This window comes from Paenibacillus sp. LX16 (assembly GCF_036252815.1).
Taxonomy (GTDB): Bacteria; Bacillota; Bacilli; order Paenibacillales; family Paenibacillaceae; genus Paenibacillus; species Paenibacillus polymyxa_B.
The window spans coordinates 57,672-173,014 of sequence record NZ_CP141152.1; the positions used below are offsets into that span (position 1 = coordinate 57,672).

General features: G+C 47.5%; 82 protein-coding genes, 1 tRNA gene, 3 rRNA genes, 2 pseudogenes and 1 riboswitch (2 of these 89 cut by a window edge). Of the genes and pseudogenes, 66 read left to right on the forward strand and 22 right to left on the reverse strand.

The features are described 5' to 3' along the window. The 29 genes and pseudogenes from T3H97_RS00275 to T3H97_RS00415 form a co-directional block, all read left to right on the forward strand. Positions 1–416: the 3' end of a protein kinase domain-containing protein gene (locus T3H97_RS00275; RefSeq protein ID WP_103049279.1), read on the forward strand. Its footprint begins 523 nt before the window's first position; 416 of the gene's 939 nt are visible here — the last part of the coding sequence; the start codon falls outside the window, past its left edge; its stop codon occupies positions 414–416. Positions 417–482: 66 nt separating this feature from the next. Continuing rightward, positions 483–1,931 (forward strand): tRNA lysidine(34) synthetase TilS, encoded by a 1,449-nt coding sequence (tilS, locus tag T3H97_RS00280; protein WP_328801384.1) that lies wholly within the window; start codon positions 483–485, stop codon positions 1,929–1,931. Positions 1,932–1,978: 47 nt separating this feature from the next. Then, a complete protein-coding gene (gene hpt / locus T3H97_RS00285) occupies positions 1,979–2,518 on the forward strand; it encodes a hypoxanthine phosphoribosyltransferase (protein WP_025721686.1) in 540 nt (179 codons plus the stop codon). Between the two features lie 97 nt (positions 2,519–2,615). Then, positions 2,616–4,655, forward strand: coding sequence for an ATP-dependent zinc metalloprotease FtsH (gene ftsH / locus T3H97_RS00290; protein WP_328801385.1), 2,040 nt, complete (start codon positions 2,616–2,618; stop codon positions 4,653–4,655). Positions 4,656–4,932: 277 nt separating this feature from the next. Continuing rightward, positions 4,933–6,546: an L-aspartate oxidase gene (nadB, locus tag T3H97_RS00295; protein WP_328801386.1), complete on the forward strand. Its 1,614-nt coding sequence runs from the start codon at positions 4,933–4,935 to the stop codon at positions 6,544–6,546. Further along, positions 6,536–7,426, forward strand: a complete 891-nt coding sequence (nadC, locus tag T3H97_RS00300; protein WP_328801387.1) for a carboxylating nicotinate-nucleotide diphosphorylase — start codon at positions 6,536–6,538, stop codon at positions 7,424–7,426. Before nadB ends, nadC begins: the two co-directional genes overlap by 11 nt. A gap of 6 nt (positions 7,427–7,432) precedes the next feature. Beyond that, entirely contained in the window at positions 7,433–8,200 is a 768-nt protein-coding gene (locus tag T3H97_RS00305; protein WP_025718328.1) for a type III pantothenate kinase, read from the forward strand. Positions 8,201–8,419: 219 nt separating this feature from the next. Next, positions 8,420–9,304 (forward strand): Hsp33 family molecular chaperone HslO, encoded by an 885-nt coding sequence (gene hslO / locus T3H97_RS00310; RefSeq protein ID WP_103049285.1) that lies wholly within the window; start codon positions 8,420–8,422, stop codon positions 9,302–9,304. A gap of 20 nt (positions 9,305–9,324) precedes the next feature. Further along, positions 9,325–10,257 (forward strand): peptidyl-prolyl cis-trans isomerase, encoded by a 933-nt coding sequence (locus T3H97_RS00315; RefSeq protein WP_272639580.1) that lies wholly within the window; start codon positions 9,325–9,327, stop codon positions 10,255–10,257. Positions 10,258–10,507: 250 nt separating this feature from the next. Next, on the forward strand, positions 10,508–11,446 hold the full coding sequence (gene cysK, locus T3H97_RS00320) for a cysteine synthase A (protein ID WP_134903395.1): 939 nt from the start codon (positions 10,508–10,510) through the stop codon (positions 11,444–11,446). A 126-nt stretch (positions 11,447–11,572) separates the two neighbouring features. Beyond that, a pseudogene (locus T3H97_RS00325) lies at positions 11,573–13,194 on the forward strand (anthranilate synthase component I family protein). Positions 13,195–13,199: 5 nt separating this feature from the next. After that, positions 13,200–13,775, forward strand: a complete 576-nt coding sequence (gene pabA, locus T3H97_RS00330) for an aminodeoxychorismate/anthranilate synthase component II (RefSeq protein WP_013308153.1) — start codon at positions 13,200–13,202, stop codon at positions 13,773–13,775. A 3-nt stretch (positions 13,776–13,778) separates the two neighbouring features. After that, positions 13,779–14,675, forward strand: coding sequence for an aminotransferase class IV (locus tag T3H97_RS00335; protein WP_328801388.1), 897 nt, complete (start codon positions 13,779–13,781; stop codon positions 14,673–14,675). Beyond that, positions 14,672–15,538, forward strand: coding sequence for a dihydropteroate synthase (folP, locus tag T3H97_RS00340; RefSeq protein ID WP_025718318.1), 867 nt, complete (start codon positions 14,672–14,674; stop codon positions 15,536–15,538). The genes T3H97_RS00335 and folP overlap by 4 nt, the downstream gene beginning before the upstream one ends. 163 nt (positions 15,539–15,701) lie before the next feature. After that, positions 15,702–16,064, forward strand: a complete 363-nt coding sequence (gene folB, locus T3H97_RS00345; RefSeq protein WP_023986457.1) for a dihydroneopterin aldolase — start codon at positions 15,702–15,704, stop codon at positions 16,062–16,064. A 9-nt stretch (positions 16,065–16,073) separates the two neighbouring features. After that, a complete protein-coding gene (folK, locus tag T3H97_RS00350) occupies positions 16,074–16,622 on the forward strand; it encodes a 2-amino-4-hydroxy-6-hydroxymethyldihydropteridine diphosphokinase (RefSeq protein WP_025719316.1) in 549 nt (182 codons plus the stop codon). After that, entirely contained in the window at positions 16,574–16,774 is a 201-nt protein-coding gene (locus tag T3H97_RS00355) for a helix-turn-helix domain-containing protein (protein WP_025719314.1), read from the forward strand. Before folK ends, T3H97_RS00355 begins: the two co-directional genes overlap by 49 nt. 44 nt (positions 16,775–16,818) lie before the next feature. Next, positions 16,819–17,847, forward strand: coding sequence for a tRNA dihydrouridine synthase DusB (gene dusB / locus T3H97_RS00360; RefSeq protein WP_328801389.1), 1,029 nt, complete (start codon positions 16,819–16,821; stop codon positions 17,845–17,847). Between the two features lie 214 nt (positions 17,848–18,061). Then, positions 18,062–18,538 (forward strand): transcription elongation factor GreA, encoded by a 477-nt coding sequence (gene greA / locus T3H97_RS00365; RefSeq protein ID WP_013308160.1) that lies wholly within the window; start codon positions 18,062–18,064, stop codon positions 18,536–18,538. A gap of 110 nt (positions 18,539–18,648) precedes the next feature. Next, positions 18,649–20,169 carry a lysine--tRNA ligase gene (gene lysS, locus T3H97_RS00370; protein ID WP_328801390.1) on the forward strand — a complete coding sequence of 507 codons (1,521 nt, stop codon included), beginning with the start codon at positions 18,649–18,651 and terminating at the stop codon, positions 20,167–20,169. A gap of 90 nt (positions 20,170–20,259) precedes the next feature. Then, a complete protein-coding gene (locus T3H97_RS00375; RefSeq protein ID WP_328801391.1) occupies positions 20,260–21,597 on the forward strand; it encodes a TrkH family potassium uptake protein in 1,338 nt (445 codons plus the stop codon). A gap of 292 nt (positions 21,598–21,889) precedes the next feature. Further along, the gene (locus T3H97_RS00380; RefSeq protein ID WP_165179770.1) at positions 21,890–22,423 is read left to right on the forward strand and encodes a hypothetical protein; all 534 of its coding nucleotides are present in this window, start codon (positions 21,890–21,892) and stop codon (positions 22,421–22,423) included. A 460-nt stretch (positions 22,424–22,883) separates the two neighbouring features. Further along, positions 22,884–23,654, forward strand: coding sequence for an enoyl-ACP reductase FabI (gene fabI / locus T3H97_RS00385; RefSeq protein ID WP_013308164.1), 771 nt, complete (start codon positions 22,884–22,886; stop codon positions 23,652–23,654). A gap of 12 nt (positions 23,655–23,666) precedes the next feature. Beyond that, positions 23,667–25,126, forward strand: a pseudogene (locus tag T3H97_RS00390) (AMP-binding protein). Positions 25,127–25,170: 44 nt separating this feature from the next. Further along, on the forward strand, positions 25,171–26,394 hold the full coding sequence (locus tag T3H97_RS00395; protein ID WP_103049295.1) for an aldehyde dehydrogenase family protein: 1,224 nt from the start codon (positions 25,171–25,173) through the stop codon (positions 26,392–26,394). Further along, positions 26,391–28,091 carry a thiamine pyrophosphate-binding protein gene (locus tag T3H97_RS00400; protein ID WP_328801392.1) on the forward strand — a complete coding sequence of 567 codons (1,701 nt, stop codon included), beginning with the start codon at positions 26,391–26,393 and terminating at the stop codon, positions 28,089–28,091. The genes T3H97_RS00395 and T3H97_RS00400 overlap by 4 nt, the downstream gene beginning before the upstream one ends. A gap of 23 nt (positions 28,092–28,114) precedes the next feature. Next, positions 28,115–29,356 carry a beta-ketoacyl-ACP synthase II gene (gene fabF / locus T3H97_RS00405; protein WP_328801393.1) on the forward strand — a complete coding sequence of 414 codons (1,242 nt, stop codon included), beginning with the start codon at positions 28,115–28,117 and terminating at the stop codon, positions 29,354–29,356. Between the two features lie 4 nt (positions 29,357–29,360). Then, positions 29,361–29,768, forward strand: a complete 408-nt coding sequence (locus tag T3H97_RS00410) for a 3-hydroxyacyl-ACP dehydratase FabZ family protein (protein ID WP_328801394.1) — start codon at positions 29,361–29,363, stop codon at positions 29,766–29,768. A 93-nt stretch (positions 29,769–29,861) separates the two neighbouring features. Further along, a complete protein-coding gene (locus tag T3H97_RS00415) occupies positions 29,862–53,588 on the forward strand; it encodes a non-ribosomal peptide synthase/polyketide synthase (protein ID WP_328801395.1) in 23,727 nt (7,908 codons plus the stop codon). A gap of 109 nt (positions 53,589–53,697) precedes the next feature. Here T3H97_RS00415 and T3H97_RS00420 read toward each other — a convergent pair whose 3' ends face one another. Next, on the reverse strand, positions 53,698–54,732 hold the full coding sequence (locus T3H97_RS00420; protein ID WP_328801396.1) for an alpha/beta hydrolase: 1,035 nt from the start codon (positions 54,730–54,732) through the stop codon (positions 53,698–53,700). A gap of 609 nt (positions 54,733–55,341) precedes the next feature. On the opposite strand from T3H97_RS00420, the gene T3H97_RS00425 reads away from it, so the two are divergent. The 13 genes from T3H97_RS00425 (at position 55,342) to T3H97_RS00485 (ending at position 69,229) form a co-directional block, all read left to right on the forward strand. After that, positions 55,342–56,897: ribosomal RNA gene (locus T3H97_RS00425) — 16S ribosomal RNA — on the forward strand. 339 nt (positions 56,898–57,236) lie between these two features. Next, positions 57,237–60,161 (forward strand): 23S ribosomal RNA (locus tag T3H97_RS00430). A gap of 151 nt (positions 60,162–60,312) precedes the next feature. Continuing rightward, positions 60,313–60,429: ribosomal RNA gene (gene rrf / locus T3H97_RS00435) — 5S ribosomal RNA — on the forward strand. The 16S, 23S and 5S rRNA genes sit together here, the layout of an rRNA operon. Before the next feature lie 346 nt (positions 60,430–60,775). Beyond that, complete coding sequence (gene guaB, locus T3H97_RS00440) at positions 60,776–62,233, forward strand: IMP dehydrogenase (RefSeq protein WP_013308172.1); 1,458 nt, start codon at positions 60,776–60,778, stop codon at positions 62,231–62,233. A gap of 327 nt (positions 62,234–62,560) precedes the next feature. Next, positions 62,561–63,949 carry a D-alanyl-D-alanine carboxypeptidase family protein gene (locus T3H97_RS00445; protein ID WP_328801397.1) on the forward strand — a complete coding sequence of 463 codons (1,389 nt, stop codon included), beginning with the start codon at positions 62,561–62,563 and terminating at the stop codon, positions 63,947–63,949. Positions 63,950–64,080: 131 nt separating this feature from the next. Next, complete coding sequence (pdxS, locus tag T3H97_RS00450; protein WP_025720037.1) at positions 64,081–64,962, forward strand: pyridoxal 5'-phosphate synthase lyase subunit PdxS; 882 nt, start codon at positions 64,081–64,083, stop codon at positions 64,960–64,962. Between the two features lie 16 nt (positions 64,963–64,978). Continuing rightward, a complete protein-coding gene (gene pdxT / locus T3H97_RS00455; protein WP_013308175.1) occupies positions 64,979–65,545 on the forward strand; it encodes a pyridoxal 5'-phosphate synthase glutaminase subunit PdxT in 567 nt (188 codons plus the stop codon). Between the two features lie 35 nt (positions 65,546–65,580). Further along, on the forward strand, positions 65,581–66,864 hold the full coding sequence (gene serS, locus T3H97_RS00460) for a serine--tRNA ligase (protein WP_328801398.1): 1,284 nt from the start codon (positions 65,581–65,583) through the stop codon (positions 66,862–66,864). Between the two features lie 89 nt (positions 66,865–66,953). After that, positions 66,954–67,042 (forward strand) — tRNA-Ser (locus T3H97_RS00465). Positions 67,043–67,186: 144 nt separating this feature from the next. Continuing rightward, positions 67,187–67,528, forward strand: a complete 342-nt coding sequence (locus T3H97_RS00470; RefSeq protein ID WP_061831825.1) for a hypothetical protein — start codon at positions 67,187–67,189, stop codon at positions 67,526–67,528. Between the two features lie 28 nt (positions 67,529–67,556). Continuing rightward, entirely contained in the window at positions 67,557–67,727 is a 171-nt protein-coding gene (locus T3H97_RS00475) for a hypothetical protein (protein ID WP_007428073.1), read from the forward strand. A gap of 72 nt (positions 67,728–67,799) precedes the next feature. Continuing rightward, on the forward strand, positions 67,800–67,955 hold the full coding sequence (locus T3H97_RS00480; protein WP_029514956.1) for a small acid-soluble spore protein P: 156 nt from the start codon (positions 67,800–67,802) through the stop codon (positions 67,953–67,955). A 197-nt stretch (positions 67,956–68,152) separates the two neighbouring features. Continuing rightward, entirely contained in the window at positions 68,153–69,229 is a 1,077-nt protein-coding gene (locus T3H97_RS00485) for a hypothetical protein (RefSeq protein WP_250241589.1), read from the forward strand. A 113-nt stretch (positions 69,230–69,342) separates the two neighbouring features. Here T3H97_RS00485 and T3H97_RS00490 read toward each other — a convergent pair whose 3' ends face one another. Both T3H97_RS00490 and tadA read right to left on the reverse strand, forming a co-directional pair. Then, the gene (locus T3H97_RS00490; RefSeq protein ID WP_272639591.1) at positions 69,343–69,909 is read right to left on the reverse strand and encodes a GNAT family N-acetyltransferase; all 567 of its coding nucleotides are present in this window, start codon (positions 69,907–69,909) and stop codon (positions 69,343–69,345) included. A 60-nt stretch (positions 69,910–69,969) separates the two neighbouring features. After that, positions 69,970–70,470, reverse strand: a complete 501-nt coding sequence (gene tadA, locus T3H97_RS00495; RefSeq protein WP_272639592.1) for a tRNA adenosine(34) deaminase TadA — start codon at positions 70,468–70,470, stop codon at positions 69,970–69,972. A 329-nt stretch (positions 70,471–70,799) separates the two neighbouring features. On the opposite strand from tadA, the gene T3H97_RS00500 reads away from it, so the two are divergent. Both T3H97_RS00500 and rluF read left to right on the forward strand, forming a co-directional pair. Beyond that, the gene (locus T3H97_RS00500) at positions 70,800–73,076 is read left to right on the forward strand and encodes a PAS domain S-box protein (RefSeq protein ID WP_272639593.1); all 2,277 of its coding nucleotides are present in this window, start codon (positions 70,800–70,802) and stop codon (positions 73,074–73,076) included. Between the two features lie 45 nt (positions 73,077–73,121). Continuing rightward, a complete protein-coding gene (gene rluF, locus T3H97_RS00505) occupies positions 73,122–73,823 on the forward strand; it encodes a 23S rRNA pseudouridine(2604) synthase RluF (protein WP_250241616.1) in 702 nt (233 codons plus the stop codon). Between the two features lie 134 nt (positions 73,824–73,957). Here rluF and motB read toward each other — a convergent pair whose 3' ends face one another. Next, the gene (gene motB / locus T3H97_RS00510; RefSeq protein ID WP_272639594.1) at positions 73,958–74,785 is read right to left on the reverse strand and encodes a flagellar motor protein MotB; all 828 of its coding nucleotides are present in this window, start codon (positions 74,783–74,785) and stop codon (positions 73,958–73,960) included. Next, on the reverse strand, positions 74,778–75,572 hold the full coding sequence (gene motA / locus T3H97_RS00515) for a flagellar motor stator protein MotA (protein ID WP_029514943.1): 795 nt from the start codon (positions 75,570–75,572) through the stop codon (positions 74,778–74,780). The genes motB and motA overlap by 8 nt, the downstream gene beginning before the upstream one ends. Positions 75,573–75,759: 187 nt before the next feature. On the opposite strand from motA, the gene T3H97_RS00520 reads away from it, so the two are divergent. Both T3H97_RS00520 and T3H97_RS00525 read left to right on the forward strand, forming a co-directional pair. Beyond that, on the forward strand, positions 75,760–76,053 hold the full coding sequence (locus tag T3H97_RS00520) for a hypothetical protein (RefSeq protein ID WP_013308186.1): 294 nt from the start codon (positions 75,760–75,762) through the stop codon (positions 76,051–76,053). Between the two features lie 117 nt (positions 76,054–76,170). Then, complete coding sequence (locus T3H97_RS00525) at positions 76,171–76,470, forward strand: 4a-hydroxytetrahydrobiopterin dehydratase (protein ID WP_007428083.1); 300 nt, start codon at positions 76,171–76,173, stop codon at positions 76,468–76,470. A 78-nt stretch (positions 76,471–76,548) separates the two neighbouring features. On the opposite strand, the gene T3H97_RS00530 is transcribed toward T3H97_RS00525, so the two are convergent. The 4 genes from T3H97_RS00530 to T3H97_RS00545 all read right to left on the reverse strand — a co-directional run bounded on the left by T3H97_RS00530 (position 76,549) and on the right by T3H97_RS00545 (position 81,132). Next, positions 76,549–77,055 (reverse strand): GNAT family N-acetyltransferase, encoded by a 507-nt coding sequence (locus T3H97_RS00530; RefSeq protein ID WP_209950353.1) that lies wholly within the window; start codon positions 77,053–77,055, stop codon positions 76,549–76,551. Positions 77,056–77,360: 305 nt separating this feature from the next. Then, the gene (locus tag T3H97_RS00535; protein WP_025723776.1) at positions 77,361–77,861 is read right to left on the reverse strand and encodes a C40 family peptidase; all 501 of its coding nucleotides are present in this window, start codon (positions 77,859–77,861) and stop codon (positions 77,361–77,363) included. Between the two features lie 5 nt (positions 77,862–77,866). Then, positions 77,867–78,004: riboswitch (cyclic di-AMP (ydaO/yuaA leader) on the reverse strand. Between the two features lie 276 nt (positions 78,005–78,280). After that, positions 78,281–79,108, reverse strand: coding sequence for a hypothetical protein (locus tag T3H97_RS00540; protein WP_328801399.1), 828 nt, complete (start codon positions 79,106–79,108; stop codon positions 78,281–78,283). A gap of 11 nt (positions 79,109–79,119) precedes the next feature. Next, positions 79,120–81,132, reverse strand: a complete 2,013-nt coding sequence (locus tag T3H97_RS00545) for a M1 family metallopeptidase (RefSeq protein WP_328801400.1) — start codon at positions 81,130–81,132, stop codon at positions 79,120–79,122. Between the two features lie 124 nt (positions 81,133–81,256). On the opposite strand from T3H97_RS00545, the gene T3H97_RS00550 reads away from it, so the two are divergent. After that, positions 81,257–81,763 (forward strand): YwhD family protein, encoded by a 507-nt coding sequence (locus T3H97_RS00550; protein ID WP_013368743.1) that lies wholly within the window; start codon positions 81,257–81,259, stop codon positions 81,761–81,763. A 409-nt stretch (positions 81,764–82,172) separates the two neighbouring features. On the opposite strand, the gene T3H97_RS00555 is transcribed toward T3H97_RS00550, so the two are convergent. Further along, a complete protein-coding gene (locus tag T3H97_RS00555) occupies positions 82,173–82,262 on the reverse strand; it encodes a putative holin-like toxin (protein ID WP_373441577.1) in 90 nt (29 codons plus the stop codon). 326 nt (positions 82,263–82,588) lie between these two features. Here T3H97_RS00555 and T3H97_RS00560 point away from each other — a divergent pair, with 326 nt between their 5' ends. After that, positions 82,589–83,095, forward strand: a complete 507-nt coding sequence (locus T3H97_RS00560; protein WP_328801401.1) for a PTS sugar transporter subunit IIA — start codon at positions 82,589–82,591, stop codon at positions 83,093–83,095. Between the two features lie 99 nt (positions 83,096–83,194). Here T3H97_RS00560 and T3H97_RS00565 read toward each other — a convergent pair whose 3' ends face one another. Continuing rightward, the gene (locus tag T3H97_RS00565; RefSeq protein WP_328801402.1) at positions 83,195–83,944 is read right to left on the reverse strand and encodes an MBL fold metallo-hydrolase; all 750 of its coding nucleotides are present in this window, start codon (positions 83,942–83,944) and stop codon (positions 83,195–83,197) included. A gap of 141 nt (positions 83,945–84,085) precedes the next feature. On the opposite strand from T3H97_RS00565, the gene T3H97_RS00570 reads away from it, so the two are divergent. Beyond that, the gene (locus T3H97_RS00570; RefSeq protein ID WP_069290786.1) at positions 84,086–84,631 is read left to right on the forward strand and encodes a histidine phosphatase family protein; all 546 of its coding nucleotides are present in this window, start codon (positions 84,086–84,088) and stop codon (positions 84,629–84,631) included. 57 nt (positions 84,632–84,688) lie between these two features. Beyond that, positions 84,689–85,042, forward strand: a complete 354-nt coding sequence (locus T3H97_RS00575; RefSeq protein ID WP_328802758.1) for a YunG family protein — start codon at positions 84,689–84,691, stop codon at positions 85,040–85,042. Positions 85,043–85,313: 271 nt separating this feature from the next. Here T3H97_RS00575 and T3H97_RS00580 read toward each other — a convergent pair whose 3' ends face one another. From T3H97_RS00580 to T3H97_RS00590, 3 genes are all read right to left on the reverse strand, one after another. Beyond that, complete coding sequence (locus T3H97_RS00580; protein ID WP_305954445.1) at positions 85,314–85,403, reverse strand: putative holin-like toxin; 90 nt, start codon at positions 85,401–85,403, stop codon at positions 85,314–85,316. Positions 85,404–85,539: 136 nt separating this feature from the next. After that, entirely contained in the window at positions 85,540–86,352 is an 813-nt protein-coding gene (locus tag T3H97_RS00585) for a pentapeptide repeat-containing protein (RefSeq protein ID WP_328801403.1), read from the reverse strand. Between the two features lie 117 nt (positions 86,353–86,469). Continuing rightward, entirely contained in the window at positions 86,470–86,862 is a 393-nt protein-coding gene (locus T3H97_RS00590) for a VOC family protein (RefSeq protein ID WP_328801404.1), read from the reverse strand. A 119-nt stretch (positions 86,863–86,981) separates the two neighbouring features. Here T3H97_RS00590 and T3H97_RS00595 point away from each other — a divergent pair, with 119 nt between their 5' ends. Both T3H97_RS00595 and T3H97_RS00600 read left to right on the forward strand, forming a co-directional pair. Then, complete coding sequence (locus T3H97_RS00595; protein WP_328801405.1) at positions 86,982–88,031, forward strand: hypothetical protein; 1,050 nt, start codon at positions 86,982–86,984, stop codon at positions 88,029–88,031. A gap of 135 nt (positions 88,032–88,166) precedes the next feature. Next, the gene (locus T3H97_RS00600; RefSeq protein WP_328801406.1) at positions 88,167–88,631 is read left to right on the forward strand and encodes a transporter; all 465 of its coding nucleotides are present in this window, start codon (positions 88,167–88,169) and stop codon (positions 88,629–88,631) included. Positions 88,632–88,776: 145 nt separating this feature from the next. Here the strand turns inward: T3H97_RS00600 and T3H97_RS00605 are convergent, their stop codons facing one another. Beyond that, the gene (locus tag T3H97_RS00605) at positions 88,777–90,834 is read right to left on the reverse strand and encodes a transglycosylase domain-containing protein (protein WP_328802760.1); all 2,058 of its coding nucleotides are present in this window, start codon (positions 90,832–90,834) and stop codon (positions 88,777–88,779) included. Between the two features lie 284 nt (positions 90,835–91,118). Between T3H97_RS00605 and speE the strand changes: the two genes are divergently transcribed. Together speE and T3H97_RS00615 are read left to right on the forward strand one after the other, a co-directional pair. Beyond that, entirely contained in the window at positions 91,119–91,946 is an 828-nt protein-coding gene (gene speE, locus T3H97_RS00610; RefSeq protein ID WP_053324352.1) for a polyamine aminopropyltransferase, read from the forward strand. Positions 91,947–92,215: 269 nt separating this feature from the next. Beyond that, positions 92,216–93,508 (forward strand): MFS transporter, encoded by a 1,293-nt coding sequence (locus tag T3H97_RS00615; RefSeq protein ID WP_328801407.1) that lies wholly within the window; start codon positions 92,216–92,218, stop codon positions 93,506–93,508. A 214-nt stretch (positions 93,509–93,722) separates the two neighbouring features. On the opposite strand, the gene T3H97_RS00620 is transcribed toward T3H97_RS00615, so the two are convergent. From T3H97_RS00620 to T3H97_RS00635, 4 genes are all read right to left on the reverse strand, one after another. Next, positions 93,723–94,304: an LOG family protein gene (locus T3H97_RS00620; RefSeq protein WP_025718467.1), complete on the reverse strand. Its 582-nt coding sequence runs from the start codon at positions 94,302–94,304 to the stop codon at positions 93,723–93,725. Between the two features lie 13 nt (positions 94,305–94,317). Continuing rightward, positions 94,318–94,632, reverse strand: coding sequence for a MazG nucleotide pyrophosphohydrolase domain-containing protein (locus T3H97_RS00625; protein ID WP_025718465.1), 315 nt, complete (start codon positions 94,630–94,632; stop codon positions 94,318–94,320). Positions 94,633–94,842: 210 nt separating this feature from the next. Beyond that, positions 94,843–96,582, reverse strand: a complete 1,740-nt coding sequence (locus tag T3H97_RS00630; protein WP_328801408.1) for an ABC transporter ATP-binding protein — start codon at positions 96,580–96,582, stop codon at positions 94,843–94,845. Further along, on the reverse strand, positions 96,579–98,333 hold the full coding sequence (locus T3H97_RS00635) for an ABC transporter ATP-binding protein (RefSeq protein WP_272639605.1): 1,755 nt from the start codon (positions 98,331–98,333) through the stop codon (positions 96,579–96,581). Before T3H97_RS00635 ends, T3H97_RS00630 begins: the two co-directional genes overlap by 4 nt. A 153-nt stretch (positions 98,334–98,486) precedes the next feature. Between T3H97_RS00635 and T3H97_RS00640 the strand changes: the two genes are divergently transcribed. The 3 genes from T3H97_RS00640 (at position 98,487) to argS (ending at position 101,586) form a co-directional block, all read left to right on the forward strand. Beyond that, positions 98,487–99,377 carry a LysR family transcriptional regulator gene (locus T3H97_RS00640; protein ID WP_254351855.1) on the forward strand — a complete coding sequence of 297 codons (891 nt, stop codon included), beginning with the start codon at positions 98,487–98,489 and terminating at the stop codon, positions 99,375–99,377. Positions 99,378–99,469: 92 nt separating this feature from the next. Then, entirely contained in the window at positions 99,470–99,904 is a 435-nt protein-coding gene (locus tag T3H97_RS00645; protein ID WP_328801409.1) for a YwiB family protein, read from the forward strand. Positions 99,905–99,906: 2 nt separating this feature from the next. After that, positions 99,907–101,586 (forward strand): arginine--tRNA ligase, encoded by a 1,680-nt coding sequence (gene argS, locus T3H97_RS00650; RefSeq protein WP_028542578.1) that lies wholly within the window; start codon positions 99,907–99,909, stop codon positions 101,584–101,586. A 107-nt stretch (positions 101,587–101,693) separates the two neighbouring features. Here argS and T3H97_RS00655 read toward each other — a convergent pair whose 3' ends face one another. Beyond that, on the reverse strand, positions 101,694–102,554 hold the full coding sequence (locus T3H97_RS00655; protein ID WP_328801410.1) for a hypothetical protein: 861 nt from the start codon (positions 102,552–102,554) through the stop codon (positions 101,694–101,696). A 126-nt stretch (positions 102,555–102,680) separates the two neighbouring features. After that, the gene (locus tag T3H97_RS00660) at positions 102,681–103,574 is read right to left on the reverse strand and encodes a LysR family transcriptional regulator (RefSeq protein WP_328801411.1); all 894 of its coding nucleotides are present in this window, start codon (positions 103,572–103,574) and stop codon (positions 102,681–102,683) included. Positions 103,575–103,776: 202 nt separating this feature from the next. Between T3H97_RS00660 and T3H97_RS00665 the strand changes: the two genes are divergently transcribed. Genes T3H97_RS00665 through T3H97_RS00680 form a run of 4 tightly spaced genes read left to right on the forward strand, consistent with a single transcriptional unit; the run spans position 103,777 to position 108,921 of the window. After that, complete coding sequence (locus tag T3H97_RS00665; RefSeq protein WP_328801412.1) at positions 103,777–104,775, forward strand: ABC transporter ATP-binding protein; 999 nt, start codon at positions 103,777–103,779, stop codon at positions 104,773–104,775. A gap of 18 nt (positions 104,776–104,793) precedes the next feature. Then, a complete protein-coding gene (locus T3H97_RS00670) occupies positions 104,794–105,864 on the forward strand; it encodes an ABC transporter substrate-binding protein (protein WP_328801413.1) in 1,071 nt (356 codons plus the stop codon). Between the two features lie 4 nt (positions 105,865–105,868). Next, the gene (locus tag T3H97_RS00675; protein WP_272639610.1) at positions 105,869–107,539 is read left to right on the forward strand and encodes an ABC transporter permease; all 1,671 of its coding nucleotides are present in this window, start codon (positions 105,869–105,871) and stop codon (positions 107,537–107,539) included. After that, entirely contained in the window at positions 107,536–108,921 is a 1,386-nt protein-coding gene (locus T3H97_RS00680; protein WP_328801414.1) for an MBL fold metallo-hydrolase, read from the forward strand. The genes T3H97_RS00675 and T3H97_RS00680 overlap by 4 nt, the downstream gene beginning before the upstream one ends. Positions 108,922–108,930: 9 nt before the next feature. On the opposite strand, the gene T3H97_RS00685 is transcribed toward T3H97_RS00680, so the two are convergent. Next, positions 108,931–110,091, reverse strand: coding sequence for a S8 family peptidase (locus T3H97_RS00685; RefSeq protein ID WP_103050210.1), 1,161 nt, complete (start codon positions 110,089–110,091; stop codon positions 108,931–108,933). A gap of 404 nt (positions 110,092–110,495) precedes the next feature. Between T3H97_RS00685 and rpoE the strand changes: the two genes are divergently transcribed. The 5 genes from rpoE to T3H97_RS00710 all read left to right on the forward strand — a co-directional run. Continuing rightward, positions 110,496–111,047 carry a DNA-directed RNA polymerase subunit delta gene (gene rpoE, locus T3H97_RS00690; protein ID WP_013308216.1) on the forward strand — a complete coding sequence of 184 codons (552 nt, stop codon included), beginning with the start codon at positions 110,496–110,498 and terminating at the stop codon, positions 111,045–111,047. A 402-nt stretch (positions 111,048–111,449) separates the two neighbouring features. Then, the gene (locus T3H97_RS00695) at positions 111,450–113,051 is read left to right on the forward strand and encodes a CTP synthase (RefSeq protein ID WP_328801415.1); all 1,602 of its coding nucleotides are present in this window, start codon (positions 111,450–111,452) and stop codon (positions 113,049–113,051) included. A gap of 213 nt (positions 113,052–113,264) precedes the next feature. Beyond that, the gene (locus T3H97_RS00700; RefSeq protein ID WP_013308218.1) at positions 113,265–113,633 is read left to right on the forward strand and encodes a response regulator; all 369 of its coding nucleotides are present in this window, start codon (positions 113,265–113,267) and stop codon (positions 113,631–113,633) included. A gap of 247 nt (positions 113,634–113,880) precedes the next feature. Continuing rightward, positions 113,881–114,735 carry a class II fructose-1,6-bisphosphate aldolase gene (fba, locus tag T3H97_RS00705; RefSeq protein ID WP_013308219.1) on the forward strand — a complete coding sequence of 285 codons (855 nt, stop codon included), beginning with the start codon at positions 113,881–113,883 and terminating at the stop codon, positions 114,733–114,735. A 227-nt stretch (positions 114,736–114,962) separates the two neighbouring features. Then, positions 114,963–115,343, forward strand: the beginning of a protein-coding gene (locus T3H97_RS00710) for a UDP-N-acetylglucosamine 1-carboxyvinyltransferase (protein ID WP_013308220.1). 873 nt of this gene lie beyond the right edge of the window; the window shows 381 of its 1,254 coding nt (coding positions 1–381); it begins with the start codon at positions 114,963–114,965; the stop codon falls past the right edge of the window.

Sequence of the window (115,343 nt, forward strand, 5' to 3'; positions counted from 1 at the left end):
CTGGTCGGAGTGTTAAACAATTTACAGAGTGGTATGACAGGGGATTCTGGAATGCTGGTAGCCGAAATGCCGATTCCCAGTATGACCTGTTTGCCTTCGCTCTTCTAACGATTCATATATTGGAGAGCGAATCGTTAAAGGCGGCTGCGAGCAGGCTGCCACAGCTGCGGAATACGGCAGAATTGACGGTCATCATTCGCCGTAGCCGTGTATTACGCCCCTATGCTGAATGGCTACTGGGTGCAGTGCGTGGAGAATATTCCGATACTCGTGCAGCGGCCCGATCTTGGTCACGTTTGGCTTCCGCACATGTCAGGCAATCGTCGGTCAAAAAAGGGAACCCACGCTGGCTGGGATATGCTTTTACGGTATCGCTTTTGCTGCTTGCCGGAGCGCTCTGGATTGCGTTAAGGTAGCAGCATGACTTACATAAGATAACAGATGATCATCATTTTTACGGTCGGGAGAAAAGAGGGTCGTGAATGGGAACAACAAAACCGACCGGTGTTGTACAGGAAGTGCTCGCCTTGGCGCGAGATCATTCACTGTGGAGCCCCGGAGACCGCATTGTGGTTGCTGTATCCGGTGGGCCGGATTCGGTGGCCCTTTTGCACATTTTACATGAAATATCCGTTATACATATGCCTTTACAACTCGTCTGCGCTCACGTTCATCATGGCTTCAGACCAGAGGAATCGGATGCGGAGGCTGAAGAGGTACGCAATATTGCCCGAAAGCTTGAACTTCCATTTGAAATGATTCGGGTTGATGTGCCCACTTATATGAAGGAGAGCGGGAAGGGCCCGCAGGAAGCAGCTCGCGAGCTGCGCTACAGCTTTTTACATGATATGGCTACAAAGTGGGAAGCACAGCATATTGCAATGGCTCACCACGGCGACGATCAAGCCGAGACGGTTCTCTTGCACTTGCTACGTGGTAGCGGCCCAGCAGGTTTGGCAGGTATGCGTTTGGCGCGCAGGGAAAAAAATGTGCAACTCATTCGCCCGCTGCTACGTATGTACAAGGCTGACCTGATTGAGTTTTGTAACTTTTATGATCTTTCCTATGTGATAGACAGCACTAATTTATCATCCAAATACCGTCGTAACGCCATTCGCATGGATGTGCTTCCTTTTTTGGGGCAATATAATGAGCGACTGACACCGTCCCTAAACCGGCTGGCCGAAACGATGGCTGACGAAAATGACTTTATGGAGGCATCCACGCTGTCGGCATACGAGAAAATGGTGCGCTTGGATAATGGCAGGTACATGTTTCCTATCGCTTCATACCGTAAGCTATCCGTTGCTTTACAACGGAGGTTGATTAAACTAATATTAAATTATCTGCCTTCGGACAGTGAAAATTTTGATTTCCGTAAAATTGAGACCGTTCGACTAAGACTTCTCCAAGAGGCATCGTCTACATGGAGTTTGGATTTGGGAGGCGGTGCGGTTGGAGTCCGCGAATATGACCAGGCGGTTTTGTTTGACCGTACGCAAGTCGTTATGGGCGAATGGTGCTATGGACTAAGTGTATTGCCTATTTCCGGTGAGCTAGAGTTGCCTGAGGCAGGTGGTATACTTCGGTGGCGAAGAGCTTCCTATTCGGATGCGGACCATCCGAGGAATAAGGAGGAAGCGTGGTTCGACGCAGATCAATTGAGTCTGCCTTTGACTGTACGCTCGCGATTACCTGGAGATACCATGTATGTAATGGGATTAAACGGAAGAAAAAAGGTTAAAGATATTTTTATTGATGAAAAAATACCTCCTTCAATGCGTTCCGTTACTCCCATCGTCTGCGACCACTCTGGAGCTATTCTCTGGATTCCGGGCGTACGACGTTCTGTACATGCCGCCGTGCAAAAGCACACGTCTTCGGTTATTTATATGTCATGGCAAAGACGAGAGAGTCCGGGGCACCGGTAATTGCGCAGGAACGGCTTTCATAGTATAAACTTAGGAGGTTTACACCGTTGCAAAATGATATTCAGGAAATATTGATCAGCGAAGAAGAAATTCAGAGTAAAATTAAGGAATTGGGTGCACAGCTCAGCGTGAAATATGAAGGTAAAAATCCATTGGTGATTTGCGTACTGAAAGGTGCGTTTATCTTTATGGCTGATTTGGTTAAAACCATTACAGTGCCGTTGGAGCTTGATTTCATGGCTGTATCAAGTTATGGAGCATCCACAAAATCCTCAGGTATCATCAAAATCATTAAGGATTTGGACGCATCTGTGGAAGGACGCGACGTTCTGATTGTCGAAGATATTATCGACAGCGGCCTGACGCTGACGCATTTGATTGAATTGCTTAAAAACCGTAATGCCAATTCGGTATGTGTCGTAACCTTGTTCGACAAGCCTGCACGCCGGACAGTTAATCTTGAAGCAGATTATACTGGATTTACGCTTCCAGATGCGTTTGTTGTCGGCTATGGTCTGGACTATGCCGAGCACTACCGGAACCTCCCATACATAGGGATTTTAAAGCCGGAAATCTACACCAGCTAATCTCAGCCTCCAGTCCTAGGACTAAATAAGGCCCTTTGTTGAGAAGGACTTACAGGCTATGGTAAAATAACTTAAGTGTCTCGAGAGGAGGTAGGGGATGAATCGGTTCATCCGGAATTCTGGTTTTTATTTGATTCTTTTTTTAGTTGTGGTGGGTATCGTTCAGTTTGTTAGCAACAGTAACGAAGCCTCCGATCTCCCTAGATATGACCAATTACGGCAAGAGGTTAAAGCTAATAACATCTCTAAAGTAACGGTCCAATTTGACGGTTACGCCTATCTTGTAACCGGTGCATATAAGAAGCAGCCGGCTGATGCTAAATCGACCAATTTTTCCGTATATGTTCCACCAACGGATCAAGCACTAAGTGAACTGGTAAATGCCAGCGAAACGAACGGGTTTGAATACGTGCAGAAGAAAATGGAAGGCGAAAGCATTTGGCTGACGTTTTTGACTTCTATCATTCCTTTGGTGATCATGTTCCTGTTGTTCTTCTTCCTGTTTAATCAGGCACAGGGCGGTGGCGGCAAAGTTATGAACTTCGGCAAGAGCAAAGCCCGTCTGTATAACGAAGAGAAGAAGAAGGTTACGTTCGAGGACGTGGCAGGGGCTGACGAAGAGAAGCAAGAGCTTGTCGAAGTTGTAGAATTCTTGAAGGACCCACGCAAGTTTGCAGCTGTGGGCGCTCGTATTCCAAAAGGTGTTCTGTTAGTGGGCCCTCCAGGTACGGGTAAAACACTCTTGGCGAGAGCTGTTGCAGGCGAGGCCGGAGTACCGTTTTTCAGCATCTCGGGTTCTGATTTTGTAGAAATGTTCGTCGGGGTCGGTGCTTCTCGTGTTCGCGATTTGTTCGAGAACGCGAAGAAGAACGCACCTTGTATCATTTTCATTGATGAGATTGATGCCGTTGGACGTCAACGTGGCGCCGGATTAGGTGGCGGACATGATGAACGTGAGCAGACGCTCAACCAATTGCTCGTAGAGATGGATGGATTTGGCGCAAACGAAGGTATCATCATCGTAGCGGCTACAAACCGTCCGGATATTTTGGACCCAGCGTTGCTTCGTCCAGGACGTTTTGACCGTCAAATTACGGTTGACCGTCCAGATGTTAAAGGCCGTGAAGCAGTATTGTATGTACATGCTCGCAACAAGCCATTAACGAAGGATGTTAAACTGGACGTAATTGCGAAACGTACAACAGGCTTTACGGGCGCTGATCTGGAAAATCTGTTGAACGAAGCTGCCTTGTTGGCGGCTCGTCGTAACCGCAGAGATATTTCGATGCGAGAAGTAGATGAAGCTATCGACCGTGTTATCGTAGGTACAGAAAAACGCAGCCGCGTAATCAGTGACCGCGAAAAACGAATTGTTGCTTATCATGAAGCAGGCCATACGATTATTGGTTTCTTCTTGGAAAATGCCGACATGGTTCACAAGGTAACGATTATTCCACGTGGACGTGCAGGCGGATATGTCATCATGCTTCCGAAGGAAGACCGCATGCTGACAACCAAGCAGGAATTGCTGGACAAAATCACCGGATTGTTGGGTGGACGCGTATCCGAGGAACTGTTCATTGGCGAGATCGGAACGGGAGCCTATAGCGACTTCCAGCAAGCGACAAGCATTGCACGCAGCATGATCGTAGAATATGGTATGAGTGAGAAGCTTGGTCCGATGCAGTTCGGTACTTCCCAAGGCCAAGTATTCCTTGGACGCGATATCGGTCATGAGCAGAACTACAGTGATCAGATCGCTTATCAGATTGACCAGGAGATGAATCGCTTCATCACTGAGTCTTATGAGCGTGCTAGAGAACTCCTGACCAAGTATTCCAAAGAGGTTCATTTGATTGCTCAAACCTTGCTGGTAGAAGAAACCCTAGAACTTGAACAAATCAAACGTTTGATCGAGACAGGTTCTTTGGATGGCGGTACGACTGAGGGAGAAGGAACACCGGAAAACGGTGAGCCTGTGATCGACAACATTGGAGACGTCCGTGTACGTATTCAAGGTAAGGATGACGAGCCTGAGAATACAACGGATCAACCGAATGATATCCCTAATCTGAAAAAGCCAGAGGATGATAACAATTCGGGCAACTCCGGTGGTACTCCACCGACAACAACCTAATCATCCGATGGATAGTTGAATAAGCGTATATGTAAGCTCCGGGGAACCAGGTATTATTGGTTTTCCGGAGCTTTTTAAATGGAAGATTATTGCTAACGTGATTTGACAGACACCGGAACGTTGTGTACATTTATTGTTAAATAAACGGCTGTCGTCTTCTTAGCTTATAAAAGCCAACAGCCGCTGCAATCGACTTTCTATCATTTTGAACATATACGTGAGCGCATGCTGTAGAACCTATGGTGTGCGCTATTCTTCTGTGAAATCAGGTGAAGGCATGATTCCAAGATATCTAGTTGATTTTGATGTAGCGGAATTGACCCGATTGGAGGCCGACGTGTTAATTATCGGCTCGGGCATTGCGGGCTTATATACGGCGATTAAGGCTGCGGAGAATCGGAAAGTATTGCTGATTACCAAGAAGGCCTTGATGGAAAGCAACACGCGTTATGCTCAAGGCGGCATTGCTGCTGTCACATCGGACGAGGATACACCAGCCTATCATATGGAAGATACCCTGATTGCTGGAGCAGGTCTGTGTGAATCTGAGGCGGTCAGAACGCTTGTCCATGAAGGTCCAGTTGGTATTCAAGAGTTAATACGTATGGGAACGGCTTTTGATCGTGTGGATGGTGAACTAGCGTTGACACGGGAAGGAGCGCATAGTCACCGGCGTATTTTGCATGCGAATGGAGATGCTACCGGTTATGAAATTGTGCGTGCCTTATCAGACCAGATTGCTGCCCATCCCGGTATCGAAGTGTGGGAAGAATGCATGGTAATTGATCTGCTGACGGAGCATGGTGAGTGTATTGGAGCCCTCGTCCAAAAGCCAGATGGGGAGAGGTCGTATATCACTGCTAATGCAACGATTTTGTGCTCAGGAGGTAGCGGGCAATTATACCGTTATACGACCAACCCGGATATTGCAACCGGGGATGGTATCGCTATGGCATATCGTGCTGGGGCGATTGTACGGGATATGGAATTCATACAGTTTCATCCTACGGCGTTGTGCCATCCGGGCGCTCCAAGGTTTCTAATTTCCGAAGCTGTACGGGGAGAAGGAGCCGTGTTACGCAATATTCACGGAGAACGCTTCATGGACAAGTATGATTCCCGGCAGGAGCTTGCACCCAGAGATATCGTAGCTCGTGCTATCATTCATGAGATGGAACGCACCCAAGCTGCGTTTGTATACCTGGATATTACGCATGAGCCACCTGAGCGGGTGAAGCAACGTTTTCCAACCATTTATCGGACATGTCTGTCATTTGGTTTGGATATGACGACAGACTGGATCCCCATTGCGCCTGCTGCCCATTATATGATGGGTGGTGTTCAGACTAATCTACACGGGGAAAGCTCCATTGCGCGTTTGTTCGCCTGCGGGGAAACCTCTTCTACAGGTGTTCACGGAGCTAATCGTCTGGCGAGCAATTCGTTATCTGAAGCTATTGTATTCGCCAGTAGGATTATTGAGCGACTGCAATCATTGCCACCGCTAGTCGGCCATACGTTGATATCTTATAGCGATAATCGTACAGAGTTCCCGGCTTCATCCGTCGCGGAGCAGCGGCATAAGCTGCAAGAAGCAATGGTTCGTTATGCTGGAGTTCGTCGGCACGGCGAAGGGCTACAAGCAGCATTAGATGAGTTGCAAGGGCTAATGCCTATTTTTGAGGCTGTGATCGCTAGCCGGGAAGAGCTCGAATTTGCCAATTTGCTCACCTGTGCTTTATTAGTAACAGATGGTGCGCTGCTACGTGAGGAGAGTCGGGGAGCGCATTATCGCGAGGATTTTCCTGAGACAGATGATAGCGTCTGGAGAAAGCATGTTCAGCAGAGACGTGAGCAAGGGATAACGGAGGAGTACGTTCATGACATCTAACAGCGAGCTTTATGGAGAGTTTAGTGGATATCAGGAAGAACTGACGGCACAAATTCGCAGCTGGCTGCGAGAAGATACGGGCTCTGGCGATGTGACCACGCGCTGGACGATTGAGCAGGGCCATCAATCCAAGGCTGTTATTCATGCCAAGGAGAGCGGCGTGGTTGCGGGTATACCCGTGGCTGCCCTTGTATTTAAGGTAGTGGACCCTTCCTTGTCGTTCACTCCGCTGGTAGTCGATGGACAGTGGATTGAAAAGGGGAGCGTTTTGGCAGAAGTAACGGGGAGTACCCATGCAATTCTGACCGGGGAGCGATTGGCCTTAAATCTGCTCCAACGGATGTCTGGCATTGCCACGCGGACTCGGGCTTTTATAGATCAATTACATGGTCTGCCCACTCGCTTGGTGGATACACGTAAAACAACACCGGGACATCGACTGCTGGAGAAGTATGCTGTTCGTGTAGGCGGTGGCTCGAATCATCGCTTTGGCCTGTACGATGCTGTTATGATTAAGGATAATCATATTAAGGGCGCAGGTGGGATTGAACAAGCTGTGAGTCGAACACGCGCTAATATACCGCATACGATGACGATTGAAGTAGAGACGGAAGACATGAAACAAGTTCAAGAAGCCCTGGAAGCTGGGGCGGATATCATTATGCTGGATAACATGTCTGTCCCAGATATGAAGGAAGCCGTTCGGTTCATTCGTGAGCGGGCCCCACATGTCAAAACAGAAGCCTCGGGCAATGTATCGCTGGATACAGTGCGTGAGATGGCCGAGAGTGGCGTAGATGTAATTTCTGTAGGCAGGCTGACATACTCCTTTCATAATTTGGATATCAGCCTTGACCTTAACGCAAAGAAAGATAGGTGACACCCATTGATTCTTGTAGTGGATGTAGGTAATACCAATATTGTTCTGGGGATATACGAAGGGCGGGAGCTGTTGCACCATTACCGGATCAGTACCTCCAGACAGGCAACCGCAGATGAATACGGCGTACTCATACATAATCTTTTTAGTATGGGTGGCGTATTAAAGGAGGACATCCAGGGAGTTATTATTTCCTCTGTCGTTCCGCCATTGGTCCGTGTATTAGAAGAAATGTGCGATAAATACATAGGCAAAACGCCGTTAATCGTCGGGCCGGGAATCAAGACTGGTCTTAACCTGCGTTATGAGAATCCACGTGAAGTAGGTGCGGATCGGATCGTGAACGCTGTTGCGGCTGTCGAACGGTTCGGCGGGCCGCTGGTTGTGGTGGACTTTGGAACAGCGACGACGTTTGATTGTATTGACGATAAGGGAAACTACTTGGGCGGTGTTATTGTGCCGGGGATCGGGATTTCGACGGAGGCACTGTATCAACGGGCTTCCAAGCTGCCCCGCATCGAGTTGGAGAAACCCAAAAAGGTTATTGGTCGTAATACGGTTCATGCCATGCAAGCTGGGATCATCTTCGGTTATGCTGGGCAAGTGGATGGCATTGTGAGGCGCATTAAGGAAGAAATGCAGGCGGAGCCTACGGTTATTGCTACCGGAGGTCTTGCAGAGCTAATCGCATCAGAGACAGAGAGCATTCAGAAAGTGTTGCCGATGTTGACGCTCGAAGGATTACGCATCATTTACCAACGTAACGCTGAATAAAAAAAGTGGATATAAGCTGCCGCTGAGTCCAACCGATGATCTGATCGGTTTGGATTAGCGGCGTTTTTCGTCTATACTGAAATATGTTACGTTTTTGAACAATTCGCGTGATCTGTCGATGCAGGTTGTTTATATAATAGGAAATTATGCTTCAATGATGAGCAATACTAACGAAAATAAGCAGCATAGCTGTTCTGGAGAATAGGGGAGGATATCAATATGGAAAATAAGCAGGATCGACTTATTCGTGGCACAGCCATGGATGGAAGGGTTAGAGCTTTTGCTGTTCGCACAACTCAATTGGTAGAGGAATTACGGAGAAGACATGATACGTATCCAACGGCTACCGCTGCTTTGGGGCGGACCCTCACAGCAGGTGCTATTATGGGTTCTATGCTAAAAGGCAAAGAGCGATTGACCATTCAAGTTAAAGGTGATGGACCAATTGGGCAAATCATCGTGGATGCCAATGCTGTAGGTGAGGTACGTGGCTATGTTACTGAACCGCATGTGCATTTGCCGAGCAATAGTATGGGTAAACTGGATGTAGCGGGTGCCGTAGGTACAGAGGGATTCATTCATATCATCAAGGATTTGGGGTTAAAAGAACCGTATCGCGGCAGTACTCCGATTATTTCCGGTGAACTGGGTGAGGACTTTACCTATTATTTTGCCAAATCGGAACAGACCCCGTCAGCGGTGGGCTTGGGTGTGTTGGTAGATACTGATAACTCGGTTATTGTAGCCGGTGGATTTATTATTCAGTTGCTTCCAGGCTTGAATGATGATGAGATTACTGCGATCGAAAATGCAGTCAGCTCCATTCCACCCGTTACTGCTTTGCTGGATCAAGGGTTGGAACTGGATGAAATGCTGCGCTGGATGCTGCCGGACGTTCGGATTCTCGATGAATTGGATATCCATTTTCAATGTGAGTGTTCACGTGAGCGCGTGGAAAAAACATTGATCAGTTTGGGAGAAAGCGAATTAGAGCAGTTAATTGAAGAAGAAGGACAGGCTGAGGTCGTATGTCACTTTTGTAATGAGGCTTATCAGTTTAATAAAGATGAATTGCAAAATCTGTTAGATCAAGCCAAAGCCTAACCGGATGGGCGGTGCAAGCGATGACTACACGGGAAAAAGGATTATGGACAGCTGTCATTATTCTGACCGTTAGCGTCGCCGCCTTGGGTGGTCTTATCATGCTTCGGGGGCTGTCAAAGCCGGGTGATGTAAGCAAGGATGACGGCGATCATACTGTGGCGGAGATGGGTCAGGAAGGCATATCGGAGGAACAGTGGGTAGCGGAACTGAAAAAGCGATATGGAACCAATACGCTGTTGCAAATGTTGAATCGTAAAGCCGTGCAGGCTGAAACCAAGCGTCTCGGTATCAAGATCACCCAAGAGGATCTACAGCAGGTGCTGGAGCAGGATAGTAAAGGGTATGACTCAGATCATGCCTATTTTGATGAAATGCAGCGACAGTTTGGATTAGGTCCGGTTGATTTGCGGAATGAAGCGGAATACCGGATTGGTTTGGAGAAAATAGCCACGCAGGGTATTCAGGTTCAGGAAGCTGAGATTGACGAGTATTGGGAGCAGCATCCTGAGGAATTTGCCGTCGGTAAGCAGATCCAATTGGCAGCTCTTTATGTGGATAATGCGGAGGAAGCAGAAGCGTTGCTAGATCGGGTTAAGCAGGGGGAGAGCTTCGATGTGCTGATTCAAGAGCATTCAGGTAAGCCTTTCGACAAAGATAGCAGTGGACAGCTGGGATGGGTGGATGAATATGATCCATTTCAACCGGAGGCGATCATGGAGGCGGCGAGAGAGCTAAACTCCGGGGATGTTGCAGGTCCGATCTCTGTTAACGATGGCTATGCTGTCATTTATGTACAGGATGTCCGGTTGAAGAATTCTCCGGATAAGCAGCAGATCCGCCAGCAAATTCGCCGATCTCTTGCGCTTGCACAAGCCGCTCCTTTGGAAGAGGTCGAGAAGAGTCTGCGTGATAAATATGGAGCGCGTATTTTATCTGGAAAGAAAGCATCCTAAGCTTCTCTGTAACGTAGTGAAAGAATATTGGTTTGAAGGAAGCACGATGCTGATAACGCGGGTTGACAGCATCGCTGCTTATTTACTCGTATTGACATTGGAATTGAAGATTGTTATGATTAGCGTATAAAACCAACTATTTTTATCGGAAATTAATGAACGGCACAAAATTAAAGTAATTGACTAAGAATGATCTACAATATGATTTCGCAATTTTTAATATATCATCTACAGTCAGGGAGGAATTATCATGGCTAAAGTTGTTAATAACATTACCGAACTTATCGGAGAAACACCCCTCGTTCGCCTCAACCGGATCGTACCGGAAGATAGCGCCGAAATCTATTTGAAACTGGAATATCAGAACCCAGGCTCCAGTGTAAAAGATCGTATTGCGATTAGCATGGTAGAAGAAGCTGAACGTGAAGGTCTGCTTAAGCCAGGTGGTACCATTATTGAAGCAACAAGCGGTAATACAGGAATCGGCTTGGCTATGGTAGCTGCTGCGAAGGGCTATAAGGCAGTAATCGTTATGCCAGAAACGATGAGCATAGAGCGTCGTAATTTGTTGCGTGCGTATGGAGCCGAACTTGTGTTAACACCAGGATCAGAAGGCATGAATGGGTCCGTTAAGAAAATGGAAGAATTGCTGAGTGAAAATCCGGATTATTTTGCTGCTGAGCAGTTCAAGAACAAAGCTAATATCAAAATTCACCGTGAAACGACCGGTCCTGAGATTGTAGAAGCCATTCGTTCCATTGGCGGAACTCTGGACGCTTTTATAGCGGGAATAGGTACTGGCGGAACCATTTCTGGTGCCGGAGAGGTGCTTAAGAAAGAATTCCCTGATATTAAAGTTGTGGCTGTAGAGCCTGCCTCTTCCCCGCTGTTAGCAGGCGGTAAGCCAGGACCCCACAAGATCCAAGGGTTGGGTGCCAACTTTATTCCTGAAATTTTAAACCGTGATATCTATGATGAAATTATTCATGTAGAAAACGATGAAGCTTTCGAGGTAGCACGTAGAGTGGCCAAGGAAGAGGGCATTTTGTCCGGTATTTCATCTGGCGCGGCTGTCCATGCGGCTTTGAAACTTGCTAAGCGATTGGGCAAGGGTAAACGGATCGTTGTCATTATTCCAAGTAATGGAGAACGTTACCTGAGTACACCACTATACAATTTCGAGCTGTAATTATGTCGTAATTGTGTATACTATACGTAAGGATTCCCTCATTTCCCTGTTGCAGGGGAGTGGGGGTTTCTTTTTAAGGAGAGAATGTAGACTTATTGAAAAGTAGGGAAGGGGAAGCACACACGGATGAAATCGACAGCTAGAGTGACGGAGGCGCAGTGGCAGGTTTGGCAGGAGGAAGGCTGGAGCATACTTCCCTATATCGCTGAGTACCCATTACCCGTGGGAGGGCTACCGTCATCGTGGCGGAAGGCTTGGGAGGATTCCTCGCCATATGCTTTTTTGCTGGAGAGCGCTAAAGGTGGGAGGTACACCTATCTGGCCTTAAATCCGGTTGCTATATTGGAAGGCAAGGGAGAACATGCAGTTTGGACTGATTTGCAAAGTGGGAAGCATGGAGATCTACATGGTCAACCTTTGAAAATCATGAACAACTGGATCGCTCCTTACCGTGCACCGCGTGTACCTGGCATGCCTTTTTTCTCTGGAGGATTTGCGGGTTATCTTGGCTACGATGTAGCTCGCTCATTGGAGCGTCTGCCATCTCAAGCTGCAGACGATACCGGCATACCTGATTATGTATGGATGAGGGTGGATGAGCTATGGATTTACGACCACGAAAAATCCTGTATATATTGTGCTGTTCATATGCCTGCTCCTGCGCATTCCGATAAAGTCAGCCGTGATACCGATTTAACCAATCGCGTTATACTGGATGGGCCAAATTCCATACTTTGCGAGCATTACGCGGAAGCTGCCCAACGTGCAGAACGTATGCTGACCCAGTGGAAGAACATCATAAATGCAGGAGAGGTTGATCCTGCGTATCCTCTTCGTTGTGCTAGGCTTGCCGAAGAGGGGTTAGAGGCTGCTCATCAAGAATCAGATGGTTGGACAGCGGCATTCAACCAACAAGATTTTGAACATGCCGTAAGACGTGTGCAGGAATACATTGCCCAAGGGGATGTATTCCAGGTTAACTTGTCGATTCGTCAGCAACGTGCGCTTACAGCCCTCCCTGAAAATATATATGAATGGCTTCGTCTGCTGAATCCTTCCCCTTATATGGGTATGCTGCGTATGCCAGATTTACGGATCGTCAGTGGCTCGCCGGAATTGTTGGTAAAGCTGGAGGATGGACGCGTGAGCGCCCGACCTATTGCAGGTACGAGAAGAAGGGGGCTAACACCGGATGAAGATGCCACTATGGCAGCCGAGCTTCTATCAAGCGAAAAAGAACGCGCCGAGCATATTATGCTCGTTGATCTGGAGCGTAACGATATCGGACGGATTGCCGAATACGGATCGGTGCATGTGCCTGAACTGCTGACTGTCGAATACTATTCGCACGTTATGCACCTGGTATCTCAAGTTGAGGGAAAATTAGCCCCGGGTCGTACAGCTATAGATGTAATTGCTGCTACCTTTCCAGGTGGAACCATTACCGGGGCACCCAAGGTGCGTACCATGGAAATTATTGAAGAATTAGAGCCCGTTCGTCGGGGGCCTTATACAGGGTCCCTTGGATGGATTGACTATAACGGCAATATGGAATTAAATATTATAATAAGAACACTAGCTGTTAAAGGCAGCACTGCCTATTTACAGACAGGTGCGGGGATTGTCATTGATTCAGACCCGTACAGGGAATATCGGGAATGTCGGAACAAGGCCAGAGCTGTCATGAAGGCGGTACAATGTGGTGAAGAAGAAGCCGCTTTGAGAGAAGCGGTATCACAGGAGGGTGAGTCGTATGATTTTGGTGATTGATAATTATGATTCGTTTACGTACAATCTTGTTCAATATTTGGGTGAACTTGGCGAAGAAGTAACCGTAAAACGAAACGATGAGATTGATGTGAAAGGCATAGAAGAGCTGGCACCAGAGCATATTTTGATCTCGCCGGGTCCATGCACGCCGAATGAGGCAGGGATATCACTGGATGTGATCAGCCATTTTAAAGGTCGCATTCCGATTTTTGGCGTTTGCCTCGGTCATCAGGCCATCGGACAGGCTTTTGGCGGTAAGGTTATCCGGGCTGAACGACTCATGCACGGTAAAACATCACCGATTCTTCATCACAATACGTCGGTATTTGAGGGCTTGCCTTCTCCGTTCACAGCAACCCGGTATCACTCATTGCTGGTGGAACGCGAGAGTCTGCCTGAGTGTTTAGAGATTACCGCTGAAACCGCAGAAGGTGAAATTATGGGTTTGCGGCATAAAGAATTTGCCGTAGAAGGAGTACAGTTCCATCCAGAATCCATTATTACGGATTACGGACATCAATTATTACGCAATTTCCTAAAACGCAAGGTAGGCGTCTGATTCATGAAATATATCGGAGTCAATGGCGTCCTCACGGAAGCCGCAAAAGCCGTGATTCACGTAAGTGATCACGGCTTTTTATACGGAATGGGCTTGTTTGAAACATTCCGCACCTACAAGGGTGTCCCATTCTTGCTGGATCGACATCTGCATCGACTGCAGGAAGGTTGCCGAATGCTCGGCATTCCTTTTCAACCGGATGAGGAGCAACTTACGAGACACATCCAACATCTGATGGTGGCGAATGGACTGGATGAAGCCTATATCCGTTACACCGTATCAGCGGGTGAAGAGGCGCTAGGTTTGCCGACGGGTGACTATACGCGCCCCAACCATATTTTGTTTGCGAAACCGTTGCCCTCTACCAATGCACAAACCGGGCAATCCACTTCCCCATCGGCGCTTCAGTTGTTGCGAACCCCCAGAAACACTCCAGAGGGTGAGGTTCGTTTAAAGTCGCTCCATTATATGAATAATATTCTTGCGAAGCGGGAACTTCAGCAGTATGCCGAGGCTGTCCGTTATAAGGCTGAAGGAATGATGCTTACGGCCAATGGTTATCTGGCGGAGGGAATGGTCAGCAATCTGTTTTTTGTGCGGAATAATACGCTGTATACCCCTGACTTGTCTACAGGAATTCTGCCAGGCATTACGCGTGAATTCATTTTGGAGCTGGCGCATCTGCGAGACATTCCTTGTAAGCAAGGTTTGTACCGCTGGGACGAGCTGAAACAGGCTGATGAAGTTTTTATGACCAACTCTATACAAGAAATACGGCCCGTGGATTTGTTGTTGGAGCCGGAAGGAGCAACGAACCATGTATCGGTTCCCTTGACGCAGCCCAGGTCCATAACAGCTTTGCTGTTGCACGATTATAGACAGAAAGCAGGGATCAAGTGAACATACCGACCCTTTATCAACGTAGTTACCGAATGGGGGATGCCGAGCTTACGCTCGGACATTCCACACAGATCATGGGTATACTGAATGTGACCCCGGATTCATTTTCCGATGGAGGATTACATTATAGTCCTGAGATTGCTGTTTTACATGCATTGAAGCTGGTGGAAGATGGAGCCGATATCATTGACATTGGTGGGGAGTCTACCCGTCCGGGTCATGATCCGGTAGGTGTGGAAGAGGAATTGGCTCGGGTCATACCGGTCGTCGAGGCCATTCATCGTATCGCACCGCACATTCCGTTATCTGTAGATACTTACAAAGCCGAAGTAGCCAGAAAGGCACTCGAGGCTGGCGCACATATCATTAATGATGTGTGGGGGTTTAAGGCAGACCCTGATATGGCACGTGTAGCTTCGGAATTCGATTGCCCGGTCATTTTGATGCATAATCGTCATGACCGTAACTATAGTGATTTGGTTTCTGATATGCTGTCTGATTTAAAAGAGAGTATCCGATTAGCGCTGGATGCGGGGGTACGTGAGGAACAGATCATTTTAGACCCAGGCATCGGTTTTGCCAAGGATTATGATGAAAATATCCATGCCATGACTTCTCTCGATACATTGAGTCAGCTAGGCTTTCCACTGTTATTGGCTACGTCACGCAAAAGATTTATTCGTACAGCACTGGATTTGCCTGTGAATGATGTGGTGGAGGGCACGGCGGCTACTGTTGCTTTTGGCATTGCTCAAGGGTGCCAGATTGTGCGTGTACATGATGTGGCACAAATCAAGCGCACCGTACGTATGTGTGATGCGATGGTGTACGGGTCTAAAAATGCACTGAGTTATGGTGGTTAGAAGACGCTTCATGAATGATTTGATCCTGCGATTGCAAAGGCGAACGCTCCGCTTCTTCGGATTCAAATCCTTCATTCCGCTACAACGCGCCATAAAGTCACTGTATTTTTAGAGAGAAATTTATTATAAAAAATTGAAATAAAAAACAGGGGGTCTACCCACGATGGATAAAATGGTTTTGCATCGTATGGAGTATTACGGATATCATGGCGTTTTTCCAGAGGAGCGCAAGCTGGGACAACGTTTCTATATTGATTTGGAACTGGAGCTTGATCTGCGTGAAGCGGGTGAGCAGGATGCTTTGGACAAAACGGTTAATTACGCCGAGGTGCATTACACCGTTAAAGATATTGTAGAAAAGGAATCTTACCAATTGATTGAAGCTTTGGGCGAACGTATTGCATCTTCCCTACTGGACACTTATACTAGTGTCAATGCACTGACTGTCAAAGTCACGAAGCCGCATCCGCCGTTTGATATTCATTTTCAGGGCGTGACGGTTGAGCTTTATCGCGCAAGAAAGTAGGAACGATACATGAATGCACATTCGACCTCTGAGGCATCAGAGGCTTATATTGCTTTAGGGGCTAATTTGGGGGAGCGCGAGCATACCCTGTATGAAGCCATTACGGCGCTGGACGAACATCCGGGTATACGGGTGCTGCGGTGCTCCAGCCTGTACGAAACAGAGCCTGTTGGGTATCTGGATCAACCTTCTTTTTTGAACATGACGGTAGCCGTATCTACAACACTTGCTCCAGAGGAGCTTCTGGTATATATGCTGGAGGTGGAGAGTCGTCTGGGGAGAGTAAGACATATTCCTAATGGTCCACGAACCATTGATCTGGACTTGTTATGGATGGGAGCGGCGCAACTGGCTACACCGGATTTGGAGCTTCCTCACCCTCGTATGTTGGAGCGTGCTTTTGTGCTGGTTCCTTTGGCTGACATCGTTCCGAACCAAGATCCGTCCGGTCTGTACAGTATCGTGCATACTGCATTGAATTCTGTGGATGGAAAGGACGGCATACAGCTTTGGAAAACATGCAGCTGGCGCAACGACTCCGCGCCTTTCGGAAGTTAAAAGGGTTCACACAGCAGGAGTTGGCAGAGCGTACTGGTATATCTTTGACTGTATTAGGTGCTGTGGAGCGAGGCAATCGTACAGTAGACCCAGACATGCTGAACATCATCGCCCAAACGCTAGAAATTGAAGTCCGGGAACTGACGGAATGACGATAAGTGACGATACAAAAGAAAGAATAAAGGGGTGAACAAATATGTTGAAAATCGGCGATATTGAAATGAAAAACCAAGTCGTTCTGGCTCCGATGGCAGGCGTGTGTAACCCTGCTTTTCGCCTGATCGCCAAGGAATTCGGTACAGGTCTGGTATGTGCAGAAATGGTTAGTGATAAGGCGATCATTCACGGAAACAAGCGTACGCGCGAGATGCTGTTTGTAGATGAGCGTGAGAAGCCGCTTAGCTTACAAATTTTCGGGGGAGACCGCGAATCTTTGGTGGAAGCAGCGAAGGTGGTAGATCAGGAAACGAATGCAGATATTATTGATATCAATATGGGCTGCCCGGTTCCCAAAGTGACCAAATGTGACGCAGGTGCTCGTTGGCTGCTCGATCCAAACAAGATTTATGAAATGGTATCGGCGGTAGTGGAATCGGTAAGCAAGCCGGTTACCGTGAAAATGCGTATTGGTTGGGATAGCGAGCATATTTATGCCGTAGAGAACGCTCGCGCTGTTGAACGTGCCGGAGGTCAGGCCGTTAGCGTACATGGCCGTACACGGGAGCAACTGTATACGGGACATGCGAATTGGGATATTATAAAAGAAGTTAAAGAAGCAGTTTCCATTCCTGTAATTGGAAACGGTGATGTGGCATCACCGGAAGATGCCCGCCGCATGCTGGATTTGACCAATTGTGATGGCGTTATGATCGGACGTGGCGCTCTGGGGAATCCGTGGATGCTCTACCGTACGATTGAGTACCTGCAAACGGGCGAGCTGTTGCCCGATCCTTCACCGGAAGAAAAAATTCGTATTGCCATTCTGCATATGGATCGTCTGGTTGCACTGAAGGGTGAAGCAGTAGCTGTCCGTGAAATGCGTAAGCATCTGGCTTGGTACCTCAAAGGGATTAAAGGTTCTGCACGTATTAAGGATGTCATTATGGAAGAAACAAAGCGCGACGATATGGTGCGCATTTTGGATCAATTTGTATCTCAATTGCACATGGTAGATAACGATGAGGCTTCTACAAGCGCTGCTTCTCCTGCTGTTGTTGCGCAATAAGGAAGCTGTTCCGGCCTGTGCACGCGATTGACTTTTCCAATTGCTTGCCCTATAATCGTTCAGTATAAAATCTTGATGTATGCTACAAATTGTGTGCAGCTCTCAAGACAACAGCAGGAAATGTTCTCATTCCCTCAGAGTGGCATATTATGTTTTGAAAGCGTGCATTCCGATGCACTTTTAAACTTTTCCCATGACAGGAGAATCGGTTGAGATGAGCGATAAAGAAGTCATTCTGACACAGGAAGGTCTTAGAAAGCTCGAAGATGAGCTTGAGAACTTAAAGTCTGTCAAACGCCGCGAAGTGGCTGAACGGATTAAGGTAGCCATCGGATACGGAGATATTAGTGAAAACTCCGAATATGAGGATGCGAAGAATGAGCAGGCCTTTATTGAAGGCCGTGTAATTACGTTGGAAAAGATGCTACGTAATGCCCGCATTATCAATAGTGATGAAATTGACACCGATGTTGTGGGAGTAGGCGCAACTGTGACCGTCGAAGATTTGGAATTCGGAGATATTACAGAGTATGCTATCGTAGGCTCCGCCGAATCCGACCCGCTACAGAACAAGATTTCGAATGAAAGTCCGGTTGGCAAGGCAATTCTCGGTAAGAAAAAGGGAACTGTTGTGGATGTCACCGTTCCAGCAGGCGTTATTCAATATAAAATCGTGGATATCAAGAAATAAGACACGGACTTTGGAATTTAATGTAAAAGCTTCCTTGTGGAAGCTTTTTTTCTCTACACCCGGACGGACCCCGGCCCGTCTATTCATATTGAAGGAGCTGATTTAGCACCATGTCGGATGAAACTACTAACCAGGAATCACAAGAAAATCGCGAGGAATTAAGTGAATTATTGCAAATTCGTCGTGCCAAATTGGACGAGCTTCGCTCACTGGGCATTGATCCTTTTGGACGCAAATACATACGCACAGCTGAAGCGGGCGTACTACTGAGCAAGTATGACAGTTTGACTAAGGAAGAACTGGAAGAAAAGAATATTGAAGTTAGCATAGCAGGCCGTATTATGGCTAAACGTGTGATGGGAAAAGCCAGCTTTGCTCATATACAGGATCTCAGCGGACGTATTCAAATTTATGTTCGTCAAGATACGGTACCTGAATCCAAATATAAGGCATTTGGTATTTTGGATCTGGGCGATATTGTTGGTGTTAAGGGTGTGCTCTTTAAGACCAAAACAGGCGAAACGACAATCAAAGTACTGGATATTGAGGTCTTGTCCAAATCCTTGTATCCATTACCAGAGAAATATCATGGCCTGAAGGATGTTGAATTGCGTTACCGTCAGCGGTATGTCGATCTGGTTATGAACCCTGAAGTACAAAAAACGTTCATTACACGGTCCCGTATTATTCAATCCATGCGCCGTTATCTCGATTCGCTCGGCTATTTGGAAGTTGAAACCCCAACTTTACATTCCATTGCTGGCGGGGCGGCGGCGAAGCCTTTTATTACGCACCATAATGCATTGGACATGCAGCTTTATATGCGTATTGCTATTGAACTCCATTTGAAACGACTAATTGTCGGTGGAATGGAGAAAGTATATGAGATCGGGCGTGTATACCGTAATGAAGGTATTTCGACCCGCCATAACCCTGAGTTTACGATGATTGAGCTGTATGAAGCGTATGCTGATTATAAAGATATCATGCAATTGACGGAAAACATGGTTGCACATATTGCGCAGGAAGTACTGGGCACACAGCACATTCAATATCAAGGCCAGGAAGTGGATCTGACGCCGCAATGGCGCAGAGTCTCCATGGTGGATGCTGTTAAAGAAGTAACAGGCGTAGACTTTAGCGTGCAGATGAGTAATGAAGAAGCTCATCGCCTTGCGAAAGAGCATAAAGTTTCGGTTGAACCGCATATGACATTTGGCCATATCCTGAATGCATTCTTTGAGCAGTTCGTAGAGGAAACGCTTATTCAACCGACCTTTATTACTGGACATCCGGTTGAAATCTCGCCGTTGGCCAAGAAAAACGAACAAGATTCGCGGTTTACGGATCGCTTCGAGCTGTTCGTGGTTGCTCGTGAGCATGCGAATGCGTTCACTGAGTTGAATGATCCAATCGACCAGCGCCAACGTTTTGAAGCACAATTGCTGGAACGTGAGCACGGTAACGATGAGGCTCATGAAATGGATGATGACTTTATCCGTGCCTTGGAATACGGTATGCCGCCAACAGGCGGACTGGGCATCGGCATCGATCGTTTGGTTATGTTGCTGACAGATGCGCCTTCCATTCGCGATGTGCTGCTTTTCCCGCATATGCGTAACCAACAGTAGAATAACATAACATTATGAATATAGAGGATCAGCCGGGCTTCCCGTGTCTTGTTCCTCTTTTTCATAAGAATGGATGGAGAGAATACTCTAATGAAACGCAGCGTCAAGCTTAGTCGGTTCGCATCGCCTCCTTTTATATTGGTCATCGGATATTTATTGATTATTGCATTGGGTACTTTGCTACTGATGCTTCCTGTTGCCAATCATAGTGGTCATGTTCCGCATTGGATTGATTCGCTTTTTACGTCCGTCTCAGCCGCTTGTGTTACAGGACTGGTCGTTGTTGACGTCGATTCAACGTATACGATGTTTGGCGAAACCGTCATTTTGGTGCTGATGCAGCTAGGCGGGCTGGGGTTTATGACCTTAGCGACCTTGTTTGCGCTGTTGTTGGGGCGGCGATTATCGTTAAAGGATCGGTTGCTGCTTAAGGAGGCTATTAATGCCGATAGCATGGAAGGGATCGTGCGTATTATTCGCAAGGTGCTGATCTTTTCTTTCACCATTGAGGCGATAGCTGCCGTCGTCTTAGCTTTGCGGTGGATGCGAGAGATGCCTGTCGGACAAGCGATATATTATGGAATATTCCATTCCGTATCCCTCTTTAATAACGGGGGATTCGATTTGTTCGGGACTAGCTTCCAACAGTACGCTGGAGATTTTGTTTTCAATATGATTGCATCTGTGCTCGTTATATCAGGAGGCTTGGGTTTCCTTGTACTTAGTGATCTGTTCGATTTTCGCCGTACCCGGAGACTGTCTCTACACTCCAAAATGGTGCTAAGCGTGTCGGGAGTGCTCATTGTGATTGGTGCGCTGGTTATATTTATTTTTGAGTTTACCAATGCACGAACCTTGGGCGCGCTGAACTGGGAAGGCAAAGTATATGGAGCTGTCTTTCAATCGGTCTCCACGAGATCATCAGGTACGAGCACAGTCGATATCAGCGGGTTAAGGCAGGCAAGTCAGTTTTTTATTATGTTGCTGATGATTATCGGTGCTTCTCCGGGCTCCACTGGAGGAGGAATCAAAACGACTACGTTTCTGCTTATGGTAGGTGCGCTAATCGCCGTCATGCGAGGACAGAAGGAAATCGTGTTTTTCCGTCATAGGGTCCCCAAAGATATCATGATGCGGGCGCTGACCATTATTGTACTAGCCCTATTTATATTCTCGATTGTGGTTATACTGCTCTTAATGACAGAGGATGCCCCATTTCTCTCCCTGGCATTTGAGGCTGCTTCCGCAATCGGAACGGTAGGCTTGTCCGTAGGAGTGACGCCAGGATTGTCTGATGCAGGCAAGTTGATTATTTGTGTGACCATGTTTATTGGTCGAATTGGTCCTCTTACGATTGCCTATGCCATTCGTCCACGCTCGACCAAGACATTGTACCGTCGTCCCGAAGGGCATATTGTAATTGGATAGTGTATCTGTAAAAAAGATGTACCCGTGCTGATTAGCATAGGTACATCTTTTTTCATTTCAGATCATCATCATTCTTTATGGGGAGCATATCATGTAAAATGTCCATTTTGAGAACAAAACGGAATGGTCTGAACAGATACTGTTTTTCGCAAAAAAAACGGCTATTTGTTTCCTTTTATGTAATTATAGACAAAATACTAGGAATATTATGTATAATATTGTATGATAGTGGGCGTGAAAGGGGGATAGTTGAGGTGAATACCAATTTCTAATTTGAAAGGAATCATCTATTATGTATTTATTTATTATTAGTGCTGAAGTTTTATTTTGGGTTTTTGTTGTTGCAGGCTTGATCGCAAGGTATATGTTTGGCTTGAAGAAGTTAGGCGGTCTTCTTTTACTATTTACCCCCATTATTGATATCCTGTTACTGATTGCGGTGTTCATCACGGTGAAAAGTGGCATGGAGATTACGACTGCTACTGGCTTGGCGGCCTGTTATTTTGGTATTACAGTAGCATTTGGTCATAGGTTAATTAAGTGGGCGGATGTACGGTTCTCCCATTGGTTTGGTAAGGGACCCAAGCCTGAACGCAAGTATGGTGCTGCTCATGCAAAAGAGGAACGGATAGGTTGGTTGCTTCACCTTTTGGGTTGGGCTATAGGTAATGCTTTGTTGCTCGCCATCATTGTGTATGTTGATGATCCTCAGCGTACGATGTCTTTGGAGGGCATTATGCAAACATGGGCAATTGTTCTGGCAATCGACTTTGTTGTCTCCTTTAGCTATACTTTAGCTCCCAAAAAACAAAAGCGTAGTCTATAAAGGTTAAGGCTTACACTTAGATGATATCTGGCTGGTCACTCAGGATGTTCAAATCGGAAGAGTCATTGTTGGTGAAAATGAAGTGGTTACTTCCGGTAGGTGGGTGATTCTGTCATCGGAATGTAAATATTTACAAAAATATGCGGATTTTATGTTTAACTCGCTTTGACAGTCACCTTGTTTTTGCCTCGCTACCTTTTTTCACATACATGTATTCCTTTCGATTTGAACACAGACCAACAGAAGCAACACAACTATTTCTTGTGAGATGACAGACAGCATACAAGATGTGTTACACAAATTTTAAAATAAATTTTGTGATTTGCCTAAAACGTCGCCTATCCAAGTTTGGCAATTAACGCGATAATATTCCAGGAAAGATTACATATGTCTATAAATGTAGACATACTAAATTAAGTTGTTATTTTGTTTAAAAATGTAAAAAAGAAAGGTGGTTTCTGTGGCAGTACTACTGAGCGGTAAGAACATTTTGATTATGGGCGTGGCTAATAACAGGAGTATTGCCTGGGGGACAGCTCAATCTTTAGCTGCTGAAGGAGCACAGCTCATTTTTACTTACGAAAATGAGAGGGTTGCAGAGCGGGTACTAAAGCTCGTTGAAACCATTCCGGGAGCACTGGTCTGTCCTTGTAATGTACAAAGCAATGAAGAGCTTGATGCATTGGCGGATTTTCTAAAAGAAAAAGTAGGCGTATTGCATGGTTATTTTCACAGTGTCGCCTATGCTAAGGCTGAGGACTTGGATGGCTTGTTCGTTGACACTTCTCGCGAGGGATTCGCTGTTGCCCAAGAAATCAGTGCCTATTCTCTGGCTGCTGTATCCCGTCGAGTATACCCACTGATGACAGAGGGTGGAAGTATCGTCACCATGACGTATATTGGCGCAGAACGAGCGATCAAAAATTACAACGTTATGGGTGTGGCGAAGGCTTCACTGGAAGCCAGCATGCGCTATCTGTCGAATGATCTGGGCACATATGGCATTCGTGTAAATGCGATTTCCGCGGGTCCGATACGGACCTTGGCTGCCTATGGCATTAAAGATTTTAACACAATGCTCAAACATATTGAAGAAACTACGCCCCTACGCAAGACGGTTGATACGTCGGAAGTCGGAGATACGGCGTTATTCCTATTTTCCCATTTATCGAGAGGCATTACGGGTGAAGTTATCCATGTAGATGCTGGATACCATATTACGGGGATGTAAGGAGGGAACGTTGTGCTTATTACGCATACGGATTGCCGTATTATCTCACCTGAAGGAGTTATGACTAGGGAGCGTCTGGAGCGAGACGTTACGATCTTCTCCCGGATGTTGACGCTCAGAGGAATTCCCGAAGACGGTAGAGTGATTCTGAAAGCGGCCAATTCCTATTGGTTTGTTGTGTCTCTGTTCTCCCTGTGCAATATTGCTGTTTCGGTGACTGTGGTGGACGAGCAGACTGTGCTCGATGAGGTGGCCCAAATCTATGATGAAGCGGGTGCCTGTTGCATCCTTACGGATTCCGATTTAGAACTTCCTCATGCTCTCGTTATTCTGATTCAAGATCTGATTCAAGAAGAAGCAGTACACCCGGATTGGGTGGGAGAGCCAAAGCTTGAAGCCCTCGACTTTAGCAAGTGGTGCGAGAGGTCAGATGCGCTCATTCTGTATTCTTCAGGTACGACGGGCAAACCCAAGGGAATCGTGAAAGCTGGTTCAGCTTTTATGGAGAATATCAGGCATTCCATACACGCCATGAACTACCTACCGTCTGACCATATGCTCCCCGTTGTGCCTTTTTCTCATTTTATGGAATCTCACTTATCTTCTCCTGGTGGTTAACTTCATGTTCTCTCATCATCTGCAATCCAAAAAACCTCTGGAGCGTCATTGCAAGTATTACGAAAGACCGGGCGACGGTCGTAGACGCTAACCCCTCTGCTTTTTACACCTTGTTGCGTATGCTAAACCGAAAACCCGAACAACTGGAAATGGTCAAGGAAGCTCCGGTGCGCATGTGGTGCGTAGGCGGTTCCCCACTTACCCAGGACCTTGAAGAGAAATTTAACAACATATTTGGACAGCCCCTGCTGAATGGTTACGGCCTTTCTGAACTGGGCAACGTTACGCTGGGGACGCTAGAGTGTCCGAAGGGTTGTGGCCTACCATTACCTGGTGTGGATCTGAAAATACTAGATTCTACAGGCAACCAGCAGGCGGACGGTATCGTAGGCGAAGTGTGGATACGCAGTGCTGGATGCATGGAAGGTTATCTAAATCGTCCAGACCTGACGCAATCCGTTCTACAGGACGGCTGGTTCAAGACGGGGGACCTGGGCTATCTGGATGACGGAATGCTGTATGTCATTGGTCGCAGCGGTAAGACGGTCAATCGGATGGGCTATATGGTCTCTCCAGTCTATATCGAGGACCGAATTGGTTCGCTAGGCTACCGATCCTGCGTGATTACCTTGGAGGATGAGGCTAAAGGGACATTGCTTGTCGCATTCATCGAAAGTGATTCCTCACAGGTCGTGCCTGTGCTCCGCAAAGAGATGAGTCAGGTACTCCCTTCATACATGTTTCCCGATCTTTTGCTTCCGCTCGATCATTTTCCTTTAAATCGCAATGGAAAAGTAGATCGTCTGGAGATGGAGCGTGTTGCTCTAGAGAAAGCTGCTTCTCGCAAAGCATAACAAGATATATACCAAAACTGCATACAGGAAAGGGAGAATGTGCCATGAGTATAAATCCAGAACTGGCAGAAAACACACTGTTTCTGAAAAGGCATGAATCTATTCTGAAATGCCTCAATTATTTGATTGAAAATCGGCAGGAAGTGATGGATATTCTCACACAATTTTCATCCTATCGGGCTGCCAATGCAGAAATTGACTCCACGATCCTCACACTTCAAGGTGCTCTGCAAGAAGTGCAGACCTATCAGCCAAGCTGGCAACGATCTATGGCTGTATTTATGCCTTCCAACGTCATTTTGTACTCCTATGCATTATACCTCTTGATTCCGTCCCTGTACGTTGAAAATATAGACTTTCGCCCTTCTTCTCACGTAAACGAGTACGTCAACATGCTGCATGAAAAGCTTCAGGCTGTACATGGATTACCCATCTATATTCGTAAAGTAAGCCAGAAGGTGTTCATGGAGAATTCCGTGATGCCAGCTGATATTGTGGTGTTCACCGGAAGCTATACCAATGCAGAGAAGATCAAAAAACAGATTCGAAAAGATCAGCTCTACATTTTTTACGGACAAGGACTAAATCCTTTCATCATCGGACCTGATGCAGATCTGGAGCTGGCGGTTACCGATGTGATCCGAATGAGATTGTTCAACTCTGGACAAGACTGCCTAGGCCCCGACATCATTCTGGTACATCAAGATGTGAGTGAGCATTTCAAAGATCTGCTGATTCAACAGCTTGACCAACTCGTGTTTGGTGCCAACGATGATCCGAACGCAAACTATACCCCTATATTCTATAAAGACACGCTATATTCGGTTTCCGAATATTTCAACACGAATGATAAGTTTATTATTTACGGCGGCGGCATTGATTTCCGTACAAAAAAGATGGAGCCAACGGTTGTATATAGTGAATTGGATCAGAATCTGGAGATTATTGAGTATTTTTCGCCAGTCTTCAATGTAGTTAGCTACCAAGACGACGAGCAATTGATCAAGCGTATTTCCTCCAGTTATTTCAGTGAACGTGCAATGGGTTGCAGCTTATACGGATCGGAGCACCTGACTGACGTTCTGCGAAAGAAGCACACGCTGACCATTAATCAGACGCTTGAGGATGTGGATCAAGGTAATAAGCCTTTTGGTGGCTACGGCACGATGTCGAACTATATTTTTTACGATTTCAAGCTCATTTCGAAGCCGATCTTGATTTCAGAAATTGTCGCAGAATATTTGTCGGAAAAGAGGAGTTTGGTATGACTGCGAGCTTCTTTCCCTGGGATGCCATCATTGGGTACTTAAAATCAGCTGGGATTCAGCATCTCTTTGGATTACCAAGTGATGATCTCAAAATCGTATCGTCACTCCCCTCATCCGGTATGGATTTTATCCTGTGCAAAGATCAACGTAATGCTGTGTTCATGGCAGCAGGTTATGCGCTCACCACCAACCAGATGTCCGTGTGTGTTGTGGGGAAAGGCCCTGCGCTCAGTAATACACTCACAGGGCTGCTGGAAGCCAAAAACCTGGGCGCTCCGCTCCTGCTTCTGGCGCTTGGTACCGGAGGAGACAAGCTGGGTACCCGATCCTTTCAGGAAGCCGATCAAATCTCACTCGTGAAGCCGCTCGTAAAATGGGCTTATCGTGTCGAGCATGTGGATCGGCTTGTATGGGCGATGGAGCGGGCTGCCTTTTTGGCTATCAATGGAGCACCGGGTCCTGTCTATATCGAACTCCCTGAAAATCTGATGGACCAGCCTATGCCAACAGGGTTTCAGTTTACCCCACCAGAAAAGCTGTCGTGCTCTCCGTCTCGTCGGGAGTTGGATGCATCGTGGGGAATTATTGAGAACGCCCGCAGGCCACTCATTCTAGTCGGAGGCGGAATGAAGTCAGGTACAGGTGATGTGATTGAGCGGTTTGCTAACCAACATGGAGCGGCCTTGTTCGCAACCGCCTCGGGACGGGGTGTAGTTGATGAAGACCACGAACTCTTCTGTGGTGTTGCGGGACTCTATACAGATCTTAGTCTAAGACAAATCTGGAAGGAATCTGATGTGGTAATCACACTGGGCAGTCGATTGGAAGAAACGGCTACTTTCGAGTGGGATATTTTGCTACAGGATACACCTTTGATTCAAGTCAATGTAAATCTGGAGGATTTTGCACACGAGTACAGGGGTATCAAGGTGCTTGGTGATGGATATGCAGCGGTGGAGCAGTGGCTTGAACGGCGCGGCCAGGAGCCTGATGGAGTGTGGCTTGAAACGATTAGGAGCTGTAAACAGGAGGCTTTTTCTCACAGGGCTATTTATTTGGAAGAGCTGAAAAAGACCCCTGGAATCCACGTTCCTGAGCTGTTGGACATGATTCAGACGGAGTTCCCTGAAAATCTGGTGCTTCTTCAAGAGAATGGATTGCAGGATATGTGGTCCTATTTTTATCCATATTTTCGCTTTGCCCACGGTTCTCTTTCGATTGTTCCTAGTGATCAAACGAGTCTTGGATTCGGTGCGGCGGCTGCTCTGGGAGCAAGCGTGGCAACACAACGTCCAGTAGTAGCACTCGTAGGTGACGGTGCGTTCAATCTCTTTTGTTCGGATTTTATGACGGCGGTGGAGTATCAAATACCGTTAATCTATCTCGTACTCAATAATGGTGGGTATGGTTGGTTACAGAATCAGATGAATTATAAGCATCTCACAGGGCAGTCCCTCCCGTTTGTTTCTGAGGCGGCCAAGACAGGAATTCAAATTCCCCAGTATGAGTTTGTGGAAAGCCTTGCAATTCGGAGTAAGGGAGAGGCACGGGAACAGCTTCAGCTTGCTTGGCAAAAGTATCAGGAGAACAAGCTTGTGATCGTCGAGGTATATGCTGATCTTGCGGATGTGCATGAAAAAATCAGTCATGTGTATGGCGACTTTCCTCTCTACGAGCAACAGGCTTCTAAGAATTAATTTCAACGAAGGACGTGGATACAGTGAGAAGACGTGTTGTAGTGACTGGACAGGGAGTCGTAACGCCGATCGGGCTTAATCTTACGGATTTCTGGAATTCACTGTTGGAAGGAAAAAGCGGAATCGGACCTGTCACTGCTTTCGATACAGCGGACATTCCGACAAAGATCGGTGCACAGGTTACGGGCTTTGACCCATTGCAATATATGAGCAAGAAGGAAGCTAATAAAGTCGCACAGTTCACTCAGTTTGCTTTGGCGGCTGCCCGGCAGGCAGTGGAGCAATCGAAATTAGTGATTGATGAGCGGAATGCAAGTCGCGTGGGAGTTATTGTCGGCTCTGGAGCAGGCGGCCTCGACGTTATAGAGGAGAACTTTGGGAAATTAACAAAGCTTGGTCCCAAAAGAGTTTCTCCTTATTTTGTTTCCTCGATGATGATTAATTCAGCACCTGGTGAAATCTCCATTGCTATCGGAGCCAAGGGGCCTTCTTTTGCTGTGGTTACGGCTTGTGCCACAGGAAGTAATGCCATTGGTGAGGCATTACGTACGATCCAGTACGGCACGGCTGATGTCGTGGTTGCCGGTGGAGCAGAAGCCAATTTTAGTCAGCTCGATCTGGCATCTTTTGCGAATATCCATGCTCTCTCCAGACGTAATGATGAGCCGCAGAAGGCTAGTCGTCCGTTTGATGTGAATCGCGATGGATTCGTCATCGGTGGAGGAGCAGGAGTCTTGGTGCTGGAGGAGTTGGAGTATGCTTTGAACCGCGGAGCCACCATTCTGGCCGAAGTTGTGGGTTACGGATGCACAACTGATGCGTATCATATCACGGCTCCAGATCCCTCTGGCTCCGGCCCGGCAGATGCGATCAATATCGCACTGCAGGATGGCGGCTTAACACCGCAGGAAATCGACTATGTCAATGCCCACGGTACGAGTACGCCATTTAATGATCGTATGGAGATTAATGCTATTCAAAAAGTATTCGGGGAGCATGCCCCCCGTTTGGCGATATCGTCTATTAAATCCATGACTGGTCATTTAATGGGCGGTGCAGGGGCAGTCGAATTAATTGCGACTGTGCAGAGTATGATTCACAGCAAAGTACCACCGACACTCAATTGCGACAATCCTGAGGCTCCTGAATTGAACTTTGTGCCGCATGTATATCAGGAACGCGAGGTCCGCGCGGCGATTAGCAATTCATTTGGTTTCGGAGGGCACAACGTCTGCCTTGCTGTTCGCAAGTGGGAAGGGGAATAAGCCTGTGAGCGAAGAGCTAATCCATATCCCGGATGTGCTTCCGCACCGGTACCCATTTCTTCTGTTGGATGGCGTGACCGGGTACGAAACGTCGCAATGGGCGAAGGGATACAAGCTTGTCACCTGGAGTGAGTGGTTCATTACTGACACTAACCCATACATGCCTCCTATGTTGATTGTGGAGTCGCTTGCACAATTAGCGGCATTCGCTGCGATTGATAAAAAAGGCATTTCATACCTGACTAACCTCAATGGAATTCGATTCCACAGCTTGGCCAAGCCTGGAGACCGAATTGATCTCTATTTTGAAGTGATCAAGCGTCGGCGGGGCTATATTCTCGGCAAGGGTCGGGCTTCCGTAGGCGATCGATTGGTGGTTGAGGCGGAAGAAATTGTTTCACTGGATCAATGACGGGGTGGAAGCGTACGTTAAACTGTCCTTTTGTCCTCCTGACTGCCAGGTGCAGCGGGAGGATATTCACATCATGGAATAGGAGTGAATGAGATGAATGACATGCAGTTATATGATTTAACAAATGCGCAGAAGCGTATATGGTATACCGAATTACTCTACCCAGATACGTCAGTGTCACAGCTTTCCGGTACAGCTAAGATGAAGGGGCATATCAATATTGCTGCCTTTATGCAGTCCATTAATTTGATTATCAAACAGTATGATGCATTCCGCATCCGTATTACCTCAGTGGATGGAGTGCCTCAGCAGTACGTCGTTCCTTATGAAGAGAGACAGTTGGAGTGCCTGGATCTTAGTCACTATGAAAGTGTATCTGAGGTGGAAGCCTTACTTGAGCAACACAAAAGAAAACCCTTGCCCCTGCTGGATTCTGAGCTCTTCCAGTTTTTAATTGTGAAGATTAGCGAGGAAGAGTATTGGATTAATATCAAGATGCACCATATTATTTCTGACGGGATCTCAATGGTGGTCTATGGCAATCAGCTGACAGCATTTTACATGGAGTTAATTCAAGGAAATGAACCGGAGCTGGGCGACGATTGCTCGTATATTCAATATATTGCAGATGAGAATGCATACGAACTTTCTGACAGATACCAAAAGGATAAGGCATACTGGCTGGATAAATTTTCCGATTTGCCTGAGCTTACGGGTTGGAAGTCATATAATCCGTTATCTTTAAGCACCCACGCCGTTCGGGAGCATTTTACCGTACCAGAAGTGCTATATCACGAGCTGCAAGCATTTTGCCAACAGAATAGGATTTCTTTGTTCCAGTTCTTCATGGGTGCGATGTATATCTACATACACAAAATGACGAATCAGCCGGATGTGGTGATTGGCACTTCGTTCGCTAACCGGGGGAACAAAAAAGAGAAGCAAAAGATAGGTATGTTCGTCAGCACCGCTGCTGCCAGAACATACGTCAAAAAGGATATAGATGTGTTGAGCTTCCTGCAGGATGTAGCCAGAGATCAGATGTCAGTCCTGCGGCATCAGAAATATCCATACAATCAGTTAATTCAGGATCTTAGAGAAATGCATGGGAACAAGGATATTCAGCGGCTTTTTGGCGTTTCAATGGAATATCGTCTTATCAATTGGGTTGATTTGGATGATGTGCGTATTTTGACAGATTATGATTTCTGCGGGGACGAAGTGAACGATTTCGTGCTTCATATCGTGGAGATCCTGGATGAAGGCGAACTGGTACTGGATGTCGATTATCGGACAGAGCTGTTTGAACGCAGTGAAGTTAAGGACATGGTTTCCCAGTTGCTTACGATCGCCGAGCAGATCATTCATTCACCTCAGCTTTCTATCGCAGAGGTAAGCTTATTAGGTGAACCAGAAGAGCAGTCCATTTTGGCTCTTTCGGAAGGCGCCGCAGTCGATTATCCACGTGAGAAGACCATTCATGGCTTATTCGAGGAACAAGCCGAGCGCACGCCAGATCACGTAGCCGTTCAGATGGACGAGCAGAGCATTACATACCAAGCTCTAAACGAGCAGGCTAACCAGCTTGCGAGATATTTGCGCTCCGAGGGAGTAGGAGCAGATACGCTCGTAGGGATTATGGCTGACCGTTCCTTGGAGATGGTCATCGGGATGTTGGCCATTTTGAAAGCAGGTGGTGCCTATGTACCAATTGACCCCGATTATCCCGAAGAACGTATCCATTATATGCTGGAGGATTCAGGGGTCCGTCTGTTGCTCACCCAAAGTCATCTATGGGAGAGCACCACTTTTGACGGAAAGCTTGTGAGTCTGGACGAAGCTGCAACGTATACAGGAGATGCTTCCAATCTGGAGAGTATTTCGGGACCAAGCCATCTGGCCTATGTTATCTACACGTCGGGTACGACTGGCAAGCCGAAGGGCACGCTGATTGAACACAAAAATGTAGTTCGACTGCTCTTTAACGATAAAAATTTATTTGACTTCAACTCTCAGGATACGTGGACGCTGTTCCATTCGTTCTGCTTCGATTTCTCCGTTTGGGAGATGTACGGAGCGCTTCTTTACGGAGGGAAATTGGTGATTGTTCCATCTCTCACAGCCAAGAGCCCAGCAGCTTTCCTGGAGTTGTTGAAAGACAACCAAGTCACCATCTTAAATCAGACGCCGACGTATTTTTATCAGGTGCTACAGGAAGAGTTAATGCACTCTTCGACAGAGCTTGGCCTTAGAAAAATCATTTTTGGTGGAGAGGCTTTAAGTCCATCTCTTCTGAGGAACTGGCGGGTCAAGTATCCTGATGTGCAGCTGATTAATATGTACGGAATTACGGAAACAACAGTTCATGTCACCTATAAGGAAATCACGGAACATGAGATTGAAGCGGGGAAAAGCAATATTGGCAGAACGATCCCCACACTTAGCGCTTACATTCTCGATGAGCAAAGACGCCTGCAGCCTGTTGGGGTTCCAGGAGAGCTATACATTGCGGGAGACGGTCTTGCCCGTGGGTATTTGAATCGGCCGGATTTGACGTCTGAGAAATTCGTTGAGCATCCGTATCGGGTGGGAGAGCGGCTGTACCGAACTGGGGATCTTGCTCGTTGGTTGCCTGATGGCAATATTGAATATTTGGGGCGGATCGACCATCAGGTCAAAATTCGCGGCTACCGAATTGAGCTTGGCGAGGTAGAAGCCCAAATTCTCAAGGCTCCAAGCGTACGAGAAACGATTGTCCTCGCACGGGAAGACGAACAGGGCCAAAAATTGCTGTGCGCCTACTATGTAGCCTCCAGTGATCTTTCGCCGGGGGAATTGCGGTCTCAGCTGGCGGCGGAACTCCCCGCTTACATGATTCCTTCTTATTTTGTCCGGCTGGAGCAAATGCCGCTTACACCAAATGGCAAACTGGATCGCCGTGCGTTGCCGGCTCCTGAAAGCAGCGTACAATCCGGCGAGGCTTATTTGGCTCCGAGAACTGCTGTGGAAGCTCAGATGGTACTCATCTGGCAAGATATCTTGGGCGTTGCTCGTGTCGGTGTCAGAGATAATTTCTTTGAAATTGGTGGTCACTCTTTGCGGGCAACAGTGCTCGTTTCACGGATTCACAAAGAATTGGGATGTAGCATTTCGCTGCGTGAGGTGTTTCAGTCACCTACGGTCGAATCCTTGGCGCAACTTGTGAAAAAACACATTCCGACCATGTACGAATCCATCCCACAGGCAACGGAAAGCGAAGCTTACCCAGTGTCCTCAGCGCAAAAGCGGTTATACGTGCTGAGACAGATGGATGGGGGAGAGCTCAGCTACAATATGCCAGGGGCCTTCACAGTGGATGGACCGTTGGATCGCACGCGGCTGGAGTCTGCGTTCCAGGCACTGATCCAGCGTCATGAATCCCTGAGAACCGGCTTTTATATGCAGGATGGAGAGCTTGTTCAGCGTGTGCATAGGAATGTGCCGTTTGCGTTGAACTACACAGAGGCTTTGGTGGAGGAGACGGATACGCTCATTCACAACTTTATTCGTGCCTTTGATCTGAGCCAGGCTCCATTACTGCGTGTTAGCTTGGTGAAGCTCCAGGAGGAGCGTCATCTGTTGCTGTTTGATATGCATCACATCATTTCAGATGGGGTTTCTATTCAAATATTGATAGAGGAACTTACTCATTTGTATCAAGGAGAACAGCTACCAGAGCTGCACATCCAGTACAAGGATTATGCCGTATGGCAACGGGAACAGTCAGAGAACCAATGGCAAGATCTTGAGGAATATTGGCTGCAATCCTTTGAGGGAGAGTTGCCGGTATTGGATTTGCCTACAGACTTCCAACGACCTTCAGTTCGGAGCTTCGAGGGTAGCCGAATTGATTTTACATTGGATGAGTCTGGAAATAAGGCGATACAAGAGCTTGCATCCCGTACAGGTACTACACTGTATATGGTATTGCTGGCCGCTTATTCGGTACTACTGCACAAATATACAGGACAGGAGGATATCGTCGTAGGTTCTCCAGTAGCCGGAAGACCGCAGGCTGAGCTTGAGGGCATCATCGGGATGTTTGTCAACACACTGGCCTTGCGCAGCTACCCGGCAGGAGATAAAACCTTTCAGGATTATCTTCTGGAAATCAAGGAAACGGCGCTCAAGGCGTTTGAGCATCAGGATTACCCTTTTGAAAAATTGGTCGAAAAGCTGGGCGTAGGACGTGATGTCAGCCGCAATCCGCTCTTTGACACCCTATTGGTATTACAAAATACCGAGCAGGAAGAGCAGGAAATGGACGGAGTGCACTTTACCCCTTACTTGATGGACACCGTCACAGCCAAATTCGACCTCTCCCTCAATGTAGAGGAGAAGGGGTCAAAATTAGCCTTTGGCCTCGAGTATAGTACGGCTTTATATCGGCGTGAAAGTGTAGAGCGACTTGCAACGCACTTGCTCCGGGTTCTGCACGCAGTCGTGGCCAATCCTCAGTTGCAATTGGCCGAGATAGAAATGATCACACCGGAGGAGAAAGTACAGATCGTTGAAGTATTTAACGCGACATCGACTCCTTATCCAAGGGACAAGACCATTCATGAGCTGTTCGCAGAACAAGTCAAGCGTACACCAGAGCAGACGGCGCTTGTATTCGGCGATGTCCAGCTAACGTACCTTGAATTGCAAGCCAAGGCGAGCCGACTGGCCCAAACACTGCGTCGTTTGGGAACGTTGAGGGAGCAGCCTGTGGCCGTAATGGGCGGACGAAGCATCGAGATGGTCATTGGTATGCTCGCGGTGCTTCAGGCAGGTGGAGCCTATGTGCCGATTGATCCTGATTACCCGGAAGATCGGGTTCGTTATATGCTTGATGATTCCGACGCCAAGCTATTATTGGTGCAAAAGGGCGAGCTTATAAGTGTAGACTACGGTATACCGATTGTCGATCTTAGTAGTGAAGGGGCCTATGCAGCTGAACCTGCCCAGCCGGAGACGGCTCAGGGATCGCAGGGGCTTGCTTATGTCATCTATACATCGGGTACGACGGGTAGACCGAAGGGAGTTATGGTTGAACACCGGAACGTGGTCCGTCTGGTCAAAGAGACCAACTATGTGGAGCTGAATGAATCCACACGAATTTTGCAAACAGGAGCCGTGGCCTTTGATGCTTCTACATTCGAAATATGGGGAGCGTTGCTTAACGGTGGGCAACTCTATTTCGTAGAGAATGACGACATTCTGATTGCTGATAGGCTCAAAGCAGCTATTACCAAGTATGGGATTACGACATTGTGGCTTACTTCGCCGCTTTTCAATCAGCTTTCCCTGCAGGATGAGTACCTGTTCAGAGGGCTAAAAACATTGTTAGTCGGCGGTGACGTACTATCCCTATCTCATATGAACCGTGTAATCGAGGCTAATCCTGATCTTGTCCCTATCAATGGCTATGGTCCGACAGAGAATACGACCTTCTCCACTACCTACAAGATTCCGGGTCGTGCCGAAGGGGTCGTGCCAATTGGTCGCCCAATTAGTAATTCGACCGCTTATGTGGTCAATGGATCGCTGCAGTTACAGCCTATTGGTGCTTGGGGTGAACTCATTGTCGGCGGTGAAGGTGTAGCGCGCGGATATCTCAATCGTCCTGATCTCACAGCAGAGAAATTTGTTCCTAGTCCTGTGAAGGACGGAGAACCCTGCTACCGAACTGGGGATTTGGTACGCTGGCTTCCAGATGGTAATTTGGAGTTTAAAGGAAGAATTGATGAGCAGGTCAAAATACGTGGTTACCGCATCGAACTCCCTGAAATCGAGGCCCAACTGGCCAAGGTGGAGTCAGTAATCGACGCCGTAGTGGTCGTTCGCGCGGATGAGCTTGGAGAGAAGCAGCTTTGCGCTTATTATGTGGCGGATCGTACGCTCACGGCAGGCGAAGTACGTCTTTCCCTATCGCAGGTACTTCCGGGCTATATGATTCCATCCTACTTTATCCAGATGGACCGTATGCCATTAACGTCAAACGGAAAAGTGGACCGCAGGTCTCTGCCGGCTCCTCAAGTAGGCGCGCATACAGGACGAAAGTATACAGCTCCTCGTACACCGGCTGAAGAAGCTTTGGCATCTGTCTGGCAAGGGGTACTGGGTGCCGAACAGGTGGGTATCCATGACAATTTCTTTGAATTGGGCGGAGACTCCATCAAGGCCATTCAGGTGTCGTCACGGTTACTGCAGGCCGGCTATCGGTTAGAGATGAAGCAGCTGTTCAAATCGCCAACCATTGCCGAGCTAGGCGCGGAAATACAAACGGCTGTGCATATGGCTGAACAGGGAGTTGTGCGTGGAGCGACTCGCTTGACTCCAGTTCAACAGTGGTTCTTTGGACGGAAGCAGGCAGAGCCTCATCACTTCAATCAAGCGGTTATGCTGTATCGTGAACAAGGGTTTGAGGAAAAGGCCTTGCATCAGGTGCTAAGAAAACTCGCTGAGCATCATGACGCCCTTCGCATGGTTTTCCGTCAGACAGAGCATGGATACGAAGCTTGGAATCGTGATCTTGAAGAAGGAGAGCTTTATAGCCTGTTCACCGCTGATTTACGGAATGAATCCGATCCGGCTGCAGCCATTACATCGCTGTCGGATAACATTCAGCGCAGTATCAATCTGGCAGAAGGTCCGCTGCTGAAGTTAGGACTTTTCCATTGTCAGGATGGAGACCACCTTCTGATCGTGATCCACCATTTGGTGGTGGACGGAGTATCCTGGCGGATTTTGTTCGAGGATATTGCAGCAGGCTATGAGCAGGTGATTCAAGGACAAGCGCTGACATTCCCGCAGAAGACGGATTCCTTCCGTGACTGGGGAGACGCCCTTGCTCGTTATTCGGAAGGTCCTGAAATGGAGACTCATCGGGCGTATTGGAGAGAGCTGGAGGATCAGCCACTCGAACAGTTGCCGAAGGATGAGACTGTGGAAAGCCTTCTTTTACAAGATAGCAAAGTAGTAACAGCACAATGGACTCTAGAAGAAACCGACCAATTGTTGAGAAAAGCCCATCGTGCTTATCAAACAGAGACGAATGATCTGCTATTGACTGCTCTGGGCATGGCGGTATCCAAATGGTCTGGCATCGGAAAGGTTGCTGTGAATCTGGAAGGACACGGTCGTGAGCCGATTATACCGAATATCGACATCACCCGTACCGTAGGCTGGTTTACAAGTCAATTTCCGGTGATTTTAGACTTGGGGGATGACCCGGAAGTGGCCTCCTTGATCAAGTCTGTGAAAGAAGGGCTGCGTCGAATTCCGAACAAAGGTATTGGCTACGGGTTGCTCAAAACGATGGCAAGTCAGTTGGACGAAGGCAGCTTCAGCTTGCAGCCTGAGATTTCTTTTAACTATCTGGGACAATTTGATCAGGATTTGCAAGGAAGCTCGTTGCAGATTTCTCCTTATCCGACCGGAAGCGCCCAAAGCTTGTTGGAGGAACCGGCCTATACGCTAGACATCAATGGCATGGTGACGGACGGAGCCTTGACTCTGACGATTACTTATAACGGAAAACAGTATAAGTCATCTACGATGGAACAGCTCGCTGGATATATTGAAGAAAGCCTGCGGGAGCTTCTCCAGCATTGCGTAAACCAAGAAAAAACCATATTGACACCAAGCGACGTGCTTGCGAAGGGTCTAAGCATTGCCGATCTGGAGGAGCTTTCTAAGCAGACCAGCCAGATAGGCGATATTGAGAATGTATATAGTCTGACGCCGATGCAGAAGGGCATGCTGTTCCATGATATGTTTGAGCCGCATACAGGTGCTTATTTTGAGCAGGCTGCCTTTGACTTTAAGGGTAGCTTTGATCCGACCGCCTTCGGACACAGTCTGGATGCAGTGGTGGAGCGTCATGCTATCCTGCGCACGAACTTTTACAGCGGATGGGGCAGTGAGCCTTTGCAGGTTGTATTTCGGCACAGAGGCGCTAAATTGGTGTACGAAGACCTGCGGGAGATGAATGCATCGCAGCGCGAAGCTTACCTGAAGACATTTGGTGCTAAGGACAAAGCACTGGGCTTCAACCTAGCTGAAGACGAGCTTCTCCGTGTATCCATTTTACAAACAGATGAAGAGAGCTTCCGTCTCTTATGGAGCTTTCACCACATCGTCATGGATGGGTGGTGTGTTCCGTTAATTACGCAGGAGGTATTTGAACACTATTTTGCCCTCCTGGAAGGAAGAGAGCCGCAGCTGGCAGAGGTTCATCCGTACAGTCGATATATCGAATGGCTCGAACAGCAGGATGAAGCAGCTGCGTCCAACTATTGGAGCCGATATCTGGCCGGTTACGAACAGCAGACGCTTTTACCTCAAGTCGGTGGAGCAAGTAAGGGAGAAGGCTATGTAGCAGAAAAGCTGAATTATCCTCTCAGCAAGGAATTAACTGAGCGCCTTGAAAAGGTGGCCAGGGATGCTCATGTCACGATGAATATATTGCTGCAGTCCCTCTGGGGCATTGCGCTTCAACGCTATAACGGTAGCCGAGATGTCGTGTACGGAAGTGTAGTATCAGGCAGACCAGCAGAAATTCCGGGCATTGATCGGATGATCGGTTTGTTCATCAATACGATTCCCGTTCGTGTGAAGACAGAGGAGAATCTCCCCTTCACAGTTCTGATGAAGCAGCAGCAGGAACAATATATGGCTTCTCATATGTATGACACCTATCCGTTGTTTGAGATTCAGGCTCAGACGGATCAGAAGCAGGATTTAATCTCACATATTATGGTGTTTGAGAACTATCCTGTGGAGGAGGAGGTAGAGCGTCTGGGTGGTGGCGAGGCTGCCTTTGAGATTGAGGAAGCGGAGCTTCTTGAGCAAACGAATTATGATTTTAATTTAATTGTCCTCCCTGGCGAAGAGATGAGATTGCTGTTCCAGTACAATGCACTTGTTTATGACCAAGTAACAATTGGGCAAATCAAGGGCCATCTGGTTCACCTCATGGAACAAATTGTAGAGAACCCTGCCATTTCCGTGGATGCACTAGAATTAGTCACGCCGCAGGAGAGAGGACAGATTCTGAACGTATGGGGAAATACAAAAGGCATTTACGAGCACTGTAACACGTTCCACGGGCTGTTGGAAGAACAGGCGGTACGAACACCGGATGCGACTGCCATTTGGTTCGAGGACGAGAGTCTGACCTATGCCGAGCTCAATGCAAAAGCCAATGGACTGGCGAGAAGGCTCCGTACCCAGGGAATCAAGACGGGAGATCTGGTGGGACTGATTGCTGAACGGTCGCTCGAAATGATCGTTGGGATCTACGGCGTTATGAAAGCCGGGGGTGCCTATGTTCCAATCGATCCAGAGTATCCGAAAGAACGAATCAGTTACATGCTTGAAGATTCCGGGGCGAAGCTGATCCTTACACAGGCCCATCTCTTGGAGCATCTCGGATGGACGGAAAATGTTTTGCTGCTGGATGAATCATCGACCTATGATGCCGACACCTCGAATTTGGAGGCTACTGCCGGCCCGGATGATCTGGCTTACGTGATCTACACTTCAGGTACGACGGGTCAGCCTAAGGGCGTATTAGTCGAGCATCGGGGACTACCCAATCTTTCGGACGTATACGGGACACACTTCGAAGTTACACCGCAGGATCGGATAGTTCAGTTTGCAAGCCTGTCGTTTGATGCATCGGTTTCGGAAATTTTAACGGCGCTGAGCCACGGGGCTGTTCTGTGCATCCCTTCTACACAAGATATTTTAGATCATGCCCTGTTCGAGCAGTTCATGAACGATAAGGGGATTACGGTAGCGACTTTGCCGCCCGCCTACGCTATCCACCTTGATCCAGAGCGTTTGCCAACACTGCGGTGCCTGCTAACCGCAGGATCGGCCGCATCGATCGAGTTGATCGAAGAGTGGAGGAAGCATGTACGTTACTCTAATGGCTATGGCCCAACAGAGGACTCCGTATGCACCACAATCTGGTCTGTCCCGGACAGTGAGGAAGCAACGAATATTGTATCTATTGGACGACCTATTGCTAACCATAGTGTGTACATCTTGGATGACCATTTTAGATTGCAACCTGTAGGTGTAGCTGGAGAGCTATGCATTTCGAGTATCGGGTTAGCACGGGGGTATCATAATCGGCCTGAGTTAATGGATGAGAAGTTCGTGGACAATCCGTTTGCTCCAGGAGAACGTATGTATCGGACGGGTGACCTGGTTCGCTGGTTACCGAATGGAACCATCGAGTACTTAGGTCGAATAGATCACCAAGTCAAAATCCGCGGCTACCGTATCGAGCTAGGCGAGGTAGAAGCACAAATGCTCAGAGTGCCGTCCGTTCAGGAAGTCGTAGCCATGGCTGTAGAGGGTGATGACGGCTACAAAGATCTAGTCGCTTATTTCGTAGCTGCTCAGAAACTTGAGGTATCCGAGCTTCGTGCCGTCCTGTCGGAGATGTTACCTGGATATATGATTCCTTCCCGCTTCATACAACTGGAGGACATGCCTCTGACGTCGAACGGAAAAATCGATCGAAAAGCGCTGCAGGGCGAGCGTGGATGGGCAGCGGCTTCGTCTGAGGCTCCAAGGACACCTGTGGAAATCCAATTAGCGGAAATATGGCAAGAGGTGCTGGGTGTAGAGAGCGCGGGAGTGAAGGATAATTTCTTCCATTTTGGAGGCCATTCACTGCGTGCAGCCCTGCTAGTCTCACGAATTCGCAAGGAAATGAATCGCGAGATTAGTCTGAGATCAGTGTTCGAGTCTCCTACTATTGAAGGATTGGCTCGTGCCATTGAGGGCTATACACCGCTGAATTTCGAAGAAATTCCTACAGCGGGAGCGAGAGAGCATTATCCATTGTCCTCGGCCCAAAAACGACTGTTTATTCTAAGTCAGCTGGAAGGTGGAGAGCTGAGCTACAATATGCCGGGTATCCTTACCGTTGAGGGAGCTTTGGATCGGGAACGGCTAGAGCAGGCATTCCGTCGTCTGATTCACCGCCATGGTTCGCTGCGCACTCGTTTTGTGACTGTGAACGGTGAACCTGTACAGCAGCTCCTGACGGATGTTCCGTTTGCTGTGGAATATGCGGAGTTGAGCGAGGAAGAGGCAGGAGCTACCCTTCAGCAGTTTGTCCGTCCTTTTGATTTAGGTGTAGCTCCATTGCTGCGGGTCGGCCTTATTCGAATTGCACATGAGCGCCATTTACTATTGTTTGACATGCATCATATTGTCTCAGATGGGGTTTCTATGAATATTCTCATAGAAGAGTTTCTCCGCTTCTACCAAGAGGAGGACGTATTTCCTGAGCTACAGATCCAGTACACAGACTATGCTGTATGGCAGCAAGAGCAGCTCGGGAGCGAGCGTCTTAAGGCCCAGGAAGCTTACTGGCTGGATGCTTTTCGCGGAAGCTTGCCAGTGCTGGATTTGCCAGGAGATGAAGTTCGTCCTGCGGTGCGAAGCTTTGCGGGCGATCGAATCGACTTCCAAATTGATTCTTCTCTGAGTGCTTCACTTCAGGAGCTGGCTACCCGAACGGGTTCCACTCTGTTCATGGTACTGCTGGCAGCCTATACAGCGCTCTTGCACAAGTACACAGGTCAGGAAGATGTCATTGTCGGTTCACCTGTGGCGGGGAGATCTCATGCGACACTCGAAGGCCTCATCGGTATGTTCGTCGGCACAGTGGCACTTCGTACTTATCCAGAAGGAGAAAAGCCTTTCGAGGCTTATCTGCAGGAAGTGAAGGAAACAGCGCTGCGGGCCTATGAAAACCAGGATTACCCGTTCGAGGAGCTGGTAGAAAAGCTGGAGCTTCAGCGTGATTTGAGCCGTAACCCACTATTTGATACCATGTTTGTCCTGCAAAATATCGAGCAGGGAGAACAAGAAATAGAAGGATTGCGCTTCACTCCTTATGATAATGTACATCCGGCTGCCAAGTTCGATCTCACGCTGACCGTGAGTGAAGCAGACGGGGCATTGAACTGCACGCTTGAGTACGCGACTGCGATCTACAAGCAAGAGACTGCTGAGCGGATGGCAGGCCACTTTGTACAGCTTATTCGGGAAGCCATCGCCAATCCGGCACTGCCGTTGTCATCCCTTGATATCGTGACACCTCAGGAAAAATCAAGGTTGATGAAAGCGCCGGACGAAGCCAAGGCAGATTATCCTCGTGACAAGACGATCCATGCGCTGTTCGAGGAACAGGCTGCACGTACTCCGAATGCAGTGGCAGTCGTATGTGAAGATGCAACCCTGTCCTACAGCGAGCTGAACGAGCGGGCCAATGGACTTGCCCGAACGCTGAGGGAACGTGGTTTGCAACCAGACGGTTTGGCTGGAATCATGGCGGATCGTTCTCTTGAAATGGTGGTCGGGATTTTAGCCATCTTGAAGGCAGGCGGGGCCTATGTCCCTGTAGACCCTGAATATCCAGAGGACCGCATTCGCTTTATGCTTGAGGATTCGGGAGCCAAGCTACTGCTGACACAAGCACATCTGGAGCAACGTGTCTCCTTCGCCGGGGATATCGTAAGTCTGGACAAAACGGCTTCCTACAAGGAGGATGTCTCAAACCTGCAGCCTGCAGCCGGACCGGAGCATCTTGCCTACGTCATCTACACATCGGGTACGACAGGCAAGCCAAAGGGAACACTGATTGAACATAAAAATGTAGTTCGCTTGCTCTTTAATGATAAAAATATGTTTGATTTTGGCCCTCAGGATACGTGGACACTGTTCCATTCATTCTGTTTTGACTTCTCTGTATGGGAAATGTACGGAGCATTGCTGAACGGAGGACGGTTGGTCATCGTTCCATCGCTTACCGCGAAGAGTCCAGATCGTTTCTTGCAATTGCTTAAGGATCAGAAGGTCACCGTTTTGAACCAGACACCGACGTACTTCTACCAGTTGCTACAGGAAGAGCTCGGTCATCAAGCGGCAGAACTGAGCCTCCGTATGATTATCTTCGGTGGAGAGGCATTAGCCCCGGCCCTGCTCAAGGACTGGAGAACGAAGTATCCGCAAGTGCAGCTCATTAACATGTACGGCATTACCGAAACGACCGTGCATGTAACCTATAAGGAAATTACAGAGTTGGAAATTGAACAGGGCCGCAGCAATATCGGCACCACGATTCCGACGCTGCGAGCGTACATTTTGGATGAACAACGCCGTCCACAGCCGATTGGCATTCCAGGTGAACTCTATGTGGCGGGCGTAGGTCTGGCGCGAGGTTATCTGAACCGACCGGAATTGACGGAAGAGAAGTTTGTCGCTCATCCGTTTGAAGCGGGCGAGCGCATGTACCGCTCGGGTGACTTGGCACGCTGGTTGCCGGATGGCAGCATGGAGTATTTGGGACGGATTGACCATCAGGTTAAAATCCGTGGTTACCGTATCGAGCTGGGCGAAGTGGAAGCGAAGCTGCTTCATGCTCCGTCTGTAAGGGAGGCCGTTGTGCTCGCCCGGGAGGATGGAAGTGGACAAAAAGTGCTTGTCGGCTATTTCACTGCCGATCAGATGCTGACGGTAGGCGAGTTGAGAAAAGCCTTGGCTGCCGAACTGCCGACTTATATGATTCCATCTTACTTTATGCAATTGGAACAGATGCCTTTGACGCCAAATGGCAAGCTGGATCGCAAAGCGCTTCCGGCTCCGGAGACCAATGTGCAGACTGGAGCGGTTTATGAACCGCCAAGGACGAAGGCTGAGGAAGCTTTAGTTTCCGTATGGCAAGGTGTACTGGGAGCGCAGCAGGTCGGCATCCATGATCATTTCTTCGATCTGGGTGGTGACTCCATCAAGGCGATTCAGGTGTCCTCGAGATTGTTCCAAGCTGGATATAAATTAGAGATGAAGGATCTCTTCAAATATCCGACAATTGCCGAGCTAAGCCCGTATCTTCAGGCAGCCGGACGTACAGCGGAACAGGGCGAAATTAAAGGTGCAGCAGAGTTAATGCCAATTCAGCGTTGGTTCTTTGAACGCCATACAGCGGAGCCGCACCATTATAATCATGCCGTCATGCTCTATCGGAAAGACGGCTTTGATGAGGCTGCACTCCGGTTGACAATGGACCAAATTGCGATCCATCATGACGCGCTGCGCATGGTTTTCCGGCCTACAGAAGCTGGGTATGCAGCTTGGAATCGGGGAACGGACGAAGGCGAGCTCTACACATTGGACATTGCCGATGTGCGGCAGGCGAAAGACCAGACAGCTACGGTTCAGGTCCAAGCCGATGCCATTCAGGCAAGCTTTGACTTAGAAGGTGGCCCACTGTTCAAGCTAGGCCTGTTCCATTGTGAAGATGGCGATCATTTGTTGATTGTCATTCACCACCTCTTGGTTGACGGCGTATCCTGGCGCATCCTGTTTGAGGACATTGCAGCGGGGTACGAGCAGGCATTGAATGGACAAGCAATCATCCTTCCACAAAAGACCGATTCGTATCTTGTATGGTCTGAGCAAGCGACGAAGTATGCAGCAGGGCCTGCTCTGGACAAGGAGCGTGCATACTGGCAGCTGATCGAGGAGGCGATTTTGGCCCCACTGCCGAAGGATGAGGATCAGAAGCCGGGCACCATTCGGGATACTGAATCGGTTACGGTAACGTGGTCTGCGCAGGAAACAGACCTGCTGTTGCGACAAGCGAACCGGGCGTATCATACGGAGACGAATGACTTGCTCTTGACTGCTCTGGGGGCAGCCATTCAGCGCTGGACAGGCATGGAGCAGATTTTGGTCAATCTTGAAGGGCATGGACGGGAAATGATCGTACCAGACCTGGATATTACCCGTACCGTGGGTTGGTTCACAACCCAGTATCCGGTTCTGCTGAATCTGCAAGGCAGACAGGAAGTATCTGCGCGAATCAAGCGCATCAAGGAGAATTTGCGAGAGGTTCCGCACAAAGGAATCGGCTACGGTCTTCTGAAGTATATGGCACCGGAAAAAAGTGTCGGATTCAGCGTAGAGCCGGAGATTTCCTTCAATTATCTTGGGCAGTTTGATCAGGATTTGGAGGGTAATGCCCTTAGCCTATCCACGCATTCAGTGGGTAAGGCGCTCAGCGATCTCACACCACAGCAATATGCTCTGGATGTGAATGGCATGATTGCTGAAGGACAGCTATCACTGACGATTACGTACAGCAGCAGGCAGTATCGTAACGAGACGGTGAGTCATTTTGCTGAATTATTACAGTCAAGCCTTAGTGAGGTCATCCGGCATTGTGTGGCTCAGGAGCATTCACAGCTTACACCAAGTGATGTTCTGTTCCAAGGATTAACATTGGAGCAGCTTGATCGACTCACGGCGCAGACGGCTCACATCGGAGAGATTGAGGATGTGTATAAGCTGACGCCAATGCAGAAGGGAATGCTGTTTCACAGCCTGCTGGAGCCGGACTCCTCTTCATACTTCGAACAGGCAACATTTGAGTTGCGTGGTAGCTTCGATGTAGATATCTTCTTCGAGAGCTTCCAGGCTTTGGTGCAACGACATGCCATACTACGTACCGGCTTTTACAACAACATTGCTGATGTACCGTTGCAAGTTGTCTTTAAGCAACGGTTAATCCCTCTGCACTACGTAGATTTGCGCGACGCATCTATGCAGGAACAAGAAGCCCGAATCAAGGCTTATATTGCTGAAGATATGGTTAAGGGGTTCAGCTTGTCAGAAGATCCGCTGATGCGAGTGACCGTCTTGCAGAAGGATCAAAGCTGCCTTGTATTGTGGAGCTTCCACCATATTGTCATGGATGGCTGGTGTATCCCGATCATTACACAGGAGCTGTTCGATTATTATTCTGCCAAGAAACAGCAAATACAGCCTGTCCTGCCGCCAGCTCAGCCCTATAGTCGTTATATCGAGTGGCTTGATGCACAGGATGATCAAGAAGCTTCAACGTATTGGAGCCAATATCTCGAAGATTATGACGGGAATACTGTATTGCCGGAAGGTAAAACGAAATCTCAAGCCAAAGAGGCGGGCTATGTTCTGAATGAGCATGTTCTCCATCTGGGTGCATCCTTGACAGGTAAAATGGATGTTGTCGCGAAGCGCAATCACGTGACCGTCAACACACTCATGCAGACAGCTTGGGGTCTGATTCTGCAACGTTATAATGCCAGCTCGGATGTCGTTTTCGGCGGCGTTGTGTCGGGTAGACCTGCTGAGATTGCAGGGATCGAAAATATGGTGGGTCTGTTCATTAATACAGTACCTATCCGTGTACAGTCATCCAAAGACGAAGCCTTTGTCGAGGTGATGAAACGTACACAGGCACAGTCATTGGCCGGTCGTGCCTACGACACCTATCCACTGTATGAGATTCAGGGGAAAACAACCCAAAAGCAGGACCTGATTTCTCATATTATGATCTTTGAAAATTACCCGCTCGACGAGCAGGTGGAGCAATCGGGTAATCAAACGGAGGACAATCTCGAAGTCGCCAGCTTCACCATGTTTGAACAAACCAACTATGACTTTAACCTGGTTGTGATTCCAGGCGAAGACATCAAGGTCTGCATCCGCTACAATGCTTCGGTTTACGAGCAAGAAAGCATTGCACGTATCGGAGGACACTTGTTGCAGATGCTCGATCAGGTGGCTGCTCGTCCGCAGGCGACGATACAGGAACTGGAGATTGTAACATCCGAGGAACGGATGAACCTGCTTGACTGGGGCGGCAAGGCCCATACCTATCCAAGTGATCAGGGTCTGCATACCTTGTTTGAAGAACAGGTTGTCCGTACGCCGGATAAGATTGCGGCTGTAAATGGGGACACTCAGATCACGTATCGGGAGCTGAACGAGCAGGCGAACAGACTAGCTTCCACCTTGATAGACCAAGGACTACGGAGTGAACAAGTGGTAGGTCTGTTGGCAGATCGGTCTGTAGAACTGCTTGTCGCCATCATGGGTGTGCTCAAAGCGGGTGGAGCCTATGTACCTATTGATCCTGAATATCCGCAGGAGCGGATTCAGTATATTCTGAAGGATTCTGGCGCAGAAATTCTGCTCACACAGAGCCACCTGACGGAGTTGGCCTCTTTTGAGGGGACGGTTATGGAATTGGATTCCCCGCACATTTACGGAACCGGGGTGGGTAATCCCAATATTCCTGTTGGAGGAAACGATCTGGTGTATTTAATCTATACCTCGGGTACAACCGGAAATCCGAAGGGAACCATGATTAACCACAAAGGGATCGTGAACTACATCTGGTGGGCCAATAAGGTCTATTGTGCAGGGCAACCAACGGACTTCCCGCTGTATTCATCCATTTCGTTTGACTTGACGATGACATCAATCTTTACTCCGTTAATAAACGGAGGAATAGTACGAATTTATGATGGTATAGATAAAGCGGAGGTTGTACAGCATATTTTGCGCGAAAATGCAGTGGACATTCTCAAGCTGACGCCGACGCATCTCAGTCTGATTAAAGATATGGCCATTCCAGCGGAAAGTCGCATTCAGCAGCTTATTGTGGGTGGAGAGAATTTGACCACGCATTTGTCGAAAACCATTACAGATCTCTTTGGCGGCAGCATCAAAATCTACAATGAATATGGTCCAACCGAAACGGTTGTCGGCTGCATGATTCACCTGTACGATCCTGCGAAGGATACACGTGAATCTGTACCGATTGGACTGCCGGCGGACAATATATACATTCATATCCTGGATGAACAGCTTCGTCTCGTACCGTTGGGTGTGGAGGGCGAAATGTACATCGCCGGGGACGGGGTAGCCCGTGGATATCTGAACCGTCCTGAGCTTACCGCAGATAAATTCATTAGAAATCCGTTTGCTTCGGAAGGAAATATGTATCGCACTGGGGATTTGGCTCGTCGCCTTCCTAATGGAGACATTGAGTACATTGGACGCATTGACCATCAAGTTAAAATACGGGGCTATCGTATTGAGCTTGGTGAGATTGAGGCCAAGCTGCTGGACATTCCACTTGTCGAGGAAGCTCTCGTTGTTGCGTGGGCAGATGCTCATGGGCAGAAATCGCTGTGTGCTTACTTCGTAGCTGATCGCGAAATGTCTGTCAGCGAGCTGAGAAACGAACTGTCTGCCGGACTGCCTGCATATATGATTCCGTCTTACTTTGTCCAACTGGACGTGATGCCTCTGACACCGAATGGTAAGCTGGATCGCAAGGCACTGCCTGAACCGAACTCGGGCATAAAGGCGGGAGCAGACTTTACCGCTCCGCGCACGGATGTGGAGAACATTTTGGCTTCAATCTGGCAAGGTGTACTCGGCGTGCCGCTTGTCGGCATCCATGATAACTTCTTTGAGCTTGGAGGTGACTCGATCAAATCCATCCAAGTATCTTCAAGGCTTCTCCAAGCAGGCTACAAGCTTGAAATGAAGGATTTGTTCGGTTATCCGACAATTGCAGAGCTGGCGCAGCGCGTTAGTGTGGTCAGCCGAATTGCGGACCAAAGCGAGGTACACGGATCGGTAAGACTGGGACCTGCTCAGCACAGATTCTTCGATGAACAGTCGATGGATCTGCATCACTTTAATCAGTCGGTCATGTTGTACCGACGTGATGGCTTCAATACCGATGCGCTCGCCGAGGTTGTTCGGAAAATTGCAGAGCATCATGATGCTTTACGACTGGTGTTCCGCCAAGGAGAGCAGGGATTGGAGGCCTGGAACCGGAGCATGGGTGAGGGTGAGCTCTATAGCCTTCAAATCCACGACCTGCGGGATGAGACAGACCCGGCTTCAGCAATAGAAGCGGGTGCGGAAGCCATTCAGCGCAGCATCTCTCTGGAGGATGGACCTCTCTTTAGACTGGGGCTGTTCCGCTGTGCGGAAGGCGAGCATCTGTTGATCGTTATTCATCATCTGGCTGTGGATGGCGTATCCTGGCGTATTCTCTTTGAGGACCTGCAGGATGGCTACGAGCAGGCAGCACGTGGAGAAGCGGTCAAGCTTCCACAGAAGACGGATTCGTACCGTGCATGGGTTGAGGGAATCACACAATTTGCAAACGGCCCAGCGGCTGAACAAGAACTCAGCTATTGGGCAGAAGTAGAGGGAGATGGCTTTGTTCCTCTTCCCAAAGACAAGGTAGACGGCGCTCTTCTCATCAAAGACAGTGAGGCTGTCACGGTGAGATGGTCTCCAGAAGAGACGGAGCAGTTCCTGAAAGAAGCGAACCGCACTTACAATACGGAGGTCAACGATCTGCTCCTGACGGCTCTGGGTATGGCTGTTCACGAGTGGACGGGAATCGAACGTGTAGGCATCCTTCTGGAGGGACATGGACGGGAGCCTGTTGTGCCGGAACTGGATATTACTCGCACAATAGGCTGGTTTACAAGTCAATACCCTGTCGCCCTTGAGATGGGAGGGGAATTGGAGATCGGCGCCAGAATCAAGCACGTCAAGGAAGGCTTGCGTCGTATCCCGAACAAAGGTGTCGGATATGGTATTTTGAAATATTTAAGCGACGGTTCCGACGTCTCCTCCTTCTCGGCTGAACCGGAGATTACCTTCAACTACTTGGGACAGTTCGACCAGGATCTTGCAGGAGGGATGATGGAAGTATCGCCTTACTCCGTAGGACCTGAGGTCAGTGAGCAGATGGTGCAGCATCAGGCATTGAATATTAATGGACTGATTGCCGAAGGACAGCTTCAACTTTCGGTCAGCTATAACCGTCATCAGCTCGACGGGGAGTCCGTGACTAAGTTTGTTGGCATTCTGAAGAACCGTCTCAGCGAAGTCATTGGGCATTGCGTAAGTAAGGAAAGAACAGAACTTACACCAAGCGATGTACTCCTCAAAGATATCAGCTTGGAAAAAATCGAGGAGTTAGAAGAGCAGACACGGCATATCGGTAGTATTGAAAATATGTATAAACTAACGCCGATGCAAAAAGGAATGTTGTTCCACAGCTTGCTGGAGCCTCATTCGGAAGTCTACTTTGAGCAGGCCAAATTTGAAATTCAGGGAGCATTCTATCCTGAGGATTTCAAACGCAGCTTAAAATATCTGATGAAACGGCATGCCATATTGAGAACGAATTTCCATGCCGGATGGGGCGATTTCCCTATTCAGATTGTGTTCAAAGAAAGAGCGTGTGACTTCGTATACGAGGATCTGCACGAGCTGGAAGCCGATGAAATTCAAGCGCGTCTTGCAGCTTATACTGCTCAGGATAAAGCAAGAGGCTTTAATCTTGCTGAAGAAGCGTTGCTGCGTGTTGCTATTCTACGTACAGCAGAAGAGGCTTACCATTTGCTGTGGAGCTCTCATCACATCATTTTGGATGGCTGGTGTATGCCGCTTGTGCTCCAGGAAGTGTTTGAGACGTATGGGGTTCTGCGTGAGCAAAGGGAACCAGAGCTTCCTGCAGCTGTATCGTACAGTCAGTATATTCAATGGTTGGAGAAGCAAGGCGAGGAAGAGGCATCCTCTTACTGGAGAGGGTACCTGGAAGGCTACGAGCAGCAGACGAAGCTGCCACAGGCCATCACACAGCCATCAGCAAAAGCAGAAGCCTATGTGTCGGAGAAGCTGGTATTCACGTTGGATGCGGAATTGACCGATCGCCTGGAACAGGTGGCCAAACAGCATCAGGTGACGATGAATACATTGATGCAAGCAGCCTGGGGAATCGTGTTGCAGCGCTACAATAGAAGCCAGGATATCGTCTTCGGAAGTGTAGTATCGGGGAGACCTGCCGAGATTCCGGGTATCGAAAGTATGATCGGTCTCTTCATCAATACAGTTCCGGTTCGGGTTCAGGCCGAGGGAAGCGATTCGTTCTCCCATGTGATGAAAAGACAGCAGGAATTATATTTGGCAGGACATGCTTATGATTCCTATCCGCTCTATGAGATTCAAGCACAGAGCGCACAAAAGCAAGATTTGATTTCTCATATTATGGTGTTCGAAAATTACCCGGTAGAAGAGCATCTGGAAGAGAAAATTGCTAGTGAAGAGGCTGAATACAGAATTACGGATGTTCAGATGTTTGAACAGACGAATTATGATTTTAACCTCATTGTGCTGCCGGGCCGTAATCTGGAGTTCTTGTACCGTTACAATGCCCGCGTCTATGATCGGGAGAGCGTGGAACGCATTCAAGGACACTTGACGAGAATTCTGACAAGCGTAGCTGTTCAACCTACCATCCGTATTGATGAGCTGGAGTTGATCACGCCAGAAGAGAAATCGCAGATTATAGAGGTGTGGGGCGATACAGCAGCTCCTTATCCGCGTGAGCAGACCCTTCACGGTATATTTGAGGAAAAAGCAGCGCTCACACCGGATCGTACAGCACTTATTTACGGTGAAACGGAGCTTACCTATGGAGAACTCGATCAGCAGGCGAACCGTCTCGCACGTACGCTGCGTGCCCAAGGGGTCAGACCGGACCAACCAGTCGGCATCATGGTCGAGCGCTCGCTTGAGATGATCATTGGTATTCATGCCATTCTAAAAGCTGGCGGGGCCTATGTACCGATTGATCCGGAGTTCCCAGAAGATCGTATTCGCCACATGCTGGAGGATTCGGGAGCGAAGCTTCTGCTGACGAAGAACCATCTCAAAGATCGTTTTCCGTTCACTGGCACGATCCTGGCACTTGATGATCCGCAGGCGTATCATGCGGATAGCTCGAAACTGGAGCCAATTGCGGGGCCGGAGCATCTGGCGTATATCATTTACACGTCAGGTTCAACCGGCAAGCCGAAAGGGGTAATGATTGAGCATCGCGCTGCCGTCCATACGCTGAGTCAGTTGGAAGCTGAATATCCGATGTTGGCAGGCGACCGTTTCCTGCTCAAAACAACATTCACCTTTGACTTCTCCGTGCCGGAGCTGTTCTGCTGGTTCTTTGGACAAGGGACTCTCGTGATCCTGCCACAAGGCGTGGACAAAGACCCGATGGCACTGCTAGAGGCCGTGGATACGAACCGTATCACGCATCTCAATTTGGTGCCGTCGATGCTCAGTGTGCTTGTTCAATACTTGAAAGAAAGCGGCAACCAAGGATTCCTTACTCTGAAATACCTGTTTGCCTGCGGCGAGACGCTGCCTGCCAAACTTGTGGAAGAGTATTATAAAGTATCTCCTTACGCAGTACTGGAAAACATCTACGGTCCTACGGAAGCAGCCGTATATGCGACTCGGTATACAACGAGCCTTGAGACTGCGGCTCTAACGCATGTGCCGATCGGCAAACCGTACGCTAACGTCCAAGTATGGATGATGGACAGCGCTTCTCAGGTATCACCTGTGGGGGTACCGGGAGAACTCTGCATTGCGGGCGAAGGGGTAGCGCGGGGGTATTTCAACCAGCCGAACCTGACGGCAGAGAAGTTCATTCCTCACCCGTACAAACCGGGAGCACGAATTTACCGAACGGGCGATTTGGCCCGATGGCTGCCAGACGGGAATATTGAGTATTTGGGGCGGATCGATCACCAGGTAAAAATCCGCGGTTACCGCATTGAGCTGGGAGAAGTGGAAGCACAAATTCTGAAGGTGCCATCGGTGCAGGAAGCGGTTGTTCTAGCACTGGCTGACTCCACCGGAAGTACTCAACTTTGTGCATACTTTGTGGCCGAAGAGGGGCTTGCAGCGGGCGTGCTACGCGAAGCACTGGCCAGCGAGCTGCCAAGCTACATGATTCCGACTGCTTTCGTACAGTTGGCACAAATGCCGCTGAATCCGAATGGCAAATTGGATCGCAAAGCGCTACCGGCACCGGAAACACTTCTGCGGAGCACAGCGGAGTATATCGCGCCGCGTACGCAGACAGAAGTAGAGCTCGCTCAGATTTGGTCCGAGGTGCTCGGTGTACAGGAAATCGGGATCAGGGATCATTTCTTCGAACTTGGGGGCCATTCCCTGAAAGTATTGGGCTTGATCCAAAGGATTTCGTCCGGTATGGGCGTCCAGCTCCCACTCCAAGTCGTGTTTAATCTGCCGACTGTGGAAGAAATGGCGCATGAAATCTCCAAGTTGCAGGCAACAACTGCTGCTAATGAAGAGGAAATGGAAATTATCCGCTTCCCAGGGAAAGGAACACTCAAAGTGTTTTGCTTCCCTCCACGGGTAGGCCACTCTCTGGGGTACTATGAGATGGCCAAGGAGCTGGAAGGGCTTTGCGAGGTATACGGGATGGAATTTATCGGCGATCGTTTCCAGGGTCAAGATATGCTGGATCGATACATCGATGCTATCGTGGATATTCAAGCAGAGGGCCCATATGTATTCCTGGGATACTCACTTGGAGGAAATCTCGCCTTCGAGGTAGCTAAAGCCATGGAAAGCCGAGGTCACCATGTTGGCGATCTTATTATGGTAGATGCTATGAGAAAGATGTCCAAGGATGAATCGACATCGGAGGAGCTTGAAGAGATTGTCGAGATGGTACTGGACAGCATTAGAGACCAGTACAAAGCATTCCTCGCCGATCCAGCCGACAGGGAGCGAGTCATGGACAAAATGTTGGTTTACTCCGCCTACCGTGATGAGCTTATTAACGCAGGTGAAGTTCATGCGAATATCCATGCTCTGATTGCAGAGGATGATAGTATTGGTCCAGATACATCATTAGATAAATTGTTATGGCAACAGGCGACACTTGGTCAATACAAAGAATACGAAGTCATCGGAACGCATGATGTGTTGCTTGATTCCGGTTTTATCGGGGAAAATGCTAAAGTACTGAGACAGATACTTGGCAAGGTCACAGAGGCCTCATCTAAAAACAAGCCCATTTTGTCCTAAGCTCAATCAAGCATAATAAGTGTTAGGCAGCAAAGACGCCCGGATTCCTTTATATAGAAGGAACTCGGGCGTCTTTTGTTTTTTAGGCTGTCCTTAACATATAAAGTCCCTAATCATCTGTGTATGCTTTAGACGTGGTTGACTGAAAGTGACTGGTGTCGGTGATGAGTTCACGGATAACTTGGATGACAAGCTCCGGTTGATCATGGATGATCATATGCTCGCTTTTCTTGGCAACAATTAATTTGCTGTTTGTAGAGATGTTAAGCATCTCGCGCTGTCCGATTTGCCAGCTTTGTTCAATCTGATCATTTCCGCGTTTACTAATACCGAACTGAGTCAAATCTTGTTGAATGCCCCGAGCAATTACACGTACAGGGAGATTACCCAGATGCTGTCCCCGTATGGCATCTTCGGTAGTGCTCGCTAGGTCACCCTCCTCTGCAACAGACCGAAAGTATTTAGAAGAAGCGACAATATTCACAAAAGATTTTCTATCTTGATATTCGACCCGACCCGTCAGCATAAAATTGGGGAACAGGCGAAAAGCCCCTGATTTTTCTAGGAGAATGGATATTAACGGGGAGGGATTGACCTTAGGCCGTTCCTTGGCATAGATCTTATTTGTCCGTCGGGCGTCATTCTCAGGCCTGGCATCCACCAGAACCAATCCTGCCACTTCGTCTCTGTATGTCTGCGCGTACAGTCTTGAGTACATCCCTCCGAGGGAATGGCCTACCAGAATATAAGGAGCTTGGATGCCTGCGTTTTTTAAGGTGACATGAAGCTCTCGAACGATGTTTTCCCCGGTTCGTGGAGTAGCAGCCTCTTCGCTCCAGGCATAGCCTGCCCGGTCATAGGATACAACGGTGGCGAATGATGACAGCTTTTCGGGAATATCTCTCCAGGATAGGCTACTTTCCCCGCTCCCTGATTCGAGCAATATTGTCGGAGAGCCGTTACCGAGTTTACGAATATGAAGTTGATAGCCCCCGGCATCGACCAATTCCCCCGGAGGTGGGTATTGTGATTTATCCTTCTTGGATGCAATCCACTCATACACAAATCCAGAGATCACGAAAAGCAATAAGCAAGAGATGATAAGAAACACAATTCTCGTCCATGTTCGCCTTCGTTGCTTCATTAGAAAATCTACTCCTCTATACAGCTATAATTAATCATTACCTAAAGTTGCGTGAAACAAAAGCTGCTACCACATGGTTTGTGGCTAGCTCCTTATCTTTTTACCCATCCTTTCTTTGTCAAATCATCAATATTAAAGAAAAAAACAGAATATGCACTTGAGTTGTAATGAGCAACATGCGTATTTGAGATCATTGAATGGATATCACATCGTTCTTGGATGCGGATAACTAAGTCCATTTGGCAAAAGTGCAGAGTACACAGGATAAAATTACAACAATAAAGATAGTAAAAACTATTCATTAAAAAGGGTTGCATTTAAATATACAGAATGGTATACTCTAATTCCGGCCAAGAAATACAATATTGCGAGCGAGTGTTTCAAAAAAAGATTCTAAAAAATGCTTGCAAAGTTGGTTCGGACATGATATGATATAAGAGTTGATGAGGCGACAAACTGAATCAACAAGAAAAGAATGTTTGATCTTTGAAAACTGAACAACGAGTGAGTAAAACGATTTTGTTCGCAAAATCAAACAAGAGATATTTTTATCTCGTCAGTTTCAAAATGAGCTTATCGCTCTTTCTATAAACCAACTTCGGTTGGTCTTTAATGGAGAGTTTGATCCTGGCTCAGGACGAACGCTGGCGGCGTGCCTAATACATGCAAGTCGAGCGGGGTTGTTTAGAAGCTTGCTTCTAAACAACCTAGCGGCGGACGGGTGAGTAACACGTAGGCAACCTGCCCACAAGACAGGGATAACTACCGGAAACGGTAGCTAATACCCGATACATCCTTTTCCTGCATGGGAGAAGGAGGAAAGACGGAGCAATCTGTCACTTGTGGATGGGCCTGCGGCGCATTAGCTAGTTGGTGGGGTAAAGGCCTACCAAGGCGACGATGCGTAGCCGACCTGAGAGGGTGATCGGCCACACTGGGACTGAGACACGGCCCAGACTCCTACGGGAGGCAGCAGTAGGGAATCTTCCGCAATGGGCGAAAGCCTGACGGAGCAACGCCGCGTGAGTGATGAAGGTTTTCGGATCGTAAAGCTCTGTTGCCAGGGAAGAACGTCTTGTAGAGTAACTGCTACAAGAGTGACGGTACCTGAGAAGAAAGCCCCGGCTAACTACGTGCCAGCAGCCGCGGTAATACGTAGGGGGCAAGCGTTGTCCGGAATTATTGGGCGTAAAGCGCGCGCAGGCGGCTCTTTAAGTCTGGTGTTTAATCCCGAGGCTCAACTTCGGGTCGCACTGGAAACTGGGGAGCTTGAGTGCAGAAGAGGAGAGTGGAATTCCACGTGTAGCGGTGAAATGCGTAGAGATGTGGAGGAACACCAGTGGCGAAGGCGACTCTCTGGGCTGTAACTGACGCTGAGGCGCGAAAGCGTGGGGAGCAAACAGGATTAGATACCCTGGTAGTCCACGCCGTAAACGATGAATGCTAGGTGTTAGGGGTTTCGATACCCTTGGTGCCGAAGTTAACACATTAAGCATTCCGCCTGGGGAGTACGGTCGCAAGACTGAAACTCAAAGGAATTGACGGGGACCCGCACAAGCAGTGGAGTATGTGGTTTAATTCGAAGCAACGCGAAGAACCTTACCAGGTCTTGACATCCCTCTGATCGGTCTAGAGATAGGCCTTTCCTTCGGGACAGAGGAGACAGGTGGTGCATGGTTGTCGTCAGCTCGTGTCGTGAGATGTTGGGTTAAGTCCCGCAACGAGCGCAACCCTTATGCTTAGTTGCCAGCAGGTCAAGCTGGGCACTCTAAGCAGACTGCCGGTGACAAACCGGAGGAAGGTGGGGATGACGTCAAATCATCATGCCCCTTATGACCTGGGCTACACACGTACTACAATGGCCGGTACAACGGGAAGCGAAATCGCGAGGTGGAGCCAATCCTAGAAAAGCCGGTCTCAGTTCGGATTGTAGGCTGCAACTCGCCTACATGAAGTCGGAATTGCTAGTAATCGCGGATCAGCATGCCGCGGTGAATACGTTCCCGGGTCTTGTACACACCGCCCGTCACACCACGAGAGTTTACAACACCCGAAGTCGGTGGGGTAACCCGCAAGGGAGCCAGCCGCCGAAGGTGGGGTAGATGATTGGGGTGAAGTCGTAACAAGGTAGCCGTATCGGAAGGTGCGGCTGGATCACCTCCTTTCTATGGAGAATCGTTTCCTGCAATGGAAACATTCAAATATGAAGCGTAAGCTTCAAAAACTACTCACTCGTTGCTCAGTTTTGAGAGTTCAAACTCTCAACATACTGCATGAATATCATCCGCTCGGTTGAGTTGGACCGATATTCACACAGGCTACAGTTTCGATGAAACTGTATTGCACCTTGAAAACTGGATACCGAAACGAAATTGCGTTTTAGAATATTCCTTTAAGCTGATCTTGTGTAAACAAGTGAAATAAAGGTAGCTGCCTTGAATTTCATTCACACGTAAGTGTTGAACCGAAATTCAAAGTAAATCGTATTTACGATGTAAATACTAGGTTAAGCTACAAAGAGCACACGGAGGATGCCTAGGCGCCAGGAGCCGACGAAGGACGTGGCGAACAACGATAAAGCCTCGGGGAGCTGTAAGCAAGCTTTGATCCGGGGATGTCCGAATGGGGAAACCCGGCTGTCTTCATCGACAGTCACTTTCTGCTGAATACATAGGCAGAATAGAGGCAGACCAGGGGAACTGAAACATCTAAGTACCCTGAGGAAGAGAAAACAATAGTGATTCCGTCAGTAGCGGCGAGCGAACGCGGATTAGCCCAAACCAAGGAGCTTGCTCCTTGGGGTTGTGGGACGTCTCACATGGAGTTACAAAGGAACCGGTTAGATGAAGAGGTCTGGAAAGGCCCGCCAGAGAAGGTAAAAGCCCTGTAGTTCAAAACTTGTTCTCTCCGAGACGGATCCCGAGTAGTGCGGGGCACGTGAAACCCCGTATGAATCCGGCAGGACCATCTGCCAAGGCTAAATACTCCCTGGCGACCGATAGTGAAGCAGTACCGTGAGGGAAAGGTGAAAAGCACCCCGGAAGGGGAGTGAAATAGATCCTGAAACCGTGTGCTTACAAGAAGTCAGAGCCCGATCTATGGGTGATGGCGTGCCTTTTGTAGAATGAACCGGCGAGTTACGTTCCCGTGCAAGGTTAAGGTGAAGAGCTGAAGCCGCAGCGAAAGCGAGTCTGAATAGGGCGAATGAGTACGTGGACGTAGACCCGAAACCGGGTGATCTACCCCTGTCCAGGGTGAAGGTGCGGTAACACGCACTGGAGGCCCGAACCCACGCATGTTGAAAAATGCGGGGATGAGGTGGGGGTAGCGGAGAAATTCCAATCGAACCCGGAGATAGCTGGTTCTCCCCGAAATAGCTTTAGGGCTAGCCTCGGAAAGAAGAATCGTGGAGGTAGAGCACTGATTGGGTGCGGGGCCCGCAAGGGTTACCAAGCTCAGTCAAACTCCGAATGCCATAGATTTAGTTCCGGGAGTCAGACAGTGAGTGCTAAGATCCATTGTCGAAAGGGAAACAGCCCAGACCATCAGCTAAGGTCCCCAAGTGTGTGTTAAGTGGGAAAGGATGTGGAGTTGCACAGACAACCAGGATGTTGGCTTAGAAGCAGCCACCATTGAAAGAGTGCGTAATAGCTCACTGGTCGAGTGACTCTGCGCCGAAAATGTAACGGGGCTAAACACACCACCGAAGCTATGGCTTGATGCTTGCATCAGGGGTAGGGGAGCGTTGAATGCGGGTTGAAGGTGTACCGTAAGGAGCGCTGGACTGCATTCAAGTGAGAATGCCGGTATGAGTAACGAAAAGATCTGTGAGAATCAGATCCGCCGAAAGCCTAAGGGTTCCTGAGGAAGGTTCGTCCGCTCAGGGTAAGTCGGGACCTAAGGCGAGGCCGATAGGCGTAGTCGAAGGACAACAGGTCGAAATTCCTGTACCACCGTAATCCGTTATGAGCGATGGGGTGACGCAGTAGGGTAGTGACGCGGACTGATGGATGTCCGTCTAAGCAGTGAGGCTGGTGTGTAGGCAAATCCGCACATCGTAAGGCTGGGCTGTGATGGGGAGCGAAAATTATAGTAGCGAAGGTCATGATCTCAGACTGCCAAGAAAAGCCTCTAGCCAGGAGAAGGTGCCCGTACCGCAAACCGACACAGGTAGGCGAGAAGAGAATTCTAAGGCGCGCGGAAGAACTCTCGTTAAGGAACTCGGCAAAATGACCCCGTAACTTCGGGAGAAGGGGTGCCTCGGTAGGGTGAATAGCCCGAGGGGGCCGCAGTGAAAAGGCCCAAGCGACTGTTTAGCAAAAACACAGGTCTGTGCGAAGCCGCAAGGCGAAGTATACGGGCTGACGCCTGCCCGGTGCTGGAAGGTTAAGGGGAGTGGTAAGCCTTCGGGCGAAGCTATGAACCGAAGCCCCAGTAAACGGCGGCCGTAACTATAACGGTCCTAAGGTAGCGAAATTCCTTGTCAGGTAAATTCTGACCCGCACGAATGGCGTAACGACTTGGGCGCTGTCTCAACGAGAGATCCGGTGAAATTTTAATACCTGTGAAGATGCAGGTTACCCGCGACAAGACGGAAAGACCCCATGGAGCTTTACTGCAGCTTGATATTGAATTTGGGTACGATCTGTACAGGATAGGTGGGAGCCGTAGAACTTTGAGCGCCAGCTTGAAGGGAGGCATCCTTGGGATACCACCCTGATCGTATCTAGGTTCTAACTTGGTACCGTAATCCGGTACGAGGACAGTGTCAGGTGGGCAGTTTGACTGGGGCGGTCGCCTCCTAAAGAGTAACGGAGGCGCCCCAAGGTTCCCTCAGAATGGTTGGAAATCATTCGAAGAGTGCAAAGGCAGAAGGGAGCTTGACTGCGAGACCTACAAGTCGAGCAGGGACGAAAGTCGGGCTTAGTGATCCGGTGGTACCGCATGGAAGGGCCATCGCTCAACGGATAAAAGCTACCCTGGGGATAACAGGCTTATCTCCCCCAAGAGTCCACATCGACGGGGAGGTTTGGCACCTCGATGTCGGCTCATCGCATCCTGGGGCTGAAGTAGGTCCCAAGGGTTGGGCTGTTCGCCCATTAAAGCGGTACGCGAGCTGGGTTCAGAACGTCGTGAGACAGTTCGGTCCCTATCTGTCGTGGGCGTAGGAAATTTGAGAGGAGCTGTCCTTAGTACGAGAGGACCGGGATGGACGTACCGCTGGTGTACCAGTTGTTCCGCCAGGAGCACCGCTGGGTAGCTATGTACGGAAGGGATAAGCGCTGAAAGCATCTAAGCGTGAAGCCCCCCTCAAGATGAGATTTCCCAGTATGTAAGACCCCTTGAAGACGACGAGGTAGATAGGTTGGGGGTGGAAGTGCAGTAATGCATGGAGCTGACCAATACTAATCGGTCGAGGGCTTATCCTAAAATAAAACGCAAATGAGTTTCGGATCCAGTTTTCAGGGTGTAACCTTGAAGGTATGTACAAGTGACATACGACAAGCGCATGGCTATTCATTCACACGATAAGTGATGAATCGAATAACCATACAGTAGAATTTACGATGTAAATTCATGTTTGGTGGCGATAGCGGAGGGGTTCCACACGTACCCATCCCGAACACGACCGTTAAGCCCTCCAGCGCCGATGGTACTTGGACCGCAGGGTCCTGGGAGAGTAGGACGTCGCCAAGCAACAAGTAAAGAGGACCATGATCTCATTGAGATCATGGTCCTCTTTGGTATATTACGGTACAAACCACTTATATAATTGCTTCTATGCTGCGCATTCAAAGAGGAGATATGCTTTTGTGAATAGCTATTACCTTTGGAAACGCTTAATTTTAAAGGTTGTCCTTCGTAGGAGTACAGTTGTTTGTACAGGGAAATACTAAAGGTTAGGGCTATTGATGAAGGCTTGACACCCCTATACCGCTTTGCTAAGATGGCAATAATATATTTTCAGAGAGCCTTGATTTGTCCATGTCGGACAGACAACAAGACCAATACAGACTAAACAATTTGAAGGAGGATCATCTTGGTGTGGGAAGATAAATTCGGTAAGGAAGGCCTTACCTTTGACGATGTTTTGCTGGTACCTCGCAAGTCGGTGGTTCTGCCCAAAGAAGTAAGCGTGGCGACTCGTTTGAGTGATAACGTGAAGCTGAATATTCCTTTGATGAGTGCTGGTATGGATACTGTTACTGAGGCAGTGTTGGCAATTGCGATGGCTCGCGAGGGCGGTATCGGTATTATTCATAAAAATATGTCCATTGAACAGCAAGCGGTAGAGGTGGATCGAGTTAAACGTTCGGAGAGCGGTGTTATCACCAATCCATTCTCATTGACTCCAGATCATTTGGTGTCCGATGCTGAAGCAGTTATGGGTAAATACCGTATTTCTGGTGTACCTGTTGTAAATGAAGAAAACAAACTGGTGGGTATTATTACTAACCGCGATCTTCGCTTTATTCACGATTTTAACCTTAAAATTAGTGAAGTCATGACGAAGGAAGAACTGGTAACTGCACCTGTAGGTACGACTTTACAGGAAGCGGAAGTCATTTTGCAAAAGCATAAAATTGAAAAGCTCCCTTTGGTCGATGATGAAAATTATCTCAAAGGTCTTATTACCATTAAAGATATTGAGAAAGCTATTCAATTTCCGAACGCAGCGAAAGATGCACAAGGGCGTCTTCTGGTCGGTGCGGCTGTCGGCATTTCCAAGGATACATTTGATCGGACTGAAGCACTTGTAAAAGCTGGTGTGGATATGATTGTTGTGGACTCTGCTCACGGCCATCATATTAACATTATTGAAGCGGTCCGCAAGCTGCGTGAGGCTTATCCTGATCTGACGATTGTAGCAGGTAATGTAGCTACTGGTGACGGAACGCGCGAATTGATTGAAGCAGGAGCATCGGTCGTAAAAGTCGGTATTGGTCCAGGCTCCATCTGTACAACACGCGTAATCGCAGGGATTGGTGTTCCACAAGTAACAGCAATTTATGATTGTGCAACAGTAGCACGTGAATATAATATTCCGATCATTGCAGACGGTGGTATTAAGTACTCCGGTGAAATTACAAAGGCCATTGCGGCAGGCGCTTCTGCGGTAATGCTGGGGAGTCTTTTTGCAGGTACGGAAGAAAGCCCAGGCGAATCTGAAATTTATCAAGGACGCCGCTTTAAAGTATATCGTGGTATGGGTTCTATGGCTGCGATGAAGCAAGGTAGTAAAGATCGTTATTTCCAAGATGACGACAAGAAATTGGTACCGGAAGGTATCGAAGGACGCGTTGCTTATAAAGGACCACTTTCCGACACTGTTCATCAGCTGTTGGGCGGTCTTCGTTCCGGTATGGGTTATTGCGGTACAGCTAATATTGAGGAGCTTCGTAACGATACAAGTTTTATCCGTATTACAGGAGCTGGTCTGCGTGAGAGCCATCCGCATGATGTGCAAATTACGAAAGAAGCACCAAACTACTCTTTATAAAGTTCGGCTGTAATAGACTTGACGACAGGCAGAGCGTATTTCGCTCTGCCTGTCTTTTTTTAGAGATACCCCTGTGATAGAATAGACAAGTGTCCGCCTTTTTGACGAAATTTATTGACGAATTAGGACACGTAGGTCTTTTGGACGATTCCTACCAGTGAAGAAGATTCGAGCAGAAAATGCTCATGACAGGATACAACTAAGCAAACGAAATAAAACTGGATTTTAACACTAAAACATTAATTACATTGGCCAAGTAAAGGCTGTAACCACCGTCTCGTTATATATAGCGGATCGGGTTGAGGTATGAGAGGAGTTTGTATTCATTTGAAAGCGAACAATTTAAAGCAAAATACAAAACGCAGCATGATTAAAAAGAGTGTGACTGCAGTCATGGTGCTTAATATGATGTATATGTCGGCATTGCCTGTGGTAGGCAATTTCGATCCGAGCGTGGCTACTTTTGCAGCTGGAGCGGCAACACAGGCAACCAATATTACGGGGACAGGCTCTATTAATCCCCCTAGTCTGGCACTACGTTCTGCCATTTTGATCGAGCCTTCCACTGGGCAAGTATTGCTATCTATGAATCCAGATGAGCCACTTCCACCAGCTAGTATGACTAAAATGATGACAGAATACATCGTGGCTGAACAGGTTAAGCAAGGTAAACTCAAGTGGACGGATAAAGTTACAGTTAACGAGAATGCTTCTAAGAGCATTGGATCACGTATTTTTTTGGCTCAAGGGGATCAACATACGGTAGAAGAGCTTTATATTGCAATGGCGGTAGGTTCTGCTAATGATGCAACAGTAGCCCTTGCTGAACGCGTATCTGGAACTGAGCAGGACTTTGTAAAACTAATGAATGAAACAGCTCAGAAAATGGGCATGAAAAATACGTATTTTATCAACTCGACTGGTTTGGACCGTGGTGATATGCCGAAAGGCTTCCAGCCGGATACAGACCGGGAAACTGTAATGACAGCGAGAGATGCAGCTACTCTGGCTGGTTACATCATTAAAGATCATCCGGATTACACACGATTTACGACAATTCAATCTTACAAATTCCGTCCTACTGACAAGGCGCCGATTATTAACTATAACTGGATGCTAGAAGCAAACAAAAATATTACTAACTTTAGAAAGTTTGCTTACCCAGGTTTAGACGGAATGAAAACAGGCCATACGGCTAATGCTGGCAACTGTTTTACAGGAACCGCTGAACGCAACGGAATGCGTCTCATCAGTGTAGTTATGGGAGCTGATTCAGATGCACACCGTTTTACAGAGACAGCTAAAGTGTTGAACTATGGGTTTGATAATTTTGAAGTGAAGCAGGTTATTGCTCCAAAGACGGTGGTTAAGGGTGTAGAGAATGTGCCAGTGACCAAAGGTACGGAAACAGAAGTACCGATCGTCACCAAGGATGCAGTAAGCTTTATCGTATCTAAGGGTGCGAGCAATCCTAAGGTAACCTTTACAACGAACATTACACCTGCAAGCTCTCTGGTGGCACCTTTGAAGCAAGGGGCCAAAGTCGGAACCATTACGTACACGTACAAGACAGACGGTGTGGATAAAGGGCAGACGAAAACCGTTGATCTGGTTACTACGACGGCAGTAGAAGAGGGCGGCTGGTTCCGAATGCTTTTCCGGGCGATCGGTGATTTCTTCGGAGATCTGTTCCAAGGAATTAAGAACCTCTTCTAAAAAAGCATAGCTAGGCGATCTACCTTGTTTTTCATTACTTATTTTGCAGCTTGAAATGATTGTGTATTTGGCATTCGTGCGGTAAAATATTAAGTTAGAATCTAAACGTAACCCTTACAGGAGGCAACGACATGGAAACGGGAACTTCGCGTGTAAAAAGAGGTATGGCAGAGATGCAAAAAGGTGGCGTAATCATGGATGTCATGAACGCTGAGCAGGCTAAAATTGCAGAGGCAGCAGGAGCTACAGCTGTAATGGCTCTTGAACGGGTGCCTTCGGATATCCGTGCAGCTGGTGGGGTTGCTCGTATGGCTGACCCAACGATTGTGGAAGAAGTTATGAAGGTTGTTTCTATTCCTGTTATGGCTAAGGCTCGTATCGGTCACTTTGTAGAGGCAAAGGTACTGGAATCTCTCGGTGTTGACTATCTCGATGAGAGCGAAGTATTGACACCTGCGGATGAAGTTTTCCATATTGATAAACGGGAGTTCACCGTTCCATTTGTTTGTGGAGCCAAGGATCTGGGAGAAGCGCTGCGTCGTATTGGTGAGGGTGCATCTATGATCCGTACGAAGGGCGAACCGGGGACTGGGAATATTGTTGAGGCCGTTCGGCATATGCGTTTTATCAATGGTCAAATTCGCAAGGTGCAAAACTTGTCGAAGGACGAGCTGTATGCAGAAGCGAAAAACCTCGGAGTTGCTTATGAACTGCTGTTGGAAGTGCATGAGCTTGGCAAGCTGCCTGTGGTCAACTTTGCAGCGGGTGGTGTAGCAACACCTGCCGATGCCGCGTTAATGATGCATTTAGGCGCTGATGGCGTCTTTGTAGGTTCTGGTATTTTCAAGTCGGATAGCCCTGAGAAGTTTGCACGTGCAATCGTGGAAGCGACCACTCATTATACGGATTACAAGCTGATTGCAGAAGTCTCCAAGAATTTGGGAACTCCTATGAAAGGCATTGAAATTTCCAAACTGGCACCGCATGAGCGCATGCAGGATCGTGGTTGGTAAGAAAGAAGGGACCGGCATGAAAATAGGTGTATTGTCGCTGCAAGGCGCTGTAGCTGAACATATACGTAGCGTTGAACGTGCAGGTGCGGAATGTATAGCGGTGAAGAAGATCGAACAGCTCAATGAGCTGTCCGGTCTTATCATTCCCGGTGGTGAAAGCACCACTATTGGTAAGCTAATGCGCAAGTATGATTTTATAGAGGCTATACGTCAGTTTTCCAATCAAGGCAAGCCTGTATTTGGTACTTGCGCGGGATTGATTGTACTGGCTAAAACGATTCAAGGACAGGAAGAAGCACATTTGGGACTCATGGATATTACAGTATCGCGCAATGCATTTGGTCGCCAAAGAGAAAGCTTTGAAACAGACTTGAACATTAAAGGGATTGAGGAACCGGTTCGTGCTGTATTTATACGCGCACCATTAATACAGTCTGTTGGAACGGGAGTAGATGTGCTGTCTGAGTATAACGGCGAGATCGTGGCAGCCCGTCAGGGTCATTTGCTGGCTTCATCCTTCCATCCGGAGTTAACAGACGATTACCGGTTACATCAATATTTTGTGGATATGGTCCGCGAATAGTGAAAGTCAGGTTTGTAGTGTAGGAGGGATTACCTGTGTTAGATATAAAGATTTTACGTAATGAGCTTGGTCGGGTTGAGAAAGCTTTGCAGAACAGGGGGAAATCTCTGGATCTGATTAATGGTTTTACAGATCTGGATGTAAGCCGTCGTGAGTTACTTCAGGAAAGTGAAGGGCTCAAAAATCGTCGGAACGTGGTATCCGGTGAAGTAGCCAAGTTGAAGAAGAACAAGGAAAATGCGGATGATCTTATTGCAGAAATGCGTCAAGTCTCCGATCGTATCAAAGAATTAGATGAGCAAGTACGCGAACTGGAAGTTCAGATCGACGAATTGGTGATGTCTATTCCGAATATTCCTAATGATACAGTACCTGTAGGTGCATCGGAAGAGGATAATGTAGAAATCCGTCGCTGGTCGGAGCCGCGCGAGTTTTCTTTTACACCCAAAGCGCATTGGGAATTGGCTCAGGATCTAGACATTCTTGATTTTGAGGCAGCAGCCAAGGTAACGGGTTCTCGTTTTACGTTCTACAAAGGACTGGGAGCAAGATTAGAGCGTGCGCTGATTAACTTTATGATGGATCTGCACAGCAGTGAGCATGGTTATGAAGAAATGCTTCCTCCATACATTGTAAATCGGGACAGCTTGTACGGAACGGGTCAACTTCCGAAGTTTGAAGAAGATTTGTTCAAGCTGCGTGATACTGAGTATTATCTCATTCCTACGGCTGAAGTTCCGGTAACGAACTACCACCGTGAAGAGATTATGAATGCGGATCAGCTTCCGAAATATTATGTGGCATACAGCTCTTGCTTTCGCTCGGAGGCAGGATCAGCAGGACGTGATACACGTGGCCTGATCCGTCAGCATCAGTTCAATAAGGTAGAGATGCTTAAGCTGGTTCACCCGGATACCTCTTATGAGGAATTGGAGAAAATGACGAATAACGCTGAGCGTGTCTTACAGCTGCTCGGACTTCCATATCGCGTGCTGGCACTTTGCACTGGAGATATGGGTTTTACGTCTGCCAAAACGTACGATCTGGAAGTATGGTTGCCTGAGAGTGGCATGTACCGTGAGATTTCTTCCTGTTCAAATACGGAAGACTTCCAAGCGCGTCGTGCGAACATCCGGTTTCGTCCAGATTCGAAGGCAAAGCCTGAATTTGTACATACGCTGAACGGTTCAGGATTGGCTGTAGGGCGGACTGTGGCTGCTATTTTGGAGAACTATCAGCAAGAGGACGGAAGCATCGTGATTCCAGAAGTGTTGCGTTCATACATGCGAGGCATTGAGGTTATTGCTCCTAAACAGTAAGTGTTGCATTCTTAGAAGTTCTGTGGTAAAATAATTTTGTTGCGCCTGAGTATGTTTAAAAGGGAAGCAGCTTTATCCATTTACCACCTGGAGAGGTACCGAAGCGGTCATAACGGGGCGGTCTTGAAAACCGTTAGGGGGCAACTCCACATGGGTTCGAATCCCATCCTCTCCGCCATATTCTAAATAAACCAAGTCATTCAAATACGATAGCTGATACATTGGCCTTTATAAGCTAATGATTAGGAATCGTGGAGAGTGGCTTTTTTGTTGTATAAAAAGCTCGTTTTTTTCACACGTTATCAGATGTGGAGGTGCTGGCATGAATCGAGAAATGACAGTAGATCAGCAAAAGCTGGTAGAGGCCTGGCAGGAACAACTGCCGATTCTTTTGAATTCAGGGGACAAATCACAGGTACAGGCAGATGAAGCTGACAACCGGGCTATACGGATCCATATCGAGGTAGAAGGCCGACAAATGTACTCCTTTGATTTTGCATGTACTTATGTAGACTCCCGGGAAGTACAGGTTACTTTAGTCGATGTAGAGCGGGACGGACAGTCTGTGGATGAACGAACAGATATCATTCAGCAGCTAGTGTCCGATTATACTCGGCATATTCACCAATGTGCCCAAACATTACAGTCGTTGACGCATTCGTAGGTCATGAAGGAATGAGGAGGAAGGCTACATGACAAAAGCCAAAAACGGACTGGATAAAAACCTGTCTAACATTGTTGATGATTTGGAGCAGCGTCCAGTTAATAGTCATCAGGCACAGCAAGTGCAGCAGGATCGTAATGATCGCCGTCATCAGGATTCACTAAATCACGATAAAACGGAAGATCTACACCATCTATAGTCCTATTTTAAATGGTAATAAACGGATTCGTTGATGTACCACAAATATAGACTGAGAATGGAGGATGCATAAATGGGCAAGCCTAAAGCCATTCCTGTCCCCGAAGCACAGGATTCTGGTGGAAGTAACGAAAAGCGTGAGCGTAGTCATCAGCAGGAGCCGTTATCCGGTTCCAAGAAGGTGAAACAGCGGAATCACGTGGATCACCATAATAGAGAAGGCTCATAAGCAGGCAGACCTTTCTCCTAAAATATATTGCATAGTGTAAGACACCCTGGTTAGAGAGCCAGGGTGTCTTTGTGCTTATTGTAAGAAAATTTTCCAATAAGTGTTTCGCCGTTTGAGAATATGAGTTAAAATAGGAGGTGTGTATTTTTTTGTTAGCATAAAAAAGGGGTTAATTACGAGAGGAGAGAATCTACACAATGAGTAAAAAGTTATCCGTCTTGGTACTCACTATGGTGTTGCTTTTGACGGTAGCCCTGGTAGGTTGTAGCAAGAAGTTAGAACCGAAGGAAGCTGTTACGACCGGTACAGCTAATGCAATGAAGTTGAACTCTTATGAATCCAAAAGTCAATTCACGATTAAGGAACTGACCATTACATCCGCTTCTGTTCCAAGTGAGCAAAGTGCAATGGTAACTAGCATGCTGAAAAATGCTGATATTACGCTGGATGGTGTATACCAAAAAGAACCTTTTCAATCTGAAATGACGCTCGGCATTCATTTAAAAGGTGATCTTTCCACCAGCTTCACGATTCCAATGGTAATGACTAAAGATAAACTGTACGTTAAAATTCCTAATATTCCATTTTACCCGCTTCCACAGGATGTTGTAGGTAAATTCCTGATCATTGATCCACAAGAACTGGCTAAACAATCAGGACAAGAATTTAATCCTGCAACCATGGATCAGGAAAAATCGCAGAAATTTGCGAATGAAGTGATTGCTGCAATTATGAACGAGTATGATCAAGCTACGTACTTCTTTAATATTGATCCTAAAGATGCTAAATTGCCACAAGGCGTTGAAGCTAAACAAGTAGTTCAATTCAAAATTACGAATGACAATGTGAAGCAAGCTACTAATACATTTATCACTAAGGCGCTTCCTAAAGTCCTTGATGTGATGTCTAAAGATGAGTATGCTAGCATGCTTCAAGTGAAGAAGGAAGAGCTGGCTGAGGCGAAGAAAGAACTGCAATCCAACACCAGCGAAGTTAGCAAAAAGCTGGATGAGTTGAAAAACTATTTAACAGTGAAACAGTTTGACATTAACACAGCTTTGAACAAGGATAACATTCCTGTGTATCAAGACCTAAATGCGAATGTAGAGATGAATGATCCGGCTACAAAAGACAATGTAAAATTGTCCGTAACAGGCTACACGCAATACAGCAAAATCAATGCTAAAGCAGCATTTAAAGTGGGTATTCCAACAGGTGATCAAGTCCTGACTATGGAACAACTGCAACAAAAAATGCAAACTGTTGCTCCTTAAGTATGGGATGCATGATTGAAAAACATCATTTTTTCGAATATGATGTAAGAAAACCGCCCGGCTTATGCCGAGCGGTTTTTTGTTTACTGCCAATGTTGTCCCTGTGTAGTCATTTAGCTCTGCCACACGTCATCCTCAGCCAAAAGTCCAAACATCTGGTGATCCTGCCATGTGCCCTGAATCTGTACAAGCTTGCGAGCAGTGCCTTCTGGCTGGAATCCGCACTTTTCTAATACACGTTGTGAACGATCATTATGCAAAAGAGTACCCGCTTGGAGACGATGTAGAGATAAGGCACGAAAGGCATATTGTATGGTCAACTTCAAGGCAGCAGTCATATGTCCTTTACCCTGTTCATGATGATCCATCATGTAGCCGATATCAGCGAATTGTCCAACTCCACGTACTAAATTGGAAATGGAAACATAACCGATAAGTCGCTCCTCCTTTAAGAGAAAGATGCCGAACGTGTACCCTCGATCCTCCTCGGCTTGCCGCAGCCTCTGACGGATGTAATCCTGCTGTTTCTCTAATGTGAAAAATGAATCCTCGTAAAGCGGCTCGTACAGCGCATGTGACTCCCTATTTTGCACCCTAAGGGCGAGAAGGGCTTCGCTATCCGCCACGCTAAATGGCCGTAAAAAGATACCTTGAGGCGTATTATACAAGCTCATAGGCATGGGTTGATCTCCTTCCATGAAGAATTAGCAATAAGATGAAGTATTTTGGACTTTTCCCCCTCAGGATGAGGATGGGGGAGGAGACAATCTGGCTGCCGCTCTTTTTTGCCGGAGATGCCGAAAAAAGTTCGTTAGCAGCGAGGCGCATTCCTCCTGCAGTACACCATTAGTTACTTCTGTACAATGATTGAACCGAGGCTCCTGTAATAAATTCATCAGCGTGCCTGCGCAGCCTGCCTTGGGATCTGTAGTTCCATATATCAAATAGGGAACCCGTGATTGAACAATGGCTCCGGCGCACATTGGACACGGCTCCAGAGTGACATACAGCCTACAATCCAGCAGGCGCCAAGCGCCTAAGTGCTCACTCGCCTGACGAATGGCAACCATCTCTGCATGTGCGGTTGGGTCAGCATCCGTCTCGCGCAAATTGTAGCCGCGACCGATGATTTCATTATCTTTTACGATGACAGCCCCGATGGGGACTTCACCTAACATTTCTGCCTTATACGCTTCCTGAATGGCTTCTTTCATCCAATAGGCGTGATCCATGGTGGTCACTGGGAAAATGCTCCTTTCAAAACGCGGAATTATCCAACGAACAAATATTCCGTTGTTAACATGATGTGAATAAAATTGTGGATAACATGGCACTTGTCCACAGGTTTATCCACAGTTTATAATAAAATCTGTGTATTTGTGGACTACTTGTGGATGATTATCTTCTTATATTGTAGGCAAACCCTTGTCTATTGACAATACTGTACACAAGGTGTGTATTTATGTATATCCGGTAAATGTAAATGCTGGTATCACGGGCGCTATTACGGTATCATTGAGTTAGCAATTGCCAGTAATCGCCAGCATACGGCAAGAGGTGAGAAATCAGTGTGTCGATAAAAATCAGAATAACGATCATTTTGTCGGGGTCCGTCCTGTTTATCCTTTTATTAAACATCGCACTCAATTATTACACGACCCACGAAAATCTAAGAAGTGACAGTGAAACTAAAATGGTTCTGACGGCTAAAATTATCGGAGGAGCTATCGAACAAACCCAACATAGCTGGGAGGCCGTTGACAAGCAGCTCGGATATAATCTGTGGCTTTCTGCCACGTTGGCTGCCAATCAGCTCGGTCCTGACATCCGAAATATTCAGCAGGAACAGCTTCAAAAGGTGGCCTCACTCCACAGAGATACTAATATTTCTTTGATGATTCGAGACGGGCAGGGGTATAAGGTTGTTAAATCTTCGGATCCAAAAGAAGTAACGCCATCTGATCCATTGACAGGGTATTGGAAAAATGCAGTTGACCAATTATATGAGCACGGACAGGCTGCAATGGCCCAAGGTCAGAAACTGGATCATTTTTGGACCGGATCATTTGACTACACCGGTTCAGACTCCTCACAGATTAACAAATGGGGATTTTATTATGACCAAAAACGTAATTACTTAATTCGAATTTCCTTTCAGGATACTTCAGTGCAAGATTTCATAACCATCCTGAGCCCCGATGAGATTGTAAAGCAAACCCAACAAGTGGATTATCGCATCATGGAAATTACAGGAATTAACCCTGCAACCTTTGGTGGCGCTTCGATGGACAAGAACGGGAACGATTCGAAATACTATTACATGTACAATAAACCGATCCAATTTGGCACGTATCAGCTAACGAGAGTGCAGGAAGATCGTTTGGCCGTGTCCAGAGCTATCCTCTCCGGGGAGAGTATTGTACAAGACTGCTATATCAAAGGCGAACGGGTTCTCGTCAGTTACATACCTTTTTACCCGGCTAACCGCGAAGCCTATGTTATCCGTATTGTTATGAATTATGATACGATTACTTCTGTTATTTCCAAGCAATTGATAAGCTTAATTGCTATTTCCATTGTCCTTTTGGAAGTTGTAATCATTGGAAGCTATGTGCTGGCAAGTCTGTTTGTCCGCCCAATTCAGTCGATTCTGGGGAAAGTGAACGAGATGGCTGATGGTCATTTTGATACACGGCTAGAAATAAAAGGTGGTCATGAGCTTGCACAGTTGGGTGAGCGCATCAATGCGATGGCCTACAACCTAGGGATGTACACGAGAAGACTGGAACAGATGTATGAAGAGAACCGTTCTGTAAAGGAGCATCTGGAGTCGGTTATTAATCAGACAGCGGATGCGATTCATGTAACCGACGAGGAGGATCGCGTCGTTCGGGTCAATCATGCCTTCGAAGCTTTATACGGCTGGACCAAGAAAGAATTGGTTGGTCGTAAGCTGGAGTTTGTACCTCCGCAGCAACAGGAGGAGTATGAATTTCAGAAGAAGAGCCTGCTTCAGGGAGAGAGCATCGTATCAAGTGAGTCTCTTAGAATGCGTAAGGATGGAAGTACAGTAGAGATCAGTATGAGCACGTCGCCTATTCTGGATGAAGAAGGCCAAATTTTGGGGTTTATCTGCGTGTCGCGTGATATTACGGGTCGCAACCGGATGGAGGAGTTGTTGCGCAGATCAGAGAAACTGACAACCGTCGGACAACTAGCGGCAGGCGTAGCGCATGAGATTCGTAATCCGCTAACCACGCTACGTGGCTTTCTCCAACTACAGCAACAAAATCAAGTGTTGAATATGAAACACAACGATATTATGATGTCTGAGCTGGATCGCATTAATTTGATCGTTAGCGAGTTTTTAATACTGGCGAAGCCACAGGCAGTGCATTTTCAGAAAAAAGATGTTCGCTATATTGTGAGCGACGTGATTTCTTTACTAGATAGTCAGGCGCACCTGCTGGGCATTGTATTCAATCTTCAGGTCACGGACGAGCCTGCCCTAGTATACGCTGAAGAAAATCAGTTAAAACAGGTATTCATTAATTTACTTAAAAATAGCATGGAGGCTATGAGTAAAGGTGGTATCATCACGATTCATTTGTTCTTGGAGGGAGAAAACGTTAAAATCTTCATACGGGACCAGGGAACGGGTATTCCCGCAGAAATGCTGTCCAAGCTAGGAGAACCTTTTTTCACAAACAAAGAAACAGGGACAGGACTAGGACTTATGGTCAGTCAGCGTATTATACAGAGTCATAAAGGCACACTGGATATTGAAAGCACAGAGGGAGAGGGAACGACAGCCCTGGTGCAGCTTCCGATTGCCAAGCCGGAGTAACGGGCTGGACGCGAAGTGTGTTAGTAGAAATGGAGGGTACACAGGTTGCGCATTAACAAGTTTATCAGCGAAACCGGTTTTTGCTCGCGCCGCGAGGCGGACAAGCTGGTAGAGAGTGGCCGCGTGACGATTAACGGCGAAGTGGCTGTGCTGGGTAGTCAAGCGGAAGAAGGCGATGATGTTCGTGTGAACGGCAAGCCACTGCGCGATAAGTCCGATCACGTCTATATTGCATTGAACAAGCCGGTGGGCATTACAAGTACAACGGAGAGCCACATTAGAGGCAATGTTGTTGATTTTGTGGGCCATCCGCAGCGGATATTCCCGATAGGACGCCTGGATAAGGATTCGGAAGGTCTCATTTTACTTACCAATGATGGAGACATTGTGAATAAGATTTTACGGGCAGAAGGCAAGCATGAGAAAGAATACATCGTAACGGTGGATCGCCCTGTCGTACCGTCTTTTGTGCAGGGCATGTCCAGCGGGGTGAAAATACTCGGTCAGCGGACGCTACCTTGTGAGGTGACGCGTGTATCTGAGTATGTATTCCGTATTATCCTGACTGAAGGGAAAAATCGTCAGATCCGGCGTATGTGTGCTGCCTTCGGTTATGAAGTTAAAAAACTGCAAAGGCTGCGAATCATGAATATTCGGTTGGGGTCCCTTCAGAAAGGTGCCTGGCGTGATCTGACAGAGGCTGAGAAGCAGGAGCTTGGTCAGATGCTCGATTATACGCTTAGCTAATGCCAGAGGGGCTCGTATAGCCTACAGCGTATGATCGTCGTATCTGAAAGGGCAAAGTACAGGAAGCACTAAACAAAGAGGCACCAGCTGCATAAAAATGCGGCGGTGCCTTTGTTCATATAACATATGCATAATCAACCTTCATTCGAGCTTGAGGTAGGACTGATAACCTGTGTTCCGTTCTGATATTTGCGGAGAACAGATATTTCAACACGACGGTTTTTGGCGCGTCCTTGACCATCTTGATTGCTTGCCAATGGACGATACTCGCCATAACCGATGGATACAAACTTGGTTGGATCGAGATCTGGATTGAGCAACAAGATACGCAAGAAATTCAGAGAGCGCTTGGCGCTCAAATCAAAGTTGGACGGGAACTGGCTGTTGGAGATCGGTACATTATCCGTGTGACCTGATACGATAACATCATAGCCAGGGAACTGCTGGAGCATACTAGAAATGGACTTGGCCAGCTTTCTTGCTTCCGGCTTTACTTCGGCCTGCCCGGATGAAAACAGGGCATTATCACTAATGGTGATCATTAGTTGCGATTGGTTTAGCTTGGTATTCAGCAAGGGGGTCAGGCCGTTATTTTGAATATATTGATCCATCTGTTTTTTAAGCTTTTTTAAATCTTCTTCTTCCCGCTGGGCAAGCTGTTTTTGCAGTTCAGAGGTAGAAGTAGCTTTCGATTTTACGGGTTGTGACACTTGTTCTTTATTTTTGCCCATATCCATGGATTGTGACGACGGATTCGCGGCCGAGTGATCCAGCACGCCAGTGCCGCCACTAAAAGCTGCATTCAGGGATTGAGCCATAGTTTCAAATTTTTTGGCGTCGAGCGAGCTCATACCGAATAAGACAATGAAAAGAGCCAACAGAAGGGTCATTAAGTCGGAATATGGCAACAGCCAGCTTTCGTCAGCATGCTCTTCATGCGGTTCATGTCTCTTTTTACTCACTGGAATCGCCATCCTTCTGGGTCATCGTAGCCCGTTCGGTCGGAGTCAGGAAGATCGTCAGTTTCTGACTGATGGCGATCGTCGATATCCCCGATTGAATGGAAAGCAGACCTTCGACCATCATTAATTTAAGCTCTACTTCTTTTTTGGATAACCGTTTCAGCTTGTTGGACATCGGATGCCACAGGACATAACCTGTAAAAATACCGAGCAACGTCGCAATGAAGGCTGCTGCAATGGCATGAGAGAGCTTTTCCATGTCACTAAGGTCAGCCAGAGCGGCAATCAGACCTACAACCGCACCGAGTACCCCGAGCGTTGGAGCATACATACCGGCTTGGGAGAAGATCAGTGCGCCAGAGCGATGTCGATCCTCGGTAGCATTGATATCCTCCATCAGAACGTCCCGTACGAATTCCTGATCATTGCCGTCAATAATCATTCGCATGCCGCCACGCATAAAGGGATCGTCGATTTCCTCTACCTTAGATTCCAAGGCGAGCAGACCTTCACGACGGGTAATGGATGCCCACTCGGTAAACGTACCGATGAGCTCTTTGCGGTCTAACAGTTTTTGTTCAGTGAAAATAACCTTGAACAGCTTCGGAATCCGTTTGATTTCTGCCATCGGGAAGGCCATAAATATACTCGCTGCCGTTCCGACGAAAATAATCATGTAAGCAGCGGGATTATTGACCAGATTGACGACCGGAGCGCCTTTTAAGATCATCCCGACGACCAGTGACAAAATCCCGAGCACAAGTCCGATAATGGTTGAAATTTGCATGATACACCTCATCCATGAGAATAGATTTTGAATCCTTTCATGCCGCCGGGGTCGTCCTTGCCCCAAGCGCGTCATTACAAGACGGATTATAGTATTTATCGACAAAACTCTCTTTTTTGTTAAGTGCGAATTTCCGGTATAATAAGGTGATTATGTATTAAATGGCGGAACCATTGGAGGAAATGGCATGGGAGTAAAGCATGGGCGTGAGTATGAACAAATTTTGAACGATTTGACAGAGGCTGTGGGGCGCATCCCAGATAGCTATGAATTTTTTGAGATGGAAGCAGAAGATTGGGACAGGCTGGACCCGGCGGGACGTCAGGAAGTCAATGAAGCTTTGGCAGAAGACTTATTTTATGCACTGGGTACAGAGCCCACAATCACTGTAGGGAGTGGCGTTGTGATCTATGAGCCGGAGCAGCATCGTATCTATGTACTCATTGGAGACGAGGAGCTGACGTCAGTCCCTTTGATTTGAGGTCCGTCTTATGGATTTATCAACGGGGCCGTGGTAATATGTACACCAATATATCGTAGTTTTGGCCGTATTTAAGCGGTCGAAAGGCTTCCGTATAAACGGGGAGGAGTTCGTAACATGCCTTTTACACAAGAAGAGATTGAAGCACATCTGGAGAAACTGGAGGGCTGGGAACTGGAGGAAGGACGATGGATCGTTCGAAAATATAATTTTTCCAGTTTTATGAAAGGGATTGCATTCGTGGATGAAGTTGCTGCTATATCTGAAGCATTCAATCATCATCCATTTATTACGATTGATTACAAGACCGTGACTCTGCGTTTGACCTCTTGGGACGACGGCGGTATTATGGCCGTGGATATTAAGGAAGCCCAACAATATAATGAAGCCTTTGAAAAAATGCGCAGCAGTCATTGAGCTTGTAATGATCTGTCGTATGATGATAAAAGCGCCTTCGCTATACAACATCGTGGTTGTATGCCGAAGGCGCTTTTATCATAGAACCTGGGTTGGGTGGTCGGGACGATATACCATACAATAAAACGGTTTTTTGCCATCGGGAGTCTGGCGTTCATAGGTATCTGTAAGCTCAAATCCAGCCGCCTTGTAGGCCCGGATAGCGCGCCCATTCCAAGTGAGCACCTCTAGATCAATTTCATTCTTCGGGTTGCGTCGTTGAGCTTCCTCTGCAATGGCACGGACAAAATCTGATCCTTTGCCATGTCCGCATCTGTCAGGGTGCATTCCAAGACCTAGCCGGGTCACACCGATCATAGGAAAATATTGAGCAAATCCCGTCAGCTTATTCTCTTCATCCAGTACGGCAACATATTGCTCTTGGCGAAGCGTGGGACTCCCAAATTCGACTTCAAGCGCCTTCATTTGTTCCCAGGGGAGCCAACCGTATATGTTATAAGGTGGATCATAGCGCCACTCACAGATTGCAGCCGCTTGATGCTCGTCCATCGGTACGATCCGATAGTTGGATATTGAGGCCGGCATGTGTTCCATCCTCCTTTTACACAGGTACTTCAATCATTAACAACAGATTGTAGACAAGTTGCAGGGGAATGGCAAGCGTGTTTATTTCATACCTAAGTCGGGTATACATTCAATAAGAAGGAATTACTGCTCATATGCTCCCCCAGCGGTGACGGTAAAACCGACGATGTTCGCTAAAATTGAAACCTTTTGAGGTCTCAGTTCGTCAGTAAAGATAATAATTGCTGATGTTGTGGACATAAAAAACCGCAATTCGATTCCGGCCAGAATCAAATTGCGGCTAGGGTTAGCTTGCTGTGCGTTAGTTATTCTACGTTATCGTCATCAGGAATTTCTGAAGCTACAGAATGGTAAGCGTCTGTGCTCATAATTCTTTTTGCACCGACATAGCGGTTAGCGTAATAATTTTCGTTCAGTGAGCTAACTACTACACCACGTGAAGTCGAGGAGTGGGCAAATTTCCCTTCACCTACGAAGATACCTACATGGGAAATGCCTCTTCCTGTGGTGTTGAAGAACACCAGGTCCCCAGGTCTCATTTCATCGCGGGATACAGAAGATCCCATTTTGAATTGTGATCCGGATTGATGCGGAAGTTTAATTCCCAGTTTGTTGAATACGTACATTGTGAAGCCGGAGCAATCGAATCCCTCGAGTGTAGTGCCTCCGCTTCTGTAGCTCGTTCCTTTGGCATCTTGAATGACCTGGTCCATCTTGGAGTCTGCATATGCACTGCCGCCACCGAATGTAAAAGATGTAAAGGCAATGGCAAGACCCATAGCTGCGATCGTTAGCTTCTTCTTCAAAAAAAATATACCCCTTCCAATGCCTGCGAGGTTAGCTTAAGGATTCGGTAGAAGGTTCCCCTATGACCACTCTGTTGCGAGATCAATTCACCCAAACTGGTTCCCCCGCTTCCTAGGTGCCAGGAATTAGGCTTAACTTAAGATGTGCACCTTGGAGAGCAGTATTCACAATAACGTTATTTTTGAGATAAAGGTTACAATAAAGATTACAAAGTTGTTACTATCAGTTCACTGCGATTATTGTAACAAAGACGGCTGGCTTTGGCAAATGTTTCATTGCAAAAAGTTACAAAAAAAATCTGCTCCTAATGTCTCAGGAACAGATCTTGTTAACAGTATTCAGTTATGTGTCGTTTGCGCGGGTATGAGTCAGGGTTTTTCGACAGACGGAAATGAAGTAAAAAACATAAAGGCAGGGTTTAGCTTCTACTGGAAATATCGGTATGCCATAGTCTGTACTGCGAACTGATATGCCACAGCCTGACCAGACTAGTAACAAAATGATACGATTGCTGGAGAATGAGCGCCAGCATGCCAGTCCAAATCATCGCCACGGTGCCAAATAGACCGAAGACCAGCAGCACACAAGCACCGAGCAAAAGGGATATACCGACAGCTGGGAGGAGCTGGCGAAAGAAGGCGAGCAGGGAGGATAGTATGGTGTGACCACCGACAGTACCCAGTTGCATATACAGGATGCACTGCCGAATGAACCATCCGTATGCCATCCATCCAATGACATAGGGCAATAAATGCAGCAGATAAGAGGGAGATTGAAGCGCTCCTGCTACAATAGGGTAGAGTCTCGGTACCACCCAAAAGGCGGGAAGCAGCAGCAGTCCCAACTCAATGGTGTAATACAACAGCGACGACATGCCATGGCGTTTCATACCCTTGAAAAAGGACAGGCTTTGCGGTTCAGTCGCATCGGTATGCAGACTTTGATATATTCCGGCTCTAATGAAGGGAGTGATCAGTATGCGTAGTACAGTCGCCCCTAGTAGTATCCACAAATACACATGTACTTCCCGGCTGTCCATCAGAGCAATCTGGCTCTCCATCCAAAACAAGGTCTGTCCCAGCTCGTTTTGACCCTGATCAGGATAACGGAGCAATAGCGGGATAACGGCAGACTGCACCAGCCGATAGAGAAACACCCCCCACAGTAGTCGATACAGAAATAAAATGATAACGATATAAAATCGTATGCGCACCAGCGCCCAGCCCTCTTTTATAACAGTCCGCATCTATAGACACCTCACCATGACAGACTTCCAAGCAGTGTCTCCAACAGCTTGGTTACACTTATACTCCAACGGGTTTGTTGTTTTTCGTCCAATTCGGCCTTTAGGCTATTGTTAATATGCTTATTCTCCAGTGCAATGGTATATAGAGGATCAAGGGTTACATAGGAAACGGGAGAAGTACTTTTGACCCGAAAAGTTGTGCTTTTGCCCGCGCCGTCCCAAGCCTTGAATATCGTTGTCCCATCCTTGAAGGTAAATTGGACAGGGATCTTGGGATAATCCGCCCCTTTTTTGCTGACCGTCACGACTGCTTCATATCCATTCTCCAGCTTGTGGTTTGTGATGTGATCCACTGAAAAGTCCGCCATTTGGCCGTCATATACATACTGTTCAAAATAGTGGCTCCATGAGCGTCCGGTGACTCTCTCCACGATACGTTGAAAATCCTGTGAGGACGGATGCTTGAATCGGTACGTCTGGACGTAGGTCCGCATAATGCGATCCATTTTTTTCATACCCACCTGACGTTCAATGCCCCGTAGTACCAGCTTGCCTCGAGAGTAGGCATTTTGCGCGTACTCAGCAGCTGAGCCGTACTTCCATGACTCGCGGTTTAGCGGCTGTGGGGAGGCTACCTGTCCCGATTGTAATGGCAAGTTGGGGGTAAGCCCATATTCTTGTTCCATAAGCCGCTCCTCTGCATAGGAGGTGAAGCCTTCATCCAGCCACGGCTCCTCAAATTCATTATTGGCTACCATTCCGTAGAAATATTGATGTCCAATCTCATGAACTAATGTCCGTTCCAGACTATAGCCAGGATTCAGATTACCCGCAGCAGCGGCTGTGATGAGTGTCGGATACTCCATACCGCCGGCTCCATTGCCTGATTTGGGTGGAACCACGATGGATAGGGTGGAATATGGATAAGGCCCGTACCATTTGCTGTAGTACGAAAGGGCGGCCTTCGCGGCGCTCATATAGCGTCCTTTGAGCTCCTTGTGCGACGGGTCAAGGTAGAGCTTAATTTTGACACCAGGGACTTCAGCGGAAGAAAAGGGTTCTTCTACGGTTACAAAGTTGGGTGAAGCGGACCAGGCAAAATCGTGTACATCATCGGCATAAAATTGATATATTTTTTGGCCGTTCTGTCGGACGGCACCACGGGTGGGAAATCCGGTCGCTGCTACGATATGAGTTTCAGGCACCCGAATCCGTACGCTGTAAATTCCAAAATCGGCATAAAACTCGGAGTTACCATGATACTGGTGGAGGTTCCAGCCCTCCTCGGCGCGTCCACGCTGTCCTGCAGTCTCGTAGACGCTGAGCTTCGGGAACCACTGTCCTGCCATTACAAAATCATCTGTCGCACCCATACGAGCGAAGATGGCGGGCAGTTTTACCTCAAACTTCATATATAATGTGATTTCTTCGCCACCTCGTACCGGCTTGGGTAGACGCACCTTCATGAGCGAACGGTCGCCTGCGTTACCGTCATCTGGCTGCACATATTGGATGCGGTGCATGAGAGATAAACCGTCCTCTGTTTTTAGTTCAGTCAGCGTCATGGAGCCAAAGCCGTCTTTGGGCATGGTGTCTCCTCGCAGCTTTCCACCGGATTCCTTCATAAAGGTAGTTTCCATGGAAGAGAAGGCATTCGGGTATAGATGAAGATACAAATCATTCACGGTTTTCTTGCCCGGATGCTTCCAGGTCAGTGTCTCAGTGCCTCGCAAAACCTGTCCTTTTTCCAGAGACACATCAATGTGGTACTCTACCACCCGTTTGCTGAGGATTTCTGTAGCGGGCTGTGGAGGGTTCTTGGGCAGGTCAGGCAGGATGTTTGCCCCTAGAGGCTTGCCCATATTTGGGGCAAGCGCAGACTCAGACAGGGAGCCGTATAGTGGTTGGCCTATGGACTGCGGGTCGGATTGCGATTGGGGCTGCCAGGCAAACCATAACGTCCCTGCGAGGAGACCGAGGGCTAGTGTAGACAATAAAACGATTTTAGTGCGTGCTGGGGTCATACAATGGATACCTCCCGTTGACAAGCATCTACAGCATGTATATGTTTGCTTTCAGGAGATTATTAGTTAAAATATTTATAGTGTAGAATGAGTGTGAAGACGGAAAATGGAGGTCTAGTGACGCATGAGTGAAAATCAGCCGGACGGCAAAAAACAGATTGCACTGAACATTGTCAGTGGCAAGAGTAAACATAAGGGTTTCGGCGCAGGCTCAATCGACCTGAACAGCATGTCCCCGGTCATCATTGACCGAGGAGAGGCGAAAATTGATATCGGTGCCATGCATGCCAAAAGTAAAGTAGAACGTGGTATCAAGTTCTCTACGAATAAAGAGGATGTACCGAATGGACGCCAAGTATGGCTCGTATGGGTAGCCGTGGATCGTACGCCCGAAGGACGTATGTACGGCGGTGCCACCGCCTGCGAGATGCTGATTGACGACGAAGCCAAACGCGGCTGGAAAATCCTCGCCGATCACGTCAACCGTATGGATTACGCACTCAAGCGTCGTTTCATGCTGGATGATCTCGGCAGCGAAGATAAAGCAGCGCTCAAAAGTCTGCTAATTTCGCATAACGAGGAATGGTGGGACGCTTCGCCTGAAGAATTGAAGCAGGCGCTGGAAGGATAGGCCCAGCGTTAACGCAGTAATAATATTGTAAAAAAGCAGCCACATATGTGGGCTGCTTTTTTTATTGCGAAGGGTGTTAAAGAGTTTTGAACTTACAATGAGTTATACTAAAGGTGCTTTTTCCTATGAGAAGCAACCAAATTAGAACCTCTATTTAAGCTTTGTGATACCTTTAGTTGTAAGCTTTAAGACCTCATAGAATATGTACCGGACAAGTAAAATAGCAGAGGAAATCAGTAAAATATTTGAAGAAAAAAACTGTATTTACGTTATAGAATAAGCTATACTGAGGTAAGAATAGTAAAGGAGTCGTGCGTCAACACGACTCCAGCATACAACAACTGCATAAAGAGCAATCGGCCGGGTAAGATAAGGTCGGATATAGACCGTATTCCTTAGTCAGAGCGGTCTATTTCTTTTTCACGTAGGTAAGCAATGCCAGAATGAACATGCCAAACATGATCATCAAGGAAATCGCGTCTTTAACCTCCATGGGCATCACCTCCCTTCGGGGAGACTAGACTACCGCCCTTTTAGCCGTATGTTGTACTAGCAAAGTATACCATAAAACAATCGCTTTTAAGATTGACAATACTTAAATGCGTAATTGTGATAACAAATGACCCGACTAAGATAGACATTATCTTAGCCGGGTTATTTTACGACGGTAGCGCCTTGACATCCTGAACAGGCATTCACTATAATTCAAATAGAAATCGCTTCCACTCTTCTTTTTATTCCTTTTGTGGAACCGGTTCCTCAAAAGGTGTAGTTAAGTCCTATTTATTGTTTATGAATGTAATCTCTAAATAAGGTGGCATCGTTATGTTTAAATGGTTGAAAAAGAAGGCGGCTCCTCGTATTGAACAATTCGACATGGTAGCACCAATCAAAGGAAAAGTGGTTTCCCTTGAAGAGGTTCCAGATCCTGCGTTTTCCACGAAGGCAATGGGGGAAGGTATCGCTATTCATCCGACTGAAGGTAAAGTGACTGCTCCTTTTACGGGTAAAGTCGTCCACGTGATGGAGAAAAGTAAGCATGCTCTGATCATTGAGCATGAATCCGGTGTACAAATTTTGATACATGTCGGGATTAATACAGTTTCCCTCAAAGGACAGGGGTTTAACCCTCACGTTCAAACAGGAGATAACATTAAAGCAGGGCAATTACTGATGGAGTTTGATCTAGACGCGATTCAACAGGGTGGCTTGCCTGTAATTACTCCGGTAATCGTTCCAGACGGGCAAGAGATGATCAGTCATGTGGAAATCTTGGAAGGTACATCTGCCTCTTCAGATGTACCCGTATTAAGAGTTCACTTAAAAGCTTAGTTCTCATAAAGAAAAGACTAACCAGGAATTCCTGGTTAGTCTTTTCTTTAGATGATTCACTGACCGGTCAAGGATCGGGTATGAACATGTGTTCAAAAGCTAGGATTCACATATTTCAGATATCCGCTGATTACAATTGCCTTCGTACAGCCCTCCATGAAAGCAAATCACTTTTTTAATATCATATGGCAGCAGGTTTTTAAGAGATTCTTTGGCCATATTGAAATCCCAGCAGTATTGCGGGTCTGGAGCCAATAATTTGCCGCCTACTACGCGTAGAGCATCTCCTGCAATCAGGGTTTGACTGGATTTATGATAGAAACTTAGGTGCCCTGGTGTGTGTCCAGCAGTATCTATAACTACGATCCCCCCACAGAAGGGTAATTCCTCTCCGGCAACGATGGTGGAGTTTACAATAGCCTTTGGGGGATTTTCAAGTGTACGCCGGAATGCATGTCTCCACTCTACCGGAACGGATTCGGGCATGGAACTTACAGCTTGATCTATTGCTTCTGGAGTCAGCTTTATAAGCTGTTTTTCTCCCTGTATATAAGGCTTTTCGATAGAACTGGCTAATACTTGAACTGGGGATGAAGAAGCCCGGATTATATCTGCTAAACTGCCGATATGATCAAGATCCTGGTGTGTTATTAATATGAAGGTAAGTTTATGGATTGCTAATCCGGTGCCTAGAATAGCCTCATGTAAAAGTGAGAGTTGCCCGGGGTAAGCCGTATCAACTAAAATTATGTTATCTTCGTCCCACATTAAAGTGGGGTGAATACTCTCTATACTTCCCATAATGTTAGCAGAAACCTGGAGTATGTGTATTCCCTTGTCTAATTGCATCGAATCCCTCCTATAAGAGTTGATGTAATACAAAGGAATCGTATCATGAAATATAAATATGTAAACCTATATTATATCATAAAAATAATTATTTGTAAATATGTAGAATTTTAAATTTGTGTGACAGTTAGGAGTGATGACGTGAAGAAAATTTATTTTGTCAGACATGCCCAAGCAACAGGACAGGAACCAGATGCCCGACTTACCGATGAGGGTACCCGACAAGCTGAGCAGTTGGTTGATTTTATGGAGAATGTAGGTGTGGAATATATTGTGTCCAGCCCGTGGAAACGGGCCGTGCGAACCATTCAGCCCTTGGCTGAACGGAAACAGTTGCAGGTGTATACTGATGTACGTCTTCAAGAACGGGTACTTAGCCATGAGCATTTGGATCATTGGCTGGACGTGCTGGAACAGACCTATCTGGACGAGGACTTGAAGCTGGAGGGAGGGGAATCATCCCGTGAAGCAGTAGATCGAGGAATCCAGCTTGTTCAGGAGCTTATAGAGCGGGCGGAAAAAACGGTTATCATTGTAACTCATGGAGCTTTACTATCTCTTCTCATTCGACATTACGATCCGCAGTTTGGGTTTGAGGACTGGAAAAAGCTTTCGAATCCCGACGTGTATTTACTAGAACTGAAAGAAGCAGAAGCCAAGATTCACAGAGTGTGGAATACGGGTTGAAATAAATAAAGCACGTTCATCATAAGTGCAGAATGGAATCGAAAGGGGAGGCGCATGTTGAATGCAAACCGTTTTTTAGAATTAGAAAAGGCGTTGTTTCAAGCTTGGTCTTTGGAGTCTAGCTCTAAATGGACAGCAAATAATCCTGCGGCTGGACAATGTGGTGTCACAGCGCTTGTCGTTCAGGACAGGCTTGGCGGCGATATTTTGAGGACATGGTTGGATAGTGGCTGGCATTATTACAACCGCATTGGTGAGGACATTATAGATTTTACGAGGTCGCAATTTTCAAGCCCTCCTCAGTATCAGGATGTATACTCCAACCGGGAGGAGGCTTTTTCGGACACCAATGCAGAGCAGTATGCAGCCTTAAGTCAGAGATTAAAGGAATTTCTAAACGAAGAAGAATAAGGGGATTTAAATCTGGATGCAGTCATAAAGACGTGATTTTTGAACCTGATCCAATGGAAGGTACTTTTTCGTTGCCCCATATACATTAAAGAGCTGAGCAATCAGTAAAATTCCTGAAGATAAAAGCTGTATTTACGTTATAAAATGAGCTATACTGAGGTAAGAATAGTAAGGAGTCGTGCGCCAACACGACTCCAGTGTACAACCACTGCTTAAAGAGCAGTCGGCAGTAGGGTCCAACAATAGACCGTTACCTTTGTGGGGGGGCGGTCTATTTCTTTTTCATGTAGGTAAGCAATGCCAGAATGAACATGCCGAACATGATCATCAAGGAAATCGCGTCTTTAACCTCCATGGGCATCACCTCCCTTCGGGGAGACTAGCCGACCGCCCTTTTAGCCGTATGCCGCATTAGAAAAGTATACCATAAATCGAACGTTTTTGAGATATTAATTACTTAATTGCGTATTTTCTTGGAGAGTACTATAAAATAAACTCTAATGCAGCCAATGACCGGGAATGCTTAGAGAAGGGGGCAGTTTGGTTTTACAATTGCCCTTAGCCGAATTTAATTGCGCCTGTGTAAGGAAGATACTTCCTTCCAGATTGGCCCCACCTAAATCAGCATCTCTAAAATCCGTACCGATTAAGTCTGTCATTCTCAGGTCAGCCTCTCGCAAATCAGCAGCAATCAGTAAAACTCCTCTCAGGTTGGTACCTCTAAGATTAGCGCCTCTTAAATTAGCCCCGATAAGGTCCCTACTTCTGATTTTTTTACTATATTTATTGTGCTCTATGTTTTTCTTAACTTTTTCTCGTACTAACTCACTTGTTTGTAAAAGTAAATCATTGACTAACGCCCTATGGGTTGGTACGTGAAGATCTATGAGGGATTTTGGATCTTGATCCGTAAGCTGCTCGGTTTTCGCCAAAGCTTTTTGTAAGTCTGTATAGATGGGATGAGTTTCTTTTAAGTTAAGAGCTTCATTTAGGTAATAAAGCATTTCATGAAGCTGTTGCATGATGGGAAATATATTGAACATTTCCTCAGCTATTGCCGGATCGTCTCGCCAGCTTTTTCCGTTGTATGTAACTTGGGAAACTTTTTGACCTGCTCCAAAGCAATCATATACCGTACAGCCTCGCAAGCCGTTATTTCTTAGGTTCTTATGAATATTACAACGATAATCCGCATTTAGGTTTTGACAAGGAGTTCCTCCATCCTTATTAAAAGCAAAATCAGCAGATTTTGCATAAGGTAAAGCTACACAGCATAAACCAAAACATTTCTCACAATCTGCACTATACAATAAACACACATCCTTTTACTGGCACCTATTAAATGTAATATTACCAAAAAGGATGGAGCATGGTCTATTGTTTTTCTATAGACTTCTAGAGTCTGCTGGATCGTTTAGAGAAGAAATTTAGTCTTTTGCCAAATTCAATTGCCATGAAACACCGTATTTGTCTTCAACCCAGCCAAATTGTTGGCTTATGGGCGAGGCTTCAAGGGGCATTAGAACTCGGCCTTCCTGAGATAGCTGACCAAACACACGATGAATTTCTTCTTCCGATTCACAAGTGACGAATAGCGATAGAGCTGGGGTAAAAGGGTGTTTGTCCTGATGGTTATAGTCTATAGCCATAAAGGTTTGCCCTTTGAGGTTGAATACGGCATGTAACACGGTCCCATCTTCCTGATGAAAAATGCTCATGATACCAGACGGCTTAAATAAAGAAGTATAATATTGCATGGCTTCTTCTGCTTGACCAGAGAACATGAAAAATGTTGTGATTTTTGGACTGGAATCATGCATGAGATCAACTCCCTAGATTGTATCGTAGATGATAACATCTTTCCTCCTTTTTAATAGAAATATTCAGCATTAGAGAAGTGCTTCATGAAGATGTACACACGTGAAAGGAGAAAGACAGGATGATGGACGCGACAGCAAGACTTATTGATATGTTCGGCTCAGCTAAGAAGCTGGATGCCAGCATCATTTCTGCCTATACGGATGTGGTTGCCCAATATGGGACAGTGGAGGATGCGTGGGAGTTATACAGGCTTTTTGTAGAAGATCCCCATCATTATATCCGGGGGTTGCTCCTCCAGCCGATCATGAGATGCGGGGATGTTACTTTGGCGCAGGATATGTACGAGCGTTACGTCCGAAATCAGGCATCCCCAGAACATATACCTGACGGTGTGCTGTATGCGCTAGGTTATTTGGGTTATGTGGAGGCTGCTGCTGATCTCGTCGCTTTGGTGAACGGACCGTATGGAGCTGTGTCTGTGGATGCCTGTTTGGGACTGGTACATCTTCCATGCGAACCGTATCGTGAGAAACTGGCGGCTGAATTGGAAAAAGCGCTGGATCAGAATTTGTTTAATGAATTCTTACCTCTGTTAAGCTTCAAATGCACGACTGAAGATATGATTCCGCGATTGGTACATTGGGGAGAGCAACATGCTTCCGTAGACTGTAATGCAGGAATTATTGCTGGAATAGCATTGTTTGGAGAAGGGCAGAAGGATACGATTCGATCTATCCTGTGGAATCCGTTTTGGGAGGCTCATGGAACGGCTACAGGCAGTTGTGTGTGGTCTTATTTTGCTATGCAGCATGTAGGGCTCACCTTTAGGGAGCTTGTTCAGGATATAAAAAGCTACGATGCATCCAAAGAAGATGTACAGGCATTGGAATACCGTTTGGATGTGCTATATGAGATGTTGGAACTCAAGCTAAGCTATACAGCCCGACCGATCCAGTTCGCTCGCAGCAATGAGGAATCATTTGGTCAGCTATATAGCGATTTGTTTAGCTGGTCTAACGAACATCACGATGACTCTATTATAGGCTGGATCAATGAACAGTTGGGGGTTGGGCACCGACTACTGGAACGGTATTATGATCTAAGGAAACGAATCGAGATTAAAATGGTACATGAAATTGAGCTGGAGCATGTTCAGAAAGGGAGTTAATCGTATCAGGAAATAAGAACTTTTGATGTAAAAGGACGAAATAGCAGAGTTTGGCGGCGATATGGGGATTCGCCCAGTCCGCGGGCTGATGTCCCGCATAGGATACATCAGCCTAGAACACAAGGAGTGAAACACATGTCTTTACTGCCACAAGTTCCTTTCGGAACGCAACCGGGTACTCCGGGTCCATTCACGCCGTCAGGTCCTTCGATCCCACAATTTCCTGATATGCAGGATTCGTTCCCATCCCCGATAGGTCCACCACCAGGCCCAGGGCCATTTTCACCACAGCCGTTCTCACCGCCGCCGCAGGGTCCATTGGGTCCGCAAGGTGGGCAGCAAACTCAAGCACCAACGTCCCCACCCCCGCAATTTACGCCACCGAAGCCGCTGGTTTCGGCATATGCGGTTGACCCTGGAGCCATTGTCGGTTGTTTATTCCGCAACACGTTTGTATGGCTGACGAACGGAGAGCGTTTCTGGATGTACCCGATCTTTGTAGGCAGGACATCCGTAGCGGGTTTTCGGTGGAGTGGTCGTTTTTGGTTTTATTATGGTGTAGACACTAACCGTATTGAGTCGTTTAGCTGTTATTGGTAATAGCACAGCTTTAGGGAAGAGCAGGGTTTAACGGGATGATGGCTGATGGCACTGGCAAGAGAGGTAAATGGGCACATAGGTAGGTGAAGCGAAAATAAAAAGACTGAGAGAGCGCTCATCGCGTTCCCCCAGTCTTTTTTTGCTATTAATCCATCCACCAACGCTTAAAATTGCCCCACCACGATTTCTTTTCGGCTTGTCGCTCCGCTTGGTCCGTTGGTGTTGATGCCGGTGGGTTATCTTGTCCCGATAGCGTCTCTTTCGGCTCGGTACCGCTAACGAATACCTCCAGCCGCTTGTCGGGACTGTCCGGTGCAGCAAGCTTGCCGCTGGCCGGATCAATATAAGCGCTGACTACGCCGTCAGGGATAGGAAAGATTTTGGGCGGCACATTCTCCAGCGCTTTCTCCGTATATTGCGCAAAAATCGGAGCCGCCCGTCGGGCATCCTGTGTGCTGATGTCCTTGCCCTTGTCATAGCCAACCCAGACAGCGGTGGATAGTTCGGGGGTAAAGCCGACCATCCACGCATCGGTGTTGGTCGTGCCGCTCTTGCCGGCAACCGGGCGCTTGATCAGCTTCGCGACCCGGTTGCCGGTGCCGCCTTCTTCGAATACGCCTTCCATGAGGCGTGTGAGGACATAGGCGGAGGCGGGCTTCACCACCTGCACGGGCGCGGCTTGGGGCGCTTCGTACAGCGACCGTCCGGCCGCATCGGTGATGCGCAGCACTGCCACCGGAGCCACCTTTTGCCCGCCGCTGCCGATGACCGAGAAGGCCGAGGCCATCTCGAACGGGCTGACGGGCGACACACCCAGCGCCAGCGAGGGTACGGGCTTGAGCTCGCTTGTAATGCCCATTTTGCTGGCGAGGTCCATGACCTTATCCGTTCCCACCTTCAAAATGGTACTAACGGCATAAATATTATCGGACGCCGCAATTGCGCGCCGAAGATCTATTTCGCCCAAGTATTTGTCTCCAAAATTTTTGGGCTTATAGGTCTTGCGGTTGTTATCGTAGTGGAACAACGTTGGTCGGCTTTCGAACTTGGACGTACTCGTCAATTCGCCGGAATCCAGCGCGCTTAGATACATAATCGGCTTGAAGGCTGAGCCGGGTTGCCGGGTTGTAGCTAGCGCATGGTTATATTGATTCCCGACATAGTTCGTTCCGCCGACCATGGCCTTGACATGTCCGTTGCGCGGGTCCATGGAGATTAACGCGGTTTCCAGTCCGTTGCTGTTCTTCATGCCTTCGTTTACAGCCGCCTCGGCTGCCTGCTGCATGTGCATGTCCAGCGTGGTATAAATGCTCAGTCCGCCATGCTCAAGCACCCCTTCACTAATCCCAAGTTGATGAGTCGCCAGCTGGCGGACGTAATCGCGGAACCAGGGAGCGGTTTCCACTGTCCGGCGCTGGCTCTCGGGCCGCAGGGCCAGCATTTCTTCATAGGCCTTGGTGGCTTCAGCCGGAGTAATCTTGCCAGTGAGCGCCATGGAGTCCAGTACAATTTTCTGCCGATCCTTTGCATTTTTCATATGATTATACGGTGAATAGTAGGTCGGCCCTTTCGGGATACCTGCTAACAGGGCGCTTTCAGCCAAATCCAGATCCTTTGCGGATTTACCGAAATACATTTGCGAAGCTGCTTCAATGCCATAGGCGCCGTGACCATAGTAAATTTCGTTCAAATACATTTGCAGCAGCTCATTCTTGGTGTACTTCATTTCAAGCTGTGCGGTATAAATGGCCTCCTTGGCTTTGCGCGTCCACGTTTTTTCATGAGATAAGTACAGATTGCGTGCAAGCTGCTGAGTCAGCGTGCTGGCCCCTTGCGACATATCCCAGCGGGTCAGATTAACGATTACCGCCCGGCCCAGACCTTTGAAATCAAAGCCAAAATGATCGTAAAACTTCCGATCTTCCACAGCCAGGGTAGCTGCAATCAAATTGGGTGAAATGTCATCAAGCTGGACCGGAATGGATTCCTTGCCTCCAGCAGAGAAAGTGGCGATGACTTGCCCCTGACTATCGAGCAGACGTGAATTCCGATCCGTATCTGCGAGCGGAAGGCTGGTCGTGTACAAATAGGCGAGCAGGATGCAGGCGGCGATGACCGTCAGGATAGTGAGAGACATTATTCCTTGAAAGCATCGAAGCCAAAGCGGTTTACGCTTGGGGGATCGCCCGGTCGTATCGGTCATCATGCCACCTCCTTCCATAGTTGATGTTCTCAGTATAGTCAATCCGAAAGCGTCTATTCATTAGATGCACATACGTATCTATTTTAAAAACAAGATTAAATCTTCAAATTGCTTTTGAAGCCCATTCAGGTATCGCTTATAATGCAAAAAGTGTGAAAATCCAATGTGTTTGGTACAATAAATATAGCAAACTTGGCGTTTGCGTGTTGCTGATATAAGGAAAGTCAACGTTTATGCTACCGGATTGCCGGACACATACTTTGATCAGAAAGAAGGTTGGAATGATGGACTTGTGGTTTACGGAGAAGCAGACTCCCTCTTTCGGCATTACAGCAAAAATCAAACAAACCTACGTCTCTGAGAAAACAGATTTTCAGGATCTGGCTATGATCGAGACAGAGGAATTCGGCAATATGCTTGTTCTGGATGGCATGGTGATGACGACGGTTAAGGATGAATTTGTGTATCATGAAATGGTAGCACATCCGGCCTTGAATACACATCCGAATCCGAAAAAAGTTTTGGTTGTGGGTGGTGGCGATGGCGGCGTTATTCGTGAGGTCATCAAGCACCCTGAAGTGGAAAAGGCTGTATTGGTTGAGATCGACGGTAAGGTGATTGAATATTCCAAAAAATATTTGCCTGAAATTGCCGGAAAGCTGGACGAGCCTAATGTAGAAGTGCTGGTCAATGACGGATATATGCACATTATTGAACACAAAAATGAATACGACGTCATTATGGTCGATTCGACGGAACCGGTAGGTCCGGCAGCCCCGCTGTTCGAGCGCGGGTTTTACCAAGGTATTTTTGAAGCGTTGAAGGAAGACGGCATTTTCGTAGCGCAAACGGATAACCCTTGGTTCAAGGCAGACCTGATTCAGAAGGTCAACAAAGATGTGAAGGAAATTTTCCCGATTGTGCGTGTGTATGGTGCGAACATTCCGACCTATCCGAGTGGTCTTTGGACATTCACGTTGGGTAGTAAGAAGTATGATCCGCTCGAAGTAGACGAGACCCGAATTCCAGAGATGGACACCCGATATTACAGTCCGCGTCTACACAAAGCGGCGTTTGTACTACCTAAGTTTGTAGAAGATTTAACGAAGTAAACATTTTAAGAAGCGCCTTAGTGGTCTTTATTGCCTTTTTTTGGGTAGAAAAGAGCACTATAGGCGCTTTTTTTGTGTTGGATAAGATTTGAAAAAGGCTATGAAAGCATACTGGACACCGGATTTCCTTTTAAGATAAAAGAAGGAAATTTAAGGGTGTGCGTAGAATATACAAAAAACCAGACATTTAACAGATTTGTAATGTCAACAGGAACGGTTTGGTTATGAAATACATAAATCGGCGATGTACCAAAGAGGGGGAAACTTTTTTGATCAGACGCTCTTTTTATTACCTGTGGGGGTCTCAGACGATCTCCAACGTAGCAGATATCATCTACATGTTGAGTGTAGTGGTATTGGTGTTCAGTTCAAGTAATTCCTTAATGACGACAATTTTGATTCCGTTGTTCCGATTGTCTGCTCAAGTGCTTAGTGGGCTCGTTGCACCAATCGTCCTTGGCCGATTTCGGCTGACACGAGTGTTGCTATTTTCCCAGTTTGGACAGTTTGTCATCTTTACGCTTCTGCTGCTTTATTTGTGGATCGTACCTGAGCAAAGGTCGTTTCTATTTATTTTTGTGATGGTGTTCGGTATGTCTTTTCTGGATGGCTGGACAAATCCTGCGCGTAATGCGCTTGTACCCCGTTTGGCCACGGGTGAGGGACTAATGCGGGCCAACGGCATGGTAGCGGTCAGTGATCAGGTGGTCAAGTGTGCAGGCTGGGCGTTGAGCGGAATTATTGTGGCTTGGCTAGGTTCCCTGAATACGCTTGTGATCGCATCCTGTTGTTATCTCGTGGCTGTAACTGTTACGTCCTTCGTCCGTGATCCGCTGAATCAGAAGGAATTAAGTCTTGAAGCTTCGGATTCCTCGACAAATCTAGTAGAACCTGCAAAGGGAAAGGAAAAAGGCTCCCATTGGAAAGAGCTTGGGGAAGGCTGGAAAATCATTTGGCACAACCGTCGTATTCGTTCTCTGATGATCGTCGATAGTGTCGATAGTATTGGGGGTGTCTCCTGGCTCGGCGTATTTATTTTGGCGTACGTCAGCCAAGTGCTGCATCGGGATGCAAGCTGGTGGGGCTTTATGAATGCGTCCTTTTTCTCGGGCACGATCTTGGGTGGATTGATTGTCGTTGGCTTGGTCAAGCGATTGCAAAAGAACAGCTTTTTGTACATGCTCGGAGCGTTGCTGGTGTATGTACTGATTACAATTGTATTTGCGCTAAATAGAATCCCCGTTGCTGCACTTATTCTTTTTGCTGTATCAGGCTTACCTGTTCAAATGGCTGGTATCATTCGCCGTACCTTGCTGCAAACCAGTGCACCGGCAGCCCAGCTGCCCAAAGTGATGGCGGGAATTGATGTGCTTACCAATCTCGCTTTCGGCCTGTCCTTGTTATTCATGGGCTGGTATGCAGACCGTTTCGGTATGGTGCAGGTGTATTTGTTGGCTGCGATTATGACGACCATTGCTATCTTGATCGGCTGGTTGTATCGCAGGGATTTTCAGGAAAGTGAGCAAATGGAACATCCAACCGCTACGGGCGCTGGGATTTAAAATTGGGGTTCTCGTTAGGCGTGACATCATTCATTGGATGACTACATAATTAAATGCAGGTGTAAAAGTGAACGTGACGATTGGGGAGAATAAAAGCCTGCAACTCTCCTCAATTTTACAGGAACACCACTGGAATAACGTTGACGGTGGTGTTCCTTTTATAACTATTAAATTAATTGGTATGTCTGTTGAGCAGTATGTGCCATTCCTAATGTCAGGTCCGTTTGCTCGTGAGATATGTTTTGACGGCAGGAGGAGTGTAATTTGTAAATTGCCGTAGGATTCCTTGCGGAGTGGTATCCGTAATTACCATCGCACGATATTTTTCCTGCATAAATTGTTCCTCAGCCATACGATCAAACAAGGAAATAAGAGGATCGTAATAATGGTTAATGTTTAAAAGACCGCATGGCTTTTCATGCAAGCCTAATTGCGCCCATGTGAAGATTTCAAAGTATTCTTCCATTGTACCTGGGCCACCTGGTAAAACAATGAATCCGTCCGCAATCTCTGCCATTTTAGATTTTCGTTCGTGCATGGAATCAACAATGATTAATTCGCTCAGGCCATTATGTGCAATTTCACGGCTTTGCAAAAAGTGAGGGAGCACACCGATGACGCGACCTCCTGCATGAAGTGCCGCGTCAGCTACTGCACCCATTAAACCAACACTTGCTCCTCCATAAACCAGGCTTATTTCCTGTTCGGCAAGTGCCTTGCCCAGAGCAACAGCATGCTCTCGATAAATCTCAGACGCTCCATTACTGGAACCGCAAAAAACAGCAATGCTTTTCATATGAGATTCTCCTTTATGTATATCTTTTTGCAAGTTTTTGCTGGTGTGTTCGGAATATATCCTCCAAGGTGATGTCATACTTGTTGGCGATCACGATGAGATTACCCAGTACGTCTCCAAGTTCTTCGGTTAAATGGTCCTTGTTCTCCTCGAATGAACCATCGATCTCATCAGGCCGGTCTCTGCCGATCTCTAGGGCGCGAATAGCTCTCGCAACCTCCCCGGTTTCCTCTGCCAAGAAACCAATTCGGACAAAGATATCCAAATCCGACCAGTTTCTCTCCTGATAATATTGCTTTACCCACTTTTGAAATTCATTAATATCCATATTCAGCCTCCCAACTGGAACCCATGCATAAGTGTTGGCTATACACAAACCATAAGGTTTAGATGAAACAGAAACATTTGTTCGTGTTTTATTATATAATATAAGGGGGGGATTTATCAAAGAAAAATTAAAAAAGCCGTTTGCTTAAAAAGCAACCGACTTTTTTAAAGAACGTTGACCTTAATGATGCGATCGTATTCGGTCAGTCTTTTAAGCCGTAGTGAACTGGCTGTTATAGAGCGAGGCATAATGGCCGCCGCTGGCAAGCAGTCCCTCATGGGTACCACTTTCGACGACATCGCCGTTTTTCATATATAAAATCAAATCCGCTTCGCGGATGGTCGATAGTCTGTGGGCGATTACAAAGCTGGTGCGTCCGGCAATCATTTTCATAAATGCTTTTTGGATACGCGCTTCTGTCAGGGTGTCTATGCTGCTGGTCGCTTCATCCAGGATCAGCATAGGTGGGTCGACGAGGATCACTCTCGCGATAGTGAGCAGCTGTTTTTGGCCTTGCGACAGGCTGTCGCCTGACCCGCTGATGACCGTATAGTAGCCATGAGGCAGTCGCTTGATGAAGCTATGCGCATTGGCAGCTGTTGCAGCCGCGATGACTTCTTCGTCTGTGGCCTCCGGCTTCCCGTAAGCGATATTGTCCCGGATGGTTCCGCTGAACAGCCATGTATCTTGAAGTACCATACCAAAGTTAGTCCGCAGGCTGTCCCGGCTCATATCGTTGATATTCACCCCGTCGATGGATATTGAGCCGCTGTCCACATCGTAAAATCGCATGAGCAGATTGACGAGTGTGGTTTTGCCAGCTCCGGTCTGCCCGACAATAGCCACACGAGTGCCTGGCTTTACTTCCAGACTAAAGTTCGTAATGAGCGTACGTTCCGGGTTATAGGAGAATTTGACGTGATCAAAAAGGATCGTGCCTTTGCTGCGTTCTAGCTGTACGGCGTTCGATTTTTCCGGCTGCTCTGGCGGTGAGTCCAAAATAGCAAATATGCGCTGAGCAGAAGCCGTAGCTGCCTGGAACTGGGTCAGCACACCCGTAATTTCATTAAAGGGCTTGGCGAATAAATTGGTATAAATCAGAAAGCTCGACAATCCGCCTACCGAGATCCCACCTAAAATAATGGAGATACAGCCAATCATGGCGGTGACTGAAAAAGTCATGTTGTTCACCAATCGGGTAGAGGGGTTGGACAATGATCCGTAAAACTGCGATTTCACTCCGGCTTGATACAATTGCTCGTTTCTGGCGGAAAATTCTTCAAGCGAGCGGTTTTCATAATGAAAAGCGGTAACTACCCGTTGTCCGCCGATCATTTCTTCCACGTAACCGTTCAGGCTTCCTAAAATTTTAGCCTGTTCGCGGAACATACGCTGCGATCTTGTGGTAATGAACCGTGCTACGCCATATGTGATCGGGGCAGACACCAATACAACCAACGTCATTATAGGACTGATATACAGCATGAGTACAATGGAGCCTATAATTGTAATAATCCCGGTAATCAATGTGGAAAAGCCTTGAAGCAATCCATCCGACACAGCATCCATATCGTTCACAAAACGGCTAATGCTGTCTCCTTGTGGATGAGTATCATGAAAGCTTAACGGAAGGATATTAAAATGATCAAATAACTCTCGCCGCATATCATTTACGGTCTGATAAGCAATACGGTTCGTCAAATACGTGAGCAGCCAGCTAAATAGACTGCCTACAACATATACAATGCCTAATCCAGCTAGAATCTGCGCAATACCTTTAAAATCTACTACTCCCTTATCCACCATGTGGTCGATAGCTTGACCAATCATGTAGGGTCCGATCAGACTGGCAAGCACGCTGAGAACCGCACTGACGATGACCCAACATGTTGTTGTTTTATATTGACCCACATAGGTTAACAATCTTCTCCAGGTTTCCTTGCCACTCATTGGTCTACCTCCTGCGTTGAGAGCTGGGAATGATTAATTTCCTGATATACATCTGAGCTGCTCATCAACTGTTCATGTGTTCCGATACCGACAATTCGCCCCTCATCAAACACAATTATTTTATCAGCATGCTGTACGCTGCTTACTCGTTGCGAGACCAGCAGGACGGTCATGCTGGTGCTATTTTCCCGTAACGATTTACGGAGGGCGGCGTCGGTTGCAAAATCAAGTGCGCTTGAGGAGTCATCCAAAATGAGAATTTGCGGATTGCCGACAATAGCTCTGGCAATGGTAAGTCGCTGCTTTTGTCCTCCCGACAGATTAAGCCCCCCTCGGGTTATCGGAGCATCGAATTTCTCCGGCAAGTTGGAAATGAACTCATCCGCTTGCGCGATAGCTGCGGCTTGAGCGACTTCCTCATCGGTGGCGTGTTCATGCCCCCAACGGATATTATCCGCTATAGTACCAGTGAACAGCAGCGCCTTCTGAGGAACAATTCCGATTTTCTGCCGCAATTGCTCAAGCTTATACTGCCGAACGTCGATGCCATCAACCTGCACACGACCCTCTACCGCATCATAGAAGCGGGGAATGAGATTCACAAAGGTGGATTTCCCCGAACCTGTTCCTCCGATGATGCCGACCGTTTCACCGGGATAGATGTTTACCACTACATCGCTCAGTGCCAGTTGTCCTGTCTTATTGTATCCAAAGGAAACATGATCAAAAGAGATGGCTGGTACAGCGCCATGCTCACTTGCTCCCTCCCTGTCTATAGATGTAGAAGTAGTAGCAGTGTCGGAAATCGAAGCTTGCGTGTCCAGGACCTCCTGAATACGTGTTGCTGAAGTGGCAGCCTTGGTGAACAAAATAATTAAATTGGTCACCACAATCAGAGCCAGTAAAATTTGCGTAATGTAATTAATAAAGGCAATAATCTCCCCTTGTGTAAGAGATCCATATTGGATATGGATGCCGCCGATCCACAGGATTGCAATAATAGCTCCGTTCACCACCAACAAGGTAGCGGGGCTTAGCAAAGCGGAAATACGTCCAACACGAATAGCAGTCTGGGTCAAGTCATCTGAGGCGGCATTGAACTTTACTCGTTCAGCTCCTCTTTTGGCAAATGCACGTATGACCCGTACACCTGTAAGATTTTCGCTAAGTACCAGAGCGATTTTATCGAGTTTTTTCTGGTATAGCCGGTACAGGGGAGAAGCCTTCGTAATGACTACATACAGAATCAAAGCCAGAACCGGTGTAGCAGCCAACAGCACCAAAGCAAGGCGGAAGTCCAGAATCATGGACATGATAATCGCCCCGATACAAATAAAAGGAGCACGAATGACCAAACGAATCAACATTGCTACAGCCGTTTGCAGCTGATTGACATCATTCGTAATCCGGTTGATAAGCGAGGGTGTACCGAATTTATCGAGATCAGCATAAGAAAACGAAGAAATATGCTTAAACATCGTATTGCGCAGCGTAGTTCCGAATCCTTGAGAGGCACGGGCTGCGTAAAACTGACACACTAATGAACTGCCAAAGCCCAGTATAGTCATGAGTAACATCAAAAGACCCATCTGCCAAACATAATGGGTGTCTCCTTTACCTACACCATGATTGATCATTAAAGCAACCATCGTAGGCAGCAATAGTTCCAAGATGGCCTCAATCAGTTTAAACAGAGGCCCAAGAATCGTTTCCTTTTTATAGGGTTTCAAAAAAACAGCAAATTTCAGCAAGTAAACCATCACCTAACCTAAATAATGTATATAGCCTCATGCCGCAATAGCATAACTGAATTTGATTATGGCATATCCCCAACCATATGAATAATATTTAATATATATTAGAGGTATAGGTTTTACATATATCAGTACCGGAGGTCCAAAATGATGGAATTGAGACATCTCAAGTATTTTTTGGCGATTGCAGAGGCCGGACAGATTACAGCGGCAGCCAAAAAGCTGAAAATTGCACAGCCTCCCTTAAGTCAGCAGCTCATGCAGCTGGAGGAAGAGCTTGGTGTAAAGCTCGTGCATCGAGGCTCACGCAGCATCCAATTGACGGAGGCCGGCATCATTTTACAGAACAGGGCCAAGCAGATTTTGGAGCTGACAGATGCCACGACAAGAGAGATAAACGATTTTGCCATGGGGATGAAAGGTACGCTCACCATTGGAACGGTCTCCTCCTCTGGGGCAACGCTGATGAAAGACAGGCTTTCCGAATTTCATAAAACCTATGCGGGTGTAAAATTTGAAATTCATGAGGGAAATACGTTCATGATTCTCGATCTTTTGAACAAAGGAATTGTCGAGGTCGGTATCGTCAGAACCCCTTTTAATACCACCGATTTAGGGTGTAGATATGCGTCCACTGAGCCGATGATAGCAGTGATGACAGAAGAATATGACTGGAACCCCGAACAGAAGACCATTTCATTGTCTGAGTTGAAGAACAGGCCGCTCATCGTATATCGCCGCTTTGAACAATTGATCCACGATACTTGTATGAAGTATGGCTTTGAGCCGAATTTCTTTTGTAAAAACGATGATGCTCGCACCACGCTTCACTGGGCTAATGAAGGGCTGGGGATCGGTATGATTTCGCGCTCTGCGTTGTCACTCGGAAGCAATAACCAGTTAATCGTTAAGGAAATTATGTGTGAGGAATTGCATACACGTGTGGCGGCTGTCTGGCTGAAGGATAAATACATGTCTTCTCTAGCCTCTCGATTCATTGAAAGTTTTAGCCAAGCATCCGATGGAGCTGACTTAAGGTAGCTAAATTTTTTGGATGAAAGCATCTTTTTGTAAAAACTCATTTGAATTGCAATCGGGAACTGGATATAGTAGTACAGTAGGATAGCAATAGAATGGAGTTTGAATACATGCCACATAATGCAAAGGTCCGAATCCGTCTTCATAGTCATCATGACGGAGAAGATGTGGTACAGGAACTTCCCGGAGAAGCGATCGTGCGTGGGAAGCATCTATATATAAGGTACGATGAGCCACAAGAAAGTCCTGAGGGCGGTACGACACGGAACACAGTCAAAATCGGATCGGATGAGCTAAAGCTGATTCGTCACGGTGAGGTACAATCAGAGCAGTCGTTTGCGTTGGGGCGCAGGTTGCCTGGATTTTACCGCTCGCCTTATTTAAACCTGAACATGTCTGCGCATACGCAGAAGCTCGATATTCGGATGGATGGTTTCACCGGACTTGTGAGCTGGACCTATGATCTGTACGTATTTGAGGATTTCTCGGGGCATTTTGCCATCAGTTTGCATATACAGGAGGAGCAATAATCATGACAAGCAATCCACTGGAACTTATTAATCAAAAGGTGACTTCAGCAATCGAGGCGGCGGTGCTGGCTACCGGAATCGTGAGCCGCGAAGAGCTGCCGACCATTACGCTGGAGGTGCCCAAGGACAAGTCACACGGTGATTTGGCTACCAACGCTGCGATGCAGCTCACCCGCATTGCGAAGAAGAACCCACGGCAAATCGCTGAAGATTTGATCGCGAATATGGATTTAGCTTCCGCTTCTATTGAAAGCGCGGAAATCGCTGGACCGGGCTTTATTAACTTTCGCCTGAACAAGAGCTACCTGTATGCAGTCATTGGACAAGTACAGGAGCAGGGGGCAGATTACGGGCGTATACAGGAAGGTGCAGGCAAAAAAGTACAAATCGAGTTTGTCAGCGCCAATCCGACAGGTAGCCTTCACTTAGGTCATGCACGTGGTGCAGCCGTAGGGGATGCTCTCTGCAACGTGCTTGATTTTGCCGGATACAAAGTAACTCGTGAATACTACATTAATGATGCGGGCAACCAGATTTACAATATGAGCCGCTCTATTGAGGCGCGTTATTTGCAGGAGCTGGGACAGCCTGCGGAGATGCCGGAGGATGGTTACCATGGTGAGGATATCATCGGGTTTGCCAAGGAACTGGTGGCCGAAAAGGGCGATTCTCTGTTGTCCATGGAACCGGGAGATCGTGCAGCTTATTTCCGTGACTACGGTCTGGAAAAGGAACTGAACAAGATCAAGCGTGATCTGGAGCTGTTCCGTGTACCTTTTGACTCCTGGTTCAGCGAAACGTCGCTGTATGAAAACGGTGAAGTGCTTAAAGCGCTAAATGAGCTGCGTGACCGTGAGGAGATTTACGAGAAGGACGGAGCTACATGGCTGAATACGACCAAGTACGGCGACGACAAAGACCGTGTCTTGATCAAAAATGACGGTACATACACGTACCTGACCCCGGATATCGCTTACCATCGCGATAAATATGCTCGTGGGTATGACACGATCATCAACATTTGGGGAGCGGATCACCACGGCTATATTCCACGGATGAAGGCAGCAATGGAAGCACTGGGCAATGACCCGGATAAGCTTAAAGTGCTGATTGCCCAAATGGTCAGCTTGTTCCAAAATGGGGAAAAAGTAAAAATGTCCAAACGTACCGGCAAGGCCGTGACGATGGAAGATCTGATGGAAGAAGTGGGCGTAGACGCGATCCGTTACTTCTTCACGATGCGCAGCATGGATTCGCATCTGGATTTTGACATGGATTTGGCGATTTCCACTTCCAATGAGAATCCGGTATTCTACGTACAATATGCACACGCACGTGCATGCAGCGTATATCGTCAAGCCGAAGAGCAGGGTATTGCTGTGCTGCCGTTGGCAGAAGTTGACTTGTCCAAGCTGACGGCTGAGCATGAATACGATCTGCTCCGCAAAATCGGCGAGCTGCCGGAAGAAGTATCGGTGGCGGCTGCAAACTTTGCACCACACCGTATGATTCGCTATGTCTACGAGCTGGCTTCATTGTTCCACAGCTACTATAAGGCAGAGCGTGTCATCACAGAGGATGCCGCTCAAACGCAGGCACGCTTGGCGTTGTTTGGTGCGGTGCGCACGACCATTGCTAACGTACTGAAGCTGGTGGGCGTGTCTGCACCAGAACGTATGTAAGCAAGCAACTTTAACATCATGACCTTGTAGTCATATAAATAATAAAAGGAACCGAGGCGCCACCCTCAACAGGGTGGCGCCTCGGTTCCTTTTTATGTTGGATTAGCTTAGTAGCGTTCCAGTACCAAATTCGTTTTCAGGGAATCGGCGGGAACCAGCCATCCTTTGGATTGCAGCAGGTTCATCAGCTTGGTGCGGTTGCTGGCGGCAACACTGTAATCCGAGGTTTTGAAGGAGATTTCGATAATATTTTCTGTACCTGATCCGTTTGCGCTGCGAATAGGCCATATTTCAACGTCGGTATCCAGTCCCTGGAAGCTGCCTTCATATTTGCTGACCTGTACCGGACCGCGTACTCTGGAGTCTGCCAGAGTTTTCTTGCCCCAGTTGCTGGATTTCCAGTTTTGCAGCTTGCCCGGAAGATTATCCTGCAATTGCTTTAATGCTTGATCTGGGGAAGGCAGAGCCAATCCTTTGGAGGCGTTTGTTTTTTTATCATTGGAAAAGCTTAGTGTTTGCTTGCTGTATCCCCAATCCACCTCAGCCTCATAATTATCATCAGATGCGCTGAACCCTTCTTTATTCGCTTGGGTGAGCGCCGCGTCGATATTTCCGTTTGTGACCGTATAGCGCTTTTTGTAGGTTAATTCATAATTCTTTTTGTCCTCTTTTTTGCGAAATCTCACGTTCCAGCCCTCGTCATTCAATTGCAATGAATTTGTATCAAAATACTCGACGCTCAATCGTTGTGCATTGTCGCTAATTTGAAATTCGTTCACGATGCCACTTTTTAATGAGCCATCCGCATTGAGGACCTGAGCCGTATCCAGTAGCAGCTTCACCTCATAGCTTGGTGTGGCATTGGCGGCGGCTTGTACTGGTTCTACTCCTTTCCATCCTGTTACGAGCAGCACTGCACTCAGAGTAACTACTGACATCAATTTAGTGATACGTAGGCCTGTATTCATTTCATCCTCTCCTGTTCGTCCGAATAGGTTACACGCTACACTTTACGGGTGTATTGTCAGTCGTATGTCAAAGCAAGAGGGTACTCCGGTTAAAAAATTACATAATTTCTATATGACAGGTAAGATTTAATCTTGGTTCCATGATAAGTATTCGGTGAATCTGTGAATGAGCGCCGAGCGATGGCGGTCTTTGTTGCTGACCATATAGATGTACCGCTCAACAGACTGCCCCGGAATAGGTCTTACAACCAGTAAGCCCCGCTCAACCTCTGACTGAACGGCAATGCGAGAGACAAAGGAGATGTGTTCTCCCAGCATAACCGCCTGTTTGATGGCTTCCAGTGAATCCAGCTCCAGATAGGAAGGAAGTCGCCGACTCCCACGCTCCAGCCATTTGTCGGTCACGTGGCGTGTGCTGGATTCCTTGCCATGTAATACGAAGGAGGAAGAAGCGATAAGCTCGGACGTCAAATCGGTTTCGTTGGCGAGCGGATGAGTGGGTGAGCAGATGAGCATCAGTTCATCTTCGCCCAAGGATTCTGAGAGTAGCGTTGGGGATTGAAACGGCTCTGCCGAAATGATGCCGAGGTCAATTTCGTGGCGAGCGAGCATGTCCTTGATCACGGGCGCTGTTTTCACGGACAAGGCGATGTGAATGCCCGGATGCTCACGGGCAAAGCGGTGCAGCACAGCAGGAAGCAGGTAGGTAGCGGGTACATAGCTTGCGCCAATACGTATACTTCCCCGCTGGAGCGTATCGAACTCGCGGACGACTCTCTCAGCTTCAGCAGCCAGTGCATTAATTTTGGTGGCATAGTGCAGCAGCGCATTTCCAGCATCCGTCAGGATGATTTTGCCCATACGTGTGTCAAACAGCTTTACTCCGAATTCACGCTCCAGATTTTTCATATGAAAAGTAACGGTGGGTTGCTTTAGGCCAAGAAGCTCGGCGACCGTGGTAATTTTATGGTGCTTATTCAGCAGCTCTACAATATGTAACTTTAAAAGACTTAAGTTCACTTAGAATGCCTCACTTTCAGGTTAATCAAACAATTATGCCTATTTCTTTGGGGAGCAGCATCAATCCCCTCTATATAGATTAAATCTATGAGTGTTAACACAATTCATTGAAATAATTAATTTTGTTTTAACTTTCCAATAACACAGGTTGCGAATTCAAGTTTTACACTGGGGTCAGTCAGAAGAACAGGCAGGTAATGCGATGAATCAGGATCTATATATTCACGGATTAAGTAAAACCTTCAGCCAAATAACAGCGCTGCATGAGACGAATCTGGTAGTACGACGGGGCAAATTCACAACACTGCTCGGACCGTCCGGCTGTGGAAAAACAACGCTCTTGCGCTTGATTGCTGGTCTGGAGACACCCGATACTGGCACAATCACGATGGGAGAGGAAATCCTTTTTTCGGCAGAACGCAAAAAGGATATTCCCGCCCATCTCCGCCACTTTGGCATGGTCTTTCAGGATTTCGCGTTGTGGCCGCATATGACGGTGTTTGAAAATGTGGCCTTCGGCCTGCGTGCGGGCAAGCGGGGGAAAGGGTTCGCCAGCGCTCGAGACAAGGAACTGCGGACAGTGGTGCTGGAGGCGCTCGACATGGTCAGATTGTCAGGGATGGAGGATCGGTATCCTCATCAGCTGTCTGGTGGCCAGCAGCAGCGGGTTGCCTTTGCAAGAGCGGTTGCTATCCGGCCTCGACTTGTTTTGTTCGACGAGCCGCTCAGTGCGCTGGATGCGGTGCTACGGGAGGAGATGCGCATTGAGATGCTATCGCTTGTGCGCGATCTGGGGCTGACCGCCCTATATGTCACCCATGATCAGATCGAGGCTATGTCAATGTCCGATGAAGTAGTTGTTATGAAAAGTGGACATATTTTGCAGACCGGAACACCAGAGGTGATCTACGGTTGCCCGGCTCATCCAGAGGTGGCGAAGTTTATTGGCAAATCCAACTGGCTGAAGTCGGAACGGACACTATTTCGTCCTGAACATGTCCGTTGGGAACAGGAGCAAGTGGATCAGCATGCTTTTACAGTAGAGATCCTGCATGTCAGCTATGTCGGCGATCGTTATGAAATTCGTATACTAGCCGAGAACGGCGAGCAATGGACTGCATATCATTCCATCCGCTTGCCCATAGGTCAACAAATGCACATTTGGGTATCACCGCAACACATCCACCAACTTGAAGCATAGGGAAAAGGGGTATATAAGATGATGAATTGGCATGTTTTTCGTACAGGATGGAAAAAAGGGACGATGCTCGCATTAACATTGACTTTTGGACTCGCTGTGGCGGGTTGCGGAACAGCAACGCCATCCAAGGACGGGGCGCCAGCTAATGGATCAGCAGGACAAGCTGAGGCGGCATCCACCGATCAGAAGCTGGTGGTCTACAGCGCAGGGCCGGATGGACTGGCGAAAAAGCTGGTGGCAGGGTATGAGGCGCAGAGCGGAGTTAAGGTAGAGTTATTCCAAGGAACGACAGGGAAAATTTTGGCCCGCATGGAAGCCGAGAAGACGAATCCGGTAGCGGACGTGGTTGTGCTGGCATCGCTTCCGTCTGTACAAGGCTTGAAAAAGGAAGGACTTACGCTGCCTTACCCGGATGCCAAAAACGCAGACAAGCTAAATCCAGACTGGTCCGATAAGGAGGGCAACTACTTCAGTACCAGTGCTTCTGCTCTGGGCATTGCGTATAACACGAAGCTGGTGAAAACACCACCAACTTCATGGGCTGATTTGGCGAAGCCTGAGTACAAGGATCAGGTTAATATTCCCGATCCATCCCTGTCCGGCTCAGCGTTGGATTTTATGACAGGCTATCTGAGCGCCAAGGGCGATGGAGGCTGGACGTTGTTCGAGCAGTACAAGGCTAACGGTGTTGCTATGGCTGGTGCCAATCAGGAAGCGTTGGACCCCGTGATTACCGGAGCTAAAGGTATAGTCGTCGCTGCGGTCGATTACATGACCTACAAGGCTAAAGCCAAAGGTGAGCCGATTGATATCGTCTATCCGACAGAGGGAACCGTCATCAGCCCACGTCCTGCCGCAATTCTCAAATCAACGCAGCATGAGCAGAATGCGAAGGCATTCATTGACTATCTGTTGTCGGAAGAAGCGCAGAAATTAGTAGCTGATGCCTCCTTACTCCCGGGCCGCACGGATGTCAAAGCCGACAAGCGTGCCAACCTGGACGAGATTCCATTGTTGAAAACCAATTGGGAGTGGATGGGTGAGCACGGATCAGACGTGACGGAGAAGTTCACGCAAATGTTCAAGTAAGCCGATGGGAGGCTTATCTGTTAAACACATCAGAGTGTGGTGTCTGACGCTGGCTCTGATCGCGCTTCTTTTCCTGATCGTGCTGCCGTTGCTGCAAATCTTTATCCAAAGTGTGTATGTTGATGAAAAATTTCAATGGGATGCGCCTTTTCGAACGTTAGCTGCTTCACCATTTGCGGGAGTGCTATTCAGCTCGATTTGGTTAGGCATCTGTGTGATTGCAGGAACGACGGTACTTGCACTTCCGTTAGCCTGGATCATGTCCAACACTCGCCTTGCACACTGGCGCTGGTTGGATGTCGTGCTGCTGATTCCATTTATGACCCCGCCCTATATCGGGTCCATGGGCTGGATTCTGTTTATGCAAAAAAACGGATATCTGGAGCAGTTGTTCCCGGACCTGCATTTCTTAACGCCGTCCTTCTTCAGCCTTGGTGGCATGGTGATGATCATGAGCCTGCATCTGTTTCCATTCCTGTACCTGCTGCTGCGCGGGGCGCTGGTGAGGATTGGCGGGAGCTTGGAAGAGGCGGGGGCCGTAATGGGTGGTGGCTTTCTGTACAGATTCCGGCGAATTATTTTACCGCTACTGCTATCAGCTTACGGAATGGGCGCGTTGCTCATTTTCGTTAAAACGATTGCCGAGTTTGGCACCCCTGCTACGTTTGGGCGACGTATCGGGTATGAGGTCATGACTTCGGAAATTCACAAATATATCTCCAGCTGGCCCATAGATTTTGGCAAAGCGACTTCAATGGCCTCGGTGCTGTTAACCGCCTGCCTGCTCATGTGGTACGCGCAGTCGGTGATCAACCGAAAGTTTACGTACAGGCTGGTAGGTGGTAAAGGTTCGCGTCCGTCCCGTCTTCGTATATCCGGTTGGACTACGGGGCTAAGTGTTGCATTCATTCTATTGTTGCTAATCGCGTCCATTGGCATTCCTTACTTTTCAATTCTTTCAGCCTCCACGATGAAGCTGAGGGGAATGGGGCTTGCTTGGGATAATTTGACGCTCGACTCTTACAAGGAACTGCTGTCTTGGGGATCAGAGAGCATGGAGGCGCTCCTGAACAGCGTATTTCTCTCTTTGGGCGCATCGACGCTTGCTGTGGTGCTGGGCACTTGGTTTGCGCTTGTGATTGGCGGCTCACGCACGAGAATCCAACGGACAGTTGATGGATTCAGTTTGCTTCCGAATACGGTTCCGGGAATTGTTATGGTGGTCGGCCTGATTTTGTGGTGGAACTCACCATGGATGCCGATCCCTTTGTATAACACATACGGCATGGTCATTCTGACGTATGTTATCTTGTTTGTTCCTTATACGGTGCAGTATGTCAAAAGCGCCTTTACGCAGGTGGACACTGGCCTTTTTCAGGCGGGACAGGTATTTGGCGGGCGACCGTCTTACATATTCCGCCGGATTGTGCTGCCGCTGATTGTACCGGGAATGCTCGCTGGTTGGATGATGACATTTACTATTGCTTCACGCGAGCTGGTAGGATCGTTGCTGATTTTGCCGCCATCCGTTCAGACGTCTGCAACCTACATATTTGCACAATTTGAGCAGGGACAGGTGTCCCTTGGGATGGCGATGGCCGTCATATCGGTCGGAATGACCACACTGCTGCTGATCTTAATGGAAAGCTTAAACTCGCAAAGAAAGTGGAAATGATCATGACCAAGCTTAGGATTTGGGGAGGAGCGGGCGAACATGGCCGCTCCTGCTATGTTTTTGAAGGAACGCAGCATCACGTCATGCTGGATTGTGGTGTGAAAAAGGAAGGAACTGGACAATATCCGGTTTTTCCGCCGCAAAAGGCGAAGGGACTGACCATTGTATTGCTGTCTCATGCACATGAGGATCATTCTATGGCGCTCCCCTTACTGTACAAGTATGGATACCAGGGGGAGGTCTGGACCACCAAGGCCACCGCTGAGCAGTTAGGCTCCCATTTTCGCTCCTGGCATACTTATGTTGAATCGAGAGGAGCCGAATTGCCATACGACGAACAGGATATCCAATCCATTGCTTATCGCTACCTAGAAGATGAAGCGCCAGCAGGAGAATGGCTTGAGGCTTGTCCGGGTGTGAGAATCATGTGGGGACGCAGTGGACATTTGGCTGGTGCAGTGTGGTATGTGGTAGAGATGGAAGGGAAGCGGTTGTTTTTTTCTGGAGATTACAGCCGCGAATCTGAGCTTCTTGCTGCCGATGCGCCAGACTTGGGTGTTGGGGAGGGGCTGCATGACCTGCCTGAATGGAAGTCAGAGCCCAATCTAGCGGACATATCCATTATGGACAATGCCTATGGCATGGATATAGACCCGCAGCCTGTTAAGCTGGAGCGGCTGAGGGTCGAGATGGAGCGGATATTATGGTCTGGTGGTCATGTGTTGTTGCCGGTGCCTGCCTTTGGCAGAGGACAGGACATGATCGTATGGGCTAGCGAGCAATTCCCTGAACAGGCAATGATTGTAGAGCACGACATATGGCAGGGATTGAAACAGTTAAACCGCTGGAAAGAATGGCTGCGTCCGGAAGCCCCAGCACGAATAAAACATGTGCTAAACAGTGACAGGGTCTTCGTGCCACGTGATGCTGCGGAACGAGTGAGTCTGCTGGAACAGAACCCAACGGCTATTATCATAACAAGAGACGGCATGATGGATTCCCCACAGGCGCGCTGGTACTATCAGTTTCTATCGGATAACCGCAACATGGGGGAGGGTGAAGATTGCGGAGAAAGCATTAGCAACAGTGTTATATTGACCGGGCATGCTCCACATGGTTCTTTTGGCAAACATCTGTTGGAACGTGCAGATGAAAATAACAACTGTGTAGCTCGGCATTTGATTTACAAGGTGCATCAGGGATTATCAGATGTGCGGCAAATGCTGAAGGAGCTGCCTAGCAAACAGGTTGTACTCGTTCATGCGCCAAAGCTGCAGACTGACCTGGTACGAGATGAGTTAATAAGAGAAGGAAATAGTGGGAGTGAAGGTTCTGCCAGAAAAGTTCACTCTCTGGAGCCGGGCGCTACACTGGAGGTTTAGCAACATCATTCACTTTGTGCCCTCCTGCATCAATCGGAAGGCGTCGACTTCTCCAAGTTTGGTGGAGATAGAGCTACGTCCGGCGCTTTTGCGCAGACGGAGCGGTGTGGCGGTACGCTTAAGCAGCGCCTTGATTTCTCCGGGCCCCAGTTCCGGCCTCAGTGAAAGGAGAAGTGCGATGCTTCCGGTCACATGGGAAGTAGCCATAGAGGTACCACTCATTTCGTGATGCTTGCCATGGATCCAGGAGGATGTGATCTTTTCGCCAGGTGCGTACACGTCTACAAATTGCCCTCGGTTGCTGAAAGGTGCAATGCGTCTGTATTTGTCAGTAGCCCCCACTGAAATCGTCTGGGAATAGCGGGCTGGATAGTCAATACTTCGGCGCTTGCCCTCATTTCCCGAGGACGCTACAATCACAATGCCGTTATGATATGCTTTATTCACCATATCAAGTAGTGCCTTGCTGCGCGACTTCATACCAAAGCTCATATTGATGATATCGACACGATTTAATACACACCAGTCGATACCAAGAATGATATCGGAGACGTAGGCGGCTCCATTATGATCAAATGCTTTTACGGGATGAATTAAAGCTCGTGGTGCTACGCCGACCATACCTTCGTCATAGTTGGACGCCGCGATAGTTCCAGCAATATGAGTACCATGGCCGTTATCGTCATAGGGCAGCATGGTTCGGTTAAGCAAATTAATACCTCTGGCGAGAGAATGACGAAGATCAGGATGTTGAAAATCCGCTCCTGTGTCGATCACACCGATTCTGACCCGATTCCCTGTCGAGGAAGACCAAGCCTTGTATGCACGTACCTGTTTGACTCCCCATGGCATGGAAAGGTTCTTCTCTGCTTTTGGTATATAAGCAGTTTCAGCGTGGACCTTCATGCGGGTATCTTCTTCAACGGTAACACCGTTGTGATATTTGCCCAGCCTGTCTCCCCCTGAAAGCGGAGCGATTAAAGCACGGATTAGTCGGGCCGGTTGTACTTGTCGTAATCCCGCAAGCTCGGGTTTCAGCTTCCTGAGATAGGATAGGCATTCCCGGTATTGATGAGGCTTATCGAACGTGATGATCTGTTTGTTCCGTCCACTGCCGGACGGCTCCGAAATACCCTCATGCAAACGCTGCAAAAAATCCGGATAGTCCATTTGAGACGGTCCCCCTCCGATGAGCCATGCTGAGGTATTGTATGAGCAAGCGTCAGTTGCGGCATGGGAAACCTGCCCCTTTTTTATGGAAATAGGCCTGCTTGTCGTGTCAAAGTGGCCGTGGACACATACGATACATGGAGGGCATAAGCTCTTGTGCAACAACTTTGGGGGGTTCTCCCGGAGCGGGTACAGTCGAAGACGGGGGGGACCCCGTCTTTTTATGTATGCCGTCTTGTTTAGAGGGATATTCCTGGAAATTATGACGATACCCATCTTTAACTTGCAATTTGCTTCCAAATAGGTTTTACTTAGTTTTGATAATGGATATGTTAGTATTGCATGTATCGTGTATGCTCTGAAACATGTTCTTGTGAATTACGTGTGAGAGGAAGTGTCCCTAGGTGAGTACCCCACTCAACTTGAAGATTGACCCGGAGAAAGTCCACGAGACTCCAATGGTGGATTTGGCATTTATGGTATTGAAAGCAGCCAATACTCCGTATTATTACCGTGACCTGATGAAGGAAGTCGCCAAATTGCGTGGCTTTTCCGACGAAGAAATTAATGACGTTATTGCTCAGCTATATACTGAAATCAACATTGACGGGCGTTTTGCCTGTGTCGGTACGAATCTGTGGGGCTTGAAACGTTGGTATCCGGTAGATAAATCCGAAGATGCCCTGACAGGCGCCAAGCGTCCTCGTATTATTAACGACGAAGACGATGACGATGAAGATGACTATCATGAGGAAGAAGAAACATACAACTCTGATGACGACTTCGATGCAGATAGCGAAGACGAGGATGGCGAAGATGAGCTGTTCGACGGAGAAGAAGATGATGATGATAGTGATGAAGACGTGGTTATAGACGATGAAGACCTCAGTGATGAGGAAGATTCAGAAGATGAAAATGACGATGAGTCGACGGAAGACGACGATTCGCTTCGTTAGGAACAGGCTGCAAGGGGAGATGCGTTCTCCCCTTTTTCATGACCATTTTCTTGAAAACCTCTTCTGATTTAAAGCTCTCAGGTGGATTCTCTCCAATCTGGTTCAATGGACAAATTAACACGGATAACTTCCTTGACAGCGGATTGGACACGGGGTAAACTATTGCTTGGGCTTATGATTGATTCACTTATATGTTTGCTTTTTGTATAAAAGTGCCCCGTACTACGGGAGTGCTTTTTTGTTTTTTATAGGGGTGTTTTCACTCATGAAAGAGGGCTAAGGGCGGCGGACATGGAAAATGATTCCGCTGCCTTCTTCATGGATGATAATCCGTGCAAACGGGTTACGATAACATCATAATGTCGCCTGAATTTTGCATCTTATCTAGGAGGGTTTTGAACAGTGACAAAGTATATTTTTGTGACAGGCGGGGTTGTGTCTTCCTTGGGCAAAGGGATTACGGCAGCTTCACTGGGGAGGCTTTTGAAGAACAGGGGTCTGAAGGTAACGATCCAAAAATTTGATCCTTACCTGAATGTCGATCCGGGTACGATGAGTCCTTACCAGCACGGTGAAGTGTTTGTAACGGATGATGGTGCGGAAACGGACCTTGACTTGGGACACTATGAGCGCTTTATTGATATTAATCTGTCCAAGAACAGCAATGTCACAACAGGCAAGGTATATTCCAGCGTAATCAGCAAAGAGCGTCGCGGAGAATATTTGGGCGGTACGGTGCAGGTTATCCCTCATATTACGAACGAAATCAAGGAACGCGTGTACCGTGCAGGCCGTGAAGCAGGTTCGGACGTAATTATTACAGAAATCGGCGGTACTGTGGGCGATATTGAAAGCTTGCCATTTTTGGAAGCTATTCGTCAGCTCAAAAGTGAAGTTGGGCGCGAGAATGTGATGTACATTCACGTAACGCTCATTCCTTATATTAAAGCTGCTGGTGAGGTTAAAACCAAACCAACTCAGCACAGTGTAAAAGAACTGCGCAGTATCGGCATCCAACCGAATGTCATTGTTTGCCGTACAGAGCATGAACTGTCCTCCGATATGAAGGCTAAAATTGCATTGTTCTGCGATATTGATGCGAATGCAGTGGTAGAATGCCGCGATGCTTCAACCCTCTACGAGGTTCCGTTGAACCTGCGTGAAGAAGGTTTGGACGAAATCGTAGTTAACCACCTCAAGCTGACTACACCTGCACCAGATATGACCGAATGGGAAGGCTTAGTTGATCGAATTAGCAAGCTGGATAAAACGGTTGAGATTGCTATTGTTGGTAAATATGTTGCATTACATGATGCGTACTTAAGTGTGGTTGAATCACTTTCCCACGCTGGATTTGATGCGAATGCAGACGTAAAAATCCGTTGGGTGAACGCTGAAGAAGTGACGGACGAGAACGTAGCTGACATGCTGGGCGGCATTGGCGGCATTCTCGTACCAGGTGGCTTCGGCGATCGCGGAATTGAAGGCAAAATTAGTACCATCCGTTATGCGCGGGAGCAAAAAATTCCGTTCTTCGGCATTTGTCTGGGTATGCAGGTATCTGTCATTGAGGTTGCCCGTTCCCTGGCTGGTCTCGAAGGAGCCAACAGCTCGGAAATTAACCCGGCTACGGATTATCCTGTCATTGACTTGCTTCCTGACCAAAAAGACATCGAAGATTTGGGCGGTACGATGCGTCTTGGTTTGTATCCATGCAAACTGGTGGAAGGTTCCCTGGCTTCGGCTTGCTACAACGACGAGCTGGTGTATGAAAGACACCGTCATCGGTACGAATTCAATAACGAATATCGTGAAGTTATTGAAGAAGCAGGCCTTCGTATTTCCGGTACTTCACCGGATGGGCGCTTGGTGGAAATCGTGGAGCTCCCTGAGCATCCGTGGTTCCTGGCGGTACAATTCCACCCGGAATTCACTTCCCGTCCGAATCGTCCGCAGCCTTTGTTCCGTGAATTTGTAAAGGCAGCATTGCAGCTTCAAGGTTAATGCTACGGCTTGAAAGACCTCCTCAGGGAGGTCTTTTTTTATCCCATGCTTCCTGATTATGAAAGAATATTCCACAATTATGTATTAGAGAAGGATTTTCTTTTTGCAGGAGCGAATATAGTTTTAGGTATGGGACGGATATTGTACGTCATCGGACGCTGTTATGGCAATAGCTGCATGATCCTCGTTTTAAGATCTTAGGAGGTTAAAACATTGGAAAAGAAGAAAGTATTAATCGTCGATGACCAGAATGGAATACGGATTTTACTCATGGAAGTGTTCGGAAGTGAGGGTTATGAGACCTTTCAGGCGGCGAACGGGAAAATTGCACTTGAAATTGTTGAGAAGGAACCACCTGATCTGGTTCTGCTCGATATGAAAATTCCGGGTATGGACGGACTCGAAATTCTGAAACATCTAAAAACCATGAATCCCGATATCAAGGTTATCATGATGACAGCATATGGAGAACTGGACATGATTAAAGAGGCGACGGAGCTAGGTGCGCTAATGCATTTTACCAAGCCCTTTGATATTGACGAAATGCGGATTGCTGTGAACAAACAACTCAGAGGTGACTAGGTGAGTCACTGTAGTTGAGAACTCTGTTAACACAACAGGGTTTTTTGTTTGTGATTATGGGAAATACTGAAAGTAAATCCTCTCCTTATACAATTCTATGGAAAAACGGCGTCCTGGGCGTGATTTTTGTATGTGTTGATATGCAAAAGCTTGTTTAGTATTTAACATGGGTTGTGGTATAATAAGCCCGTATGTGATGTCGGCTAAAATATAGACAAACCCAAACACCTTTAGGAGGACTGTAACCATGCCATTGGTATCTATGAAAGACATGTTGAACAAAGCACTCGAAGGAAAATATGCAGTAGGTCAATACAACATTAATAACCTGGAGTGGACTCAAGCTATTTTGGGCGCTGCTGAAGAAGAAAAATCCCCAGTAATCTTGGGCGTTTCTGAAGGCGCAGCACGTCACATGGGCGGATTCTACACTGTTGTTAAAATGGTAGAAGGTCTTATTCATGACATGAAAATCACCGTTCCAGTTGCGATCCATTTGGACCACGGTTCCAGCTTTGAAAAATGTAAAGAAGCTATCGACGCTGGTTTCACATCCGTTATGATTGACGATTCCCACAGCCCGATCGACACAAACATTGCTACAACGAAAAAAGTGGTTGAATATGCTCATTCCAAAGGCGTTTCTGTTGAAGCTGAAGTTGGAATGGTTGGCGGTCAAGAGGATGATGTTGTCGGCGACGTAATGTACGCTAAGCTGGACGACTGTCTGCGTATCGTTAACGAAACAGGTATCGATACACTGGCACCTGCATTGGGTTCCGTACACGGACCTTACAAAGGCGAGCCAAACCTCGGATTCAAAGAAATGGAAGAAATCTGTAATGCAATCAAACTTCCACTCGTTCTGCACGGTGGTACTGGTATCCCTACACATGACATTAAAAAAGCAATCTCTCTGGGAACTTCCAAAATCAATGTAAACACTGAGAACCAAATCGTATTTGCGAAAGTGGTTCGTGAAGTGCTTGCTGAGAAACCGGATGCTTATGACCCACGTACATTCATCGCTCCAGGTCGTGAAGCGATTAAACAAACCGTTATCGGTAAAATTCGTGAGTTCGGTTCCAACAACAAAGCGTAATAATGAATCAAACTGGTCGTGCGTCTGCACAGGTTAGATGTATTTCTTAGTTGAAGCTGTAGTTCTGCTGCACAAAATATTTAAATCTGTACAGTTGAATAGTTTGGTATGGAAAGCACACCGCTTAGCCGGTGTCTTTCCATTTTCACCACTAAAAAAGTTAAAAGTTTATGATTTGAGATTATTGTTTGACCGACTGCAAAACACGTAGGGGGACCCTCAAGCTTATGGAAAAATTGATGATCACCGGTGGACGGCCGCTTCAAGGTACAGTTTCCATCAGCGGTGCCAAAAACAGTGCCATCGCCTTGATTCCCGCAGCCATTCTGGCAGAGTCGGAAGTCATTTTGGACAATTTGCCACTGTTGAGTGATGTGGCGGTGTATTCCGAAATACTGGAGGAACTTGGTGCAACGGTTACCTGGGAAGGTAGCCAGATGAAAATAGATCCTTCCTCCATTAAATCCATTCCTATGCCGAATGGGCCTGTTAAGAAATTACGAGCCTCTTATTATATGATGGGAGCCATGCTGGGCAGATTCAAGGAAGCGATCATCGGTTTGCCAGGAGGGTGCAATTTCGAACCCCGGCCCATTGATCAGCATATC

Bases quoted from the DNA above. Each gene is read 5' to 3' on its own strand.
- tilS (WP_328801384.1), top strand. From the start codon at position 483: ATGGGAACAACAAAACCGACCGGTGTTGTACAGGAAGTGCTCGCCTTG.
- ftsH (WP_328801385.1), top strand. From the start codon at position 2,616: ATGAATCGGTTCATCCGGAATTCTGGTTTTTATTTGATTCTTTTTTTA.
- nadB (WP_328801386.1), top strand. From the start codon at position 4,933: ATGATTCCAAGATATCTAGTTGATTTTGATGTAGCGGAATTGACCCGA.
- nadC (WP_328801387.1), top strand. From the start codon at position 6,536: ATGACATCTAACAGCGAGCTTTATGGAGAGTTTAGTGGATATCAGGAA.
- hslO (WP_103049285.1), top strand. From the start codon at position 8,420: ATGGAAAATAAGCAGGATCGACTTATTCGTGGCACAGCCATGGATGGA.
- T3H97_RS00315 (WP_272639580.1), top strand. From the start codon at position 9,325: ATGACTACACGGGAAAAAGGATTATGGACAGCTGTCATTATTCTGACC.
- cysK (WP_134903395.1), top strand. From the start codon at position 10,508: ATGGCTAAAGTTGTTAATAACATTACCGAACTTATCGGAGAAACACCC.
- pabA (WP_013308153.1), top strand. From the start codon at position 13,200: ATGATTTTGGTGATTGATAATTATGATTCGTTTACGTACAATCTTGTT.
- T3H97_RS00335 (WP_328801388.1), top strand. From the start codon at position 13,779: ATGAAATATATCGGAGTCAATGGCGTCCTCACGGAAGCCGCAAAAGCC.
- folB (WP_023986457.1), top strand. From the start codon at position 15,702: ATGGATAAAATGGTTTTGCATCGTATGGAGTATTACGGATATCATGGC.
- folK (WP_025719316.1), top strand. From the start codon at position 16,074: ATGAATGCACATTCGACCTCTGAGGCATCAGAGGCTTATATTGCTTTA.
- dusB (WP_328801389.1), top strand. From the start codon at position 16,819: ATGTTGAAAATCGGCGATATTGAAATGAAAAACCAAGTCGTTCTGGCT.
- greA (WP_013308160.1), top strand. From the start codon at position 18,062: ATGAGCGATAAAGAAGTCATTCTGACACAGGAAGGTCTTAGAAAGCTC.
- lysS (WP_328801390.1), top strand. From the start codon at position 18,649: ATGTCGGATGAAACTACTAACCAGGAATCACAAGAAAATCGCGAGGAA.
- T3H97_RS00375 (WP_328801391.1), top strand. From the start codon at position 20,260: ATGAAACGCAGCGTCAAGCTTAGTCGGTTCGCATCGCCTCCTTTTATA.
- T3H97_RS00380 (WP_165179770.1), top strand. From the start codon at position 21,890: ATGTATTTATTTATTATTAGTGCTGAAGTTTTATTTTGGGTTTTTGTT.
- T3H97_RS00395 (WP_103049295.1), top strand. From the start codon at position 25,171: ATGAGTATAAATCCAGAACTGGCAGAAAACACACTGTTTCTGAAAAGG.
- T3H97_RS00400 (WP_328801392.1), top strand. From the start codon at position 26,391: ATGACTGCGAGCTTCTTTCCCTGGGATGCCATCATTGGGTACTTAAAA.
- T3H97_RS00415 (WP_328801395.1), top strand. From the start codon at position 29,862: ATGAATGACATGCAGTTATATGATTTAACAAATGCGCAGAAGCGTATA.
- T3H97_RS00420 (WP_328801396.1), bottom strand. From the start codon at position 54,732: ATGAAGCAACGAAGGCGAACATGGACGAGAATTGTGTTTCTTATCATC.
- pdxS (WP_025720037.1), top strand. From the start codon at position 64,081: ATGGAAACGGGAACTTCGCGTGTAAAAAGAGGTATGGCAGAGATGCAA.
- pdxT (WP_013308175.1), top strand. From the start codon at position 64,979: ATGAAAATAGGTGTATTGTCGCTGCAAGGCGCTGTAGCTGAACATATA.
- T3H97_RS00470 (WP_061831825.1), top strand. From the start codon at position 67,187: ATGAATCGAGAAATGACAGTAGATCAGCAAAAGCTGGTAGAGGCCTGG.
- T3H97_RS00475 (WP_007428073.1), top strand. From the start codon at position 67,557: ATGACAAAAGCCAAAAACGGACTGGATAAAAACCTGTCTAACATTGTT.
- T3H97_RS00480 (WP_029514956.1), top strand. From the start codon at position 67,800: ATGGGCAAGCCTAAAGCCATTCCTGTCCCCGAAGCACAGGATTCTGGT.
- T3H97_RS00485 (WP_250241589.1), top strand. From the start codon at position 68,153: ATGAGTAAAAAGTTATCCGTCTTGGTACTCACTATGGTGTTGCTTTTG.
- T3H97_RS00490 (WP_272639591.1), bottom strand. From the start codon at position 69,909: ATGCCTATGAGCTTGTATAATACGCCTCAAGGTATCTTTTTACGGCCA.
- motA (WP_029514943.1), bottom strand. From the start codon at position 75,572: ATGCAAATTTCAACCATTATCGGACTTGTGCTCGGGATTTTGTCACTG.
- T3H97_RS00520 (WP_013308186.1), top strand. From the start codon at position 75,760: ATGGGAGTAAAGCATGGGCGTGAGTATGAACAAATTTTGAACGATTTG.
- T3H97_RS00525 (WP_007428083.1), top strand. From the start codon at position 76,171: ATGCCTTTTACACAAGAAGAGATTGAAGCACATCTGGAGAAACTGGAG.
- T3H97_RS00530 (WP_209950353.1), bottom strand. From the start codon at position 77,055: ATGCCGGCCTCAATATCCAACTATCGGATCGTACCGATGGACGAGCAT.
- T3H97_RS00540 (WP_328801399.1), bottom strand. From the start codon at position 79,108: ATGCGGACTGTTATAAAAGAGGGCTGGGCGCTGGTGCGCATACGATTT.
- T3H97_RS00545 (WP_328801400.1), bottom strand. From the start codon at position 81,132: ATGACCCCAGCACGCACTAAAATCGTTTTATTGTCTACACTAGCCCTC.
- T3H97_RS00550 (WP_013368743.1), top strand. From the start codon at position 81,257: ATGAGTGAAAATCAGCCGGACGGCAAAAAACAGATTGCACTGAACATT.
- T3H97_RS00555 (WP_373441577.1), bottom strand. From the start codon at position 82,262: ATGCCCATGGAGGTTAAAGACGCGATTTCCTTGATGATCATGTTTGGC.
- T3H97_RS00560 (WP_328801401.1), top strand. From the start codon at position 82,589: ATGTTTAAATGGTTGAAAAAGAAGGCGGCTCCTCGTATTGAACAATTC.
- T3H97_RS00565 (WP_328801402.1), bottom strand. From the start codon at position 83,944: ATGCAATTAGACAAGGGAATACACATACTCCAGGTTTCTGCTAACATT.
- T3H97_RS00580 (WP_305954445.1), bottom strand. From the start codon at position 85,403: ATGCCCATGGAGGTTAAAGACGCGATTTCCTTGATGATCATGTTCGGC.
- T3H97_RS00590 (WP_328801404.1), bottom strand. From the start codon at position 86,862: ATGCATGATTCCAGTCCAAAAATCACAACATTTTTCATGTTCTCTGGT.
- T3H97_RS00595 (WP_328801405.1), top strand. From the start codon at position 86,982: ATGATGGACGCGACAGCAAGACTTATTGATATGTTCGGCTCAGCTAAG.
- T3H97_RS00600 (WP_328801406.1), top strand. From the start codon at position 88,167: ATGTCTTTACTGCCACAAGTTCCTTTCGGAACGCAACCGGGTACTCCG.
- T3H97_RS00605 (WP_328802760.1), bottom strand. From the start codon at position 90,834: ATGACCGATACGACCGGGCGATCCCCCAAGCGTAAACCGCTTTGGCTT.
- speE (WP_053324352.1), top strand. From the start codon at position 91,119: ATGGACTTGTGGTTTACGGAGAAGCAGACTCCCTCTTTCGGCATTACA.
- T3H97_RS00620 (WP_025718467.1), bottom strand. From the start codon at position 94,304: ATGAAAAGCATTGCTGTTTTTTGCGGTTCCAGTAATGGAGCGTCTGAG.
- T3H97_RS00625 (WP_025718465.1), bottom strand. From the start codon at position 94,632: ATGGATATTAATGAATTTCAAAAGTGGGTAAAGCAATATTATCAGGAG.
- T3H97_RS00630 (WP_328801408.1), bottom strand. From the start codon at position 96,582: ATGAGTGGCAAGGAAACCTGGAGAAGATTGTTAACCTATGTGGGTCAA.
- T3H97_RS00640 (WP_254351855.1), top strand. From the start codon at position 98,487: ATGGAATTGAGACATCTCAAGTATTTTTTGGCGATTGCAGAGGCCGGA.
- T3H97_RS00645 (WP_328801409.1), top strand. From the start codon at position 99,470: ATGGAGTTTGAATACATGCCACATAATGCAAAGGTCCGAATCCGTCTT.
- argS (WP_028542578.1), top strand. From the start codon at position 99,907: ATGACAAGCAATCCACTGGAACTTATTAATCAAAAGGTGACTTCAGCA.
- T3H97_RS00655 (WP_328801410.1), bottom strand. From the start codon at position 102,554: ATGAATACAGGCCTACGTATCACTAAATTGATGTCAGTAGTTACTCTG.
- T3H97_RS00665 (WP_328801412.1), top strand. From the start codon at position 103,777: ATGAATCAGGATCTATATATTCACGGATTAAGTAAAACCTTCAGCCAA.
- T3H97_RS00670 (WP_328801413.1), top strand. From the start codon at position 104,794: ATGATGAATTGGCATGTTTTTCGTACAGGATGGAAAAAAGGGACGATG.
- T3H97_RS00675 (WP_272639610.1), top strand. From the start codon at position 105,869: ATGGGAGGCTTATCTGTTAAACACATCAGAGTGTGGTGTCTGACGCTG.
- T3H97_RS00680 (WP_328801414.1), top strand. From the start codon at position 107,536: ATGATCATGACCAAGCTTAGGATTTGGGGAGGAGCGGGCGAACATGGC.
- T3H97_RS00685 (WP_103050210.1), bottom strand. From the start codon at position 110,091: ATGGACTATCCGGATTTTTTGCAGCGTTTGCATGAGGGTATTTCGGAG.
- fba (WP_013308219.1), top strand. From the start codon at position 113,881: ATGCCATTGGTATCTATGAAAGACATGTTGAACAAAGCACTCGAAGGA.